This window comes from Bacteroides acidifaciens, assembly GCF_024623065.1.
In the GTDB taxonomy this organism is placed as follows: domain Bacteria; phylum Bacteroidota; class Bacteroidia; order Bacteroidales; family Bacteroidaceae; genus Bacteroides; species Bacteroides acidifaciens.
On sequence record NZ_JANJZR010000001.1, the window covers coordinates 1 to 115343 of the forward strand.

General features: G+C 42.7%; 81 protein-coding genes and 3 pseudogenes (1 of these 84 running past the window's edge). 32 read left to right on the plus strand and 52 right to left on the minus strand.

Annotated features, from left to right (window positions below):
• Positions 1-191: 191 nt before the first annotated feature.
• Positions 192-2381: an alpha-galactosidase gene (locus tag NSB03_RS00005; protein WP_024986006.1), complete on the plus strand. Its 2190-nt coding sequence runs from the start codon at positions 192-194 to the stop codon at positions 2379-2381.
• A 73-nt stretch (positions 2382-2454) separates the two neighbouring features.
• On the opposite strand, the gene NSB03_RS00010 is transcribed toward NSB03_RS00005, so the two are convergent.
• The 9 genes from NSB03_RS00010 to rimP all read right to left on the minus strand — a co-directional run bounded on the left by NSB03_RS00010 (position 2455) and on the right by rimP (position 13555).
• Positions 2455-2778, minus strand: coding sequence for a heavy metal-binding domain-containing protein (locus NSB03_RS00010; protein ID WP_024986007.1), 324 nt, complete (start codon positions 2776-2778; stop codon positions 2455-2457).
• A gap of 269 nt (positions 2779-3047) precedes the next feature.
• A complete protein-coding gene (locus NSB03_RS00015; protein WP_024986008.1) occupies positions 3048-4259 on the minus strand; it encodes a cysteine desulfurase in 1212 nt (403 codons plus the stop codon).
• Positions 4260-4289: 30 nt separating this feature from the next.
• The gene (sufD, locus tag NSB03_RS00020) at positions 4290-5633 is read right to left on the minus strand and encodes a Fe-S cluster assembly protein SufD (RefSeq protein ID WP_024986009.1); all 1344 of its coding nucleotides are present in this window, start codon (positions 5631-5633) and stop codon (positions 4290-4292) included.
• A gap of 28 nt (positions 5634-5661) precedes the next feature.
• A complete protein-coding gene (gene sufC, locus NSB03_RS00025) occupies positions 5662-6414 on the minus strand; it encodes a Fe-S cluster assembly ATPase SufC (RefSeq protein ID WP_024986010.1) in 753 nt (250 codons plus the stop codon).
• 114 nt (positions 6415-6528) lie between these two features.
• On the minus strand, positions 6529-7983 hold the full coding sequence (gene sufB, locus NSB03_RS00030) for a Fe-S cluster assembly protein SufB (RefSeq protein ID WP_135038319.1): 1455 nt from the start codon (positions 7981-7983) through the stop codon (positions 6529-6531).
• Complete coding sequence (locus tag NSB03_RS00035) at positions 7961-8491, minus strand: CvpA family protein (protein ID WP_024986011.1); 531 nt, start codon at positions 8489-8491, stop codon at positions 7961-7963. The genes sufB and NSB03_RS00035 overlap by 23 nt, the downstream gene beginning before the upstream one ends.
• A 112-nt stretch (positions 8492-8603) precedes the next feature.
• Positions 8604-11717: a translation initiation factor IF-2 gene (gene infB / locus NSB03_RS00040; RefSeq protein WP_257466115.1), complete on the minus strand. Its 3114-nt coding sequence runs from the start codon at positions 11715-11717 to the stop codon at positions 8604-8606.
• A gap of 54 nt (positions 11718-11771) precedes the next feature.
• Positions 11772-13085 carry a transcription termination factor NusA gene (nusA, locus tag NSB03_RS00045; protein WP_024986012.1) on the minus strand — a complete coding sequence of 438 codons (1314 nt, stop codon included), beginning with the start codon at positions 13083-13085 and terminating at the stop codon, positions 11772-11774.
• A gap of 2 nt (positions 13086-13087) precedes the next feature.
• Positions 13088-13555: a ribosome assembly cofactor RimP gene (gene rimP / locus NSB03_RS00050; protein WP_024986013.1), complete on the minus strand. Its 468-nt coding sequence runs from the start codon at positions 13553-13555 to the stop codon at positions 13088-13090.
• 172 nt (positions 13556-13727) lie between these two features.
• Between rimP and NSB03_RS00055 the strand changes: the two genes are divergently transcribed.
• Positions 13728-14123: a hypothetical protein gene (locus tag NSB03_RS00055; RefSeq protein WP_024986014.1), complete on the plus strand. Its 396-nt coding sequence runs from the start codon at positions 13728-13730 to the stop codon at positions 14121-14123.
• Between the two features lie 39 nt (positions 14124-14162).
• On the opposite strand, the gene NSB03_RS00060 is transcribed toward NSB03_RS00055, so the two are convergent.
• Positions 14163-14864 carry a YgjP family zinc-dependent metalloprotease gene (locus NSB03_RS00060; RefSeq protein ID WP_024986015.1) on the minus strand — a complete coding sequence of 234 codons (702 nt, stop codon included), beginning with the start codon at positions 14862-14864 and terminating at the stop codon, positions 14163-14165.
• A 128-nt stretch (positions 14865-14992) separates the two neighbouring features.
• Between NSB03_RS00060 and NSB03_RS00065 the strand changes: the two genes are divergently transcribed.
• The gene (locus NSB03_RS00065; protein ID WP_024986016.1) at positions 14993-15775 is read left to right on the plus strand and encodes a head GIN domain-containing protein; all 783 of its coding nucleotides are present in this window, start codon (positions 14993-14995) and stop codon (positions 15773-15775) included.
• Positions 15776-15944: 169 nt separating this feature from the next.
• Here the strand turns inward: NSB03_RS00065 and NSB03_RS00070 are convergent, their stop codons facing one another.
• The 8 genes from NSB03_RS00070 to NSB03_RS00105 form a co-directional block, all read right to left on the minus strand.
• Positions 15945-16424: a PG0215 family putative anti-sigma factor gene (locus NSB03_RS00070; RefSeq protein ID WP_024986017.1), complete on the minus strand. Its 480-nt coding sequence runs from the start codon at positions 16422-16424 to the stop codon at positions 15945-15947.
• Entirely contained in the window at positions 16414-16923 is a 510-nt protein-coding gene (locus NSB03_RS00075; RefSeq protein ID WP_121766099.1) for a GFO_1088 family ECF-type sigma factor, read from the minus strand. Before NSB03_RS00075 ends, NSB03_RS00070 begins: the two co-directional genes overlap by 11 nt.
• 61 nt (positions 16924-16984) lie before the next feature.
• Positions 16985-17758, minus strand: a complete 774-nt coding sequence (argB, locus tag NSB03_RS00080) for an acetylglutamate kinase (RefSeq protein WP_024986018.1) — start codon at positions 17756-17758, stop codon at positions 16985-16987.
• A gap of 56 nt (positions 17759-17814) precedes the next feature.
• On the minus strand, positions 17815-19707 hold the full coding sequence (gene speA / locus NSB03_RS00085) for a biosynthetic arginine decarboxylase (RefSeq protein WP_024986019.1): 1893 nt from the start codon (positions 19705-19707) through the stop codon (positions 17815-17817).
• A gap of 70 nt (positions 19708-19777) precedes the next feature.
• Positions 19778-20848: a hypothetical protein gene (locus NSB03_RS00090; protein WP_024986020.1), complete on the minus strand. Its 1071-nt coding sequence runs from the start codon at positions 20846-20848 to the stop codon at positions 19778-19780.
• A 10-nt stretch (positions 20849-20858) separates the two neighbouring features.
• On the minus strand, positions 20859-22625 hold the full coding sequence (locus tag NSB03_RS00095; protein ID WP_217937874.1) for an HSP90 family protein: 1767 nt from the start codon (positions 22623-22625) through the stop codon (positions 20859-20861).
• Between the two features lie 9 nt (positions 22626-22634).
• Positions 22635-25136, minus strand: a complete 2502-nt coding sequence (locus tag NSB03_RS00100) for a tetratricopeptide repeat protein (RefSeq protein ID WP_257466116.1) — start codon at positions 25134-25136, stop codon at positions 22635-22637.
• A 118-nt stretch (positions 25137-25254) separates the two neighbouring features.
• Positions 25255-25782 (minus strand): shikimate kinase, encoded by a 528-nt coding sequence (locus tag NSB03_RS00105; RefSeq protein WP_024986021.1) that lies wholly within the window; start codon positions 25780-25782, stop codon positions 25255-25257.
• A 194-nt stretch (positions 25783-25976) separates the two neighbouring features.
• Between NSB03_RS00105 and NSB03_RS00110 the strand changes: the two genes are divergently transcribed.
• Positions 25977-26612, plus strand: coding sequence for a ribonuclease H1 domain-containing protein (locus NSB03_RS00110; RefSeq protein ID WP_024986022.1), 636 nt, complete (start codon positions 25977-25979; stop codon positions 26610-26612).
• 81 nt (positions 26613-26693) lie between these two features.
• Positions 26694-28394: an ArnT family glycosyltransferase gene (locus tag NSB03_RS00115; protein WP_257466117.1), complete on the plus strand. Its 1701-nt coding sequence runs from the start codon at positions 26694-26696 to the stop codon at positions 28392-28394.
• A 58-nt stretch (positions 28395-28452) separates the two neighbouring features.
• On the opposite strand, the gene NSB03_RS00120 is transcribed toward NSB03_RS00115, so the two are convergent.
• The 5 genes from NSB03_RS00120 to NSB03_RS00140 form a co-directional block, all read right to left on the minus strand.
• Complete coding sequence (locus NSB03_RS00120; protein ID WP_024986023.1) at positions 28453-29403, minus strand: glycosyltransferase family 2 protein; 951 nt, start codon at positions 29401-29403, stop codon at positions 28453-28455.
• Positions 29400-29780 carry a GtrA family protein gene (locus tag NSB03_RS00125; protein ID WP_024986024.1) on the minus strand — a complete coding sequence of 127 codons (381 nt, stop codon included), beginning with the start codon at positions 29778-29780 and terminating at the stop codon, positions 29400-29402. The genes NSB03_RS00120 and NSB03_RS00125 overlap by 4 nt, the downstream gene beginning before the upstream one ends.
• A 10-nt stretch (positions 29781-29790) precedes the next feature.
• Positions 29791-31776, minus strand: coding sequence for an LTA synthase family protein (locus tag NSB03_RS00130; RefSeq protein WP_257466118.1), 1986 nt, complete (start codon positions 31774-31776; stop codon positions 29791-29793).
• 18 nt (positions 31777-31794) lie between these two features.
• Positions 31795-33630, minus strand: coding sequence for an ABC transporter ATP-binding protein (locus tag NSB03_RS00135; RefSeq protein ID WP_024986025.1), 1836 nt, complete (start codon positions 33628-33630; stop codon positions 31795-31797).
• Between the two features lie 328 nt (positions 33631-33958).
• Positions 33959-36040, minus strand: coding sequence for a BT4734/BF3469 family protein (locus NSB03_RS00140; RefSeq protein WP_024986026.1), 2082 nt, complete (start codon positions 36038-36040; stop codon positions 33959-33961).
• A 606-nt stretch (positions 36041-36646) separates the two neighbouring features.
• Between NSB03_RS00140 and NSB03_RS00145 the strand changes: the two genes are divergently transcribed.
• Complete coding sequence (locus NSB03_RS00145; protein ID WP_024986027.1) at positions 36647-37258, plus strand: HU family DNA-binding protein; 612 nt, start codon at positions 36647-36649, stop codon at positions 37256-37258.
• 170 nt (positions 37259-37428) lie between these two features.
• Here NSB03_RS00145 and NSB03_RS00150 read toward each other — a convergent pair whose 3' ends face one another.
• Together NSB03_RS00150 and NSB03_RS00155 are read right to left on the minus strand one after the other, a co-directional pair.
• Positions 37429-38982: a PD-(D/E)XK nuclease domain-containing ATP-binding protein gene (locus NSB03_RS00150; RefSeq protein WP_257466119.1), complete on the minus strand. Its 1554-nt coding sequence runs from the start codon at positions 38980-38982 to the stop codon at positions 37429-37431.
• Positions 38983-39249: 267 nt separating this feature from the next.
• Positions 39250-39582, minus strand: a pseudogene (locus tag NSB03_RS00155) (ATP-binding protein); the annotation flags it as partial.
• Between the two features lie 333 nt (positions 39583-39915).
• On the opposite strand from NSB03_RS00155, the gene NSB03_RS00160 reads away from it, so the two are divergent.
• From NSB03_RS00160 to NSB03_RS00175, 4 genes are all read left to right on the plus strand, one after another.
• A complete protein-coding gene (locus tag NSB03_RS00160; RefSeq protein WP_024986029.1) occupies positions 39916-40716 on the plus strand; it encodes a glycosyltransferase in 801 nt (266 codons plus the stop codon).
• A gap of 342 nt (positions 40717-41058) precedes the next feature.
• The gene (locus NSB03_RS00165) at positions 41059-41988 is read left to right on the plus strand and encodes a glycosyltransferase family 2 protein (protein ID WP_024986030.1); all 930 of its coding nucleotides are present in this window, start codon (positions 41059-41061) and stop codon (positions 41986-41988) included.
• Positions 41985-43283, plus strand: a complete 1299-nt coding sequence (locus tag NSB03_RS00170; protein ID WP_024986031.1) for a glycosyltransferase — start codon at positions 41985-41987, stop codon at positions 43281-43283. Before NSB03_RS00165 ends, NSB03_RS00170 begins: the two co-directional genes overlap by 4 nt.
• Before the next feature lie 36 nt (positions 43284-43319).
• The gene (locus NSB03_RS00175) at positions 43320-44393 is read left to right on the plus strand and encodes a glycosyltransferase family 2 protein (protein ID WP_024986032.1); all 1074 of its coding nucleotides are present in this window, start codon (positions 43320-43322) and stop codon (positions 44391-44393) included.
• A gap of 84 nt (positions 44394-44477) precedes the next feature.
• On the opposite strand, the gene NSB03_RS00180 is transcribed toward NSB03_RS00175, so the two are convergent.
• Positions 44478-45482 (minus strand): glycosyltransferase, encoded by a 1005-nt coding sequence (locus NSB03_RS00180; RefSeq protein ID WP_242358894.1) that lies wholly within the window; start codon positions 45480-45482, stop codon positions 44478-44480.
• A gap of 290 nt (positions 45483-45772) precedes the next feature.
• Here NSB03_RS00180 and NSB03_RS00185 point away from each other — a divergent pair, with 290 nt between their 5' ends.
• The 3 genes from NSB03_RS00185 (at position 45773) to NSB03_RS00195 (ending at position 49130) form a co-directional block, all read left to right on the plus strand.
• Entirely contained in the window at positions 45773-46789 is a 1017-nt protein-coding gene (locus NSB03_RS00185; RefSeq protein WP_024986033.1) for a glycosyltransferase family 2 protein, read from the plus strand.
• A gap of 395 nt (positions 46790-47184) precedes the next feature.
• A complete protein-coding gene (locus NSB03_RS00190; RefSeq protein ID WP_024986034.1) occupies positions 47185-48000 on the plus strand; it encodes a glycosyltransferase family 2 protein in 816 nt (271 codons plus the stop codon).
• Entirely contained in the window at positions 47997-49130 is a 1134-nt protein-coding gene (locus tag NSB03_RS00195; protein WP_024986035.1) for a glycosyltransferase family 4 protein, read from the plus strand. The genes NSB03_RS00190 and NSB03_RS00195 overlap by 4 nt, the downstream gene beginning before the upstream one ends.
• Positions 49131-49154: 24 nt before the next feature.
• On the opposite strand, the gene NSB03_RS00200 is transcribed toward NSB03_RS00195, so the two are convergent.
• Positions 49155-50069, minus strand: a complete 915-nt coding sequence (locus tag NSB03_RS00200) for a BUD32 family EKC/KEOPS complex subunit (protein WP_024986036.1) — start codon at positions 50067-50069, stop codon at positions 49155-49157.
• Between the two features lie 231 nt (positions 50070-50300).
• Here NSB03_RS00200 and NSB03_RS00205 point away from each other — a divergent pair, with 231 nt between their 5' ends.
• Complete coding sequence (locus NSB03_RS00205; protein WP_024986037.1) at positions 50301-51371, plus strand: glycosyltransferase family 9 protein; 1071 nt, start codon at positions 50301-50303, stop codon at positions 51369-51371.
• 5 nt (positions 51372-51376) lie between these two features.
• On the opposite strand, the pseudogene NSB03_RS00210 reads toward NSB03_RS00205, so the two are convergent.
• The 6 genes and pseudogenes from NSB03_RS00210 to NSB03_RS00235 all read right to left on the minus strand — a co-directional run bounded on the left by NSB03_RS00210 (position 51377) and on the right by NSB03_RS00235 (position 55653).
• A pseudogene (locus NSB03_RS00210) lies at positions 51377-52067 on the minus strand (IS66 family transposase).
• 128 nt (positions 52068-52195) lie between these two features.
• A pseudogene (locus tag NSB03_RS00215) lies at positions 52196-52258 on the minus strand (IS66 family insertion sequence element accessory protein TnpB); the annotation flags it as partial.
• Position 52259: 1 nt separating this feature from the next.
• Positions 52260-52628, minus strand: coding sequence for a hypothetical protein (locus NSB03_RS00220; protein ID WP_024986040.1), 369 nt, complete (start codon positions 52626-52628; stop codon positions 52260-52262).
• Positions 52629-52743: 115 nt separating this feature from the next.
• Positions 52744-53925 (minus strand): glycosyltransferase family 87 protein, encoded by a 1182-nt coding sequence (locus NSB03_RS00225; RefSeq protein ID WP_135036335.1) that lies wholly within the window; start codon positions 53923-53925, stop codon positions 52744-52746.
• Positions 53926-54012: 87 nt separating this feature from the next.
• Positions 54013-55044 (minus strand): glycosyltransferase family 9 protein, encoded by a 1032-nt coding sequence (locus NSB03_RS00230; protein ID WP_121765640.1) that lies wholly within the window; start codon positions 55042-55044, stop codon positions 54013-54015.
• Between the two features lie 3 nt (positions 55045-55047).
• The gene (locus NSB03_RS00235) at positions 55048-55653 is read right to left on the minus strand and encodes a DUF4254 domain-containing protein (protein ID WP_024986041.1); all 606 of its coding nucleotides are present in this window, start codon (positions 55651-55653) and stop codon (positions 55048-55050) included.
• Between the two features lie 117 nt (positions 55654-55770).
• On the opposite strand from NSB03_RS00235, the gene pdxB reads away from it, so the two are divergent.
• Positions 55771-56817 carry a 4-phosphoerythronate dehydrogenase PdxB gene (pdxB, locus tag NSB03_RS00240; protein ID WP_024986042.1) on the plus strand — a complete coding sequence of 349 codons (1047 nt, stop codon included), beginning with the start codon at positions 55771-55773 and terminating at the stop codon, positions 56815-56817.
• A 30-nt stretch (positions 56818-56847) separates the two neighbouring features.
• Here pdxB and purN read toward each other — a convergent pair whose 3' ends face one another.
• On the minus strand, positions 56848-57471 hold the full coding sequence (gene purN, locus NSB03_RS00245; RefSeq protein WP_128824185.1) for a phosphoribosylglycinamide formyltransferase: 624 nt from the start codon (positions 57469-57471) through the stop codon (positions 56848-56850).
• A 98-nt stretch (positions 57472-57569) separates the two neighbouring features.
• Between purN and NSB03_RS00250 the strand changes: the two genes are divergently transcribed.
• Genes NSB03_RS00250 through rnc form a run of 3 tightly spaced genes read left to right on the plus strand, consistent with a single transcriptional unit; the run spans position 57570 to position 59967 of the window.
• A complete protein-coding gene (locus tag NSB03_RS00250) occupies positions 57570-57806 on the plus strand; it encodes an acyl carrier protein (RefSeq protein ID WP_002558672.1) in 237 nt (78 codons plus the stop codon).
• A 15-nt stretch (positions 57807-57821) separates the two neighbouring features.
• Entirely contained in the window at positions 57822-59084 is a 1263-nt protein-coding gene (gene fabF, locus NSB03_RS00255) for a beta-ketoacyl-ACP synthase II (protein ID WP_024986044.1), read from the plus strand.
• On the plus strand, positions 59011-59967 hold the full coding sequence (rnc, locus tag NSB03_RS00260) for a ribonuclease III (RefSeq protein WP_306816277.1): 957 nt from the start codon (positions 59011-59013) through the stop codon (positions 59965-59967). The genes fabF and rnc overlap by 74 nt, the downstream gene beginning before the upstream one ends.
• Before the next feature lie 13 nt (positions 59968-59980).
• On the opposite strand, the gene NSB03_RS00265 is transcribed toward rnc, so the two are convergent.
• On the minus strand, positions 59981-60991 hold the full coding sequence (locus tag NSB03_RS00265; protein WP_024986046.1) for an ATP-dependent 6-phosphofructokinase: 1011 nt from the start codon (positions 60989-60991) through the stop codon (positions 59981-59983).
• 136 nt (positions 60992-61127) lie between these two features.
• On the opposite strand from NSB03_RS00265, the gene NSB03_RS00270 reads away from it, so the two are divergent.
• Positions 61128-62636, plus strand: coding sequence for a GH3 auxin-responsive promoter family protein (locus NSB03_RS00270; RefSeq protein WP_135036326.1), 1509 nt, complete (start codon positions 61128-61130; stop codon positions 62634-62636).
• Between the two features lie 74 nt (positions 62637-62710).
• Here NSB03_RS00270 and mnmA read toward each other — a convergent pair whose 3' ends face one another.
• Positions 62711-63871 (minus strand): tRNA 2-thiouridine(34) synthase MnmA, encoded by a 1161-nt coding sequence (gene mnmA, locus NSB03_RS00275; protein WP_024986047.1) that lies wholly within the window; start codon positions 63869-63871, stop codon positions 62711-62713.
• A gap of 116 nt (positions 63872-63987) precedes the next feature.
• On the opposite strand from mnmA, the gene NSB03_RS00280 reads away from it, so the two are divergent.
• Both NSB03_RS00280 and cysS read left to right on the plus strand, forming a co-directional pair.
• A complete protein-coding gene (locus tag NSB03_RS00280; RefSeq protein ID WP_257466120.1) occupies positions 63988-64794 on the plus strand; it encodes a Cof-type HAD-IIB family hydrolase in 807 nt (268 codons plus the stop codon).
• A 65-nt stretch (positions 64795-64859) separates the two neighbouring features.
• On the plus strand, positions 64860-66341 hold the full coding sequence (cysS, locus tag NSB03_RS00285) for a cysteine--tRNA ligase (protein WP_257466121.1): 1482 nt from the start codon (positions 64860-64862) through the stop codon (positions 66339-66341).
• A gap of 80 nt (positions 66342-66421) precedes the next feature.
• On the opposite strand, the gene NSB03_RS00290 is transcribed toward cysS, so the two are convergent.
• The 3 genes from NSB03_RS00290 to NSB03_RS00300 form a co-directional block, all read right to left on the minus strand.
• The gene (locus NSB03_RS00290) at positions 66422-69283 is read right to left on the minus strand and encodes a chondroitinase family polysaccharide lyase (RefSeq protein ID WP_024986048.1); all 2862 of its coding nucleotides are present in this window, start codon (positions 69281-69283) and stop codon (positions 66422-66424) included.
• A 42-nt stretch (positions 69284-69325) separates the two neighbouring features.
• Positions 69326-70876: a sulfatase family protein gene (locus tag NSB03_RS00295; RefSeq protein ID WP_121765630.1), complete on the minus strand. Its 1551-nt coding sequence runs from the start codon at positions 70874-70876 to the stop codon at positions 69326-69328.
• A 128-nt stretch (positions 70877-71004) separates the two neighbouring features.
• The gene (locus NSB03_RS00300; protein WP_121765647.1) at positions 71005-72207 is read right to left on the minus strand and encodes a glycoside hydrolase family 88 protein; all 1203 of its coding nucleotides are present in this window, start codon (positions 72205-72207) and stop codon (positions 71005-71007) included.
• A 142-nt stretch (positions 72208-72349) separates the two neighbouring features.
• Between NSB03_RS00300 and NSB03_RS00305 the strand changes: the two genes are divergently transcribed.
• Positions 72350-72760: a PaaI family thioesterase gene (locus tag NSB03_RS00305; protein ID WP_024986049.1), complete on the plus strand. Its 411-nt coding sequence runs from the start codon at positions 72350-72352 to the stop codon at positions 72758-72760.
• Between the two features lie 68 nt (positions 72761-72828).
• Here the strand turns inward: NSB03_RS00305 and NSB03_RS00310 are convergent, their stop codons facing one another.
• From NSB03_RS00310 to NSB03_RS00345, 8 genes are all read right to left on the minus strand, one after another.
• Positions 72829-73701 carry a DUF3108 domain-containing protein gene (locus tag NSB03_RS00310; protein WP_128824186.1) on the minus strand — a complete coding sequence of 291 codons (873 nt, stop codon included), beginning with the start codon at positions 73699-73701 and terminating at the stop codon, positions 72829-72831.
• Positions 73652-75562 (minus strand): Ig-like domain-containing protein, encoded by a 1911-nt coding sequence (locus NSB03_RS00315; RefSeq protein WP_257466122.1) that lies wholly within the window; start codon positions 75560-75562, stop codon positions 73652-73654. Before NSB03_RS00315 ends, NSB03_RS00310 begins: the two co-directional genes overlap by 50 nt.
• 236 nt (positions 75563-75798) lie before the next feature.
• On the minus strand, positions 75799-77097 hold the full coding sequence (locus NSB03_RS00320) for an HlyD family secretion protein (protein WP_121765626.1): 1299 nt from the start codon (positions 77095-77097) through the stop codon (positions 75799-75801).
• Complete coding sequence (locus NSB03_RS00325) at positions 77097-79313, minus strand: peptidase domain-containing ABC transporter (RefSeq protein ID WP_257466123.1); 2217 nt, start codon at positions 79311-79313, stop codon at positions 77097-77099. The genes NSB03_RS00320 and NSB03_RS00325 overlap by 1 nt, the downstream gene beginning before the upstream one ends.
• 26 nt (positions 79314-79339) lie before the next feature.
• Complete coding sequence (locus tag NSB03_RS00330; protein ID WP_024986053.1) at positions 79340-80683, minus strand: radical SAM/SPASM domain-containing protein; 1344 nt, start codon at positions 80681-80683, stop codon at positions 79340-79342.
• A 5-nt stretch (positions 80684-80688) separates the two neighbouring features.
• A complete protein-coding gene (locus NSB03_RS00335) occupies positions 80689-81939 on the minus strand; it encodes a S41 family peptidase (protein ID WP_024986054.1) in 1251 nt (416 codons plus the stop codon).
• A 113-nt stretch (positions 81940-82052) separates the two neighbouring features.
• A complete protein-coding gene (locus NSB03_RS00340) occupies positions 82053-82412 on the minus strand; it encodes a hypothetical protein (protein ID WP_024986055.1) in 360 nt (119 codons plus the stop codon).
• A 43-nt stretch (positions 82413-82455) separates the two neighbouring features.
• Positions 82456-83367, minus strand: coding sequence for a glycosyltransferase (locus NSB03_RS00345; RefSeq protein WP_159102114.1), 912 nt, complete (start codon positions 83365-83367; stop codon positions 82456-82458).
• Between the two features lie 827 nt (positions 83368-84194).
• Between NSB03_RS00345 and NSB03_RS00350 the strand changes: the two genes are divergently transcribed.
• Both NSB03_RS00350 and NSB03_RS00355 read left to right on the plus strand, forming a co-directional pair.
• Positions 84195-84803: an HU family DNA-binding protein gene (locus NSB03_RS00350; protein ID WP_024986057.1), complete on the plus strand. Its 609-nt coding sequence runs from the start codon at positions 84195-84197 to the stop codon at positions 84801-84803.
• 176 nt (positions 84804-84979) lie between these two features.
• Complete coding sequence (locus tag NSB03_RS00355; RefSeq protein ID WP_024986058.1) at positions 84980-85465, plus strand: HU family DNA-binding protein; 486 nt, start codon at positions 84980-84982, stop codon at positions 85463-85465.
• 91 nt (positions 85466-85556) lie between these two features.
• Here NSB03_RS00355 and NSB03_RS00360 read toward each other — a convergent pair whose 3' ends face one another.
• From NSB03_RS00360 to NSB03_RS00375, 4 genes are read right to left on the minus strand one after another with little or no spacing between them, the layout of a single operon-like run.
• Positions 85557-87206 (minus strand): RagB/SusD family nutrient uptake outer membrane protein, encoded by a 1650-nt coding sequence (locus NSB03_RS00360; RefSeq protein WP_167830036.1) that lies wholly within the window; start codon positions 87204-87206, stop codon positions 85557-85559.
• A gap of 14 nt (positions 87207-87220) precedes the next feature.
• Complete coding sequence (locus NSB03_RS00365) at positions 87221-89992, minus strand: SusC/RagA family TonB-linked outer membrane protein (protein ID WP_135036294.1); 2772 nt, start codon at positions 89990-89992, stop codon at positions 87221-87223.
• A 27-nt stretch (positions 89993-90019) separates the two neighbouring features.
• Positions 90020-91816, minus strand: a complete 1797-nt coding sequence (locus NSB03_RS00370) for a RagB/SusD family nutrient uptake outer membrane protein (protein WP_024986060.1) — start codon at positions 91814-91816, stop codon at positions 90020-90022.
• Positions 91817-91827: 11 nt separating this feature from the next.
• On the minus strand, positions 91828-94953 hold the full coding sequence (locus tag NSB03_RS00375; protein ID WP_024986061.1) for a SusC/RagA family TonB-linked outer membrane protein: 3126 nt from the start codon (positions 94951-94953) through the stop codon (positions 91828-91830).
• Between the two features lie 490 nt (positions 94954-95443).
• Between NSB03_RS00375 and lacZ the strand changes: the two genes are divergently transcribed.
• The 5 genes from lacZ (at position 95444) to lpxA (ending at position 105562) form a co-directional block, all read left to right on the plus strand.
• Complete coding sequence (gene lacZ / locus NSB03_RS00380) at positions 95444-98551, plus strand: beta-galactosidase, LacZ type (RefSeq protein WP_135036291.1); 3108 nt, start codon at positions 95444-95446, stop codon at positions 98549-98551.
• A gap of 192 nt (positions 98552-98743) precedes the next feature.
• A complete protein-coding gene (locus NSB03_RS00385; RefSeq protein ID WP_024986063.1) occupies positions 98744-99919 on the plus strand; it encodes an efflux RND transporter periplasmic adaptor subunit in 1176 nt (391 codons plus the stop codon).
• A 16-nt stretch (positions 99920-99935) separates the two neighbouring features.
• Positions 99936-103370 carry an efflux RND transporter permease subunit gene (locus NSB03_RS00390; RefSeq protein WP_024986064.1) on the plus strand — a complete coding sequence of 1145 codons (3435 nt, stop codon included), beginning with the start codon at positions 99936-99938 and terminating at the stop codon, positions 103368-103370.
• An 11-nt stretch (positions 103371-103381) separates the two neighbouring features.
• On the plus strand, positions 103382-104773 hold the full coding sequence (locus NSB03_RS00395; RefSeq protein ID WP_024986065.1) for an efflux transporter outer membrane subunit: 1392 nt from the start codon (positions 103382-103384) through the stop codon (positions 104771-104773).
• 18 nt (positions 104774-104791) lie between these two features.
• Positions 104792-105562 carry an acyl-ACP--UDP-N-acetylglucosamine O-acyltransferase gene (lpxA, locus tag NSB03_RS00400; protein ID WP_024986066.1) on the plus strand — a complete coding sequence of 257 codons (771 nt, stop codon included), beginning with the start codon at positions 104792-104794 and terminating at the stop codon, positions 105560-105562.
• Between the two features lie 138 nt (positions 105563-105700).
• Here lpxA and NSB03_RS00405 read toward each other — a convergent pair whose 3' ends face one another.
• Positions 105701-106342, minus strand: a complete 642-nt coding sequence (locus NSB03_RS00405) for a carbohydrate-binding family 9-like protein (RefSeq protein ID WP_024986067.1) — start codon at positions 106340-106342, stop codon at positions 105701-105703.
• Positions 106343-106453: 111 nt separating this feature from the next.
• Here NSB03_RS00405 and NSB03_RS00410 point away from each other — a divergent pair, with 111 nt between their 5' ends.
• The 3 genes from NSB03_RS00410 to NSB03_RS00420 all read left to right on the plus strand — a co-directional run.
• Positions 106454-110509 (plus strand): hybrid sensor histidine kinase/response regulator transcription factor, encoded by a 4056-nt coding sequence (locus tag NSB03_RS00410; RefSeq protein ID WP_257466124.1) that lies wholly within the window; start codon positions 106454-106456, stop codon positions 110507-110509.
• Positions 110510-110798: 289 nt separating this feature from the next.
• On the plus strand, positions 110799-112331 hold the full coding sequence (locus NSB03_RS00415) for a sulfatase family protein (RefSeq protein WP_257466125.1): 1533 nt from the start codon (positions 110799-110801) through the stop codon (positions 112329-112331).
• Positions 112332-112458: 127 nt separating this feature from the next.
• Positions 112459-115343: the 5' portion of a SusC/RagA family TonB-linked outer membrane protein gene (locus NSB03_RS00420; protein WP_162222255.1), read on the plus strand. Its footprint extends 313 nt past the window's final position; 2885 of the gene's 3198 nt are visible here — the first part of the coding sequence; its start codon is at positions 112459-112461; its stop codon lies beyond the right edge, outside the window.

Consider the following 115343-nt stretch of genomic DNA (forward strand, 5'->3'; position numbering starts at 1 on the left):
ACGGAGACTATGTGACGAATATAAACAGGTCGGTAAAGCCTATCTAACATAATCTCAGGAAAATTTAAACAGGCTCTTACTGTAATATTTAACACCAGCATTAAATTCTAACCCGTACATTATAAATTATCATTATCTTTGGGCAGTTTTATACTCGTAAACCAACTAACACCCAATAATTACAAAACACCATGAAGAAACTATTTCTACTACTAATGGCTTTGTTTGCACTGACGCAAGTGAATGCCCAGGCAAAGAACGTCATCCGCATCGCAACGGACAACACGGACTTAATCCTTCAAGTGGCTCCGAACGGACGCCTTTATCAGGCTTATCTCGGCGATAAGTTACTGAACGAACGCGACATAGACAATTTCTCCCCTTATGTGAAAGGCGGCAGTGACGGAAGTGTATCCACACGCGGCTGGGAAGTATATCCGGGTTCCGGTGCAGAGGATTACTTTGAACCGGCTGTGGCTATCACTCACAGCGACGGCAATCCGAGCACTATCCTCCGCTATGTATCTTCGGAACAGAAAGCCGTGGCAGGCGGAACGGAAACAATCATCCGTCTGAAAGACAACCAATATCCGGTAGAAGTGGCTTTGCATTATATCGCTTATCCGAAAGAGAACGTTATCAAGACATGGAGTGAAATAAAACATAAAGAAAAGAAACCGGTCACTTTGTGGCGTTATGCTTCCACCATGCTCTATTTCTCCGGAAATGAATATTATCTGACTGAATTCAGCAGTGACTGGGCGAAAGAAGCACAGATGAGTACACAGCCACTACGATTCGGAAAGAAAGTAATCGACACTAAGCTCGGAAGCCGTGCTGCCATGCACACGCATCCGTTCTTCGAACTCGGTATCGAGCAACCGGCACAGGAAACACAAGGACGTGTGATGCTGGGCACTATCGGATGGACAGGAAATTTCCAGTTTACTTTTGAGGTGGACAACATCGGCAATCTTCGTGTAATCCCGGCTATCAATCCTTATGCTTCTGATTATGAACTGAAAGCGGACGAAGTATTTACAACTCCCGAATTTATGTTCACTTTCAGTAACAACGGCACGGGCGAAGCCAGCCGTAACTTTCATGCCTGGGCTCGCAACTACCAACTGAAAGACGGGCAAGGCGACCGCCTCACCCTGCTGAACAACTGGGAAAACACCTACTTCAAGTTCAATGAAGAATTACTCTCCGAACTAATGAAGGAAGCCAAACACCTCGGCGTAGATATGTTCTTGCTCGACGATGGCTGGTTTGGAAACAAGCACCCGCGCAACAGCGACAATGCCGGACTGGGCGACTGGGAAGTAATGAAATCCAAACTGCCCGGCGGTATCCCCGCTCTTGTAAATTCGGCCAAAGAAGCCGGAGTGAAATTCGGTATCTGGATTGAACCGGAAATGGTGAATCCGAAAAGCGAACTCTTCGAAAAGCATCCCGACTGGGCTATCACCCTACCGAACCGCGAAACGTATTACTATCGCAACCAATTGGTGCTCGACCTCAGCAACCCGAAAGTGCAAGATTTCGTTTTCGGTGTGGTAGACAACATTCTGACCGAAAACCCGGAAGTGGCTTATTTCAAATGGGACTGCAACTCGCCTATCACCAACATCTACTCTCCCTACCTGAAAAACAAACAGGGACAGCTTTACATCGACCACGTGCGCGGTATATATAATGTGCTGAAACGTGTAAAAGAGAAATATCCCAATACACCGATGATGCTTTGCTCCGGTGGTGGTGCGCGTTGCGACTACGAGGCTCTGAAATATTTCACAGAATTCTGGTGCAGTGATAATACCGACCCGATAGAACGTCTGTTCATCCAATGGGGATTCTCACAAATCTTCCCCGCCAAAGCAATGGCTGCACACGTGACTAGCTGGAACAAAAAGACAAGCGTGAAATTCCGTACCGATGTAGCCAGCATGTGCAAACTTGGCTTCGACCTCGGACTGAAAGAACTGAATGCCGACGAACTGGCTTACTGTCAAGGGGCAGTTGCCAACTGGACGCGTCTGAAAAAAGTGATTCTCGATGGCGACCAATACAGACTGGTTTCTCCTTACGACGGCAACCACATGTCCGTAATGTATGCCACACCGGATAAGAATAAGGCTGTGCTTTATACGTATGACATTCATCCGCGTTTCGGCGAAAAGTTGCTTCCGGTGAAACTTCAGGGATTGGATGCAAAGAAGATGTATAAGGTGAAAGAGATCAATCTGATGCCAAACCAGAAATCTAATCTGGACGCCAACGAGAAAACTTATTCCGGCGACTATCTGATGAAGGTAGGCATCCATGCTTTCACTGCCAACCGGACTTTCAGTCGTGTGATTGAGCTGACTGCAGAATAAAAGAAACGAAAACAGAAAAGGGGATTCACCGTTTAACGGCGTTTCCCCTTTCTTTTCACACAATAATAATCAGTTAATCCTCAATCTTTACGGCTGTACCGTTGGCAGTCACCATCAGCATACTGCCACTACCTCCTACTGTCTCGTAGTCCAAATCAACACCTATCACGGCATTAGCTCCCAGTTGGGCTGCCTGTGCCTGCATTTCTTTCAAAGCGGTATCTTTCGCCGTACGCAGCACTTCTTCATAAGAACCGGAACGTCCGCCTACAATGTCACGGATACTTGCAAACAAGTCACGGAATACGTTGGCACCTATGATTGTCTCGCCGGAAACGATTCCATAATACTTCACTATTCGTTTTCCCTCAATAATGGGAGTTGTCGTTACTAACATGGCCTTTTTCTCTTTTTTAATTTATTCGCTTATCTATTAAGACGGGGAACACCCCTAAAAAGTTGCAGCTATACCGTAACTTTTTACGATATAGCTGCCATTAATGTTAAAGAGAGAGAATTTATAATATAAGCATAGTCTCACGACTCTCCGAATATTCCTTTTTCTACTATTAGACGCTTGAAACTTCAAATCACTGCACTTGAAGGCATCTTTTTTAGTTAAAGAAAAAAAAATCGCCATTCCTCACAGGAGCAGCGATTTATATCTTAAAACATACGGCTGACGCGTTCGATTCCCGACACTAATGCATCAACTTCCGATTTCGTATTATACATGGCGAACGAAGCCCTGACGGTTCCTTCAATGCCTAGCCGTTGCATCAAGGGCTGCGCACAATGATGCCCCGTACGGACGGCAATTCCTAAACGGTCGAGCAGAGTACCCAAGTCGAAGTGATGGATATTGCCTACCAGGAAAGAGATAACCGCTCCCCTGTCGGCAGCTTCACCGAATATACGCATATCAGGTATTTCCCTCAGGCGTTGCAGGGCATAGGTGGTCAGTTCGTGTTCGTGCTTCGCGATTTGCTCCATACCGATACCGTTCACGTAGTCGAGAGCTTTTGCCAATCCGGTAGTTCCTATATAATCGGGCGTACCGGCTTCAAACTTGAAAGGCAGTTCGTTGAAGGTCGTTTTCTCAAAAGAGACGTGTCGAATCATCTCACCGCCACCCTGATAAGGCGGCAGGCGATCCAGCCACTCTTCCTTTCCATAAAATACGCCGACACCGGTCGGTCCATATACCTTATGAGCCGAGAATACCAGGAAGTCGGCATCCAAGTCCTGTACGTCCACTTTCATGTGAGGGATAGACTGGGCGGCATCAACCAGGCAAGGTACACCGTGGGCGTGGGCTGTCGCAATCATTTCCTTCACGGGATTTACTGTACCCAAAACATTGGAAACCTGGACTACGCTGACAATCTTCGTGCGTTCCGAGAAGAGTTTCTCGTATTCGTCCAACAACAGTTCGCCTTTGTCGTTCATCGGAACCACTTTGATTGCAATTCCTTTGCGGGCTGCCAGCAGTTGCCAAGGGACGATATTGCTGTGGTGCTCCATCACCGAGAGGATGACTTCATCGCCCTCTTCCATAAACTCGTCGCCAAAGCTGGAGACGAGCAGGTTGATGCTCTCCGTCGTTCCCCGGGTGAATACCACTTCACTCGTGCTACCGGCATTGATAAACCGGCGCACCGTTTCGCGGGAAGCTTCATGCAATTCCGTTGCCTGTTGGGAGAGGTAATGTACACCGCGATGCACATTGGCATTCACGGAATAATACTCGTCTACCAACGCATCGACTACCAGGCGAGGTTTCTGCGTCGTCGCACCGTTGTCGAAATAAACCAAAGGCTTGCCATAAACCGTACGGCTCAATATCGGAAAATCCTCACGTATCTTTTGAATATCCACGTTTATCAGTTATTAGCAGTTTAATGACTATCATTTACAAATCGCGCACCCCTGGCATCTGTTCAACTCGCCACGGAAACGCTTCTCAACCAATAAGTGCAGACGGTCTTTCAACACATCCATACGAATCGTATCAATCACTTCATTGACAAATGCAAACATCAGAAGCAAACGTGCTTCTTTCTCATCGATTCCACGCGAACGCATATAAAACAGTGCATTCTCGTCGAGTTGCCCTACCGTTGCCCCGTGCGAACATTTCACGTCATCGGCATAGATTTCCAACTGGGGTTGTGTGTACATACGGGCATCGCGCGTGGCACAAAGATTCCGGTTGGTCTGTTGGGAGTTTGTATGCTGGGCGTCAGGACGCACCAATACCAGTCCGGCAAACGCGCCTACCGACTGGTCATCGAGCACGTATTTGAACAGCTCGTTGCTGGTGCAGTTCGGAACGGCATGGTCGATGCTCGTATGATTGTCAACATGCTGGTTTTTGTCAGCAATCGCCATACCGCAAAGGTTTATTTCAGCGCCCTCGCCTGCCAGCAGGACTTCGGTAGTATTGCGGGTGGTACCATTGTGCAAAGTCATGCCATTCAGAAGGACGTTGCTGTCGGCTTCCTGCTTCACATACAGGTTGCTGATGCGGACGGTGCTTGTATGTGTTTCTTCCAACTCATACATATCGAATACCGTATTTTCTCCGGCAAAGACTTCAATCACTTGTGTGGCAAGGAAATTCACATTATCCATCGCATGGTCGCAAATCAGCAGACGGGCTTGCGCTCCGTCTTCCAGAATAATCAGCACACGGCGGTTGACCATAAAGTTAACGTCCGCACGCAGGATATTCACTAATTGGACGGGCTTCTCCACGATTACATTCTTCGGCACATAGAAGATAACGCCATCTTGTGCAAAAGTCGTATTGAAAGCCGTCACGCCATCTTTGGACGTGTCCGCCAGTTTGCCATAATATTTCTTCACCAGGTCCGGGTGCTGTTCGGCCACCTCTTTCAAACTGCCGAAGATAACGCCTTCCGGCAAATGGACTTTAGGAAGTGCCTTATTATAAAATGCGTCGTTGACCACAAAATAAAGAGCCGTGCTCATATTCGGAACGTCACACTTAAACACTTCATACGGGTTGACCGGAATAGGCAGGCGGTTCAGGTTCAAGCCGAAGTCCGGCTCGAAATACTTGCTCACATCCGTATATTTATACTTTTCCATCTTACGGGTCGGGAATCCGATTCGCTCAAAATCGGCAAAGGCAGCAGCGCGAGGAGCATTCAGCACTTCAGCGCTATGCTTGCAAATCATGGCTTCCGTCTGTGAGAAAAGTTCGATATATTGTTGTTCAACTATCATAGTTTATATTTTTATTTATAGGCACGGATTATTCTCCTACTTCTTTCTTAATCCAATCATATCCTTTCTCTTCCAGTTCCAGGGCAAGTTCCGGGCCGGCAGTTTTCACGATACGGCCTTTATAAAGTACATGTACGATATCCGGTTTGATATAGTCGAGCAGACGTTGGTAGTGAGTGATGACAATCGTGCTTGTATCGGGAGTCTTCAGTTTGTTCACCCCTTCCGCCACGATGCGGAGTGCGTCAATATCCAGACCGGAGTCTGTTTCGTCAAGAATACTCAAACGCGGTTCGAGCATTGCCATCTGGAAAATCTCGTTCCGTTTCTTTTCACCACCCGAAAAGCCTTCATTCACCGAACGGTTAGCCAACTTATTATCCAGCTCTACCACCGCACGTTTCTCACGCATCAGTTTCAGAAACTCACTGGCCGTCAGCGCAGGCAGACCTTTATATTTGCGTTGCTCGTTCACGGCAGCACGCATAAAGTTGACCATGCTTACGCCCGGAATCTCTACCGGATACTGGAAACTAAGGAAAATACCTTCGTGGCTACGGTCTTCGGGGCTCAATTCCAACAGATTCTTTCCATAAAAAGTGACCGAGCCTTTCGTTACCTCAAAAGCAGGATTCCCCACCAGAACGGAAGAAAGCGTACTCTTGCCGGAACCGTTCGGCCCCATAATTGCATGTACTTCGCCGGGCTTCACCGTCAGGTTGATGCCTTTCAATATCTCTTTGCCATTAATGCTGGCATGCAGGTCTTTTATTTCTAACATGATATATGTACTATTTTTCCATTTACTATTTACTATTAAAACCCCATACTACCGACAATTTACCTCCTACAAGCGCGCAGCCAAATAGTAAATCGTAAATTGCCAACTAGTAAATCACCCCACGCTTCCTTCCAATGAGATGGCAAGCAGTTTCTGTGCTTCTACCGCAAATTCCATCGGAAGTTTATTCAATACTTCTTTTGCATATCCGTTCACAATCAGCCCGATAGCATCCTCTGTGGGAATACCTCGCTGGTTGCAATAGAAAATCTGATCTTCGTTGATCTTGCTCGTTGTAGCTTCGTGCTCCACTACCGCCGTTTCATTGTGAATATCCATATAGGGGAAGGTGTGCGCACCGCACTTGTCTCCCAACAACAAAGAGTCACACTGACTGTAATTGCGGGCATTATCCGCTTTTTCCGCTACACGTACCAGCCCTCGATAGGAGTTCTCGCTATGTCCGGCAGAGATACCCTTACTTACAATCGTACTGCGGGTATTCTTGCCCAAGTGAATCATCTTCGTACCGGTATCCGCCTGTTGGTAGTTGTTTGTCACAGCTACGGAATAGAATTCGGCTGTCGAGTTGTCACCTGTCAGGATGCAGGAAGGATATTTCCAGGTAATTGCCGAACCGGTTTCCACCTGTGTCCAGGACAGTTTGCTGTCTACCCCTTTGCAGTTGCCACGTTTCGTCACGAAGTTATATACACCGCCCTTGCCCTCGGCATCACCCGGATACCAGTTCTGGACAGTGCTGTATTTCACTTCGGCGCGGTCGTGCACGACAATCTCCACAATAGCGGCATGCAACTGGTTTTCATCACGCATCGGTGCCGTACAACCTTCCAGGTAAGAAACGTAAGAGTCATCATCCGCCACAATCAACGTACGTTCAAACTGTCCCGTATTGCGGGCATTGATACGGAAATAGGTAGAAAGCTCCATCGGACAGCGCACACCCTTCGGGATATATACGAAAGAACCGTCCGAGAACACTGCGGAGTTCAACGCAGCAAAGAAATTGTCACGGTAGCCTACTACCGACCCCATGTATTTCTTCACCAGATCCGGATGCTCCCGCACCGCTTCGCTGAACGAGCAGAAAATAATCCCCTTCTCCATCAGTGTCTCCTTGAAGGTGGTCTTTACGGAAACGGAGTCCATCACGGCATCCACCGCCATTCCGCTAAGGGCCATCTGTTCTTCCAAAGGGATTCCCAGCTTATTAAATGTTTTTATCAGCTCAGGGTCTACTTCTTCCATGCTCTTCGGCCCTTCTTTCTTCTTTGTCGGGTCAGCATAGTAGGAAATTGCCTGATAATCAATCTCAGGAATACGGAGATGTGCCCAGGCAGGCATCTCCAGCGTCAGCCAATAGCGGTATGCCTTCAGGCGGAACTCCAGCAGCCATTCCGGTTCGTCCTTTTTCGATGAAATCAAACGAATCACATCTTCATTGAGTCCACGCTCAATGATGTCTGTATGTACCTCCGTAGTGAAGCCATATTTGTACTTCTCCTGCGTCAGTTCCTTTACATATTTATTGGGTTCTTCTTGTTGCATCTTTATTCTCTAATATATATTGTTGCGTCATATTCTTCGCCACAGGGAAAAATATCCCCGAAAACGTTTCCATCGGATAATATAACAAAGATTCCTCCTTTTTTGTTGCACTAATTAACTTATTATCGCCATCTATAAACTCTATCGCACCAATCACCACACTTGTTAACAAGAGGAATTTGAGTGTTCCAAGCCCGCTTCCCAACCAACGGTTCAGCCAGTTCAGCGAAATTGCTTTCATTGCCCTTGTCAGCAATGAAGCAACCAGTACAAAAATCAACGGTACGGCAATCCAAATCATAATAAAAGCCAGCACCTGCGCAACTGTCATCGAATCGGTCACTGCCGGGCAAAGTTTTGCTGCCAAAGAAGCATACAAAGCTTTCGCCGCCATCAGGCCGACTATCAACCCCAAAATGGAAGCCAACTGGCGAATGAAGCCTTTCATAAAGCCTACTATCGCCCCTGCACCTACTATAATAAGGATGATGATATCAATCGTTGCCATATTTCTTTGCTCTATTATATAATTCAGGCACGGATTTCACGGAATTCACGGATTTATTAAGAACCGTGAAATCCGCGTAACCCGTGCCTGATATAGATTCAGCACTGCTTTATTACAATGTCTGTTTCACTTCAATTTCTTCGAATGTCTCAATCATGTCGCCTACCTTCATGTCATTGCAGTTCACCAGACTGATACCGCACTCGAAGTTTGTACCTACTTCCTTCACGTCGTCCTTGAAACGTTTCAATGCATTGATGTTTCCGGTAAAGATAACGATGCCATCGCGAATCAAACGAGCCTTGTCGCTGCGTTTCACCTTTCCTGTCTTCACCATTGCACCGGCTACAAGACCCACCTTCGTGATGTTGAACACCTCGCGGATTTCGATCGTTGCGGTAATCTGTTCCTTCAACTCCGGAGCCAACATACCTTCCATAGCAGCCTTCACCTCTTCGATTGCATCGTAGATGACAGAGTACTTGCGGATATCGACACCTTCCTGATCAGCCATCTTACCGGCAGCTCCCGAAGGACGTACCTGGAATCCGACGATAATCGCATCCGAAGCGGCAGCCAGAGAAACATCCGATTCGGAAATTGCTCCTACACCCTTATGGATAACATTTACCTGGATTTGTTCTGTAGACAACTTAATCAACGAGTCGCTCAATGCTTCGACAGAACCGTCCACGTCACCCTTAACGATGATGTTCAATTCCTGGAAGTTACCCAAAGCGATACGACGTCCCAACTCATCCAAAGTAAGAATCTTCTGTGTACGCAAGCCCTGTTCACGAGCCAACTGTTCACGTTTGTTGGTGATTTCACGGGCCTCCTGGTCTGTTTCTACTACATGGAACGTGTCACCGGCAGCAGGAGCGCCGTTCAGTCCCAGAATCAACGCCGGTTCGGAAGGACCTGCTTCCTTGATGCGTTGGTTACGTTCGTTGAACATAGCCTTCACACGTCCGTAGCTTGTTCCCGCCAAGACGATGTCCCCTACCTTCAAAGTACCGTTGGATACCAGCACGGTAGCTACATATCCACGTCCCTTGTCCAGTGAAGATTCAATGATGGAACCCGAAGCGTTACGATTCGGATTTGCCTTCAAGTCAAGCATTTCGGCTTCCAGCAATACCTTCTCCAACAGGTCTTCTACACCGATACCTTTCTTGGCTGAGATATCTTGTGACTGATACTTACCACCCCATTCTTCAACAAGGTAATTCATCGCAGCCAGTTCTTCTTTAATCTTATCCGGATTAGCAGTCGGCTTATCTACCTTATTGATAGCGAATACAATAGGTACGCCTGCTGCCATCGCATGGTTAATTGCTTCCTTCGTTTGCGGCATCACGTTATCATCGGCAGCCACAATAATGATGGCGATATCCGTTACTTTCGCACCACGGGCACGCATAGCTGTAAACGCCTCATGACCCGGAGTATCGAGGAATGTGATACGGCGTCCGTCTTCCAACTTCACATTGTACGCACCGATATGCTGTGTGATACCTCCGGCCTCACCGGCAATTACATTCGCCTTACGGATATAGTCAAGCAAGGATGTCTTACCGTGGTCAACATGTCCCATCACCGTAACAATCGGAGCGCGCGGCAGCAAATCTTCCGGAGCATCTTCCTCTTCAACGATGGCCTGTGCCACTTCCGCACTTACATATTCGGTCTTGAACCCGAATTCTTCGGCTACCAGATTGATTGTTTCCGCATCCAGACGCTGGTTGATAGAAACCATGATACCGATGCTCATGCAAGTAGCGATAACCTGGTTGACAGAAACGTCCATCATCGTAGCCAATTCATTAGCCGTTACGAATTCGGTCAGCTTCAATACCTTGCTGTCTGCCATTTCCTGGTCTTCCAGTTCCTGCATACGGCTGGAAACCATTTCACGTTTTTCCTTACGATATTTGGAAGCCTTGTTCTTACCCTTGGTTGTCAGACGTGCAAGAGTTTCCTTTACCTGCTTAGCTACGTCTTCCTCGCTCACTTCCTGTTTGATGACCGGTTTCTTGAAGCGGTCTCTGTTATTGTTGTTGTTATTTCTTCTATTGTTATTGTTTCCGCCCTGGTTGTTGCCACCACGATTATTACCGCCCTGGCCACCGTTAGCGTTGCCACCACCTTTACCTTGCACATTCGGTCTCGGAGCCGCGAAGTTGGAAGTTGCCACGTTATTAACGTCCACTTTCTCTTTGTTGATACGATTCCGCTTCTTCTTAGAAACTGCATCCACACTCTCTTTTGCTCCGCCCTTCATCTGTTTAGAATCATCCCTGCGGATTTCCTTGATGATGGCTTCTTTCATTTGTTTCTTCTGATCCTGACGGATTTTATCTTTTTCTTCGCGTTCGCGACGTTTCTCTTCCTTCGATTTTTTCTTAGGACGAGTAGACTGATTCAATGCTGCAAGGTCAATCTGACCGATAACATTAATCTTTGCGCCCAATTCCGGCTGACGGATCTTAAAAATCTCGTCTTCCTTGGGAGTGCTTTTTTCTTCCGAAACTACTGCTTCCGTTGCTACTGCTTCCACAAGCTTTTCTTCTTTTTTATGTTCTTCGGCCTTCACAGGTGCTTCTACCTTCTTCGGCTCTTCTTTAATCACTTCTTCCACTTTTTCAACCTCCGCCGGTTTGTGTTGTGCTACAGGTTCCGGTTGTTTCACCATAGGTTCAACCTGAACTGGAGCCGGAGCAGGTACTGCCACCTCTTCCTTCTTCATTTCGGGTTCTTTCTTTACCTCCGGTTCTTTCTTTACCTCCTGTTCAACACCAGGACGTTCTACTACAGTTTCTTTTTTCTGCTCCGGTTCTTTTTCTACTTTTTTATCAGTTTTACGACCGCTCAGGTTATTTAAATCAATCTTTCCGACAGGTTTAAACTTTGGACGTGAATCCTCAGGTACGACTGTCTTGATCACATCTTCCGACTTCGGTTTTTCAGCCTGCTTTTCGAAGCCTTCAATCGACACCGACGCCTTATTACGATCCTTATTCTGACGTTCCTGAATGAAACGCTCCGATTCAAATCTAAGGTTCTTGTCTGTGCTAAACTCTTTTACGAGTATAGCGTACTGCTCCTCACTAATTTTGGTATTAGGATTAGCCTCAACGGTATGCCCTTTCTTTTGCAGGAACTCAACTACCGTCGCGATTCCTACGTTCAAATCTCTTGTAACTTTGTTTAACCTTATCGTCATATTTTAAATTTAATGAATAAATGGAGCGAAGAAAATTTCAATTGTAATTACCCATTACTCTTGTCCTTGTTCCGGTTCTTGATCGTGTTCCTGATTATGTTCCGGTTCCAATTCTTCTTCAAACTCCGATTTCAAAATGCGTATTACTTCGTCCACTGTCTCTTCTTCCAGGTCCGTCTTTTCAATCAACATCTCACGAGGAGCATTCAACACAGCTTTTGCCGTATCAATACCGATAGCCTTGATTGCATCAACCACCCAGCCGTCGATTTCGTCTCTGAATTCGTCGAGATAAATATCCTCATCAGCCAAATTCTCATCCAACTCACGGAACACGTCGATAGTGTACTCAGTTAACATACTGGCCAGTTTGATATTCAAACCGCCTTTACCGATAGCCAACGATACTTCTTCCGGTTTGAGGAATACCTCTGCTTTTTTCTCTTCCTCATTCAGACGGATAGAAGAAATTTTTGCCGGGCTCAAAGCGCGCTGTATAAACAATGAAATGTTCGATGTATAATTGATTACATCGATATTCTCATTGCGAAGTTCACGAACGATGCCATGAATACGACTTCCCTTGACACCTACACAAGCTCCTACGGGGTCGATTCTGTCATCATAAGATTCTACCGCAATCTTGGCACGTTCGCCGGGGATGCGGGCAATCTTCTTGATGGTAATCAATCCATCATTGATTTCGGGTACTTCCATCTCAAACAGACGTTGCAGGAAAACGGGAGAAGTACGTGACAAGATAATCTTAGGATTATTGTTCTTATTATCCACGCGGGCAACTACTGCGCGCGCCGTTTCACCTTTACGATAGAAGTCGCTCGGGATTTGTTCGGTCTTAGGCAACAGCAGTTCGTTTCCTTCATCGTCGAGAAGCAACATTTCCTTTTTCCAGATTTGATAAACTTCCGCATTGATGATGGTACCTACCTGATCTATATATTTATTATAAATACTGTCTTTTTCGAGTTCCAGAATCTTGGAAGCCAGCGTCTGGCGGAGATTCAGGATAGCGCGACGACCGAATTTTGCAAAGATAACCTCGTCAGTCACCTCTTCACCCTCTTCATAGGAAGCATCGATTTTCTGTGCTTCGCTCAACGAAATCTGCATGTTCGGGTTCGTCAAATCTTCATCGGCCACAACTTCACGGTTACGCCATATCTCGAAGTCACCCTTGTCCGGGTTCACGATTACGTCGTAATTTTCATCGGTGCCAAACATTTTCGCGATAACGCTGCGGAACGACTCTTCAAGTACACTGACCATCGTCGTTCTATCGATATTCTTCAGTTCTTTAAATTCCGAAAATGTATCAATCAAGCTGATTGTTTCTTCTTTTTTGGCCATAACTATTTAAAGCTAATTAAGTATTTAGTATATTTTATTTGCTCATAAGTGAAGGTTTCGTCCTCTTCGATCAGCTTCGGACGCTTGGAACCTTCGAGTTTTACCTTCTTCTCTACGCCTACCGTAAACTTCTCTTCATCGGCATCTTTCAATATGCCGGCCAGTTTGCGTCCGTCTTTAGTCAATACCTCCACTTCTTGTCCGATGTGGATATAATACTGTTGCAGTACTTTAAAGGGCTGTCCGATACCGGCCGAACCCACTTCCAGTTCATAATCTTCCTCTTCACGATTCAGTTTTGACTCTATGTAGCGGCTAAGCTCCACACAATCTTCAATCCAAACGCCTTCCGCATGGTCTATTTCGACCACAATCTTGTCATCCGGGCTTACGGTTACTTCTACCAAAAAGTAGTCTTTTCCTTCCAGCCACTCTTCTACAATCTGACAAACAGTTTTCTTTTCTATCATTTATTAACTATATAAGAACAAAAAAAGGAGCTTAATTGCCCCTCCACCTTTCATCCGTTTCCGGTTGCAAAGATATAAATAATCTGTTCGACTACAAAACATTAAAGAAAAAAAGTATGAATTAACAGTCTTATCTTCGTATCTTTACACCGCAATTTAAAAAACAGGCATTATGACACACCGTCTCAACACCAATAAACAATTTATGCTAGGCAATGGAATCCTGGCTTTTGCAGTCATATTCGTAGTGGTTATTTTTGTATACATGAGTATGCGCCTGCAACGGGAGAAACAGGAAGAACGACATTTTATCGAAACTTATACTATCAGTCTGGTGAAAGGATTCGCCGGGGATTCTGTCTCTTTGTTTGTTAATGACAGCCTTATAGTTAATAAAGTTATGCCGGAAGAGCCTTATACTGTAGAAGTAGGGCGTTTCGCCGAACAAAGCGCCTTACTGATTGTGGATAATAAGACTGAATTAGTATCTACTTTCGACCTCAGCGAAAGAGGCGGAACGTATCACTTCGAGAAAGAGGCGGACGGGATTAAGCAATTGGCGAAGTAACAGACAAGGTCCGGCAGCACCGGTCACTCCTTATATTGCTTATATTTCCGTACGACATTTTTTCAGTTCTTCCCGCAAAGCGAGCGCTTTTCCTTCCGTAAATTGATTCAACAGAGCCCAAAAGCGTTCGCTATGATTCATTTCACGGGTATGGCATAATTCATGTAAAAGTACATAGTCTATCAAATGAGAAGGGAGCAGGACGAGGTAATAAGACAAATTTATATCCTTCTTTGCCGAACAACTCCCCCATCGTCCCTGACTGGAGTTTATTTTCACATTGGCATAGGATAATCCATATTGCCTTGACAAACGGTCCAAACGAGGTGGAAGAATACTCTTTGCATTCCGTCTCAATGCCTCTTCAATAACTTTACGCAGCCAGTTCTGCAGATTCTCATCGGAAAAGTCCGCCGTAGGCGGGCAGATGATTTGCATAAAGCCCAATTTAGAGTTAGCCAGAAATTGGTCTTTCTCCCCAGCCGCTAAGGATAATTTAAAATATTCCGCATCAATCTTATAATTCAAATCAATTAACGGGCGATTCAATCGTTGACGGGCAACTAGCAATTTATCACGTAGATTCTCAATAGCCCGTTTTACTTCTTTCATCGTTGTCCCGGATGGAACCGAAACATATATGGCATCGCTCTTGGTACGAAAGACAAGACTTTTAGCACGCAGATTAACACGCACCACTAATCGTCCTAATTCTTCATCTTCTATGATTGCTTCCTTCATCTTAAATATCCTAACTACCACCACAAAAGTAATAAAAAGAAGATTGTACCTAAAAAATCTTATCCAAGATGCAACTTTTTTTAAACATCAACCGTCTAACCCATATAACACCATAGAAATTCAAAATTATGAAAACAAGTTTATTAGTCTTATTTACAACAGGAGTGTTCCTAATACTAACCGCAGGCTCCTGCTTACAGGGAAAACACGTGACCGGCAGCAAAAACTATCTCACTAAAAAAGTAGAAGTCGGACAGTTCAACGAAGTTAAGTTATCGAGTAGTGCGAATGTCACGTATCATCAAGGTTCTCAAAATTACATAGAGATTTATGGTTCCGACAATATCATTCCACTTTTAGAGACTTATGTCGATGGCAATACACTTATTATAAAGTATAAAAAGAATGTCACTATCTGGAAAGGTAAATTGGAAGTCAAAGTATTCTCACCGGAACTGAATAAATTAACAATCAACGGCTCAGGAGACATACGCTTAGCCAATGGCATACAGACCAAAGAAGATATATCACTCAGCATCAACGGTTCGGGAGACATTAAAGGCGAAAAGTTCAAATGCCGGAGAATGACCGTTTCCATCAATGGTTCGGGAGACGTAAAACTTCAGCAAATAGAAAGCAAAGAATGCATTGCCAGTATTGCCGGTTCCGGAGATATCGGTCTGAGTGGTAAAACTCTCTATGCCGAATATAAGATTGCAGGGTCGGGAAATATTGGAGCCGACAACCTGAAATCGGAAAATGTATCAGCCAGTACAGCCGGTTCCGGCAGCATCAGTTGCCACGTCACTGGAAAACTGAAAGTACGCGTAGCAGGAAGCGGAGATATAGCCTATCGGGGAAATCCTCAAGAAATAGACGCTCCACGAAAAAATATACGGCAGATTAAATAAGCAATCATCTCGAAAACATAAAAGGGCTACTGCATCGCGCGGTAGCCCATTTATTTAGTTAGTTTTATTCTAAAAAATTGAGAGAATTGAAAACTTCACAGTTTCGCTTTCGTTGTTGTTTTAATTAAGCACACTAACTATATTATATATTTAAAGCAAATGAAAATGTCTATTCGTTCATAACCTGCACCTTGTGATTAATCCTCGCCAGACTGTCAGCGAGAACCTGCTCGGCTTTCATATCATTCGAGATAGCAACCGATGGTGCAGTTACTTGTTTACCAATGGTATCCGTAGCCAATACACTTCCATCATCTCCAGAGAAAGAATGTTGTGCTACATTCCCCAAAGAAAGAATGATTGCGATTACGGCAGCGGCCTTGAACAAAGGAACAAAACGACCGGTCAGTGTCAAACGTTTCGCTTTTACTACCGTAGGCTCCACCTCTGCCAGAATACGTACGTCAAAGTCTTCGCCCAGCCCTACTTCCTGCTGAACCTGCTGATAAACAAACAGGTTTTTATAGCGAAGCAAATGAGCCGGAACTTCTTCCTTTACGAAGAAGTCGCGCAATGTTGTTTCCTCCTCAACGGAAGTTTCGCATTGCCAGTATCGCTCGAGGAGCTGTTCTATATCCTTATAATCCATATTCGTCAATTTCTAAATACCTTTGTTTTACCTTTTGCCTGGCTCTGAAGAGATTCACTTTGACTTGCTCCTCTGTCAGATTCAGCAAGGTCGCAATCTTTTTATAGCTTTCACCTTCCATGTCCCTCAGTTGCATGATAAGCCGCTGTTTTTCGGGAAGTTCATTGACCAACCTATTGATGATACTCATTCTTTCATCATGAACCATCCGGTCGTACGGACTGTTTGCATCAGGTTCTTCCTCCATTTCGGGGGTGAGTTCCACGTTCTGGGCTTCTCTCTTCTGACTCCGGTCTATCGCCAAGTTCTTTGCCACTGTCAGGCAATAGGCTTCAACCGATTCAAACTGAGACCACTCATCACGCTTGTTCCACACTCTTATCATGGTGTCCTGAACGACATCCTCGGCTTCTGCCCTATCCAGGGTTATTCTGAGCGCCAGTCGAAAGAGTTTATCCTTCAATGGCAAAATATCGTTTCGGAAGCTGATTTCTTGCATCTCTATAATAATGACGGGCTAGGACATGAAAAGTTACAGTCGCCCACTACTTTTTTTTGAATTATTTTCTTATTCTCGTTCCTCCAGAGTCGTTAATTGCTGACGCTAAGGTGATTACCACTTCAGAAACTCCTGCATTTATTGCTTCAAAAGAATTCTCCAATTTGGGAATCATACCACCTTGAATAACGCCATCAGCTACGTATTGTTCAAATTCGGCACGAGTGATTTGAGGAATCACACTGTCGTCATCATTCTCGTCACGCAACACGCCTTTTTTCTCGAAGCAATACACCAACGTCACATCAAACAGAGCCGCCAACGCCTTTGCTGTTTCCCCGGCAATGGTATCTGCATTCGTATTCAGCATATTGCCATGACCGTCGTGCGTCAATGGCGCCATCACCGGAACAACGCCTTTATGTATCAAATCCGACAACAAAGTAGCGTCCACCTTTTCCACATCACCAACGAAACCATAATCCACATCTTTCACCGGACGTTTCACCGAACGGATTACATTCATATCCACTCCGGTCAGTCCCAATGCATTGACTCCGCGGGCCTGTAGCCCGGCAACAATGCTCTTATTCACCAATCCGCCGTACACCATCGTTACGACTTTCAATGTTTCGGCATCAGTAATCCGACGACCATTTACCATTTTGCTTTCAATACCCAGCTGTGCGGCAATTTTTGTTGCCGAACGACCACCGCCATGAACCAACACTTTATGTCCGTCGATAGCGGCAAAGTCATTTAACAACTGAAGAAGGGTGGCTTCCTCTTCTACGATTTTGCCACCCACCTTAATAACTGTTAGTTTTTCTCTCATTACTTGATTTTTAATAAGTTCACCGAATGGAGAATCCGGCTCCGGCACCTTGCCGGTTATTCCAAATAAGTATATCCGTAAAGCCCCGAACGATAGTTGGAAAGGAATTCTTTTCCTTCTTCCAACGAAATCTTTCCTTCTTTCACTGATTTCGTAACCCAAGTTTCGAGCGTACGTACCAGTTTCTTCGGATTATACTGTACATAGTCCAATACCTCCGCTACCGTTTCTCCGTCGATAATCTGTTCGATATTATATCCTTTCTCGTTCACAGAAACATGCACGGCATTCGTGTCGCCAAACAAGTTGTGCATATCTCCCAAGATTTCCTGATAAGCACCCACCAGGAAAACAGCCACATAATAAGGTTCTGTTTTCTTCAGTGCATGTACAGGCAGATAATGAGCCACGTTACGGGTAGAGATAAAGTTGGCAATTTTGCCGTCCGAGTCGCAGGTAATATCTTGCAAGGTAGCCGAGCGTTCCGGCTTTTCATCCAGCCGTTGAATAGGCATAATCGGGAAAATCTGGTCAATAGCCCAAGAGTCAGGAAGAGACTGGAACAGCGAGAAGTTGCAGAAATACTTGTCCGCCAACAGTTTGGACAGTCCGCGGAATTCATCAGGCGCATGTTTCAATCCGCCGGCTATCTGATTAATCTCACGTGTGATAGACCAATACAGACGTTCGATTTGCGCACGGGTTTTCAAGTCCACAATTCCATGACTGAACAAATCCAATGCTTCTTCCCTAATCTGCTGAGCATCATGCCATGCTTCCAACATCTTGTTCTGATTCAGCGAATCCCAGATACTGTATAATTCCTGCACCAGTTCGTGCGCATCGGGAGCTATTTCCTCCTCGTCATCCCATTCCGGCAAAGTAGCCGTTTCGAGCACTTCAAAGATAAGTACCGAATGGTGTGCTGTCAACGCACGTCCGCTTTCAGTAATAATATTCGGATGCGGGATACCGTTTTTGTCACTCACATCCACCAAAGTAGAGATAGAGTCGTTTACGTATTCCTGGATAGAATAGTTCACGCTGCCCTCACTGTTTGACGAACGGGTTCCGTCATAATCGACTCCCAGTCCGCCGCCAATATCCACAAATTCGACATTGAATCCCATCGAATGAAGCTGCACATAGAACTGTGACGCTTCACGCAAAGCAGTCTTGATACGGCGAATCTTTGTCACCTGGCTACCAATATGGAAGTGAATCAGTTTCAGACAATCCTTCATTCCTTTGCTTTCCAGAAAATCGAGTGCTTCGAGAAGCTCGCTGGAAGTCAGACCGAATTTGCTGGCATCACCGCCCGACTCCTCCCACTTGCCGCTACCGGAAGAAGCCAGTTTGATACGGATACCGATATTAGGCTGTACATTAAGCTGCTTCGCCATCTTGGCAATCAACTTCAACTCGTTCATTTTCTCCACGACGAGGAAGATACGCTTGCCCATCTTCTGAGCAAGCAACGCCAATTCAATATAACTTTCGTCCTTATAACCGTTGCAGACAATCAATGAGTCGGAGTCCGTATTGATGGCAATCACCGCATGAAGTTCCGGTTTGGAACCGGCCTCCAGTCCGAGGTTGAACTTCTTTCCGTGGCTGATAATCTCTTCCACCACGGGGCGCATCTGATTGACCTTAATCGGATAGATAATAAAGTTTTGGGCCTTATAACCATATTCTTCCGCCGCCTGCTTGAAACAGGACGACATTTTTTCGATACGGTTGTCCAGAATATCCGGAAAACGCACCAGCATGGGAGATGCCACATCGCGCAGCTGCAACTCATCGACCAGTTCTTTCAAATCGACAGCCACTCCATCCTTACGCGGTGTAACAACAACATGACCTTTGTCATTAATACCAAAGTACGAGGTACCCCAACCTGTGATGTTGTAGAGCTCCTCAGAATCTTCAATACGCCACTTTCTCATTTTTCTGTAATTCGGTGTTTTTAGTAAATAATAGGACGGCAAAAATACAGATTAATCTACATGTCGCCAATTAATCGGACACAATTTCTTTCAATCGGTCTGTATATCCGCTATTTCCGTTACGGGCATCATATCTCTGTGCCAGTTCCATCGCCTGCTGATAGAAATAATCGCGAAGCTCGGAAACGACATAAACTCCGTCCGCACGATAAAGAGGAAACTCTTCCGGCAAAGAGAGCTGTACTTCCTGGCAGTCTGCATATTTCAAGGTTTCCACCATGTCGCACGAGAAACGATACCTCTTCAGCAAATTGCTGCGCAAGCTCCAGTCCGTGCAACGTTCTACATATTCCCAGCTCCTTTCCGGTTTCGTCATCATATTATAAGCGATAAACAGTCCCATGTATGACAATAGATACTCATCCTTTTCTCTTCCCGCCAGTCCTTCTTCGGCACGTGCGCACATATCGGCGGCAATCTCCGGCTTGCCGGCTTTCTGTGCATAGTAAGAAAGTTTCAGATAGGCACGCAAGTTTGCTTCATAGCAGGTCACCTGCTTGTTAATCAACGGCTGCGCCCGACTGTAAGCCTCATCAAACTGTCCCGTCTCCAGATAATAATCCAGCATAAAGTTCAGTTCACAGGCTTCACACGACTGGTCGTCTATCTTCTCTGCCAACATCTTGTCGATATATTCTTTCGCCTTGTCATACTGCCGCATCCTGACACATTCTACCGACCAGCGATGGTAATAAGTCCGCAAAGAATACCCGTTCCGCAAAATACGGGTCTTATAATCTTCGCCCACTGCATTCACCTGTTCCATCGGAATATCCGGCACATCGAACGTGCAGGCCCATATCCACTTATACTTCCACAGCAAATCATCCTCTTTGATAATGTCCTTGTGATTCTCATAATCATCCAGAATTTTAGAGAATACGGCAATCTCTTCCGTATCTGCCGAAAGCAGATTCAGTTCATAAATAAGGTCGAGACGCATCTCCGTAGCCCATTCCACATCTTCATTCTCGTCCGCAATGCGAATCGCCTCTTTCAGCAGGTTTGCTTTCTCCCGAGGACGCAGACTGTCGTTTTGAGTCTGCAACAGCAGTTTTTGTATCTCAAGTGTGTATCTCATATTCTTTCAATTAATTCAGGAAGTTAATAAAATCATTCATTTTTGATGTCATCAGTTCGCTGAGCGAATGGTTGAAGAGTTCCATTTCCTCGCTGTTCACCGGATATTTCCCTTGAAGGAGCGACTGCACATACAATATATGCACCACGTGCTGAAACATCTTATTATCTCCTTGTATTTGCAGCAAAGTCCGCACCATCTCATTGTCGGCATTGAACGTCAACGTAGGCGGAATCTGCTTTGCGGCATTCACCGAACCCAGCACGGCAGCCAGCGGATTATTAGCACTCTTCGTTGTATTCTCCTTCTCCTCAGCTACAAATATCACCGGAATATCCACCGGCGTGAAATGCTTCAAACGGCAGACGCAGCCAAAACGCTTCAACAGTTCATTCACCTTCGTCTCAAAAGTCTGAAACTCCATCCTGGGCTCCACTTCTCCAAACTGTTCCAGCAGCCGCGAAGGAGAAATTTCATCCAGCGTCAGTTCCGGATTCAAGCGAACATATTTTCTCAACAACGTTTCATCAAACGTATAGGCTGCATTCACTACCAGCCACCCTTGCGCGCCGGCGATACGCCGCACTTGCCGGAAATCTTCCAGATTCCGGGTAAAGCATATCACATTGCCCGCCGAACGGATGCTTCCAAAGCTACGTATCCCCTTATTTGTCTCAAAAGGAAGATAATCCATAAACAAACGGAGCAACTCATTGTCTTCCGAAGCAATCGCCTTGATATGGAAGTGATGAACATCCATTATCTTATTGAACATGGTGCGGTTATTCTGCACCAGTCCCCGCAAATAATCCTTGATAGCCGCTCCAATCTCCTTACGGGCGTCCTTCAGCAAATCATTGCTCACCAAAGACTCCCGCGAAGCGGTAGACAACAGTCCGTCCGCATTCACCAGACAGCGGATAAAGAATGCCCACGGTGGCAACAGATTGCAATCGTCCTCGCTCAGCAGCATACGTTTCAGATATACCTTGTGCGAATTGCGCACGGAAAACTGCGTACGGAAAGGCAAGACGTAAAGCACTCCTTCCACCCGTCCGCTTTCGGTACGTATCCTGAAAGCATCAAGGGCAGACGACTGGAAAGCCTTCACTCCATAGTCGAGCAACTCCTTACGGGTCGCTTTCGGGTCGAGCCAGACAGGCGAAGGTGTATTCACCAGCTCCTCTTCACCTTGATGATGCAGATAAATGGGATAAGGCAACACCTCTCCATAATTGACCAGTATCTTCTTGAACATCTCATATTCAAAAAGATGCATCCAGTCACTTTTGGGATGCAACACCACCTGCGAACCGATTGACTGCTCATCGTCAGACAAAGTCAGCTCGTACGTGCCGTCCACCCTTCCACACCAGCGGACAGCCTGTCCGCCCATTGCAGAGCGGCTTTCCACCAGAATCTCATTGGTCACCACAAAACAAGATAACAGTCCGATACCGAACCTGCCTATAAAGTCATCCGCATCGGGCGTATCCCGTTTCGAGCTTTCTCCGATAATAGTAAGGAAGCGGTGCACTTCCTCTTCTTTCAACCCGATTCCATTATCGCGGAATATCACTGTTTTATCATCATTCAAGAAGACATCAATGCGCCCGGCATAGTTCTCGTCAATATTGCGCAGTGCCGTGATGGCATCTACGCAATTCTGTAATAATTCCCGGACAAAAGTATTCGGATTACTATAAATATGTTCCGACAACAGGGCAATCATCCCCTTCAGGTTGACCTGGAACAAATTATTTCCTTCTTTCTCCATGTTTCTTTTCTATTTTCTCCTTCTTCCGGTGATTTTCAGCGCTTTCTCGTTGCCGTTCTCGGCTGCCTTTTCAAACCACTCCATAGCAATCTCGTCATTTTCCTCAACGCCATTTCCCATCAGATAGGCGTTTCCAAGTTCAAACTGCGCTTTATCATTATTCTTTTCGGCAGCTTTCATCAACCATTGTATCGCCGTTTCCGGGTCGGGCGTGCAACCCTCACCGTACATCAGCATCTTGCCAAGGTAATAAGTAGCACCGACATTCTCGTGCCCTGCCGCATCCGTAAACCAGCGGTATGCTTCGGCGTAATTCTCCTTCACACCTACCCCGTTATAATAGCAAAGCCCTGTACGATACATACTCGTCACATTTCCGCTATCCGCAGCCAGTGTGTAATATTTAAAGGCTTCCGTCTCGTTATCTTCCACCCCGATACCCATCTCGTAGCAGATACCCAGTCCTTCGCTGTACCATTCATATTCATCGGCCGCTCTCTTGAAATACGAGTAAGCCTTCTCCGACTCATTCAAGCTGTCATAATCATACAGGTAATACTCGCCTATACGTATCATAGCCATAGGAACCTCATTGGCAACCGCCTTTTCGTACCATTCCACAGCTTTCTTGTTATCTTCCAGACAGGAGCCGTAACCGAAAAAGTTGTACTCTCCCATTTTGAACTGTGCATAGCCATAATTCTGCTCCGCCGCCTGCGTCATGTACTCTACAGCCTTTTGCGGGTTCTCTTCCACTCCGTTGCCGTTCTCATAAGCCAGTCCCAACTCAGTCAGACAACGGGATTCATTCTTTTCCGCACCTTTGGAGAAGCACTCAAGCGCCTTATCGAAGTCTTCTTCCGTACCGATACCATGCTTATAGCAACGTCCCAATGCGAAAACCGCATCCATATCACCTGCTTCAGCAGCTTTTACATACCACCCGAAAGCCTCTTCCAGTCGCGCTTCACCAAGGACACCTTTTTCCAGATAAAACCCTACACGGAACATCGCATAAGGATACTCCTCACCGGCAGCCTTGCTACAGAGTTCAAAAGCCTTTTCATAACTCTTCTCTACCCCGTCACCGTTCTCATACAAGAACGACAACTCTATCAAAGCAAAGCAGGACCCCAACTCAGCCGCTTTTTCATAATATTCTCTTGATTTCACGGCATCCGTTACACCGCTATACCCGTTTGCCAGATAAAGCGCCGCACGGCAGTATCCATCGGCATTCTCCATCGAAGCCGCTTTCTCATAACACTCCATCGCCTTGACATAATCCGGTTTTTCGGATAAGAAACCGCGTTCATACATCCATCCTAAACGATAGGCTGCATTTCCCGAACCTAGTTCGACCGCTTTCTCCAGCAACTCTTTCGCACGGTTCATGTCTTCTTCCACCAGGTCACCGTTGAAGTAAACAATTGCCAATCCTTCAATACCTGCGACATAATCACCTTCCACACAACGGTCGAGACACATCAGTCCGCGCTCCACATTCTTATAGTCATCACTGTATAGGTAAATCAACGCCAACTCATACGCACTATACAGTTCGCAATAGAGCATCCCCTTTTCCAGCCATTCAATCGCCTTAGGCATATCCTGCCACTCTTCTTCCTGGTAATTATATCCCAGGAAATTAGCAGCCGACCATACACCGGCATGCCAAGCCTTTTCCCAAAGTTCAAAGCCCAGTTCTTTCGGTTTGCCCAGTTCCGGATAACGGAAATAAAGCGTAGCCAGATTTTTAAGAGTATATAGATTCGGAACTATCTCCAAAGATTTCTCATAATAAGCGGCTTCTTCTGCCACACCGCCTTCTTCCCGGTCGAGCGCATCTCCCAGCGCAGCATAAGTATGGGCACGCAAACGATGTCCTTCAGGCAGTTCTTCCAATAATTCCTTACGTATCTGCAAGGCTTTTTCCTTATTTCCTGTGAATTCCTCAGCAAACGCACGATAATGCTTTCCCCATAGCAAAGCTTCGGGCGAAGATAGAGCTGCAAAGCGGCGTTCACCTTCTTCCTTATCCTGTTCACAATAAAATCCCATGAATTTCCAATAGGCAACGGTTGCTTCCGCTTCCGCCCAGCCCATATCGGCAGCTTTCTCGTAGTAAGGGAATAAAAAACTCATATCGCGCTTTCCATAACGGGCTTCAGAATATTTGGCACCTTTCTGCGCCCATCCCGCACCACTGAACACAGCCACACGGTCGCATACCTGCATCACCTTCTCCCACCAAAACTCATACTCTTCTTCGTTGAGACCGACCTCGACATTACAGTCGAACGCACTGAATATCAGTTCGAAGAAATCTTCTGTCAGTGTCTCGTCTTCGCAGGTGTCCAAAGCATACTCGCACACAGCCAATGCTTCCCACCAGTTTTCAGTATTTAGTAATGACGTCGTTGTGTATTGCGGAAACCATGCCGCAGCAGGTTTTCCCGAAGTCTTAATCTTGGCAGATAATCTCTCAAAATTCTCTTTTAATGTTTCCATATATAGTTTTACCTTGTTTTTTGAATAAAAAATCTCGTAACGAGCGGCAAGGTACAAATATTGACCGAATGAACAAACAAGAGAACCCTAAAATATTCCCTGACAACAAAATCTAATTTTAGAATCCGAGAAGTTGCTGCAAACGTCGGACGGAAGCATCTATCTGCCAACGGTCTTCCAACTCGTCTGCATTAAAGATATATTGCGCCTGAGTATAGAAAGGAGCGCGTTTCTCCAACGCCTGCACAATGAACGCTTTCAGTTCGTCATCCTCTTTTCCCTGAAGAATAGGACGCTGTTGTTTGGCTACACGCAAGCGTCTGAACAGTACATCCGGATGCACATCGAGGAAAACCGTCTTTCCCATCCGGTTCATAAATTCCATGTTATCAAAAAAACAAGGCGCCCCACCTCCCGTAGAAATTACCACATTCTCAAACTCGGCTACTTCATGGAGCATGTTCCTCTCCAGTTCCCTGAATCCAGTTTCGCCTCGTTCGGTGAATAATTCTCCAATGGTTTTGTGAAAACGCTCTTCTATATACCAGTCCAAATCAATGAACGATATATTCATTTGCCGGGCGAATGCTTTACCCAGCGTTGTTTTTCCGGCACCCATATAGCCGGTCAGGAAGATACGAACCATAGATGACTAATTTTGCTCACAAAATTAGTCATTTAATAGATAACAGATACATGGATGACGGATAATTATTAGTTATCAGTTATGAATTTCTCTCTTTTACAATAAGTAACCCCTACCTTCCTTGTTCGGTTAGAGAATATATTTGTACCTTCGCACCGTCAATTCATTGACTACCTAATTTTATCGTCAAAAAAATGGCAAAACAGAAATATTATGTAGTATGGGAAGGCGTCACGCCCGGGATTTACACCTCCTGGACGGATTGCCAGCTTCAAATCAAAGGATACGAAGCCGCCAAATACAAATCATTCGATACCCGTGAGGAAGCCGAACGGGCACTCTCCATGTCTCCTTACGCCTATATCGGCAAAAATGCGAAAGCCAAATCAAGCGGAGCAAAAGTATCTTCGGATACATTACCGGCCTGCGTGATTGATAATAGCCTGGCAGTTGACGCCGCTTGCAGCGGCAATCCCGGACCGATGGAATATCGTGGCGTACACGTTGCCAGCCGGCAGCAAATCTTCCACTTCGGCCCGATGAAAGGGACGAACAATATAGGTGAGTTCCTCGCCATCGTGCACGGACTGGCCCTGCTAAAACAAAAAGGATTCGACATGCCTATTTACAGTGACAGTGTCAATGCCATCAGTTGGGTACGCCAGAAAAAATGCAAGACCAAACTTCCCCGCACCGAAGAGACGGAGCAACTGTTTATCTTAATAGAACGGGCGGAAAAATGGCTTCGGGAGAATACCTATACCACCCGTATCCTGAAATGGGAAACGAAAGAATGGGGAGAGATTCCGGCGGATTTCGGCAGAAAATAAGAAAATCAAACCAAATTCACTCAAATATATTCCTATCTTTGAGCACTGAAAGTTTTTATATCTAACACATATTATAAACATATGAAAAATAAGCAATTTATCCTTCTGGCCATTGTTTGTGTCATCACCCTTCTCCCCTTTTTAGGACTAACCGATTTCCATACAAAAGGAGAACCACGCGAAGCCATCGTTTCGTATTCAATGCTGGAAAGTGGCAATTGGATTCTGCCTGTCAATAATGGTGGAGACATTGCCTATAAGCCACCATTCTTCCATTGGTGTATTGCCACCATTTCTTCTGTCACAGGTAAAGTGAACGAATATACTTCCCGTATGCCGTCCGCCCTAGCCCTAATAGCCATGGTCCTGGGAGGATTCTTATTCTATGCCAAACGTAGGGGAGCCGGTATCGCCCTGCTTATGGGACTCATCACTCTCAGCAACTTCGAAGTACATCGTGCCGGAATGAACTGCCGCGTAGACATGGTACTGACTGCCTTCATAGTCCTTGCATTATACCAGCTTTACCGATGGTGCGAAAAAGGCCAAAGAGGTTTTCCATGGATAGCTACCTTATTGATGGGCTGCGCCACACTTACCAAAGGCCCGGTCGGAATCCTTCTTCCCTGTCTGGTGACCGGAGTCTACTTGCTTCTGCGAGGTACCCGTTTCTTCAAAGCCTTCTTCTCTATGACATTGGTCGCTATTACCTCATGCATCCTGCCCGCCATCTGGTACATTGCCGCCTACCAACAAGGGGGAGACAACTTCATCGCGCTGGTTATGGAAGAAAACTTCGGGCGTTTCATGGGAAAAATGAGTTATGAATCCCACGAGAATCCGGCTTACTATAACATTATCACTGTCGTATCAGGCTATGCGCCCTATACGTTACTGGTTCTGCTTTCCCTCTTTACACTGACTTACAGCAAAGTAACAGCCAAACCTCGCGAATGGTGGAACAAATTCACGACCTATATTCGTGAAATGGACAACACACGCCTTTTTTCCTTATTAAGCATCGTGCTTATCTTCATATTCTACTGCATCCCGAAGAGTAAACGCAGCGTCTATCTATTGCCCATCTATCCGTTTATAGCCTATTTTCTGGCAGAATATATCATGTACTTGGCGAGCAGGCATTCAAAAGCTATCAAAGCATATGGTAGTTTCCTGTCTGTCGCCGGCATTCTTCTTTTGGCTACATTCATTGCCATCCGCATGGGATTAGTACCTGATACTATCTTCCACGGCAGGCATGCCGCTGAAAACATCGCTTTCTTAAATGCTCTGAAGAATATATCCCTCAATGCCGCCCATATCCTAGTGATATGTCTTCCTTTGCTCGGCGCCATCTACTTTTTCCGTGCAATCAGGAAGAAAGCACCGGACATGAAACTGGTATATGCCACGCTTTTCGTAACATTCTCGATCTTCATGTCTTTAGACGGTGCTTACCAACCTGCCATACTGAACACCAAGTCGGACAAAGGAATGGCAACAGAAATTCAGAAAATAGCTTCCGGCAGCAAGATATACTCTTATGTAGGCATAGATATGCTTCGCTTCTACACTGTCAACTTCTATCACAACGACCGGATAGGCTTGTTTGAAAAGGAGATGCCGTCAGAGGGATACCTATTGGTAGGACGGCATGATTTCGAGGGCATCAAGCCCAAATATGAGTCGCGATACTCCTTCGAGGAAGTATACCAAAGTCCGAAAAGAGGATGTGATATCCGCGACATAATCTACCTATACCGCTTCAAAGAGAAAGAATAAAGGCAAACTGGAAAATAAGAATATCAGAGCTATGATACTATCGGAAAGAAGTAAACCCTTACAGGTTTACTTCTTTTTCTATCAAATAACGCGGACGTCTTTTTACTTCCTTATATATTTTACCGATATACTCACCGATAATACCGACAGCCGTCAGAATAGCCCCGCCGATAAACCACACGGAGATAAGCAACGAAGTCCATCCCCGGATAACATCCCCACTGATAAACTCTACCAAAGCATAAATGATGGCAAAGAAAGAAACCATCATAAAGATAAGCCCCGAAGTTGTAATCAGACGCAATGGTTTGACAGAGAAAGAAGTGATACCGTCCAACGCAAAGTTCAGCATCTTTGTGAACGGATATTTGGATTCACCGGCAAAACGCTCTTTACGGTCATAATAAACAGACGCCGTAGTATAGCCCAACAAGCACACCATCCCCCGCAGGAAAAGGTTACGTTCCGGAAAAGCAACCAATGCTTTCAAAGACCGTTTGCTCATCAGACGAAAGTCAGCATGGTTATAAACGATTTCCCCGCCCATCGTACTCATCAGTTTATAAAACAATTGCGCAGTATGTTTCTTGAAGAAAGTGTCCGTCTTGCGTTCCCGCCTCACACCGAATACAACATCGACACCCTGCAGAAAATAATCCACCATCTCTATAATGGCATTCACATCGTCCTGCAAATCGGCATCAATAGATACGGCAGCGTCATAATCACTGCCCGCCACCAGCTCCAGTCCCGCCCAAAGCGCCTGCTGATGCCCGACGTTGTGTGCCAATTTCAGACCACCCACGTATCTGTTCGATTCGGACAATTGTTCTATCAACGACCAGGTAAGGTCCTTACTCCCGTCGTCCACATACAATATCTTTCCTTCAGCTATCTTCTCTTCCTTCTCCATCCGGGCAAGGACATTAGACAGTTGACGAGTAGTCTCTTTCAATACTTCTTCCTCATTATAACAAGGAACTACAATCACAAGTCTCACGCCATTCATAGCTTTTTATGTTTAAATACAAACCGCACCAACAGGAAATTCACGGGAATCACTATCGCAAATACCGGAACAGGAGCCCATGCCTTGGTAAAGCCCATATATAAGAAAATATTCAACAAGATCATATGCAACAGAAAATTTATCAGATGCGCTCCGCCCATTCCTGCCAGTTTCTTCCACGAAGGTGTTGTTCCGAAAGTAAAATACGAAGTCAGATAAAAGTTTACGATAAAGCTGATTATATATCCAACTGCATAAGCTACATTCACATTGGCAACCGACTTCAGGAAATAATAAATCCCGTAATGCAGCGCTGTGGCTACCACGCCAACCACACCAAAACGTATAAACTCTCTGACCACCAGTTTTGTTCCCATATAGTAACGCCTATTCTACCGCCTTATCAGCAGGCCTGTCAATGGTTTTGTGTTCTTTCACCACAAATTCCGCACACTGCAACATGGAAAAGCAATAGTCTTTCAGCAACCCGAAATCTTCGTCACCGGCAGCAGCGTGCAAATTACCATTATCCAGTTTATACTTGAATTCCTGCTGATTGTCCGGAGAATAAATGAACAGGCGGGCCGAGTCCCTGGCTCCTACAAGATTGTCCGCCGTGAAGAACATACATGGGCGCTCTTCTTCGAGAAGATTTACACCAAAATTGTTCTGCAAATAACTCATATTAAGCATTCCCAACAAGGTGGGTGCCACATCTATTTGTCCCCCGAACCCATCGTATACAGCCGGGCGGATATCTTTTCCATAAATCATCAGCGGGATATGGTTATAGGATTGAGGCATTTCACATTCCGGTGTACCTACCATTTTTCCGTGGTCACCAAGAAATACGAAAATCGTGTTGTCAAACCACGGCTGTTTCTCCGCCGCATCCATAAACTGCCGAATGGACCAGTCGGCATATTCTACAATCTGCTCTTCCGGTTTTTCACTATGGGGATGGAAGAATGGCGGAATGACATAAGGCGGATGGTTGCTGATAGACAGCAATACAGTAAAAAACGGTTCACCCACCTTCGCCTTCTCATTCAATATCGGAAGCGCATACTGATACATAAAATCATCCTGCACGCCAAAGCTGTTCACGACTTTCTCCGCCGGATAATTCTCCTGTGCATAGATTTCATCAAACCCGTTGGTACGGAGAAATGCGTTCATATTATCATATTGGGACTCATGTGTCATGAAGAACAGATTGCAATATCCATTCTCCTTCAACACGGTAGGCAATCCGGAGTAGACAGGAATCACCGAACCTTTCATCGCATTCCGCTTCATGATTGCGGGAAAGGAGAAAAGAGTGGAATAAATACCATGGTTCGTATGGATGCCGGACGAATAAAAATGACTGAAACTCAATGACTGCTGATACAAGCTATCCAGATAAGGAGTCAGTCTTTTGTCGGAGTCGAAACTGCCCATCAGGTTGGCAGACATAGATTCCATAAATACCAAAACCACATTCTTCCGGTCGGGGAGTCCTTCGCGCTCCACTTTCCGGGCAATCGGAGAAATGCCCTCCACTCCCTTTCTTTGCAGATAATCCTGTACTTGTTTCAAGGCTTCCTGCTCAGGCATCAGATGCAACGTCCGGTTCTCTTTCCGGTTATCGTCCAATGTACTCGTAAGCAAGTTGAACACCGGATTCACTCCCAATTGGTTCAGAAACGGGTCCTCACAATAATACGCCTGACTTACTTTAATCGGGTTATATCCCGTACGCCCACGGATTCCAAACAGGCAAAGTCCCACACAGACTGCCCCCAACGGCACTATTGCCAACCGGCTTTTCCATGAAATCCGAGGTGCGGTAGCCATGCTCCGGCGATAGAAATAGGCGGACAGGCATAACGCTCCCCAGCCAAATAAAATGATAGACAACAGTCCGAGAAAGATAGGGAAATAATAGGAAGACTCACCAAATACCATGCCGGCTGTCGTGGCGCCGTACCCGAACCAGTTATAAATGGAAGAATTGATAGTCTTAAAGAAATATTCAAAGTATGGAACATTAGCCGCAGCTATAATAAAAGAAACAGAATAAAACAAAATGAAATAGACAGCCACCGACCGGAACAACCACTTTGCCGTATAATTGAACAAAGCCGCTATCCACATCACTACCAAAGGCAGCAACAGGATGTAGCAGGCTATCACATTATCAAACCATAATCCACGTACAAAGGCAACCGCTTTCAAAGCAAAGTCGCCCTCTATATCTGCCGGAAACTGATAATCAACCGAGCAGAACAGCGTAAGCCGGAATGCAAAGAAGAAAAACAATGCTACTACATGTATTGACAATACATACAAAAGAGAGTAGCCAAATCGTTTTATAGAGAATTTTTTCATCAGATTTTAAATTCCACATTACAACTGCTGCATATCATGCAAGCGTTTGTAGTAACCGTTCAGTTCGATCAAGTCCTCATGCTTGCCACGTTCTACAATCTCTCCTTCGTACAGGACGCAGATTTCATCTGCATTCTTAATCGTAGAAAGGCGGTGAGCGATAGCAATCGTCGTACGTGTTTTCATCAAACGTTCCAACGCTTCCTGCACGAGACGTTCTGATTCGGTATCCAATGCAGAAGTAGCCTCATCGAGAATCAGAATCGGAGGATTCTTCAAAATGGCACGGGCGATACTGATACGCTGGCGCTGACCACCGGACAATTTACTACCACGGTCGCCGATATTCATATTATATCCTTCCGGTTTCTCCATGATGAAATCATGTGCATTGGCAATCTTCGCTGCTTCTATCACTTGTTCCATTGTCGCATTCTCCACACCGAAAGCAATGTTATTGAAGAAGGTATCATTGAACAGAATAGCTTCCTGGTTTACATTACCAATCAGACTGCGCAAATCGGCAATACGCACGTCGCGGATGCTCGTTCCGTCAATGGTAATATCTCCTTCCTGTACATCGTGGTAACGTGGCAACAAATCGACTAAGGTAGATTTACCGGAGCCTGACTGTCCAACGAGTGCAATTGTTTTTCCTTTGGGAACTGTCAGATTTACATGTTTCAGCACCTTTCTCTTACCATCGTAGCTGAAAGAAATATCTTTAAATTCTATTCTATCGTTCAAACCTTTCAACGGTTTCGGATTCGGAATTTCCTTAATCTTATTTTCTGCTTTCAGGATTTTATCCACACGTTCCATAGAAGCCAAACCTTTCGGAATGTTGTATCCCGCTTTAGCAAAATCTTTCAACGGATTGATTACACTATACAGAATCACCATATAGAAAATGAATGTAGGAGCATCGATAGTTGCATTCTGTCCCAAAATCAATGTACCCCCAAACCACAGTACGGCTACAATCAGAATGGTTCCCAAGAACTCGCTCATCGGATGTGCCATAGCCTGACGTATAGCAACTCTGTTGGTTGCATCACGAAGCTCGTTACTGCATTTGGTGAAGCGGTTAATCATTTTATCTTCCGCGATGAAAGCCTTGATGATGCGCAAACCTCCCAATGTCTCTTCCAGTTGCGACATCGTATCACTCCATTTTGACTGTGCCTCCAATGACTGGCGTTTCAGTTTTCTTCCGACTACTCCCATCAACCAGCCCATTCCCGGCAATACAACAATAGTAAAAAGAGTCAACTGCCAACTGGTCACAACCAACGTCGCGAAATACAAGATAATCATAATCGGGCTCTTCATCAGCATGTCCAACGAACTGGTAATGGAGTTTTCAACCTCTCCCACGTCACCACTCATACGAGCTATAATATCTCCCTTTCTCTCTTCCGAAAAGAAAGACATCGGCAAACGCATCACCTTGGCATACACCATGATACGGATATCCCGCACAACCCCCGTACGCAACGGAATCATCACTGCCGAAGAAGCGAAGTAACAACCTGTTTTGAATAATGTCATTATCATCAGGAACAATCCCAAAAAGATAAGGGCTACAGTCGGTCCATTATCCACTATCATTTGAGATATGTAATAATAGAAATTATTTTTGGCAACCTCCGCTAAATCACCACTGCCCCATTCCATAAAATGGTATACTTTATCCGCTCCTTCTGTTTTAAACAGAATACTCAGAATCGGAATCAAGAAAGTGAACGAAAACACATTGAATACGGCAGACAAAATATTCAGCAAAATAGCCCAGCCGATATACTTTTTATAAGGCGACACGAAACGTCGCATTAGTTGTAGAAATTCCTTCATTATTTACCATTAAAAAGTTAAGACCGCAAAGATACAATAAAACTGATTAACAGATAGTAGTTTCAGTTAATTATTAACGCGATTTATTGAAAAGCACGTTTCAAGAAATGAAAAACGACTCAATAATTCTCTTTCAACCAAATACCCAAGAAACGGGGTCATATATTTGATACACTCCCTTTTCCTGGGTCACAGTAACTCCTTTTGCTTTTCCGGCAAACGAAAAAGGATTTCTTATCATAGCCTTCATATATCTCACGTTATTACGCAAAGATAATTATTATAAAATAATAAAATGCACATCTCATGCATTATTTCATCATCGCTCTTACCCAACAGCCACCACATGATAATAAACCCCACGCGTCTTCCTGTACGACTTTACCCCCAATCTTTGCAGGATACGCCCGAAGTAATTAACCTGTCCGGGTGAGAACTTCATTTTACTCGCCTTTTGTATCCGTTGCAATATATCTGCTGCAAGCATCCATTCCCCTTCTTCGTCATCTTCCGCAACCCGATAATATACAAGAAACAACTGCTCTATGACCGGTGATTGCTCGAACTCCTGATTGGCTTCCATCATAATAGCTTCTTCCTTCTCATCAAACCAATAACGTTCATTATGATATAGCGCCGCCATTGCCTGCGCATAAAGTTGTTCGTAGTCGACAGGGCGGACCACATCAATCACCCCCGTCACCTCAACTCCAAGATAACGACGACTACCGGAAGTATCCGTCAGCAAATCCTTATGATTACTTGTGCCGATAAAAGAAGCATATCGGCGAAGCTCTTCCACTGCCGAAGCATTCGGACGCCTCGTATTTACAACAGGCTTTTGCAGAATATGTTTTAGAAAAGGCTGCTGAGTAATACCAATCTGGTCAAACTCATCCATATTAATCAGCAAAAACCGGTTCAAATACAACTCCGCATCCCGTTTCCGGCTAAAATCAATACTATCCGTATAGTACGCCTGCAAACACGGTGGAAGAATCAAACGGCAAAACGTAGATTTCCTGTAAGCCTGCGGACCGACCAATATAGGCGAAGTGCTATTTGCATGACTTTTACCCATCCCGCGCCAATGAGCCACCATGCTAAGAAACCAACGGCGAAACAATTGCGCCCAATGAGGATTATCACAAGGAACCCGTTTAGCCAGATCACCGATATGATCCTTTCCATCCCAATGAGGAAGTCCATAAAGAAACTCCTCAACAGGCTGATAGAGCGGCACACGATCCGAGTTCAGATAACGTACCACATCTTTGTCCCACAGTTTAAGCCCTTCGTATTGCGCATTCATCGTAATGCTTGCCATCAACCGTCTGTCTACCGGACGAAAATAAAAATCAAAACTATTCCGTTGCCGGCACTCCACCTGTGAAGTCAACTGGTTGAAGCGGAACTCATAACGCCGCTTCATAAACTCATCCATCTGCATCACAAATAGCTGTTCCGGCAGCAAACTGCTCTTATCGGCAAATCCCTTGCTGGTGCGATACACATTCCGCACCGTCTCGCGAATCAGGAAATCATCTTCCGGCAAGCGATAATGGGCACGCGTCCACCGCACCGTATCCTCTTCGGGGATACCGGCACGAAAACAATGCCCGGCCAGACAAACCAACAAAGAATGTATGTCATCACCTAGAGAATATCCGTCCTGTTGTTCATCCAATGCACGCGCAAAAGCAGCCTCAAAAAGTACGGAAAGCGCATGATGGCTCTCATATCCCGGCGCAAACCGTTGCAAGGGTGAAGCCTCCGTCTGCACCTGTTCGCGATAAGTCATTTCTGTCGGCATAGCCATCGGCTGTTTCATATAAATAGGCATTGCTTCAGGATTGAAATACAAGTCCGGATCATAGGTCAAACGGCAATATTGTTCCAGTGAAGGCTCTTTCAGTTCGATGTCGAAAGGAAGCTGAGGTTGGTAGAACTTCACGGCAAGCCGGTAAGCATGTGCATGGAAAAGCTCTGCCTGTTCGCGGCCAACCGGCAGAAGGTCGTCGGGATAAGTGAACCGCACCCATATCTTCACCGACTTTCCGGAAGAACCGGTAAAGGCAAGGTAAGTCTGTGGCAACTCCTTCACACGCTCTTTCACCGCATCCGCTTCCATGAGCCCGGACAGATTATTCACCTGGAGCATCACAATCCCGTTGTACTCACTCATTGTCATTATCCCGTTCTTGCGGATAAAGGCGGCTGCAGGAAGCAGCTTCGGCACTTTCTGTACATAGTCATTCTTGTCACCCGGAAGTATATAAGGCAGGACTTCCCGCATTGCGGAGACGAGTCGCGCTTTAGTTTCCACTTTCATCTGCTCTACGAGCTGTTCGATTTTTAACGTCCGCAGAGTATTTACCTTGCCGTCGTCTCTGATTTGTGTTATTCTCATTATTTATTTTAATTTGTCCTGCATGTTTTTGTGTAGGGCGGTTATTATGACACAAATATACTGTAATTATTCCATACAAACAAATTCAAAACCACTTATTCCATCTTTGCTACTAGAAAAGATTTTTTTGTTTTCATTTCTCATATTCTCATAGATTTCAGATAAAGCATAGTCTATCAAACAGATAGATTATGAGAAATACTTTTCCGGAATGGCATTTCTCATACTTTTTTCCACTTTACTCCCCAATATCCACCTATTTCTCATTGTATTTCAATGCATTTCTCATAGCCTGCCATCATCCTTTTCTCATTTGCCAGCCAACCTTACCTTATATAAAGCCTAACTATCATTTATATGAAAACAATTAAGCATTTACTTGTTTTACACCTGATATTGTCGTATCTTTGAAGAAACATCCCAACCGTTCCACTCCAGTGCACAAAACCGTCCACTACAGTAAAAAGTTCTGTCTACTAGAGTGCAAGGTTCTATCTACTGGAGTGGAACGATAGAGATGTCGGTAAGAAAATAAAATAATGAAGGCAAGATAAAACGCCAACATCAGTAACATAACATATAAACCACCATTAAATTAGAACAGCAATGGCAATACAATTCGAGTTTTATAAGAATCCCCAACCGGTAAAAGAAGGGGAAGAACCAAGTTACCACCCCCGTGTGGTAAATTTCCAGCATGTCACCACCCAGAGACTGGCAAGAGAAATCCACATGGCAACTACTTTCGGGAAATCAGAAGTGGAAGCTATGTTAATGGAACTAAGCAGATGCATGAGCAACCATCTGCGCGAAGGAGAAAGAGTACACTTGGATGGAATCGGCTATTTTCAAATCACACTGCAAGCTACCGAACCCATACACTCGCTTACCACCCGCGCAGACAAAGTAAAACTGAAATCCATCAGCTTCCAAGCTGACAGAGATTTGAAAAGTTCATGCATGGCCACACACCTGCGACGTTCGAAATACAAACCGCATTCCGCCTCTCTCACAGAAGAAGAAATCGACCGGAAACTCACGGAATATTTTGCAACGCATCCCGTACTGACCCGCAGCAACATGCAGTCACTTTGTTGCTTCACCCAAAGCATGGCCAGCCGCCAAATACGCAGACTGAAAGCAGAAGGCAAGTTGCAAAATATCGGGAAACCTACACAGCCTATTTATGTAGCGGGGTCGGGATACTATGAGAAATAAACTCCGGCGAGTATGAGAAATAAGCAAAATCAGCGTCATTTTGCGGAAAAACTATGAGAAATGCCATTCCGGAAAAGTATTTCTCATAGCCTATCCGCTTGATTGTCTTGATTTTGTATGAAATCTATGAGAATATGAGAAATGAAAATAAGAAATACGCGTTAGAGGCGTCAATTTTCCACCAACCACTTCTCAATATTTCTCGTTTCAGTACTAAAGTTTATACCAATCTTAAAAAGTTTTCGTGAATCCGTTTCAAATGGTCGGGCATAGTGTTTGTCATTGATCTGTTGCAGAGCTTCTTCCGCTGTTCCATTCAATTTAAATTCCATGATGTAGATGAACTTGTCGGTCTGTAATATCATATCCACACGCCCTTCACTCGTATGATATTCCGCTTTCACATAAAAACCTAACAACTTATATACAATATAAAGTACATTCTGATAATGCAACTCCAATTCACGTGCAAGTTCGTATGGAATATCGGAAAAGAAACTTTGTAGACGACGGAAAAAAGATTCGTAATCACCGGCACGTACCTCACGAACAAAATTCCGAATCTCAAAAGGAGCTTCCACTTTATCCACATTCGCGTAATAAGGGAGCAGAAAACGAACAAAACCTTCCTCCACCTCACGATTGGGAAAACCTAAACGATAAATATCAAACTCCTCATTATACCCTTTAATAGTAAGGTACCCGCTTTGGTATATTACCGGAATAGGATTGGTAGACTCTGAATCGATACTGTTAAGCACCTGAGTGTCGGTTTCTTCATGAGCCATCCGGTGCAAATCATAATTATGTTTCTTCAGCAACTCCACCAAATAGGTAGGAGTACCCGTTTCAAACCAGTAGCTTTTAAACTCATTCCTATCAAAAGCCAAAAGCAGACTGAAGGGGTTGTACATTCCTTTGGAATTGTGCGTGAAATGATAACCATCATACATTTCTTTCAATCGGGCACAGACCTCTTCATACGTCATTCCCCGCGCATCTGCAAATTCATGGAGCTCAGCACCTAGGTTATCATATAATTCCTGTTCGCTCACGCCACAAATATCCACATACTTATTCCACATTGAAATGTCATTCAGGTTATTCAAATCACTGAACACGCTAACCTTACCGAACTTGGTAACTCCCGTCAACATAGCAAACTTAATACAGCCGTCCTGACTTTTCAATGCACCATAGAAAGCTTTCAATATATTACGGAAACTCTTTTGCAAGGCATCATTACCAATGGCCTGCAACATCGGCTTGTCATACTCATCCACAAGAATAGCCACACGCTGTCCTTCCTGTCGGCAGGCACGTTTAATAATCCCTTCAAAACGCATCGCTAAGGATCTCTCTGAGGGCTCCGCACCATATATCTTCTCCCATTCCACCAATGCCCCGTTGAGCTTGTTCTCCAAACTTTCCGGAGTATCGTATTTTTCCGTATTAAGATCAAGATGTAAAACGGGATATTTTACCCAATCTTTTTCCAGTTTCTCCATAGCCAGCCCTTCAAAGAGCTCCCGCTTTCCTTGAAAGTAGGCTTCCAGCGTAGAAATGAGCAGACTTTTGCCAAAACGGCGCGGACGACTCAGAAAATAATAGCGCCCAGTTTTTACTAACTGATAAACCATTGCCGTTTTATCAATATAAAAATAGCCATCATTACGAAGACTTTCAAAGTTTTGCACACCAATAGGGTAAATCTTGCTGCTCATATTTCATTGGATTTAGTTTACATAACACAAATATATACAGAAATATCTATATTGTAGCAATTTATACAGGGAAAGAATTATAAAATTAAGATATAACACATGGACTTTGAATATATCAATACAAGAAACCAACAACCCAAATCGGCAACTTACACCTGTAAGGTGTTTCTATTCCATCAGCTAAAATATAGGAATCAGGCACATCCGCTATCTGGTCATACGTTTTACCTTCACCGCCAACTCCCAAAGTATATTTCCCATTAACTCTATATACCTTATCTCCTTGCTCCAGGTCGGATATTTATGCACCTCATCCAAGAAAAGATGCTTCCCACCATTTTTCACGAATACATCCACCAACTCCAACAAAGTATGATTGGAGAAATAAACAGAATCTAGCGTACAATAGAGCACTTCCCTACTATAAATCTCATAATGCTGCTTCATATACTGCAGCATTAAAGTAGTCTTTCCCACACCTCGTGGCCCTTTAATAGCAATCAACTGGGCATCCCAATTGATCTGATACATCAATGTCCTTATTATCCCAGTCGATGTCAGCGACAACAAACGGTCTTGTTTAGCAAAAAGAGTTTCCATAAATTCTTATATCTTAGTACTTTCAAAGACAAAGACAATCATTTGCTGTTTGCAAACAGCATTTTTAATCACTTTTTGCTGTTTGCGAACAGCAATCAAGCTCCCAAACTCTGCACACCGATAGGGTAAATCTATTTTCTATAAAAGAAATAAACTGATTCCTATTTAGGGATTAGTTTAGTTACTTCAAATAAAGTATTTATTGCGCAACAACAAATACTTCTTATTTTTCATTTTGATCATTTTTAACAGATTCTTAACAAAAAAAATAATAGATTTGTAAGATATAATCAAGATATCAATATGCATCATTATTGCTAACAGAAATAAAAAATGAGAAGAAAGTTAATTCGCAAATACCAAGCATTCAATCAGGACTTCCAAAGGTCTAAAGAACTATTTCTTAAATGGTTTATTCCCGAAATTAAAAAAAGATTTTTGGGAGTAAAAAGAATAAACTATAAAGACATCCCTATCATTATTAACAACTACAACCGTTTGGAAATGCTAACAAAGTTAATCCATGGTTTAGAAAATAAAGGATACCACAATCTATATATCATCGATAACCAATCAACATATCCCCCACTATTAGAATACTATACAAAAATACCATACCCTGTATATATGCTAAATAAAAATGTCGGGCATCTGGCATTATGGAAGACCGGCATATTCAAGCAGTTCAAAGATTCTTATTATGCATACACCGATTCGGATCTGGAAATCCTTCCTGATTGTCCTGACGATTTTATTGAGAAATTCATTTTATTACTACAAAAATATCCAAAAGCGTTAAAGGTTGGATTTTCAATATGCATAAACGATTTACCTGACCATTATAAATTAAAAGAGAAAGTTATAGAATGGGAAAGTATTTTCTGGAAAGAAGAGATAGAACCTAATATTTTCAAAGCATTAATAGATACGACCTTTGCCGTATATAAGCCCTATTTTGTCGGAGAGCCTATTGACCCAGATTGTTTCTGTATTCGAACCGGATTTCCTTATTCCGTGAGACACTTACCTTGGTATATTAACAACGACAACATGTCCAAAGAGGAGCTATATTATTTGGAACATATTAAAACATTGACTCACTGGTCCAAACAAAATAAAGTTAAAACAGATTAGACTTACGATTTATTGCGTATCTTTAATACCATGAATTGTAACAAGCATAAAGATAAGCCCAAGAGTTTCCGTGCATTGTCTGAAATATATTATTCTGCGTCTGGACCTTGAGATTATAATTATCAAAAACGAGTGTTGGTTAAAAGCCAAATCTTTCATTGATAATATATTCACAATGTTGTGCTACTCTACCTAATCTAAGAACCTAAAAAAGAAAAATTCTACAGTTTATTTTGCAATCAGCAACATGCCAGTACAGTTTTCCATCACAAAAGTCTGCAAATACAATATTTAAACAAACTTAGTGTGTATATTTGCAAAACTTAATTGATAGCAATAAAAATGAAGAAATTAGCAATTATCATACCAGCTTATAAACCACGTTTTTTGCGAGAAACACTTGATTCCATCGCTAAACAAAACAACCACGACTTTACCGTATACATAGGTGATGATGCAAGTCCCTACCAATTAGAGACCATAGTAGATCAATACAAAAACAAATTTGACATCATATATCATCGTTTTGAACAAAATATGGGTAAGAAAGACCTACCCGGCCATTGGGAACGATGTATATTATTGTCAGAAGAAGAATTTATATGGCTTTTTTCAGATGACGACTTAATGCCCTTTGACGGAGTAGCACGTGTAATTCAAGCTTTACAAAAACATTCTGGTGGAAAATATATATTCCGTTTCCCTTTAGAAGTAGTTGACGAGTATGGTAAACTTAAGTATAAAAATCCTCCTTTTAAAACCGATTTAATTTCTGGATATGAATTCTTATTAGATAAATTATCTGGAAAAATTAGTTCTGCTGCCTGTGAGTATGTATTTAGTCGAACAGTATGGGAACAAACAGGAGGATTTATAAAATTCCCTCTGGCTTGGTGCACCGATGATGCAACATGGGCTAAATTTGCAGAATTTACAGGAGGAATAATTTCTTTACCTGGCAATCCCGTCAGTTGGAGAAATGCCGAAGGAGAAAATATATCAAACTCCACTCATTTCAATAAAGAGAAGATTAGTGCAACAATACTTTTCATTGAATGGATCGGCATAAACTATCATTCTCATCTTAACGAAAAGAAATTCAAAAAAGCAATCAAATGTTATATACATAAATTCTTACATCATTCATTAAAGAATGATTTTAGTGTACATGACCTTTTACATTTATGCAATGCTCTAAGAAAACTCACACCAAATGTATCTTTGCAAGTTTTAATTCATCATATTTGGAAAAAAATAATATCAAAAAAATGAAAATACTATTTATCATTCCGTATATACCATTCCCCCTGAATTCAGGAGGAAATCAAGCTTTCTTCAATATGGTAGATTACCTCCGCCATAAAATGGATGTATCTATTTTGCTACAAGTGCAATACGCTTCAGAAGCATACGACATAAGCAAATTAAAAGAAATATGGGATAACGTAACTTTTTTTGTATTTACAAAAAAAGATGATAAGCAACCTAAAGTACACCATCCATTCTACTACAAATGGCTCATTAAGACAAAACAATCTATAGAACGAAAAATAAGACGTCAAATTATTCCTGAAAACATTGTTTTTACGCCCGGTTTTATACGTCAAGAATCTACACTATCAACCTCTATATTCAAAGAATTAGATGTAGATTATATAAAGTATGTCACAGAAGTTGCTACATACGGCTTTGACATCATTCAAGTTGAGTTTTATAAATTAATCTCCTTAGGATACTTACTTCCCTCCAATACACAAACAATTTTTGTACATCATGAAATTAGATATATTCGAAATGAAAATGAAATGCAACTGTTTCCAAGAATCACTAAGAGCGACCAATTTATATATCATATCGCAAAAGACTTTGAACGGTTTGCCTTACAACATTACAAGCACATAATTACTTTAACCGAGATTGACCGACAAATTCTAACTAAGTTTTTAGGGCAAAATAATCGCATTTACACTTCTCCTGCAGTAATACAAACAGATATGGATACACCGCCTCAATTCATACCTTGTACAAGCAACAGATTGACATTTGTAGGAAGTGAAACCCATTATCCAAATCTAGATGCTCTCATTTGGTTCTGCAAGGAAATTGCACCATACTTACGTAAACAAAATTTTACTTTCACTTTACAGGTAGTAGGTAAATGGAAAACCCACATAAAGGAGCTTCAACATAGTTGTCCAGAAATGGAAGCAGTTGGGTATATAAAAGACTTACCATCCTTTCTTAAAGGAAGTATTGCGCTCGTTCCCATTCGTATAGGTAGTGGGATGAGAATGAAAATCTTAGAAGCTGTTTCGGCAGATATTCCATTTATAACCACTACAAAAGGAGTTGAAGGAATTGACCTTCTCGATAAAGAAGAATATTTAAAAGCTGATAGTGCTACAGAGTTTGCAGATGCTATTATTACTCTCTCTCAAAATACTGAGTTACAAGAGAAACTAGTAAAGCAAGCTAAAAGTAAAATGAAAGATATATACAATCCTTCAAACATGCTCGAACAAAGATTCGACATCTACAAACAGATATTAAACGAGCCTAACAAATAAATCAATCGCTAATTTCACTATATCAACTTTTATTAAATGAAGCCATTTATCTCTATTATCATCCCGGTCTATAACGTAGCACCTTTTATAAAAAGTTGCTTGCACTCGGTTCTCAATCAAACATATAAAAATATAGAAATTATTATTATCAACGACAAGACAACAGACGAAAGCATATCTATTATAAAAGATGTACTACAAAAAGAAGCGCCATCATTTCCAATCAAGATAATAGAACATGCCGAGAATAAAGGTTTGTCTTCCGCACGTAATACAGGAATCAAAAACAGCAGGGGAGAGTATCTATATTTCTTGGACAGTGACGATGAAATTTCCACGGACTGTATTGAAACTTTATCTAACAGAGCCAAGATATCATGTGCTGATATAGTAATCGGCGATTATATAGTACAAGGTTCTTCAGACTTTTTTCCTCCTCTTGAACTTGGGACATCTATCATTAAAGGGAACTCAAAAATAATTCAAGCATATATGCAAGAAAAGTTTTATGTGATGGCATGGAACAAATTAGTTAGAAAAGAGTTTATTGTTAAAAACAATCTATACTTCAAAAATAATTTAATACACGAAGACTGTCTCTGGAGTTTTCAATGCGCATGTAAAGCTGAAATAATAGACATAATAAAACAAACAACCTATATTTACAAAATTCAAAAAAAATCAATAACATCTACCCTCACATTTGAAAAAGACTTTCAAATGTACAAAATCATATTAACAGAAATCACAAATTACGCCAACAGTCTCCATCTTTTAAACAATAAAGATGTATTTTCTTTTATCGAAGAAGAAAAACTTCGCTTATTACGTAAGTGTATATACGCAGAACACACTGATTATATACCCACACTATACACGCTAATTCGTTTATTACCTCATGCAAAGCATTATAAAATTCTTTATTGGGAGCTTTTCAACGTACGAAATTTAATTCGTGATGCACATTATTTCTTTTCTCCCCGCCTCGCAGAGAGTTACTATAAAAGTGTACCAGAGATGCAAAACAAATACTCTTCCAAAAAACGTAAGGCTATAGGATTCTATAAGCACCTTATAAAATTACTAATATGCGATATCCGAAACAAATGACACCAAAAATATAAATCAAGCAAATAAGGGCATTTAAAATATAAATCATTTGCTATCATAACAGCAAGCGACTATACTCTTCAATTATTTCAATAAAGATGACAAGCTAGCACAATAATTATCGATAGAAAACTGCTGTGCCTTTTTCAAAGACATTTTCTTTAACGAATTGAGCAGCTCTCGATCATTTGCTAAGATCATAATATTCTTTATAAAATCATCGGGAGAAGAACAGAAACATGCGTTGGTCTCATCGCAATAGTCACGTATAGATCCAACATCACTAACCACCATCGCCAATCCAGTCGCCATCGAAGTACAAATTACATTACTTCCAATAGTATCCTTCATTACATTTAATGAAATATCAGAATCATTCATATAATGCTTTAATTCCGCCTCAGGAACATATCCCACCAATGTTGCATTCTTAAAACCTGAAAACAAATAATCAATTTTCTCCCGCCCTTTGCATATATAAAAACGAATTTGCGGAAGTTTTGAAACAATATAAGCGATCTGCTCAAAGTCACGTGCCAAGGCACCCATTACTATTACCTTAACATCATCATCTCTGTTACAAAGATTTGCAGAAGGAGTATAATAATTATTATCGACATAATGAAAGGAAGTATAAACATTCTCTATTCCCAAACTATTCAGATAGCATGTCAAACTACTTCCTAATGTTACAATTTCTGTAACAAATCGTGAACTCTTCTTTATTTGTGCTTTCGAATATTGCCCTTCCAATTTCTCCGGAACAAGATGCACCATAGCATATATAGGTGCTTTAGGACATATAAAGCGTATTATTTTTGCAAATAATATTTGATACGAATCTCTATGTAAATATTCAGTAAGAATAAATTTATCTCCTGATTTATATGCCATTGCTAATTTAAGTGCTGTCAAAAACACAGAGATTTTCTTCCCCCTTTTTCCCTTATCCAAAAAACGTCCACCCATATTGAAAGTATACATTTTATACAATTCAGGATTGCTTCTTTGAATATATTCATAAAGATACCTCATTCCTGTATGATTGCCAGATGTTGAAGCCCAATCATAACAAATAACATATATCATAATTATCAAATTTTAAATTAAATAACAATAGTCTTAAACAATAGAGGAATTGCCGAATTCACACTAATATCATTATTTAGACAAACATAATATTTTGAACAAAGGTAATGAAAATAATTCAAAGTTTTATTCTAATGAAACTATTCTTTTCTATATAGCAAGCTCGGGATAAGAAATCAATAAAAAACGAAATAACTTTCACCATTACAAATATTAAAGTAACTTTGTAATCAACTAATATTATTGTGTTATAATGATTAAAGAAAAGTATGTGCTTAATAACTCTTTCAATGCCTATTTATAATGTAGAAAAATACATTGAACGCGCCTTGTTATCTGCATTAAATCAAACCTATCAAGACTTAGAAATTTTGATAGTAGACGATTTAGGACATGATAACAGCATGAATATAGTCCACCAACTTAAAAGCACACATCCTAGAGGTAACTGCATCCGTATAATTACACATAAAAAAAATCTCGGTTTGGGAGGAACGAGAAACACAGCAATTGAATCCGCTCAAGGAAAATATCTATACTTTATGGATAGCGACGACGCTATTGTCCCTGATTGCATTGAAACTTTATATAATATTATTTCACAAGAGAAAGTAGACTTTGTAGCAGCTGGAATCAATCAAATTGATGAGAATGAGAATTCACTCAAAATCACTAATTACCCTAATATAACACGAAAGGGTAAATTATGTATGGCTCAATACTTTTATGAGGAAAAAAATGATATATGGGTAACTACATGGAATAAATTATACAATCTTTCTTTTCTAAAAGAATTTCATATTCATTTTTTGGAACACGTGTACCACGAAGACATAGTAATGCATGCCATGCTCGCTTTAAATACCAGGTCATTTAGCCTAACCAACCGAACAACTTATCTTTATAATTGTAAGAGAGAAGACTCTATTACAAATATAGGACAAGGCTACACCTTAAAGCATCTAAATGATCTTACCATAGTTTTTAGTGAAATCAGGAGATTGATACAAGCAGACAACAACCTTAGCAAACATCTTCAAAAAGCAATAAACTTATATTATTTATTTGAAATTTATCATCGATACCTACCAGCAATGTACTCGAACATAAAAAGGAGTGACTTAATAAAAGGATTAGCAAGGCTCTCCCAAAACTGCATCCCTCCTATTTTAGAAACCCGACTAACATTCAAATCTATAAAACGTTTTTTATTCCTAAAGCTTCCTTTTAGCATTCAGTATCGAATTAAAAGTCATAAATATAAAAAAAAGAAAAAGTTAGACAAGAAAAAAATTATCAACAAGTAGTATACTATAAAAGCTCCTTTGGAAATACTATTTTCATTTACAAAATTTGCAATCTTATATCTCTTAAAAATACAAGGAAACATTTTTTATTTTTAGCTATTTACAAGAGAAGTATCACCACAATGATATTTTACATGCAAGAAGATGCAATATGGCCTTTCAGAAAGAAAATTTATACAAGCCAATGGTTATAATGAATAGGTGACTTGCCAAGAGCACAAAGATAACGAACCTATATGTAGACTTATTAATTCCAGAACGAAAAAAATCAAACAATTTAATACAACTACCTTGAAAAAAGCCTTTAACGCTTGTCACAACCAAATAAAATATATATATTTGTAAAATTTTAGTGCAAGCCCCCTTAACTATTTAACTAACTTAGTAATAATTATATGAATAAACCAATGGCGAGCAACATAAGCACATCGCTGATTATATCCACCTATAATAGAAGCGACGCATTAGAATTATGCGTTAAAAGCGTGCTACGTCAATCTCTCCTTCCTGATGAAATTATCATTGCTGATGATGGTTCTAAAGAAGACACAAGAGAGCTAATTCATCAATTGGCAGCTTCTTCCGAAGTCCCCATTATTCATGTTTGGCATGAGGATTTAGGCTTCAGACTGGCCTCTATCCGCAACAAAGCTATTGCGAAAGCATCTAAAGAATATATTATACAAATTGACGGAGATATCGTCTTACACAAAGATTTCGTCAAAGATCATGTCTGCTTCGCCAAGAAAGGAAGCTTTGTAACCGGAAGCCGCGTTTTAATCGGTGAGGTATTGACTAACCAAATGTTAGCTGAAAAAAAATGCATTGTATCAATCCGCAACAAAGGAACGAAGAATACGATCAACGGCATTCACCTACCAGCTTTGGCTCCATTATTACAGTACTACCGTCAATGGGACATAACCTATTCCAGAGGATGCAACATGGCTTTTTGGAGAGAAGACCTATTAAAAGTTAATGGGTATAATGAAACCATCACCGGATGGGGAAGTGAAGACCATGAATTAGTATGTCGACTTATGAACAGCGGAATACATAAACGTACTATTAAATTTGCGGGCATTGCATTCCATCTACATCATAAATTATCCAAAACTGATAATCTACATAACAACAAAAAAATTTTAAACGAAACCAGAAAAAAGAGACTTGTTTGGTGTGAAAATGGAATAAGCAAAAAGAAGCAATGAAGATAGGGTTTGATGGGAAACGCGCAGTACAGAATTTCACCGGCTTAGGCAACTACAGCCGTTATGTCGCAGATATACTATGCCGTTACTATCCCAATAATGATTATATCTTATATACTCCTAGAAAACAGGAAAACAAAAGACTGGATGTGCTAATCAAACAACACAATCAGTTACATCTGTGTTTTCCAACTATAACTTTTTGGAAGAGATTTAATGCACTATGGCGCATATGGGGAATCACCCAACAATTACAAAAAGAGAAAATCGATATATTCCATGGACTGAGTAACGAGCTGCCATTAAACATTCACAAAAGTCCTATAAAAAGCATTGTTACTGTTCATGACCTAATATTCCTTAGATTTCCAAAGTACTACAATTTCATTGACAGGGAAATATACAAATATAAATTCAAGAAGGCCTGCGAGAATTCGGAACAGATTATCGCTATAAGCGAATGCACCAAACGAGACATCATACAATATTTCAATATACCACCTAACAAAATAGAAGTCGTTTATCAGGGTTGCGACACTTCTTTTACTCTTCCTGTAAACGAAGAAAAGAAAAGGGATATTCGGGAAAAATATCGATTGCCCGAACATTATATACTTAACGTCGGAAGCATCGAAGAAAGAAAAAACATTCTTTTGGCTGTACAGGCAATAACTATGCTTCCCAAACATATCCATATCGTAATTATAGGAAAGAGAACCAAATATACAAAGAAAATTGAAGAGTTTGCAAGTGAACATGGGATTGATGATAGGGTACATATTTTAAGCGATGTCCCCTTTAATGATCTACCGGCTTTTTACCAATCAGCAGAGATATTTGTATATCCCTCACGATTTGAAGGTTTCGGCATCCCTATCATAGAAGCACTAAACTCAGGAGTTCCTGTTGTTGCCGCCACTGGTTCATGTCTGGAAGAAGCAGGAGGCCCTGATTCTATTTATGTAGATCCCGACGACAGCAAAGAACTTGCTAACGCCTTCAAACATATTTATTCCAATTCGGAGAAACGAAAAGAGATGATTGAGAAAGGGGTTGTTTATGCCAAACGATTCTCTGAAAGAAAACAAGCGGAAAAAATCATTAATATCTACAAGCAGCTTTTAAAATAGCACGTGCTATAACTTTAAAAACGTTTATAGCTGATAATCAGGAGCAAGTAAATTACAATAATCGTATTTATACAAATATTTATGATATATCCGGCTTTCCTCTTTCAATAGAAGGGAGGAAATGTGGCGCTCCCAATAAAACAATCTTCGTGTTGCGCGATAAAGACGGAATAAAACTACATGTGAAACAATACGTTTTGATTCATCCCTTTTAGCTGCCCGACGATAGATATAGTTAGTAAAGAACTGATCGCTATAATGAAGTGCCAACTTCACCGTTTCTTCACGATTCCATTCACGCAATGCAGCATATTCTCTCATTATATAGGACAATACTTCTCGGGAAATACATAACCGACACATATTCCGGCATACCGTATCACAATCAATCTCAGGAAGTAATTGCATGCGATTCACATCAACTAAAGAGAAAGTATATTCCCCATTGCTACCTTGATGGATAAGTATATTCCCCGGTGAATAATCCAAATGAAGAATGCCAGCCTGATGTAACAAAACAGTATAGTGTGCAAAAGCAGAAAGCTTATCTTCGTTGCCCTTAACCTCTCCATCCATCAGATCACGTACTGTTTTGCCGGCATCATAACCACAGATGTAATAGCTTTCAGACAAGAGACCACGATGGAATTTTTCAATCATTGCAATCGGTTCCGGCACATCGAAGCCATGCTCCTGCACAGCCATTGAATATATAAAAGACCGTTCAGCCTTTGAGCGACGAAAGAAAGAGTAGACTATACGGTTTATTATATGAGGTTTCTTAAAACTCTTTACCACTATATCAACCCCATGTAAATCGATACGTTTCAATACGTTACGGTCATTGTAAACAATATCGCCCTTATCTCCAAAGGAGTCAGGGATACATTCTATTTCTTTCCGTAAGTTTTCATATTTAGGGTTGACGATAACTCTCATTACACTCTTTTTATAATACTAATTACAAAGATTGAGCAAAGATAAAGAAATTAGAGCACATTCTTACTATATTTTTCTCTTTTATCACAAAGTTTTGTTAACCCCTCCTTTTTGCATTTATCTCTTCTGTGTTAACTGTACTAGTTTTCCTGTTTCTTTTCAAGCAGATTTAAATTTAAATCTTTTTTTTTGCTATGTTTGCATAGTAAAAAAACATCAAGACATGTAAGAATGAAACCAATCAGAAAAATATTAGTCATTCGGTTCAGGCAAATAGGAGACTCTATATTAGCTATCGCATTGTGTAGCACTCTTAAAAGAAGCTTTCCTACCGCAGAAGTACATTTTGTAGTTAACAAAAACATCGCCCCACTCTATGAGGGGCATCCTGACATTGACAAAATCTTTACGTTTGACAAAAATGAGAATAAGCCATTTCATGTCTATATAAAAAAAGTATGGCAAGTTGTACATCAAAATCAATATGATGTTATTATCGACATGCGCTCTACCATCCGCACCCTTCTTTTTTCTTTATTTTCTCTACATACTCCCTTTCGGATCGGGCGAATAAAAGGATACACACGATTTTTATTAAATTATCCTATAGATACTTATAACAAGAGTCTGAATATTGATATGGTACAACGAGATTTACTACTTGCCACACCATTAGAAACAATTGCTCCCATTACATATACCAAGGATTTCAAATTATATATCACAGATACAGAAAAAGAAGAATTTCGGGAATATATGATTAATAAAGGGATTGATTTCAGCCGCCCTATTTTCTTGATTGGAGTAACCACAAAGCTTGCGTATAAAAAGTGGAATCAAAAGTTTATGTTGGATATACTGCGAAGAATACTAAAAGAGCATAATGATATTCAAATGATATTCAATTATGCACCAGGACATGAAGAAGAAGATGCCAAAAACATATACAATGCATTAGGATGCCCTGATAATATAAAAATAAACATTCAAGCTTCTTCATTACGCCAATTAGCGGCACTTGCGGCTAACAGTACTTTCTATTTTGGAAATGAAGGCGGAGCCCGACATATAATCCAAGCCTTAGGCATCCCGTCTTTTTCTATTTTCTCTCCAAGTGCTTCCAAGTCAATGTGGTTGCCAAACAACTCAACTTTTGCAGAAGGAATAAGTGCCGATGATATCTTACCACAACAAAAGCAAGCTGAAATGACTTATGAGCAGTGCTTCGATTCAATTACTCCGGAAGAAGTATATAAGAGGCTAAATCCTATAATATTGAAACTAAAAAAGAACCAATTATAAAAAGACTATAATATGAACGCTTCCGCCACCAATCTGGCATTTCTACTGCCAACAACATATCTCTGATTATTAAACATATAGCAGTCCTTACCATGAAGAATACATTCGAACAGGTGCTTCTGGTAATCCTGAGGATCTATGCCATTAAGCTTGCAACTTTCTATCAGAGAGAAGATGAATGCCGAGTTTTCTGCCGCATCCTCACTGCCTATGTTCATACAGTTCTTGAGCAACAGCTTTACCGGTTTCATCCTTTGTTCACAGAGGTTGTTCGATATTTCCGCTGCACCGTCCTTGAGGATATTTCTCAGGGACTTCCACTGGTTTAACGTATAATTGACAGCCTTTCTCATCAGTTCGTTAGCCAATTTGCTCGGATGTACGACCGAAACGGTGTTTCCTGCTGTCCTCAAGCTGAAGCCTGAGATTGGATATCTCGTTTGCCAGCATCCGGTTCACCTCGTCTTTTGCTTCAAGCTGCTTTCTCATAAGCTCCATTTCTTTTCGATAGTTCTCGACTGTTACGGATAATTCATTGACAGTATTAACCAGAGCCTTGGAGTTCTCCTTATTGGATTCTTCAATAGCCTTAAGCCTCGCAATCAGTTCGTTTACCTGTTTGCGAAGCCCTGCCTTTTCCTCATTCGCCAGCCCCAACTGGCAGCAAAGTAACTCGTATGCCCTTTCATCAATCATGATATAAAGGTACGAAAAATCAGGCAGTTACGCAAGTTTTTTATCGGCTATTTTTACATTATTACATTGGGTATCAACTTCTTATTATTCATCTTTAGGGTTTACATACATCCTGTCGACTACGATGCTTTCCACAGATCCACATTACCGTTGAACAGGTAATAGTTCAGGTTGGCACTCAGTCCCAGCATGTCATCCTATCATTTTGTTGAGCAGTAGGCACAGGTCAAGTACTGTGGTGTTTCTCAGGAAAAGGGTAGCACCGGATACCAGTTGCAGCTTCACCCATCTTATCGGAGCTTCACCTTCGGGCTGTTTCACTTCCATTTTCACGGTTGGACTGTTGCAGGGCTTGCCGGTTATCTGCACCTTGGCTGCCTTGGGCTGTTCCACCTGGACCGTCTTCCCCAACTTTTCGCTCCACAGCTGGTGACGCTGCCAGTTCATGAACTTATCGTAATTCACTCCATAATCCGCACAGAACTCGCGAAGGTCCTTGGTAACGCTACATAACTGGTAGAGGTCATGTACCTCCTGGTAGTTTACTTTTTCTTTTGCCATAATCATTGTTGTTAATTGGTTATGACCCAAAGATATGCTAGGTTGCGATGTGTGTCAAGGCGGAAAATAGAATGGTTACGATACTAGTGATAATTTATATCTTATACAATAGTTATTATTCGTTTATGACTGACTGTGGAGAATAATCATTTCTACACATCTCATATGAAAGTTTAAACCAAATGAGGACACATGGCAATGCTTTCAGTGCATAAGGCACAACATATTGCTTTCGAATAAATGAAGGGAAAAGATCTGACGGAGACATACTAGTCAAAATAAATGCAAACACCATCAATGCAATATCCCATTTAGAGCGTTTCCAAGGTGCAACTATATACCATATAGCTACACCAACAAAAGGAATAATATATGTACTGGATTCACTGCCTGTACTAAAAAGTACTACAAACATCATAACCGATGCCAACAATGTAAAACGGAAAGCTTTATATTTAAATTGTTTGAATCGAAGATAAGGCAAACCCAAAATAAATAATCCCGGAATAATTATTAAAAGATCGGAATAGGACGTACATTGTGAAATCTTACGAACCATGCCAAGCAAAGAAATATTCTGACTATATGCAAAAGCATTATCAGCATTCTTGCTTATCAGACTCTCCCACCACTCCCAGTATTGGGAAATGATATAATCCGGACTACTTATGACCATTGGGGCTATAAACATAACTATAGCCCAAACGAACAAATAGAAAATAAATTTTCCTTTATGCTTTGAGAAAAAGAAAAATGCTAACCCGACCACTCCATATAGTTTCACAAAGGTTCCAAACATAATCCAAAAAGCTGCCCATATATCTTTCTCTTTTTCTATACAATAGAATGTTACCAAAATAATGGCAGCAATAGCAATATTAAATTGAGACATAAAAAGAGCGGTCAACAACTCGTGGGCACAGAACCAATAAATAAATATAAGTTTCTTATCAGAAAGAGGTAACTTACGTATAGAATAAAACAAAGCCAAAGCTAGTGCTATTTCCCATAATAATAATCCAAAATATTCTGGAAATATAGCAAAAGGCGCAATCACTAAACTAAAAAATGGCCCGTAATGATTGGTATCATAATATTGTTCATAACTTGTATATAAAGATGTATGATCAATAGTATGCCAAAATACATATCTGAATATCAGAAAATTATTATAACTCTTGAACTTCGTTAAAGTAGCTATCACAGGAAGTAGCATCCATAAAGCAAACAATGTACGATAATCTGTCAAAAAAGGTTTCTGTAAAAAAACGAGAAAAGATTGATAGAGTTTTCTCATAGCAATTATTCTATTCCTTTTAGTAATTTATATTATCTTATCATTTTCTATCTACATACCAATGCCGAATCAATCAACATTCAGTACTTAATTTATAATTCCCTCAATCTTTGCGACAACCTGCTTTGGATCAATCTTCCACAAACATGCATAATCTCCTCTCCAGCAAGACTTCTGTCCATATACAGAACAGGGACGGCATTTTAAATCAAGTTGCACCGTATTGACAGGAAGTTGCTTCCATCCCATAAATCCTGCATAAGGATGAGTAGCCCCCCAAATAGAAACAACCGGAATATTGACCAAGGAGGCCAGATGCATATTGGCAGAATCCATCGACAACATCACATCCAAATGACTCATCAGATTCAATTCGGTACGCATATTCAACTTACCTATCATGGAAACCACCGTAGGATATTTAGCAATCCATGTGTCAAACACCTCCTGTTCGCTTTTACCACCTCCAAAAAGGAAAACTTTCACTTTAGGATTAGCCGCAAAATGTGCTATAACTTGCTCCTGTAACTCTAACGGATAAATCTTACCTATGTGTTTGGCAAATGGGGCTATACCAATCCATTTCTGATCTTCCTTAGGTCCTGTGACAGCCTCTATCTCCGCGAAGTTGCCTTTCCCTTCGCCATAAATAGAAGAGAAATTTAATAAAACCGGTAAACCTAACTTCTCAAGCACATCGGCATAACGGCGAAAAGAGCTCTTCTGATTCTCCATCACCTTATCGTGACGACGAATCAGTTTCTTTTTACCGGTCCTTCCTTTACAAATGGAAGCTACTGGTTTATTGGCAAGACGGAATCGCAGGCATAAATATTTGGAACGAAGCACATGATGAAAATCTGCTATGTAATCAAAATGCATCGCTTTCAACTCCGAATAGAGGCTATTCAAGCCCCAAAATCCCTTGTGTTTGCCTGTTAAATCAGCTCCGACAAAACCCACATTCGCAGGCAGCCCCTGAAAAAGCGGCTGCCATACAGCACGACTTAACACTGTTATTTCGTGCTGTGGGTATTGTACAGCCAACGAATGTATGACTGGTATTGTCATGGCTACATCGCCAAGAGCTGAAAAACGAATAATGAGAATACGCGCCATTCGTTATTTTTTAGCATAAAGCACCGGATTTAACGCCGGGTCGTTATACATCTTCATCTGTTTATATACTTTCATATACTTTCTACCAGCTTCAATATCAGCCAATAACTGATCGATAGCAGAAGAAAGGTCTTTCTGCTGCTCCAACAGAATATTCAGTTTAACTTGACACTGTGTACGATGTTCCTCGGTAGTATCCGTACGTTCCACTTCCTGCTGCATGTGGTAAATTTTCAATGCAAGAATCGACAAACGGTCAATAGCCCACGCAGGACTTTCTGTATTGATCGTTGCGTCAGAAAGAGGTTTTACTTCTTTGTATTTGTCTAAGAAGTAGCTATCAATTAATTCCACCAAGTCTGTACGATCCTGATTGGACTTATCAATTCTTCTTTTCAAAGTCAATGCTTCTACCGGATCAATCTGCGGGTCACGGATAATATCCTCAAAATGCCATTGCACAGCATCAATCCAGTTCTTTAGATATAAATAATACTCAATAGTTTTCAACTCGTAAGGATTGTTCATCGGAGCATCTACACTATCCGTTACATGGTAATCTGTTGTCGATTTCCAAAAAATCTCGTTGCAAAGGTTACTAAATGTCATAATCTTAACTAGCTTATAGATATATACTAGGGCAAATCTATGTAATATTTTTCAGACAAGCAACCGTTTCTTACTTTTTTATTTGTTACCTTTGTGGGTATTAAAGATGAATTGTATATGAAAATTATTATAGATAATAAAATACCTTATATAAAAGAGGCGCTTCAGAGAATAGCCGACGAGGTAATCTATGCTCCGGGAAAGGATTTCACGCCAGAACTGGTACGGAACGCAGATGCGCTGATTGTCCGCACCCGCACGCATTGCAACCGGGAATTACTAGAGGATAGCCGGGTAAAGTTTATAGCCACAGCAACCATTGGTTTCGACCATATCGATACGGAGTATTGCAAGCGGGCAGGCATCGAATGGACGAATGCCCCGGGATGCAACTCGGCTTCTGTCGCCCAATATATACAATCATCATTTCTTGTATGGAAGTCTGTCAGGAATAAAAGACTGGATGAACTGACGATCGGGATTATAGGCGTAGGTAATGTAGGAAGCAAGGTGGCTAAAGTGGCACAAAACTTTGGCATGCGCGTCCTATTGAATGACTTACCGCGAGAAGAAAAAGAAGGAAAAGGAAATTTCTCTTCTTTGGATAAAATAGCGAAAGAATGTGACATCATCACTTTTCACGTACCTTTATATAAGGAAGGGAAATATAAAACGTTCCATTTGGCAGATGAGAACTTCTTTCGTTCGCTAAAACGAAAACCTCTCATCATTAATACTTCCCGGGGAGAAGTTATCGAAACGAATGCCCTTTTAAATGCTTTGAACAGTCAGGCTATTTCGGACGCCATTATTGATGTATGGGAACACGAACCTGAAATCAATCGAGAACTGCTGGAGAAAGTTATTATCGGCACTCCCCATATCGCCGGTTACTCTGCTGACGGAAAGGCTAATGCTACACGTATGTCACTAGACGCTATTTGCAACTTCTTCCAAATAGATGGAGATTACGAAATCAAAGCGCCGGCACCCGCTTTTCCTATTATTCAAGCAAAAAGTCACGAAGACGCCATCCTCCAAATATATAATCCCGTCGAAGACAGCAAGCGATTGAAAGCCCACCCGGAACTGTTTGAGACTTTGCGTGGAGATTATCCGTTAAGAAGAGAGGAAAAAGCATATACTATTAAGTATAAGGAATAAGCAGCACCTTATTTTCCTCTTACCTTATCTTTATTTCTCATTCAACAGTTTTTCTATGACCAAAGGAAAGTGTTCATATTCCAATGCATGCACTTTCTTAGCAACATCATCAGGAGAATCTGTCGGAAGTACGGGACAAGTTACCTGAAATATTGTGTCCCCTTCATCATAATGCTCATTAATATAATGTATAGTGATACCGCTCTCTTTTTCACCAGCGGTTACCACTGCCTGATGAACACGGTCGCCATACATTCCCTTTCCACCATACTTAGGCAGAAGAGCCGGATGTATATTTATAATTTTATAAGGATAAGCATGCAAAAGCAGATCGGGCACACGAAACAGAAAGCCTGCCAGCACGATAAAATCAATGCGAGCCTCCTGCAAAACAGCCAGAATTTCGTCTCCGGCTATCCAATCTTCCTTTGGGAACACGTTACAGGGCACTCTCAGGCGATGCGCACGTTCTAAAACATAGGCATCACTTTTATTAGAAAGCACCAACGAAACCTGAGCGGAACCGCTCTTCTGGAAATACCGGATAATATTCTCGGCATTAGATCCGGAACCGGAAGCAAAAATTGCGATGTTTTTCTTCATAACTCTCGATTTCAATGCACAAAACAGTGAAAAATGTGCAAAACACTGCATTTATTTAGTCAAATATTTGCGCAAAACGATAAATATTCATTCCTTTGCACCGCAAATTTAAAGAAATAAAACTAATTATTAATTAAAAACTTAAAGTTATGTCTGAAATTGCATCAAGAGTAAAAGCTATTATCGTTGATAAATTAGGCGTTGAAGAATCAGAAGTTACAACCGAAGCAAGCTTCACTAACGACCTGGGAGCAGATTCTCTTGACACTGTAGAACTTATCATGGAATTCGAAAAAGAATTCGGTATCTCTATTCCTGATGACCAAGCAGAAAAGATTGGTACTGTAGGTGATGCTGTATCTTATATCGAAGAACACGCTAAGTAATTCGATTTCATCAATATGGAATTAAAAAGAGTGGTAGTAACAGGTCTTGGCGCCATTACTCCCGTTGGCAACAGCGTTCCCGAATTTTGGGAAAACCTTGTGAACGGGGTTAGTGGAGCAGGGCCTATTACTCATTTTGATGCGTCGCAATTCAAGACCCAATTCGCATGCGAAGTGAAAAACTTCGAGGCAACAAAATACATCGACCGCAAGGAAGCAAGAAAGATGGACCTATACACTCAGTATGCCATCGCCGTTGCCAAAGAAGCGGTAGAAGACTCCGGTCTTGACGTCGAGAAAGAAGACTTGAACAAAATCGGTGTTATTTTCGGCGCCGGTATTGGTGGTATACATACATTTGAAGAAGAGGTAGGTAATTACTACACTCGTCAGGAAATGGGTCCGAAGTTTAATCCGTTCTTCATTCCAAAGATGATCTCGGATATTGCAGCCGGACAGATTTCTATTATGTATGGTTTCCATGGTCCTAACTATGCGACTTGTTCAGCATGTGCTACTTCAACCAACGCTATTGCAGATGCTTTCAACCTGATTCGTCTGGGTAAAGCAAACGTAATTGTATCCGGTGGTTCGGAAGCAGCTATCTTCCCGGCAGGTGTGGGCGGTTTCAACGCTATGCACGCACTGTCAACACGCAACGACGAAGCTTCCAAAGCTTCACGTCCGTTTAGCGCAAGCCGTGATGGTTTCATTATGGGCGAAGGTGGCGGTTGCCTGATCTTGGAAGAACTGGAACACGCTAAAGCTCGCGGTGCAAAAATCTATGCAGAAATTGCCGGTGTAGGTATGTCTGCAGATGCACATCACCTGACAGCTTCTCATCCGGAAGGCCTGGGAGCGAAATTGGTGATGAGAAATGCACTGGAAGATGCGGAAATGGATCCGAAAGAAGTAGATTATATCAATGTACACGGTACATCTACTCCGGTTGGTGACATTTCAGAAGCAAAAGCAATCAAGGAAGTATTCGGTGATCATGCGTTCGAGTTGAACATCAGTTCAACAAAATCAATGACAGGTCACTTGCTGGGAGCTGCCGGTGCGGTAGAATCCATTGCAAGTATCCTTGCCATCAAGAACGGCATTGTTCCTCCGACTATCAACCATGAAGAAGGTGACAACGACGAGAACATTGACTATAACCTTAACTTCACGTTCAACAAAGCACAGAAACGCGAAGTTAATGTTGCCCTGTCCAATACATTCGGATTCGGCGGTCACAACGCCTGCGTCATCTTCAAGAAATACGCTGAGTAATATCGTGTTACGTAACCAAATAGATAAGATAAGGCTCTTGTTCCGCAAGGACAGAGAGTCTTATCTTTGTTTTTACCGGATACTCGGGTTCTACCCACGTAATATCCGGCTTTACGAGCAGGCCCTTCTACACAAATCAACTTCTGTCCGCTCGGAAAAAGGACGTCCTTTGAATAATGAGCGACTGGAATTTCTCGGTGACGCCATCCTTGACGCCATCGTGGGAGATATTGTATACAAGCGTTTTGAAGGAAAACGGGAAGGTTTTCTGACAAATACCCGTTCCAAGATTGTACAACGGGAGACTCTGAACAAGTTGGCTGTCGAGATTGGTTTGGATAAACTCATAAAGTATTCTACCCGCTCTTCTTCTCACAACAGTTATATGTACGGAAATGCTTTTGAAGCATTTATCGGAGCCATTTATCTGGATCAGGGGTATGAACGTTGCAAACAGTTTATGGAGCAACGAATCATCAACCGGTATATCGACCTGGATAAAATATCCCGTAAGGAGGTTAACTTCAAATCCAAGTTAATCGAATGGAGCCAGAAAAGTAAGATGGAAGTTTCTTTTGAGTTGATAGAACAATTCCTTGATAAAGACAGCAATCCAGTATTCCAGACAGAAGTACGCATTGAAGGACTTCCTGCCGGGACAGGTACCGGATATTCAAAAAAAGAGTCTCAGCAGAATGCCGCCCAGATGGCTATCAAGAAAGTGAAAGACCCGGTATTCATTACGACCATTAACGAGTCAAAAACATCACAATCGGTAATGACAGATGAATCTGAAGCCGAAACGGATACAGACTCCGAGCTGGAACTTGAAAACACATCAAAAGAGAGCCTGCCTGCCGACAGCGAAACAGCTATGGCATAATCATTTACGGAATCTAACCAAAGCAAATTCCCATGCGACGCCCTTGAATCACAAGATCGTGTTCCTCAGTAACCAGTTTCAGTTTTCCCGCAACTTCTTCGAGAGAGACAGATGAAATATTATCTCCCCTCAAGGCTACCATACGTCCAAATTCCCCGTTAGCAATCAGTTCCGTCGCATGACCACCCATACGGGTAGAAAGATTACGATCGAAAGGAGTAGGCGAACCGCCACGCTGAATATATCCCAATACCGTCTCACGAGTCTCGATTCCGGTTTCATATTCAATCTCCTGAGCGATATATTCTGCAGCACGCTTGCGCCCGTCTGTCTGGATTCCCTCGGCTACTACCACTATGGAGTAAGGTTTGCCTTTTTTCAGTCTTTCCAGGATTGTGTTGCCGATATTCTTTATATTATAAGGGATTTCAGGAACAAGGATGACATCCCCCCCACCTGCCATACCGGAATACAAAGCAATCCAACCTGCTTTATGCCCCATCACTTCAATTACCATCACTCTTTTATGGGAACTGGCGGTGGAGTGTAAGCGGTCGATAGCATCTGTGGCGATGCTTACAGCCGAATCGAATCCGAAAGAGATATCTGTCCCCCAGATATCATTGTCAATAGTTTTTGGGACTGATACTATATTTACTCCCATTGCAGCAAACTTGGCAGCAGTTTTCTGTGTACCGTTTCCCCCGACGCAGACTACACAATCCAGCCCCATTTCCTGAATATTCTGAAGAATCAGTGCAGGCTTGTCAACATCCGAGATAACGCCACCTTTTTTAAAAGGCTTCTCACGGGAGGTTCCCAGCATCGTTCCGCCAAGATTCAGCAGACCGGACAGCGATTTATCCGTAAAAGACTCGATGTCTTTCGTCAGCAAACCCTGAAAGCCACTGTGAATTCCTATCACTTCCATCCCATAATAATTGATGGCCGTCTTACACACACCACGAATAGTGGCATTAATACCGGGGCAGTCCCCGCCTGAGGTTAAGATTCCGATTCTCATTATCGCATTTTTTAGTCTAAAACTCGGGGATTTTGGTAAACTCGTCAATTTTAACGATTATTTCCGTCGTAAAGATAGAAAAAAAAGATAAATAAATTACTTTTGCACGACTAAACATTATTATGTTAAAGCAGAAATGAATATTACAAAAATTATTAGTAAGACTTTTGACTCCCGTTTAAAACAAATAGATCTATATGCCAATCAGGCAAGTGAGATTCAACACCGTGTGTTGAATCGCTTGGTGCAGCAGGCTGCCCGGACCGAATGGGGTAAAAAGTACGACTATGCCTCTATCCGCAGCTATGAAGATTTCAGAAAACGCCTGCCCATCCAAACATACGAAGAGATAAAGCCTTACGTAGAGCGTTTACGGGCAGGAGAACAGAACCTGCTTTGGCCGTCGGAAATACGTTGGTTTGCCAAATCATCCGGTACGACTAACGATAAGAGCAAATTTCTTCCTGTCAGCAAGGAAGCTTTAGAGGATATTCATTACAGAGGGGGCAAAGATGCGGCGGCTCTTTACTTCCGTATCAATCCGGATAGTCATTTCTTTTCAGGCAAAGGGTTGATTCTAGGTGGCAGCCACAGCCCGAACCTTAATTCCAATCATAGTCTGGTCGGAGATTTATCGGCCATTTTAATTCAGAATGTAAATCCGCTTATTAATTTCGTTCGTGTGCCAAGCAAGAAAATTGCCTTGATGAGCGAATGGGAAACAAAAATAGAAGCAATCGCTAACAGTACTATACCGGTGAATGTTACAAGTTTATCCGGTGTACCGTCCTGGATGCTGGTGCTTATCAAACGAATTCTTGAGAAAACCGGGAAAAGAACATTAGAGGAGGTATGGCCAAATCTGGAAGTGTTTTTCCATGGAGGAGTGGCTTTCACTCCTTATCGGGAACAGTATAAACAGGTGATTCATTCGCCGAAGATGCATTATGTGGAGACTTATAATGCTTCCGAAGGATATTTCGGTACGCAGAACGATCTTTCTGATCCTGCCATGTTGTTGATGATTGACTACGGAATCTTCTACGAATTCATTCCATTGGAAGAAGTGGACAAGGAAAATCCGCGGGCATATTGCCTTGAAGAGGTAGAGTTGAACAAGAATTACGCAATGGTGATTTCCACTTCCTGTGGTTTGTGGAGATACATGATCGGTGATACTGTGAAGTTTACAAGTAAGAATCCTTATAAGTTTGTTATCACGGGCAGAACGAAGCATTTCATCAATGCCTTCGGTGAGGAATTGATTGTGGACAATGCTGAAAAGGGACTGGCCAAGGCTTGCGCAGAAACAGGAGCACAGGTTTGTGAGTATTCTGCGGCACCCGTCTTTATGGATGAGAATGCAAAATGCCGTCACCAATGGCTGATAGAATTTGCCAAGATGCCGGATTCTGTTGAGAAGTTTGCGGCGATACTGGATGCTACTCTGAAAGAGGTCAATTCTGACTATGAGGCAAAACGGTGGAAGGATATTGCATTGCAGCCATTAGAAGTAATTGTTGCCCGCCAGGGATTGTTCCATGATTGGATGGCCCAAAGAGGAAAATTAGGGGGACAACACAAAGTGCCTAGATTGAGTAATACGAGAGAGTACATTGAGACGATGTTGCCGTTGAATCAGTAATATTCTTTTTCTATCGTCTTGATACGAAAGAGCCGGGAAACCATGCGGGGTGTTCGCTGCGGACACTGAGATGATTATCGGGATTCAATTATAATTCCGCCACCTAGTAGCAAACCGTCTTTATAGAATGCTGCGGCTTGCCCAGGCGCAATGGCGGTTAAAGGTTCATGAAGTTGTACGTGGAGTTTGTTGTCAGAAGTAATGGTGACTGTACAGTGGTTTTCCTGTTTACGATATCGTATCTTCACGATAATATCAGAATGCCCCAGGATACGTTCGCGGTTCACGATATTCCAGTCCTTCAACCACATTTCTGTTTTTTCCAAGGCAGAGAGAGAGGATAATACCACTTCATTCTTCTCTGTATTTATCTCTTTTACAAAAACAGGGCGGTTCAGATGAACACCCAGTCCACGTCTTTGGCCAATGGTATAAAAAGGGTATCCTTCGTGCCAAGCTATGAAATTCCCCTTTTCATCGACAAACCTTCCTCGTTTGACCATTGCTGACCACGGCTGACTATTGCCGACCAATGTCTGACCATTGCTGACCAATGTCTGACCATTGCTGACCAATGTCTGACTATTTCTGACCAATGTCTGACCATTGCTGACCAACCAGTTTTTCAGGAAGTTCCGGTAGTCCATCGGGCAAAAACAGACGCCAATACTATCCTTTTTAGTGGCGACTTTTTGGAAGCCACGTTCAGCCGCCCAGGCACGGGCTTCAACTTTCGTAATTCCTCCCATTGGCAGAAGAATTCTGCTGAGTATATCTTGCTTCAAGCCCCACAGAAAAAAGGACTGGTCTTTGTCCGGGTCAACGGCATGCGTAATATAGTAAGTATCTTCTAGCTTTACTTTTTGAACATAGTGACCGGTAGCAATGTAAAAGATGCCCATTTCATCAGCAATTTCGGCAAGCAGAGGCCACTTTAGACGGTTATTGCACAATGTGCAAGGCACAGGGGTATGACCCGCTAAATATTCATGCACAAAATACTCAAGGATTTGCTTGTTGAAAACTTCACGGGCATCGTAGGTTATATGGCGAATACCCAGACGTTCTGCCAGATTACGGGCATCTTCCAGATATTCGGTCGATTCGTTCAGTTCATAAAAACGGAAAGTGACTCCGGTTACCTCATAACCGGCTTCCAGCAGTCTCATGGCAGCTACAGAACTATCCGTTCCACCACTCATACCTAACAATACTCGTTTGTTTTCTTCCATCATGCTGCAAAATTAAGGATTTTCCCGTATCTTTCCTCCAAAGAAAAAAGTCTTTTCTTTATTCAGCCGGTGTACAAATCTCGCGATTTATATATAAATTTGCACAAAAATGGCACTATATGAAATATAAACTTATCGTGCTCGATCTTGACGGCACACTCACTAATTCCCAAAAAGAGATTACTCCCCGCAACAAGGAGACATTGATACGTGTACAAGAACAGGGCGTCCGGTTGGTACTGGCTTCCGGACGACCGACTTACGGCATCGTCCCGCTGGCAAACGAACTACGTATGAATGAATTCGGCGGATTCATCCTGTCTTATAACGGGGGAGAAATCATCAATTGGAAAACCCGGGAAATGATATACGAAAATGTTCTCCCCAATGATATTGTTCCGGTGCTTTATGAAAGTGCGCGCGCTCACCATCTGAGTATATTAACTTATGACGGAGCACAAATCGTGACCGAGAACTCCCAAGACCCATATGTACAGAAAGAAGCTTTCCTGAATAAAATGGAAGTGCGCGAAACGAACGATTTCCTGACAGACATCACACTGCCGGTAGCTAAATGCCTGATTGTAGGAGATGCCGACAAACTCATTCCACTGGAAGCCGAACTTTGTCTCCGGTTGCAAGGACGCATCAACGTCTTCCGTTCAGAACCTTATTTTCTCGAATTAGTCCCGCAGGGAATCGACAAAGCCTTGTCTCTCGGTGTCCTATTAAAAAAAACAGGAATAGGACGCGAAGAAATCATAGCCATGGGTGATGGTTACAACGATTTGTCGATGATAAAGTTTGCAGGATTAGGCATTGCCATGGGCAATGCACAGGAACCGGTGAAAAAAGCGGCGGATTATATCACTTCAAGCAATGAAGAAGACGGCGTAGCCGAAGCAATCCATAAGTTTCTCTATTAACAATAGGACGCATATTCAGATTTTATACTAACTTTGCCACTCCAATAAAACAAATATAAAATGTTATGGAACATCAACTTACCATCTACAACACCTTAGACAGAAAGAAAGAGACCTTCGTGCCGCTTCATGCCCCCCATGTAGGCATGTACGTGTGCGGACCGACTGTTTACGGAGATGCCCACCTAGGACATGCCCGCCCGGCTATTACTTTTGATGTATTATTCCGCTATCTCACCCATCTAGGATACAAAGTACGCTATGTACGTAATATTACCGACGTAGGTCATTTGGAACATGACGCCGACGAAGGAGAAGACAAGATTGCCAAAAAAGCACGTCTGGAAGAACTGGAGCCGATGGAAGTTGTTCAGTATTACCTGAACCGTTACCACAAAGCAATGGAAGCACTGAACGTACTCCCTCCAAGCATCGAGCCGCATGCCTCAGGGCATATCATCGAGCAAATCCAACTGGTACAGAAGATTCTGGATGCAGGATATGCCTATGAAAGCGAAGGCTCCGTCTACTTCGACGTAGCCAAATACAACAAAGACCACCATTACGGAAAACTATCCGGACGCAATCTGGACGACGTGCTGAATACCACCCGCGACCTCGACGGACAAAGCGAAAAACGCAATCCCGCCGACTTCGCCCTTTGGAAAAAAGCACAATCGGAACACATCATGCGCTGGCCGTCTCCCTGGAGCGACGGTTTCCCCGGATGGCACGCCGAATGTACCGCCATGGGGCGCAAATACCTGGGCGAACACTTCGATATCCACGGAGGAGGAATGGACCTGATTTTCCCGCATCATGAATGTGAAATCGCACAATCGGTAGCCTCACAAGGCGATGACATGGTCCACTACTGGATGCACAACAACATGATTACCATCAACGGAACCAAGATGGGCAAATCACTCGGTAACTTCATCACCTTGGACGAATTCTTCAACGGCACCCATAAGCTGCTGGCACAAGCCTACACACCAATGACCATCCGTTTCTTCATCCTGCAAGCTCACTACCGCAGCACGGTAGACTTTAGCAATGAAGCACTGCAAGCAGCGGAAAAAGGGCTGCAACGACTGATGGAAGCCATCGACGCATTGGATAAGATTACTCCCGCACCGGCAACTTCTGCGGGAATCAATGTGAAAGAACTGCGCGCCAAATGCCATGAAGCAATGAATGACGACTTGAACACACCGATTGTCATCGCACAGCTTTTCGAAGGTGCCCGCATCATCAACAATATCATTGCCGGCAATGCCACCATATCTGCCGAAGACCTGAAAGACTTGAAAGAAACATTCCATCTGTTCAGCTTCGACATCATGGGATTGAAAGAAGAAAAAGGTTCTTCCGATGGCCGTGAAGCAGCCTACGGCAAGGTAGTAGACATGTTGTTGGAGCAACGCATGAAAGCAAAAGCCAATAAAGACTGGGCTACTTCCGATGAAATTCGTAATACATTGACTGCACTCGGATTTGAGGTAAAAGATACGAAAGACGGTTTCGAGTGGAGATTGAATAAATAAAATGAGAAACAACGCACCTCACAGTACAAACTAAAAATAAAGAAGACCGGCTCATCACGAACCGGTCTTCTTTATTTTCATTACTTTTCATGCATGAGCATTTCAACAGGTTGCCCATGTTGGCAAGTTACCGTCAATACGGTATTCTCTCCCTGTTGCTCCAACTGAATATTTTCCATCGGAACCGTCAATGTCCAGTGCCCCTTCAAGCGTATCTTCTTACGGATAGGACGGCTCGATTCCTTCGTCGTATAAGCCTTCTCTTTTATATTCAGATTAGGGTCACAGACACTCAGACGGATACCTTTATCCGGTTCCCTCATATACATTACCATCGTTTCAGCAGGAATAGCGGAAATCAGTTTGTCACCGTCGGGGCGGTAAGTTTCAAAAGCAGCATATGCCGTAATCCCTGTTTTTTTATCATATACCACATGAGCTGTCTGATTGCGTTGCAAGACCTCATATGTCGGAGTTTTACGCACTTCATCCAAATCAGTGGCAGAGGGTTGTATCAACACCATATATTCATACGTTCCATCCTTCGGAGCCTTACCATGCTCAATCCAAGCCGAGGAGAACTTTCCCTTAGTCACCGCACGGGTCTTTTCATGGCGTGACTCCTGTTCCGCAACCTGCGAACGCACAGTTCCGTCTACGACATGATAATAATTATCATAGCCGTCATGCAACCAATAAGCCCCCTTTCCTACTTTAGAATCCACTCCATTGTATTTGGTCTGGAAAAGGGTCGTTTCCGTCGGATAATCCGCGTTACTGTTTGTTATACCCGTTCCCAGACAAATCATCCGGTTATCAAAGCAGAATACAGATTTACGGGCAACGAAATCCGGTGTAAAGTTCTTATAGTCACGTTCCATCAGCTTCATGGCAAACATGCCATTCTTCCCTTCCAAAGAACTGCTGCCTGAGAAATTCTCTTTAGAATGAGCCATGGTAGTTCCCTTCAGCGGGCTATCCAACAGTTCGAAAGGTAAATGAATGGTCGTAGTACCGGGCAAACGGTTCCAGTCCCATCCTTCCTGTACAAAGCCGCTGCCGGCGCGTGAAACGGGATTTCCCTTGCCCATAATCTGCACCGAGCCATAACTCTGATAACGTCCGTAACGATTGTCCTTCACATAAATTTCAGAACCCCATACATCAGTCGTATATCCTTTCAGTGTCACCATCCAGTCCGCACGGCGAAAAATACCTGCCGAGCCGTAGTTGTAGACAAAAAAGCCTTGCGGAGCCTGTGCCGGCTGCACACCCTCTTTCTTAAAGAAACGTGCATTCGGAGTATCTTCGTTGCGCACGAGACGCAAATAGTCGGCAGCCAGTCCACGATCAAACGTATTTCCCTGGCCCGATAAATCGCCGGACAAAGCTATATTAGCAAATGCTTCGATATCATCGCTTCCCATCTTCCCTCCAAAAGGATGACGTCCGCTGATACCGATACCCCACTCATAAAGATTGCAATAATTGCGCATAGCAATGAAAGCGGACTTCATATGCTGACGTGCCTCTTTTGTCAGTTCAAAGCTCGTCCCATTAGTGAAAGCGATGAATTGTCCCACTGTAGCCAATACACCGGTGGTATAGCCCGGATAGAAACCGCCGTGATGGAAAGTAGTGCCGTCCACTTTTATACCGCCAATCGTTCCTGGCGTATATCGCAAGGAAGAAGACAGCCAACGGGATAAGCCGTTCAAAGCCTGTTCCTGTTCTCTGGCATCGGGGAACATCATAGCAGAGATAAATTTCGCCATCAATAACGTATGCCAGGAGTCCAGCAGTTCGTCACGCGCCGGGGGACAAGGCTGGCGGGTTTCCTGCAAAGCCGCCCAAAAACGCAACGTAGAGAGATAAGCGTCCCGATGAGGATGTTTATAAATCAAATCACGTATCAACCAGGCAGTCGTATATATCTTACGAATCTGATAACCATAATGATGATTCGTCCCCATACCGCTACCGTATGCAAATCCCTGGTCAATAGCATAATCGAATACGGTGAAATAATTCTTCTTCGACGTTTCATTCTGATTATAATAAGCGTCATAAGCAAAGCCGGAAAGCATGGTTTCAATATCATTCCATGACATTTCCCCTTTCTTCTTGTCCTGTTCGTCGGGTGCCACAATAGGTGTCCCTATAAATCCCGTTCCGGCAATGGACGGGCTAATTGCAGCTTTCTCAAATGTCTTATAAGCAGCATTAATAGCTCCCTGCGGTGCTTTTTTCACTTCAAGAAAGTCAGTCAGCCGCTGTTCGATGGTTTTCAGTTCTTTCTTTTGCCGACCGGTCAACTTAGATGCTAACGGGACATCATATGATTGCTGTTCCCACTTCCACACGAGACACCAGTGCCAGAGGTCACGATTAGACAAGCCGTTATTGGACGGCAATTGCTGGTCGGGAGTAGTGCGAAGATTCATCTTCTTCTCAGGAAAAGTCAGACGGTCAAGGAAAATACGTCCTTTCCGGTTGGGAGCAACCAGCCGGTAAGCAACGATATTCTTGTCGTTCTTCCCTCCTTTCATATACTCGAAAGAAATCCAGCACGCACGCCAACCGGCTGCCTGCAAATGATAAGAGAACCAATAAGAGACTTCGCCCGCCTTATTCAGAAACTCGAAACGGATAGAATCCTGCTGCGGTTTCTCATTATAAATCCACAAAGTAATGCCAAACTGCTTCTCTTTCTTCGCATTGAGTGATAAAGGAGAGATTTGAACATTTAAAGCAGAACCGGGTTGAAAATCCCATTCCAGGCTGCTCTCCCCCTCTTTATAAAAGAGAGAGGATGCTTTCAGTTCTCCTTTTCCCGAAATTTTGAACGCTTCAGGCACTCCGTCTTCAAAGCCGATGAATTGGGCACAAGCGGAAGAGATACTTCCAAGCAATAATAGTATGATGAAACAAGTATTTTTCATTCAATCGCATATTAAATTTTCATTCAACTACATAGGTTCCTATTAATAAGGAATTCTATCCGACAGAATCTTTTCCGTGTACCAAGGATCGTCAATTTCCTTTAGCATAATTCCCATTTCACGATAAAGTCGCTCCACGACTTCCTTATTTTCTTCCAAAGGCAGGTTGTGCAACTGATAAGGATCATTCAAGTCATCAAACAGAAGGCTCTTCTTTAGTTGCTTCGTATTGCGGTCGATATATAAAGCCAATGTATATTGTGCGGTCTTGATACCTCTCGAAGAAGGGAAATAAGTCTGTACCAATCCGTTTTCATCCTTTTCACCGTCCAAATTCTGGATATACAGCGCACCCGCCGGGCGGACAATTTCCGCCTTTTCATCGAAGAAAAGAGGAGCAAAGTTACGCCCTTGCACTTCTGCCGGAATAGAATCACCCAATCCGCACAAACCAAGCACAGTAGGCATAATATCCGGTGATGACAGCAGCAAGTCATCTACTCCCGGTTGAATCTTGCCCGGAAAACGTACGATAAACGGAATATTCATTGATTCGGAGTAAGGCGAGTTCTTCGGGTCTTCGATACGTTGGCTGCACATCGTCTCGCCATGGTCGGAAGCGAAGATAACAACCGTATTCTTATCCAGTCCCAAGTCTTTCAGCGTTTCCAGAATCTGACCGAAGGCACGGTCCACTCCCGTTACAGAAGCAAAATAATAACGGGCAGATTCCGCCTTTTTCATCTTCAGGTCTACGTTCGGACGAACCAGCAAGCTATCCAAAGGTTTATCCTTGTAAAAGTTGAAATCCTGCTCTTCGCAGTCGTCCAAAGAACGATACGGACTATGAGGCGGGTTCATGCCTACCATAATAAAGAAAGGTTTCTTTGTATCGCGCACGTTACCCTCATTCTTCAGATATGAAACCACCTTGCCCGATTCATGCAAAGGCGACCATTCTTTCGGGTCGTGTCTTTTGCCGTCCGTATCCCAATAGTGAGGATTCTTATGTTCATCAAACGTACCGTAAGAATACCAGTAGTTAAATCCGTGACGACGCTCTTTCGGAGTATAAGCATCCCATGCCGGTCGTTTGGATTCTACATATTGTCCCGGGTGTTCGGGATCGTTCGGAGTCGGAAAATCGGCATGAAGTTTTCCGAAATAAGCACAGTCATAACCGGCTTTGCTGAACACATCACCGATACATTCGGCATCCTCGCGCAACGAACTGATGGGACGCGTAGAATTACAGTTCAAAGGCACACCGCTCCGATTGGGATACATACCAGTCAATAACATTCCACGATGAGGGCTACTCAGCGGACAGTTGCTCTGTGCAGAAGACAACACCATGGATTCGCGGGCAAACGCATCCAGATTGGGGGTATGAACAGGATCGCCCTGAAAATTCACTTTATCCCGGAATCCGTCCTGACTCCAGAATCCCATTGCCTGGTTACGGTATTGGTCGGGAAATACATAGATAATATTGGGATGATCAGCTTGTGCCGCCACTTGCTTTGGAACCTTGCAACCCTGTGCCGCAAACAAAGTCAGGCCACCTACCAGAAGGTTTATAGGTTTATTCATGATAATGATAGTTAACGATAAACGGGTTATAATAAAGATACACAAACGAACGAACGGTGAACGACGGACAAGCTATATACAGAAGCCTATGTTCATCATTTACCGTTCGCTGTACATATCAATGAGATTTATTTCTTTTCGAGCTCTCTTTTGCGCATCAGCGCTTCCAAGAAGTAATAGTCGGCATAGTTCAGAGGAACATCAATTTCCTGACCGTGAGGAATACTGCCCACCGAGTGCATCAGGATAAAGTTGCCGTTAGTACCCACCTCTGCACGATAAGCGGGCGAACCCAGACTTACCATAATCTTATCGGCAGTCTCCTTGTATTGGTTGCCCGGCAGATAGCCGTCCAATTCGTAGAGGGCAGAAGCAGTACAAGCCGCAGCGGAAGCGTCACGAGGTTCATTCGGAATGTTCGGTGCATCATAGTCCCAATAAGGAACGAGGTCTTCAGGCAAGTTCTTATTATTGAAGATAAAATTATATACTTTTTGTGCCTGGTCGAGATATTTCTTGTCTTTCGTATAGCGATAGCAGGTAGTATATCCGTAAATAGCCCAAGCTTGTCCGCGAGCCCAAGATGACTCGTCCGCATACCCTTGTGCAGTTTGTCTCTTGCGCACTTCACCGGTTTCAGGATCGTAGTCTACTACATGATAACAGCTGTTGTCCGGACGGAAATGATGTGCCATGGTCGTATCGGCATGTTTCACTGCAATGTTATAGAAAGTGGAATCTCCGGAAAAAGCCGTCGCTTCAAACAGTAATTCGAGATTCATCATATTATCAATAATCACCGGACACTTCCATCCACGTGTTCCCTGCCAGCCTCTATCGGCATCCCATGACTGAATAACACCTGCATTCGGACGGAAACGGGTAGAGAGCGACTTGGCTGCTTCGACAATCACATCCTTATATTCTTTCTTGTCAGCCAGACGGTATCCGTTCAGATAGCTGCAACCAATCATGAAGCCAACATCATGATGCCATTTCAGATACTTCACAGAATCAAGAGCTTCCGTATATTTTTCAGCCAGCGGCAACCATTTCTTATCTCCGGTCAGGTTATAAGTCAGCCACATGCTACCAGGATAAAAACCGGAGCACCAATCGTCGATAGGTATATAAGATATACTACCGTCTTCGTTGATAGTTCTCGGATTCAAAATCTTTCCGGACTTTTCGATAATATCCGTTTGAATCGTGTTTTGTGCCACTGCGTTGTCGATGTTGTCCTGAATAAAGTCTACTTCAGCTTTTTTTTGTCCACCGCAGCTCGTAAAGATCAAAAGGGAAAGTCCTAATGCACTAAGAATTGTTTTCATAATACAGGGATTATTTGTTAAGTGATTAATTTTCTTGATTGCAAAAGTAGTGCATTTCAAAAGAATAGACCGGCCTAAATAATCCAAATGAGGGACAATTTTGGTACATTTGCGGAAGAAATATCGAAAAAGAATAATTATCATGACCCCACAAGAATTCTTCAAGAATGACCTTTTTGCCGAAAACGCAGGTGTAGTGCTGCTCGAAGTACGCAAAGGATACAGCAAAACCAAACTGGAAGTAAAACCCGAACATCTCAATGCAGGAGCACGGACACAGGGCGGAGCCATCTTCACACTGGCGGACCTGGCGCTTGCCGCAGCAGCCAATTCACACGGCACACTGGCTTTCTCGCTCTCCTCCAGCATTACCTTTCTGCGGGCAAGCGGACCGGGTGATACTCTTTATGCCGAAGCACGCGAACGCTACATCGGTCGGAGCACAGGGTGCTATCAGGTAGACGTAACCAACCAAAAAGGAGATTTGATTGCCACTTTCGAATCAAGTGTATTCCGAAAAGACCAGAAAGTTCCTTTCGAAGTTCAGGAATAAAAAAACAGACAGGGCTGAAAGTGACCTTTACGGATGTACTTTCAGCCCTGTCTGTTTTTTCTCTTTATCTATTTTTTTACAATGGAAGTCAGCGGATGGCGATTCCCCTGTACATCATTCAAGAACGCCTTTGCCGAACCGAAGTTCAAGAACAAATCGAGACGGACGGGAAGATGATTCAAGTCGTCCGTCACAAAGAAGGTTATGACTTCCTTTTCTTTCCCTTTCTTATCATATTCGACCAATGAGAAAATCAGGCAACGATAAGTAACCCCATTCTCGGCTTTTACGTTTTCCTTGCCGCGATAGATAAGCGTCTGCTCTTCCACCTTACGTCCCGTAGCCATCGGAAACTTTATCTTCTGCCCTACCTTATAGTCGGCAGGGTCGTACGAACGTGCCTGCACCAAGATGCTGAGCATATCGTAGATGCAACGGCTGTCACTTGCTTCGGAGTCGGCATAGGTCCCGTCGCGGTACGTACGTTTCTGATTGACATGGCAAAGCCCGTCTTTGTACGAAAACCAGGCCTCGTCAACCGTGTAGCGTTTACCCTCTTCGGCACCTTTGCGGAAATAGCGCGGTTCGAGCCGCTCGCCGATGACGCAGGTCAGCGTATCGCGCATCTTGAAGAAGAAGTCGGCACGTTTGCTGCCTATGGCGAGCAGATTCATCCGGTAGGCGGGTTCCGACCGATAGGTAGTCGCGTTGGTCGTAAGGCTGGCAAGTCCGGCCTTCACCCAGACAAACTTCCAGTTGAAGTACAAATCGTACATCACGTGTTCGCCCGTCTGAAACGCATCGTTCTTCGCCTCACATTGGGCACTGGCGGGAAGGGCGAAAATTCCCATCAGCAATGCCATAGTCCCGATTATCAAGCTACGGCGAAAGCTAACGGCGCCTGTTCTGATTATTTCTATCTTTCTTCTTCTTGTCTTCATCTGGCTTTTGTTTTTTAAGCTCATCCGGTTTCTGTTTATCCACAGGAGTCGCATGAATATCCCATGGTTGTGTCACGTCCCACAATGCCTTATAGTCTAATATTGTCGGATAATAGAAAACAGCTTCCGGTTGCAGACCTTTTGCAAAGTCTCCCGTATCCCATTCTCCGTTTCCATTTGTGTCGTTAATCAGCCGGGCTGCATATTTTCCAGGATTCAAGAAATAGAAATCGGCCATTCCATCTTTCACTATACGCTTACGGACCACCTTGTCTTGCGCGTCAAGCAGTTCGACGAATGCCAACGAATCAGCCCCCGTCACACTGAAATGAAGCGTGAAGTATTCATCCTCACTACGCACTTTGAATCCTTGCTTTATCTTATCGGTAAACAATCCGTATATACCATGGAAAGCCGTAGAGTCTACCTCAAACTCGTATTCAAAAGTCGGTTCCCAATCATAATACAAGTTAAACTTCTTCTGATTCAGGGAGTCCTGTTCAAACTCAAATGGTATATCCTTCCAAAGCGTATCCACTTTCTGCCGCAGATGAATAGCGGTACTGTCAAAACCGGCTATCGGTTCATCGAAATTCAGAGAGACATAACCATACACCTCCATTGACGAAGGCGCGCTGACATTCACCGGCAGGAACTTCGTAGGTTCCGGCTCGTCGTCCTCATCATCTTTCTTTTTCTTCTTTTTCTTCTTCTCCTTTTCCGGCTCGTCTTTCTTGTATTTCTGCTTCGAAACCAGGTTCAAGGTATCCGTACGGGGTACCAACTGATTCAAGGTATCCGTATAAAGATAAGTCAGGCTCATGGAAAGCGTATCCTGCTTGAAGAGCAAGGAGTCTTTGACCCAATAATGAATCGTATCGTTCCGCTGGTTCTTTTCGATGATAAAAGCATCCTTTTCATCAAAGTTCAATCCTTTCAGTACAGGCAGAGTGTCCGCCTTGCCTGCAAAATAGAAAGTAAACTTATGTGGTACAAGCCTTTCGGATTTGATAAGATATTGCGAATAATTCAGTTCTTTGAAAGCCCGGAGAATTACGTCGTCCGGCAGATAATGCATATACTTCTTCTCAACAATCGTATCATAGGTCAATGAATCCACCCAGGCTGTATCCATACGGATACGTTCTTCCATACGAGGGATAATCAGCGAATCATGAAAAGCAATCACCTCGCTCTTCTGATTGAAAGTAAAATTCTGGTCGGCATCCATCAGCCCGTAAATGCGGTACTTGCCGGGAGCTATGCCGCGGATGGAGAAACGGCCGCGACTGTCGGTGCGTGCCACGCGGTCGAAAGGCAACTTGTTGAAAGCCGAATCGTTCAGGTTGGAATGCAGCCCTACAAGAATGCCTTTGATAGGTTCCAGATTAGAGGCATCAAGTACTGTTCCCGACACTTCCATCGTGTCTATCTGCGCACCGGTAGAAAAGGTGAATGCAAAGTTTCCCAACGGGTTACCTTCATTATTGTCGACAATGGCATCCGAAAAGTCAATGGTATAGGTAGTGTTCGGTTTCAAAGAATCAAGCAGGTTCACCTGTATCCGTTTTCCGGAAGCCTTGATTTCGGGTTGCTGTATCTGAGGTGGGGAAACAACGACTTTCTCGGTTGCCTTCTCCAATTTGATAAACTCGTCAAACAGCAAAGAAACTTTCGTCCTTTCATTATTTAACGCACCGGCAGCAGGAGTACTGCCAATGAAACGGGGGGGAGTCTCATCATAAGGTCCCCCGTCCGGTCGTCCGATACTGGCGCAGGAGTATAACATTGCTACCAGCGTTACTACCGGAAGCGCCTTGCGGACTATTTGTTTTATCTTTTGATTCTCAAACTGTAACATGCTGCAAAAATAAGCGTTCTTATCCAATATACACCACACTTTCTAGCTAATTTATTAAAAAACGCTAGGGTGGCTTAGGTTAATAAACAATTTCGATGAGGTTTTTATTTCTTTTTTTGCAGAGTGATTCGTTTTATGACTGAACCGCCCTTCTAATTGCCTTGCATTATTTCATGAATACATTCTGAGACTAATAGACATTCAGTAATTATAAAATAAATACAAACTGTTTTTTCTTATTTCTTGATATTTACGAGTATAGATCGTATAGGGTTGTATATACGGTCAAATAATGTCATTTCTTCAGTAATTATATCCGCTGTTCCCGGCATTTCCTGACTAAACTGTAGTGTTTTACCATAATTAGTACGCAGCCCATGCGGCAAAGATACATCAACTAAATAATTCTTCTCATATGGCATCAGGGATATAGCCTGTACTATTCCTTGCACAAGTCCAAATTCCATATATGGATAACTATCTAATTTAATACTGACTTTCTGCCCTATTTTCACTTTACCGGATTTTGCCGTCGGCAGTAATAATTTGCCTACTAACTGGTTTTCTACTGGAATAATAGTCATTACTTCTTCGCCAGGTGTTACATATTGACCTATAGACCAATATTTTGAGAATGATGCTTTACCCTCATAAGGAGCCACTATAGCAAAATTTTGAATCCACTGATTTAGTTCTGTACGCATATTCTTGAAAGCAGTTTCCATATCTTTTATTAACAGATTCTCTTTCTCAATAGATTGGTCTGTATTCTCTATTAATGCATGTGATAATTGGCTTTTCTGTATTCTAATATTCTCTATTTCTGCTATATTGGTCATTAATGATACTTTCTTTTGTATTAATAGACTCTTCGCTTGTTCGTATTCAATCATAGTAGCAGCGTTACCGACAAATAAAGTACTGTCTCTTTTGAAAGCTTGCGCTGCAATATCACAATTGGCATTTTCAAGTTCATATTTTTTTATTAAAGATTGTTCATACGAGGCAGTATGCTGTATTTCTTTCAATAGTGCTTGCTGTTTTTTCTCATATGTTTTGAGCCTACAAAATATGTCGTATGATTCAATTGCCTTTTGAAGTACAGAAAAGGAGTTTGTTAAATCACCAAGTTCAAGATTTTTTTTCTTCTCAAAAATATCTATTACTTTTTTATATTGTTCTGTGCTTATAGAGTCCATTACTAATTTCAGCCATAACACATCATCCACATTTGCGGAATTCTTTATTACGGCAAGAATTTGGTTCCTCTTGACAATATCGTCTTTTTCAACATACATTTTCTCAATAAGTCCTCCACCTTTATTTATTAAATGAGAGGGTGGCAGATTTGTGGTTATATTAATACTGCAACTAATAGTTTCCGGATAATAGAAAAAAGCACTTCCAACTAATAATATCAATACGCTGGCACAAATGACACCAATACCGGTTCGCATGATCCAATTAGGAGACTTTCCCAGTATAGCATCAATCTCAGAAGTCCGAAGTTCTATGTTATTTTCATTTCTTTCCATTATTCTGATAGGTTTAGTTGATTCTTTACTAATGTGTAATAGTATCCTTTTTGATTAAGCAATTCTTGATGATTTCCTATCTCTACAATCTTGCCTTTATCTAACACTACAATTTGATCGGCATTCTGTACGGTACTCAATCGATGTGCAACTACTACTACGGTTCTACCCTCAAAGAAGCGTTCCATATTTCGCATAATTTCAGATTCATTATTTGCATCCAGTGAATTAGTTGCTTCATCAAAGAATATGAAATCTGGATTTTTATAAACGGCACGTGCTATTAGAATGCGTTGCTTTTGACCTTGACTAATACCACTGCCTTCTTTACCTATTACCGTATTATAGCCAGAGGGAAGTTCTTCAATAAAATCATGAATATTTGCAGTAATAGCAGCATTGTACAATCTTTCTTTATCTATATCGTCATCTCCAATAGCTATATTTTCAGCCACAGATTCTGAGAACAGATACCCTTCTTGCATAACAATGCCGCATTTCGACCGCCAAAAACGAGGATTAATATGATTAAGGTCTAAATGCCCGATCTTAATACGCCCTTTATCAGGAAGGTAATTTCCCATTAATAATTTAATCAATGTTGTCTTACCGCTACCACTAGCTCCAACAATTGCAGTGACCTTATTTTGAGGAATTACCAAGTTTATATCCGATAGAACAGGAGTTAATTTAGGACCTAAATAGCTAAAATTAAGTCCTTCGATTCTAATATTATGGTCTTTTGGCTCCAATTCCGTTATATCATTTTCAGTTATTTGGTCTTCATTAGCTTGGAAATGAACTTCTCCCAGACGTTCCAAACTTATTTTAGCATCTTGATAAGCATGTATAAACCCTATCATATTTTCGATAGGACCTCTTAGTTGTCCTATTATATAGGAGAGAGACATCATCATACCAAGCGTCATTCGTCCTTCAATAACTTCTTTTGCTGCTATAACAGATAAGATAATGTTTAAAGTTTGAGAAATAAAAAAAGCTCCCCCACTTTGTACTTGATCAATAGATACCCCTTTAACCGTGACTTCGAAAAGTTCAGCTTGTATTTTCTCCCATTTACAACGCACTTTATTTTCGCAATTATTCAATTTTATTTCCTGTGCGCCTTCTATTATCTGGATAATATTACTTTGATTTTTTGCCGCTTTCTCAAAACGCTTAAAATCCAATTGCCTACGTACTCTTAAAAAAAGGAATATCCAGCCCATATAGATAGAATGCCCTATCACAAATATGATTAGTATTTGCATATTATAGATAGCAAGTATGATGCCGAACACAAAAAAATTGAATAATGAAAAGAAAGTCGCAAGAGAGGAACTTGTGAGAAAGCTTTCAATACGCGAATGGTCTCCAATGCGCTGCATGATATCCCCGGTCTTTTTTGAATCAAAAAAACGAATGGGTAGTTTTAGTAATTTAAAAATAAAATCAGAGATTAGCGCAACGTTTATTCGGGTATTAATATGCGTAAATATCCAGCTTTGTATGAAACCAACAGACAATTGGCTAGTCGATAAAATTAATTGCGTGACTAATATTAGAATAATAAAATTCAAATTATTATTCAATACACCCACGTCTATCATCGACTGAGTCAAGAATGGAAATATTAACTGGAACACTAGTCCCAGCAACATTCCCAAAACGATCTGCACAAACATTTTTTTGTGAGGACGAAGATAATTCAAGAAAAATAAAATACTCTGCTTTTTAGTTTCATCATTGATACCTTTGTCATAAAAATGAATGGATGGCGCCAGCATTAAAACCATTCCCTTCTCTTTTCCTTTATCAACGGAACTGAGCCATCCATCACAAAACTCTTCTATACTATACTTCAAACGCCCAAATGCAGGATCAGACACATACACTGTACCTTTAGGCTTACTCCCGGACTTATGAATTTTTATTTTATACACCACAACAAAATGATCTTGTTTCCAATGGACAATACAAGGCAATATTACCTTATTTGCCAGTTTGGAAAAGTCTGTCTTGATGCCCATAGCACGAAAGCCAATACGTTCTGCCGCATCGCTAATGCCTAACAAAGTGACTCCGTTACGGTTTGCATAGCAATACTCCCTTAAGGTTTGCAGAGAATGCATTTTACCGTAAAATTTAGCAATCATTTGCAAGCAGGCCGGACCGCAATCCATCGAGTCGTGTTGATGATAAAAAGGAAAATCCATATAAGTCCTTTTAATTAAGTAGTTTATTAACTTATTGATTCCGCAGCTTGTAACGCTTTCATTTTTCCATCATATAGATTTCGAATAAATGTATCCACATTCACATCAGCTGTGGTTAATGGACATATAGTATGAAGCAACTCTTTAGGAGTTTCCATAAGTTTTTGGGAACAAGGCCCAGTACACAAAGGCATATGCTTACAGGCTAGACACATTTCATTTTCAAATGTTGCCTTTGCATACATTTTCCTCATTTTCTCTTGATTCCATAATATATGCCCATCATCTTGCAACTCTCCCAACACATACTCGTCAGAATAAGCTCTTGCAGTACATTTATATATTTTCCCGTCAAAATTGATTTCCGTATGATAATATCGATCTACATAGCATGTGTGACCTTTCAATACTGACAAACAACTTGAAGGATTCTCTGCATCATATCCCAACTCTTTGCAATATTCAAATATAGCTAGTTTATTAGGATTATTACCATCCTCGTTTCTTTTACTTTCAGTTTGCCACACACGTTGGAAACTTGGACTTATTTTATGACGATATTTAGCAGGAATCATTTCGAAGACTTCTTTCATATTACTTTTCTCAAGCGTCTGGGTGTCATAGTTTATACGTAACGTTACGTTAACATCGGGGATATTATCACATAAATAATAAATTCCCTGAAGTATTTGCTTGTAAGATGGAGCCCCATTCATATTCCGTATCCGATTATGTCTTTTTTCATCACCATCCAGTGTTATCTGGAAATGCTTCATGCCCAACTCATTCATCTTTTTAGCCCTTTCTTCTGTTATCAATGAACCATTTGTTGTTGCTTGAGTGAAAAAAGGCAATCCATTTTCTGTCATTATATCACGAAGTTGTTCGGATAAAGGAACAATAATCTCGTCAAAATATAATAAAGGCTCCCCTCCAAACCAATCAAGGAGCAAACTACTTATCCTTTCTTCTTTAATCATTAATTTTACATGCTTTTTTATTTTTTCTATGGTCTCTTCATTCATTTTCCCCGCAACGTGGTCTTCATAGCAATACCAACACCTGAAATTACATTCCAATGTAGGATTAATGACCAAGCGATAGGTCTTATCCAAAAAAACTTTCTTGTGATTTATAAGTCGAATAACATCTTTCTGATCCCTTTCCATATCAGTGATAAATTCCCAATCTACAAACTTCTTGAACACAGAATTATATTCTAATTCAAAAGAAATAAGATCATTGAATTGGTTCTGAAGAAATATATGTTCTTGTTCTGATACAGAGAAGATTTGACCGGAAATGCTATTGAAGTAAATTGTCCGATCTCCGTTGTTAACATAATAATTATAAAAGCTTAATTGATACATATCTTCTAACGTTTATGGTTATACAATTCTATCATTTTTTTAAGATCATCCAGTGTAAACGTTTCATGGAAACAATCGATACTCCATGGCACATCTGGCGTCACATCTACATCATATCCATGAGCTTTTTTGGCACAAATGAACGGTAAATTAGTATTCGGTAATTTATATCTGACTAATGGCGCATAAACCTGATAATAATGTCCGGGGGGTTCTCCCACCAATATACCTCTATGAGAGTTTTTCATTAACAAATAAAACAAATGTGCAGCCGAATATGTCCAATGTCCAGCTATAACGAATACATGACCGCTGTAACCAGTTATCACTTGTGGATAAATATAATTCCCTGTTCCCTTATCTACAACTACTACAGTGTCATGCTGCAATTTATTGAATAATGCAAGAACAGGTCCATCTCCTCCCCCAGTATTTTTCGATATATCAATAAACAGGTATTTATAATCATTAATTTTCTTTTCAACAAAAAGAGTATCAAGTGTTTTTTGAAAAGTCTCAATTAAACCGTCTTCTGCCAAACATGGTAAGCTAAATGAATTCACTTCGAGATACGCAATTGATTCTTCAGGGTAAAGTTTATAGTCAAATGGAATACCTGTAAAAGCTTTGTTAAAATCCGTAAAATGGTCTTGGATTCCTATTTCAGTTTTTACTATTTCCTCTCCACTTTCTCCTTGATATACAACTTTATAAGGTGGAACTAATTTTAATACAGAATATGTTAAGGAAGGAAAATACCCTCTTAAATGACATAATCGCAACTTCGGGTTTTCTTCTGCCCATATACATTTGTCTAGTTCGTGAATAATCTTATGAGCTTCCATTCCATTGATTGATATCACTTTCATACCATTCATAAAGATCTCATTATCAGTAACACTGTCAGGATACAAATAAGAAGCACCTCCGTAAACCAATGGAAATGAATGTTTTAGATCAATATAATCCATGCCGGAATGTCCATCTAAACAATGTTGAAGTCTTAACATTGTTCTCCATAAATCAACAATATTCATCGAATCCGTGAGCATACTTCGTGCTTGCTCCACTTCTTTATTGAAATAGTCTTCCGTAACGAATGCATACAAATTAGGATGCTTCGTCCTCAAAGTATTTATGTAATAGTCAAAATCTTCTGTAACTTGAGCAAAAGAATAGATTGGTACTCTCTCCTGAGAATACGATACTTTTACTAAAAGAAAAAGCCAGACTAATACTATATATTTTTTTTTCATACAACTAGGGAATTACGAGTTAAAGCATAAGCCGACTTTACAAAGTATTAATCAGCTTATGCTCATCGCTGTAGTTTTTTATATGAACAATTATATAATACATAATTGTTTTACTACAATAAACTGGCAGGCTTAGCCGTTGGTTCAACTGTTGGAGATTCAGTTGGTTTGTCAGTTGGTTTTGTTGAAGGTCCGCCGCATGTCATAACATTCGTATTGTTGTCACACACTGTCCCTTTTGATGGACACTCAGTTTTTGATTGACAGACTTGAGCCGCTTTAGTACATCTTGACGTGTACACATTACATCCAACGAATGTACATGTGCCAAAAGTGTCACCTGCCCCACCGACCACATGAGACATCGTCATAGAAGTAAGTGTTTCCTCACTAAAAATGGGAGCTACCTCATCAAACTCCATGCCCAGCTTCTGAACAAGGAGTTCTTTACTAGTCAAATCTTTCTCTTTCATTTACAAGAAATTTTAATTATTAGACAATAGGTTGCATGGCTATCTAGAATCCGCAACCAGTTATATAGCTATTTATATCCTTATTCATTATCGTTTTGTAATATAGCTTTAATTCCTTTATGCTCCTATAGTCTTTAATCAGCCACTCTTTAGCTTCTTTAAATTCATCGGGGGACAGTTTCTCTATTTTGCTATATATAGTTTGCTTCAAATCTGCAGAAAATAGCGTTTCGGCAATCAATAACTTATTATAGATTTGATAGCTAATCCCGTCAGAGAACGGCAATGCTTTTCGATACATATGCCCTATGGCAATGCTTTTAAGTAAGAAACAGCCTCCTCCTTCCATCCATGCTTTCATACTGATATACGGTTCTTCATTACCATACATTTTTAGCCCCTCCAAACCTCTAAGATATTTCCAATAGCTCTTAGAGGTGAAATAAGTAGCTCCTAAAACACAAGGTATTTTAATCAATCCAGAGTCGGGAGCTATATCTTCGTAAATCCATTCCGGTTCTAAAAGTTTTTCATCATCTGTGAAGTTTATTTTTGCTCCATACGGGGTTCCTGCTTCAATCCCCCAATCTTCGTTTAGCACTTTTGTTTGGCAACAATAAATGCTATTCGGTTTTTTTCTCAATTGTTCGATTATAGCATTGCACCAGTCATCTTGGCCGAACTGCATATGAGCATCTACCGTAAGAAAATAGGGAGTTTCAATTGCTGATATTCCCATTTCACGACATGCAGCAGGCCCTATTCTTTTGTCATTCTCTATCATTCTTATTCCGAATGATTCTTCCAATTGCTTATAAGGATAACCATCGGTAGAATTATCATTAACTATGATTACATCTATCGGGCACGTTGCAGTTTCCACAATACTTATTAAGGTCCGCTTTAGGTTTTCCCCCTCATTCATGAAAGGAATTACAATACTAAGCTCTTTCATCCTTTTACACATTTATGATTTTTCTATCACGCAATTTATCTACAATCTCATAAATGGTTCGCACATATGTTTCCGGAGTGAGCATATTGTGCATATTCAAAAAGTTCCATGAAGGCAAAAACTTTTCTACGACTTCCATTCCTAAAGAGGAGTTTTTTTCGATATTGCTCACAAACCATTCTATTGCTTCTTGCCTTACAATAAGTGAACCATTTTTTTGCTCCGAATGATGCTGAGTACTGACTTGTGCCCTATGACACCGATATTGAAGCAACGTCTCTGGTATAATCCTGTTTTAATACACTTTCAATTGCCTCATTTAAGTATGCATCAGTATTGTGTACTGGCATAAACACTGTGAATGCTTTCATATTCGTATTGTTTGGTGAACAAATAGCTTATCCATATAAAATGGGGATTGCCGTTATTTCATCGCATTAATGTCACGCATTATTTTTTTGCAAAAAAAAGAAATAAAAAACGACATTCTAGAAACATCACATTGAATATTTGTTAATATCACAGATAAAATATTCATTTATCCATTATTTATGTTATTCAACATACATTCAAAGACAAAAAATGAAGCATTGAAATTCTTAACCTTACTACATTAACATAACAATTCAATATATTTTAGTAAGTTTGCCGCCTAATCTTACTTCGTATGACTATAGTTATACGCAAGGGAGACTATAGTTATCTTTGCGTATAACTATAGTCATACGCAAGATACACTATAGTCATACGAAATAAGAAATTGCTAATAAAAAAACATCCGGACAGGCAACCGGACAATTGAAAACAACTAAAAAATAAAATCGATTATGAGCATACACTACGACCTCTACGATACGCCCGACATTCAGCAATCTGGCGATGAGCAACCTCTTCATCCCCGTGTGGTTACTAAGGGAACCATTGACCAAGACGAATTTCTAGACCGGGTTCACAAATTCACAGGAATGAGCCGCAGTATGCTGGCAGGTGCCATGCAGTCTTTCCAGAACGAACTGCGGGATTTACTGGCAAACGGATGGATTGTTGAACTGGGAGACATCGGTTTCTTTTCGGTATCGCTGCAAGGTCCTCCCGTGATGAACAAGAAAGAAGTCCATGCGCAATCCATTAAACTGAAAAATGTCAATTTCAGGGTGAGCAAACAGTTTAAAAAAGAAGTGGGCTGGCAAATGAAACCCGAACGCGGAGAGTCCATCACTCGTCCTCGCGGGAAAGGACATAGCGAAGAAGAATGCCTAGCGATGATAAATGAACACCTTAATAAATACCCTTGCATAACCCGTGCAGATTATTGTCGGCTGACAGGACACGATAAACTACGTGCCGTAAATGAATTGAACCGTTTTATCGAACAGGGGATACTAATTCGTTACGGGGCAGGCAAACAGGTGGTTTATGCACGAAAGATAGTCTGAGGTCAGAACTATTCTGCCAGTAAATATAGCCCCATTCACCCCAAATTCATATTAACGAATTTATTAACGCACTTCTTCATTTCGGCTTGGTCAGGAATTTCCAAACACATATCTTTGCATCGTGATCACAAAACAAAAAAATAACAGATTAACTAACTATTAAAAAAAGAAAGACTATGGCATTAAAGTATGTTGTCAAGAAAAGAGTTTTCGGCTTTGACAAGACAAAGACTGAAAAGTATGTAGCACAGAATGTTATTACCAATACGGTAGATTTCAGAGATTTATGCAAGGAAGTATCCATGTACGGTATGATTCCCGAGGGTGCAGTGAAGCACGTGATTGACGCACTGATTGATGCGCTGAATACAAACCTGAACAAAGGATTGTCGGTGCAGTTAGGTGATTTCGGTTGTTTCCGCCCGGGAATGAACTGCAAGAGTCAGGATGCGGCAGAAGATGTGGATGCCGACACCATCCAACGGGTAAAAATTGTATTTACTCCGGGATATAAGTTTAAGGAAATGTTGGAAAAAGTCAGCATTAAAAAGACGGAAGGAAACGGCAGCAATGCTTCATCGGGAAACAATGGCGGAAATAATCCGGAAAAGCCGGATGGCGGTGACAGTGGAGAAACACCGGATCCCGATCCCGCAGCATAAAATCTGATATGCCTGAGAGCTAACGATTCGCTTTATTGAACGTGAGATACTGTTTCTACTTTTAGACAGAACAGTATCTCACGTATTTTATTTACCAGCCCGTATTCTGGCCTAAATTAGGATTCTTATAATATTCTGTCTGTGGTATAGGATACAGATACATCTTATCATCCCAGTTACGTGTTTCAAGCAACTCTTTCTTATAAACAGGTGAACCATTTTCCAGAGTAATCTTGATGCAATAAATGGCTTTGGTCTTATCACCTATCTTCCAACGACGGATGTCCCAGAACCGATGGTCTTCAAACGCCAGTTCCACGCGTCTTTCACGACGGATACTTTCAGTAAATGCATCGCCATCCGTTGTAACAGCAGGCATATCAGCTGCACTACGTACTTGATTCAGTGCTGCACGTGCAGACAATGGATGATCATTATCCGTATAATCGGCACCCTTCCAGGCATCCATCGCTTCTGCATAGTTCAGAAGAATCTCTGCATAACGGAATATAATGAAATGATGAGGTTTCTTTTTCTCGTTAGAAGGAGTAAGAGAAACGGTCTCGTTCATATACTTCTTCAAATAATAGCCGGTGGTAGTCGCTCCGGCTGTTCCAGCACCATCTTTACCGCCTTCATAAGACTGAATAGTTGAATTCATCCATGTATCTCCGTTGCAAAGTACTGTTTTGTAAAACCGTGGGTCTCTGCCCTCATACGGGTTCTGCCCCGGCGCAAGCTGTTCCCAGTCAAAGTCTTTTCCATTAGTCAGCTGAAAAGCATCCACCAGATTTTGGGTAGGTACATTGCCGGTTTCTCCCTTTTCATAACTGATAGGCAGATTGTTTGCTTCAAAGTCAAAACTTTCTCCATTTCTACGCTCAAAGATTAATTGCGGAGATTTCAAAACATCGTTTCCACCGTTCTTATCATACAGAGGATCGGCATTCGTTTTCGGCAGACTGTACCAGTTCTCTTTTATGATAGCATAAGCCGCATCGGCAGCAGCTTTCCACTTATCAGCATCCTGACTGGGATTATGTAACATACTCGCCGCATAAAGAAGGGCACGAGATTTCAATGCCAACGCAGTACCTTTAGTCACACGTCCCGTCTCCGCCCAAAAATCCTGATGACTGACGGGAAGTGTTTTAGCTGCATCACTACATTCATCGCATATATATTTTATCACTTCGCTGAAAGAACTCTTTTCCACGCTATTGATCTCATCCAACGCATACGTACGTGTCAATAATGGAATATCTCCGTATCGTTTGGCCAGTTCGAACAAGTAGAAAGCCCGCAACACCCGCAATTCTTCACGATACATAGTAGCTTTGGCAATATCTTCTTCATACGTATCATTCCAACGGAAACGCTCCAGCCTCTCTTGGGAATAGTTTTCGAGAAATGAATTAACGGAACGGATAGCTCCATAACACTTCGACCACATATTGTCGACTGCATTATTGGGACTCCAGGCATTATTATAAAAGTCGTGAACACTGTTGTCACTCCAAATATAAACTGAATTGTCCGTTGCAGACTCTCTCAAAGCCCCATTGAGCACTCCGAGATCTCCGGGCAACTGGCTATAAACATAAGTAGCCAAGCCCTTGACATTGCTAAAGTAGGAATAAGCCTCTTCTCTGTTCAAACCAGTCGATTCGTCCAGTTCGAGCAAGCTACACCCAGAAACGGATAGTAGCAAACCTGTATATAATATGATATATTTTCTCATGGTTATCTCACATTTTAGAAGTTAATATTCAATCCGAAATAAACGGAAGTCATATCCGGATAATTGATTTTCAGATCCTCACAGTTCATATATTTCACATGATCCAGCGAGAAAAGATTATTAGCTCTCGCATATACCTGAATCTTCTCCATCTTCACTTTCCTCGCCCAAGAAGAAGGAAGATTATAATAGACATTCAGGTTACGAAGTTTGAAGTAACTTCCGTTCTCCAGCCATTGTGTACTGTTCCTGAAGTTGTTGGCATTATCCAGCGTGGTCAGACGAGGAACATTTGCAATATCTTTCGTATCTTCCGTCCAACGGATTTTGTCGTTCAGATACCAGTTGGAGATATTTGTGTTGTTTCTCAACGGCCAGTACACGCTTGCAGTATTCAACATCACGCTATAATGCCCTACCCCTTGGAAGAGAGCGTCTACCCCAAAACCTTTATACTCAAATCCTAGGTTGATACCATAGTAAATCTCCGGTATGGCAGTAGAATATCCTATCGCTTTCTGATCATTACTGTCAATTACTTTATCACCATTTAAATCCCTATATTTGACATCCCCCGGACGTACTTCCGAGAATTTCTGTACAGGGCTGTTCTTAATGTCCTCCTCATCTCTAAAATAACCGATCGCTTCCCAACCGAAACATTGTCCGATAGGATAACCTTTCTTAGACAGATAGCCATACGGTTGATACCCCTCACCATTCTCTATGACTTTACTTTTAGCATAAGAGAAATTAGCACCGATGTAGTAGCTGAAGTTCTTATACTCTTTTTTCCACATAGCAGAGAGTTCTGTTCCTTTTGTTTCCACTTTTCCCGCATTCATCTGGGGAATGGTAACTCCGATTGCAGAAGATATCAACCCGCTTCCGTCAATTAAAATATTAGAGCGTTTGTCATAGAAACCATCAATAGAAAAAGTCAGTCCTTTGAACAAACTCATATCCAAACCGATATTATATTTATCTGCCACTTCCAAGTCGAGTTGCTCCATAGCCAGCACTCCCTCCTTCAGACTGCTTCCGGCAGAGGTATTTCCAGCCTGAAAATAGTAGGAACCGCTTCCTGTCCAATATTGCTTATCCATGTCATAATCATAGATATCATATCCGGAACGCCCGTAAGAAGCGCGAAGTTTCAGATAATCAAAAGCGGAGATTCCTTTCATGAAACTCTCGTTCGAGAGTATCCAGGCAGCGGATATGGCAGGATATGCACGATACTTATCGTTCTTTCCCAATACGCTACTGCCGAAACAGTTGGCAACAACATCCACCATGTAACGATTATCAAAATTATAACCTACGGTTCCGATAATGTACTGGCGGTAACGGCTATTATTAGCCCCTGTCAAGGTCATTGATTCCTGACGGAACATGGCACTGGCAGTAAAATCATGTTTGTCCCATGTCCGGTGGTAATTGACTTTCGCTTCAAAGTTTGCATGTATATATTGATTAGCCAATCCTTTGTTGCTGATTTCCAATTCATCGTTAGGATTTCCGTAATTCGTATAAACCGGTTCTCCGTCGGTACCTTTCTCAATGGTCTGATACATAAAGCTTTTCTTGGCTGTTTCCCGATAAGTCGCGTTATTATCATAGGCAATAGCAAGTTCAGCGCTCAGTCCGCGAGTCAATACAGACAGGTCTTGTACCAACCGCAGGTCTGCTTGCAGCATTCGCTGATTCAGTTTATAATAGCCTACGTCCGCCAGATTGGCTATCGGGTTTGTTTTCAGCACATTATTACTACCCCAGAGTCCATTCTGAGTCTGCACAGGGAATGCGGCAGATGGAGTATTGAATATCTGTTCGAACAAAGCAGCCTCCGATGTGGTAGGGCGTTTCGTTTCACGCAGCATACCGAGCATATTCAGTTTCAATTTCGTTGCATCTGTGATATCTACATCCAGATTCATGCGAAGATTGAGAAAATACTTTTTCATCTGGGAATTATAGCGGTCAGTGTAGTCTGTATACTTGGAATTCAACAGTCCCATATCATTCTTATAGTTCAAGACACTGAAATAGCGCAGCCTCTTACCTCCCCCGCGGAAAGTAATATCCAGTTGATGACTGGTCGTATGATTACGCAACGCTTCCTTCTGCCAATCAACATTCGGATAAAGATCGCTATTACCTCCGGCCAGAAAAGAAGCTTCGTCCATATCCGGTTGCAGGCCATCATATCTCAATGCTTCATTCCGGGCTTTTGCATACGTATAAGCGTCGGCAAATTCCGGCTGGTTTACGGGCAGACCTAGTCCAAACTTATAGTCTACCTTAATCTCCTTTTTACTGTACATACCGCGTTTGGTAGTTATCAGCACCACGCCGTTGGCGCCTCTACCTCCCCAAAGAGCAGTAGCAGCACCGTCTTTCAATACGGATATTGATTCAATTTCCGAAAGATTGATATATTCGATCGGGCGGGCAAAACCGTCTACCACAAATAATGGCGTATCTCCATTCAAGGAGCCACGACCACGTACATTTAAACGTGATTTGTCGGTTCCCCAACTCGTATTTTGCATCACAGTCAGTCCCGGCAACAGGCCATATATTGCATTGTAAGGACTCGTAGTTGCATTTTTATCCAATTCGTCCGAATAAATGGTAGATACCGCCTGTGTCTTCCGTAACTCGGTTGTCGTCTGAGTTCCCAGATCGACTGTCTTATCTTGTCCTTCATTATTTTGAGCTATCCCTGTAGTGGCAAACGCCAACGAGAAAGCTACGATATAAAGTGATTTATTCATAATCATTCTTCTTATTATTCAACGATTTGATTATTACCAACCCGGATTCTGAATCAATCCATATTTCTTGTTTATCTCGTCTACCGGTAGAGGTAACAGGAAATATTTGTCATTCCACTTCTCAGGTTTCGCATACTGGCGTGTTTCCGCCATTGCATGAGATACTTTATAAGAAAAGCCGCTCGGCTCACCGGCCGCTTTTTTAATAATCAGACGTGATAGTTGTCCGGTAAATATATCTGCGCGTTTCCAACGTATCAAATCGAAATAACGTACTTCTTCATAACCGAATTCAATGGCTCTTTCACGTAATATCGCTTCGCGCAACGGTTTTCCGGCCGGAACATCTGCCGCCGAAATCGCAGGCATACCTGCACGTTCCCTGGTTTTGTTCAGATAATCATAGGCCGTATTGCCAAACTCGTCACGAACTTCCGCCTTATTCAACTCATTCATCGCTTCAGCCATATTCAAATAAACTTCGGGAAGACGAATTAACGGACAAGAATAGAACTTACCATTCACTTCGTCATTAAAGTTTCGTATGAATTTTCTCATCGCAAAACCATTGTAGCTCATTCGCCCATCTTTATAAGGTGACTGAGTGGCTCCTTCAAAAATCTGCACCTTTTGGGCACCCTTAAACTTATCTCCATTCACAGCAACCGTTTCATACAAGCGGATATCCCTTCTAGGATTTCCATCCTTATCAAAGAAGGGGAATTTATTATGATCGGGATTATTCCAGTCGAATTCCGTCCCGTCCTTCATCTGAAACATATCGACATAGGTCAATGTAGGAGAAGCAACTCCGTAGCGTACTTGGGCAAACGGAAGTTTCCCCGTAGCATAAGTGGTAAATCTTCTGGAAGAAATCAGAACCTCTCCATTATGACGATTGAAATATCCTGCCGCAAAATCATCGCGAGGGTTACCTGTATTCACCAGTTGATAAACATTCGAATTCTTTTTATTAGCCCGCATAAATTCCAACCCTGCATCCAGTGCTTTCTGCCACCTGTCTGATGAATAATTACCATACCAGGTAAGGAATTGAGAGGAAGCATCACCTTCCAAATAGGGTTTGTCAGCATTAAACAAAGGACTCGCCACAAACTGAAGCACTCTGGACTTTAATGCTAAAGCAGAGGCCGCCGTCATTCGTCCGTCATTATCCGCATCTACCTGCCAAGGTAATACAGAGGCGGCGGCATCCAGCAACCCAATGATTTTCTGTACGGTTTCTTCTACCGTCATGCGAGGAAATTTCATCGCATCTTCTGCCGTATAAGCATGGTCTATCCACGGCATACCCCCATAATAACGGAGCATTTGAGAATAATGATAGGCAATAATTACTTGTGCTTCCGCTTTTCCTATCGCCTTTTCATCCGCAGTCATATCTGTCACTCTATCCACATTTTCAATATAGATATAAGCTCTCCGGATACCATAAATCGGACCGACACCAATGGTTCTATTATCAACATCCAACCGATATGGAAGATGTTCCAGATAGGCATTTGTTCCGTCTACCGTTCCTGTATAGAACTTAGGTGCTCCTTTTTTTGTCCAGTCACCCAAATCGGTAAGCATTTCCAGCACTCCATATCCCAGACGTCCTTGCATAGGCAGATAATCCGGCAGTGAATGGTAAGTCTCCGCCAATGCCTGCTCAGCATATACTTTCTTGTTAAAGACAGAATCTATATTCTGCTCATTACTTATCGGCTTATCCAAAAACTTCTCTCCGAACTTAAGGTCTTCGCACCCTATCAATGTCAATGCAAAGAGAGAAAGACAGCCCATATACTTTTTATAGTTTTTCATTGTCAGCACTATTAGAAGGTTAGATTAATACCTAAATTATATATCTTAATGATAGGGTAAGAATCCGCATTATTCGGATTACATTCAGGGTCCATGATGTCAAACTTATCAAAGGTCAGCAGATTATAGCCTGTCAGTTTTATACCTAACTGCTGGATACCCAGTTTTTTCAACATCTTCTTATCTGTAAAGTTATATCCTATTGTCACATTCTTCAGTTTCAAATAGGAACCGTCTCGTACCCAAAGAGAAGAAGAACGCATATTGTAAACTGCGTTTGTCTCGGTAAACCGCGGTGTGGTAGCCGTACCGGCTGTTTCCGGTGTCCAACGTGTATCTGCGTGGAACTGCATCAAGCCACGAATTTTACCATTTCCAAAAGGTTCTCTAAAAGCTCCATCCAACAACAAGGAACGCTGTGCGGCACCAGTCCAGTTCATTGTCAGGAAAAAGCCCTTATAATTAATGCCATAATTCAATCCGAATGTATAGGCCGGACGAGTCGGGTTTCCAATAATAGTCTGGTCGTCCGAAGTAATTTCTTCGTCACCGTTCAAATCCCGGTATTTCACATCACCCGGCTTCACGGATACCCCGGGGTCGGGCAAGCCAGCCACGAGTTTGCCGTTCTCTCCGAAATCCGCCTCCGTATAAAAGCCGTCCGCCACATATCCGAAAAGTGTTCCTACCGGATTTCCCGTCCTCCACATATAAGGTTCATTAGGTTCTACCTCGTCCTGGAAAATAATCTTATTCTTTGAGTAGGAAACGTTTGCCTGAACATTATACTGAACCTGACCGATCCTGTCATTCCACTTCACTTCTACTTCATAGCCGTGATTTTTCACTTTACCCATATTTACGGCAGGGAGAATCGAGGAAGTCAGTCCCGTTAATAAAGGTATTGTCTTACGACTGATAAGAATGTCCTTACGTTCTTCGAGGAAATAATCCAAAGAGATCTTCAGACGGCTCTTCAAGAAATGAACGTCCAGTCCATAATTCTGTTTCAGCGCCGTTTCCCAAGTCACGTTCGGATTACCCAGACGTTTCTCCAGCGCACCCAGGACCAGCGCTTTGCTGTTATAACCAAAGTTGAAGCCGTATTTATTGTTATTCCACGCGTCTACTCCGCTCAGGTTCACATCATAAGAATCCGGCAGGAACAAGAAACGATTATTTCCAAGGTTATCATTTCCGACCAGACCGACTGAAGCACGGAATTTCAGATAATCAACAACCTTCTGTTGTTTCATAAATGCTTCCTCCGACAGGATGTAACCGATAGAACCGGCAGGGAATGCACCGAATCTCTTACCCGGAGCAAAATTCTCGGAGCCATTATAACCGAAGTTGACTTCTGCCATATAACGGGATTTATAATCATACGTCAGACGCCCTACAAAACCGATGTAAGCGGACGGTACTCCCACCCATTGAGCAGGATAGTATTTTTTACTCTGATTATATAAGAACAATCCTCCGACATTATGAGAACCAAACTTACGGTTATATCTCAGACTTGCCTCCAGATACCAGTTTCTTGCCCTCGAGGAAGTTTCGTCATATTGCAAGCTCTTATTTTCTCCTTTGATCTTATAAACAATATTCTTGTTGAAATCCGGCGAGTCATAACCAAGCGACGGATCCTCCAAAGAAGACTGGTAGAAAGGCATAAATTGCTCCACCTGTCCTTTACGTTTCTTAGTAAAGCCATAACTCGTATTATAGGCACCTTTTATCTCTGCTGACAGTCCTTTAGTAATAAAGTCCAATTTCTGGTTCAACAGAAGATCCAAATTCATTGTATTATTAATAGCTGTTGAATAACCTGTCCCGTAACATTTAGGCAAAGCACTGTTACCCAAATTAATTTTATTATCAAAACGTTCTTCGGGGGTAACTATCAGCTTCCCGTCAATTACTCCCGGGCTGCTGAACGGAGTCGTCTGATTAATCAATGTCCAGATTGAATTAGTCGCATCATTAATCATCGGTTCATTCCGGTTACCTACAATACCACCGATACCAATCTTTAACGTGGTAGTCTTAGTAGCATCAAAATCCAGATTGGCCCGATAATTATACCTTTTGTATTTATAATTATTATCATATCCCACTCCTTTGAACTGTTTCAACAGGCCATTCTGATATAAGAAACCTAAAGATATGAAGTAACGTATATCCTTTGTTCCTCCGGAAATATTCAGGTTGTGTTGTGTCTGCACAGATGTCTTATTCAGCAGATATCTTCTCCAGTCGATACTGGGATACATGATGGGATCATCATTCAGTCTGAATCGTTCAACTGCATAATTATCAAATACCAAATCATTCTCGGTAGCATTTGGCTTGTCATTTGTTATAATCTCATTTCTCAAAGTTGCATACGTATAACTGTCTGCCATTTCGAGCATACGAGTAGGCATCTGAATACCAACCGAAGAATTCACCGAGATTTTCGCTTTGCCCTCTTTACCACGGCGTGTAGTTACCAAAATTACGCCATTTGCACCTCGAACACCGAATACAGCAGTGGCAGAAGCGTCTTTCAGTACTGTCACACTTTCTATTTCATTCGGATCCATTTGATAAAACGAACGTTCCACACCGTCCACCAGGATCAGAGGAGAAGAAGCACTTTCTGTCAAAGACCCTACACCGCGAATAAACACTTTGGGATCTTCCTGCCCCGGTTGGCCGCTGGTTTGTACAGATGAGAGTCCCGTGATCTGGCCTGCCAACGTGTTAGCTACACTAGCATTAGGCGAACGCACCAACGCATCATTACTTACGGCAGAGATAGCCCCTGTCAAAGTCTCTTTCTTCTGTGTACCATAGGCCACAACCGTAACTTCCTGAAGTTCATTTGCTGTTTCTTTTAGAATAATTTTTAGTTGTTTACGCCCGTTCAACGGGACCTCTTGAGGTTCATATCCCATGAACGAGATTTGCAGAACAGCTTTTTGAAGATTGCTCACTTTTAAATGAAAAACACCATTCATGTCGGTGATGACACCGTTAGCAGTGCCTTTTTCTTTCACATTCGCACCAATTACTTCCAAATTAGATTCATCCAATACAGTTCCCGTTACTGTATTCTGCGCCCATACTAAGAGCGAACAACACATAAGCATTAACGTACTGATGCACCTTTTGCATCTTTTCAGCCTCGTCAGTTTATTCATAATAATAAATTTAAAAATTAGAAATAGAAATAGGTTTATTAAAAAACACTCGCTGCAAATTAAGTAAATGATACAGTTTTTAAGATACTGATATCATACTAAAAAGGTACAAAATAGTACATAACAAGAAATAATAAGTATTAAAATTAATTGTATTATCCATAGTATCAAGCTATCCCAACAACAAAAAACATCCAATTCATCGTTTCTTATTGACTTTACATACACGAAAAATAAAACTTCAAAGATCAACTCACCAAGTTCTTCCTTCATCGCAAATCTATGCATAAACAATACATCTTTATTATACTTCATTTTATAGTTCATAAATAAATTAAAATTGAACCATAGATATACTTATTAGACTCATTATTCTCCTTTACTAATCAAATTATTCCCTATCTTTGACTCCCGAAATTCAAACCTAATACAAAAACCCATGAAGAAACAACTGCTATTTTGCTGCTTGGCCACGTTAGGACTAAACGCCATGCAAGCACAAAACTTCAATGAGTGGAAAGATCCGGAAGTGAATTCCGTAAACCGCTCGACAATGCACACTAATTATTTCGCCTATGCATCGGCTGATGAAGCCAAAGCCGGAATCAAAGAAAACTCAAAGAATTTTATGACCCTGAATGGGCTTTGGAAATTCAACTGGGTGAGAAACGCGGATGCACGTCCGACCGATTTCTTCCAGACTAATTTCAATGACAAGGGCTGGGACAATATTAAGGTGCCCGGAGTATGGGAGTTAAACGGATACGGAGACCCGATCTATGTAAACGTAGGATATGCATGGAGAAGCCAGTTCAAGAACAATCCCCCCTTTGTTCCCGTTGAAAACAATCATGTAGGTTCTTACCGGAAAGAAATCATTCTGCCCGCCGACTGGAAAGGGAAAGAGATTTTTGCCCATTTCGGTTCAGTAACTTCTAATATGTACCTTTGGGTAAACGGACGCTATGTGGGATACAGCGAAGACAGCAAATTGGAAGCTGAATTCAACCTGACAAACTATCTGAAACCAGGAAAAAACATCATCGCTTTCCAAGTATTCCGTTGGTGCGACGGCACTTATCTGGAAGATCAGGATTTCTTTCGCTACTCCGGTGTGGGACGCGACTGTTATCTTTATGCCCGCGATAAGAAATATATCCAGGATATTCGTGTAACTCCCGACCTCGACAGCCAATATAAGGACGGGACATTGAATATCTCTGTAGACTTGAAAGGTAGCGGCACAGTGGCCTTAAACCTGACAGATGCACAAGGGAACAGTGTAGCTACTGCCGATCTGAAAGGTTCCGGCAAGCTGAACACTACACTGAATATCTCCAACCCTGCCAAATGGACAGCCGAAACGCCCAATCTTTATACACTGACCGCTACCCTGAAAAACGGCAACAGCACAGTAGAGGTAATTCCCGTGAAGGTTGGTTTCCGCAAGATTGAACTGAAAGGCGGACAGATACTCGTTAACGGCCAGCCTGTACTCTTCAAGGGAGCCGACCGCCACGAAATGGATCCGGACGGCGGTTATGTAGTTTCCCTGGAACGTATGTTGCAAGACATCAAAGTAATGAAAGAGCTTAATATCAACGCCGTACGTACCTGCCACTATCCGGACGACAACCGCTGGTATGACCTTTGCGACCAATACGGGCTCTATGTAGTAGCCGAAGCCAATGTGGAATCCCACGGTATGGGATATGGTGACCAGACACTGGCAAAGAACCCCAGTTACGCCAAAGCCCATATGGAGCGCAACCAACGCAACGTACAACGCAGCTACAATCACCCGTCCATCATCTTCTGGTCACTGGGCAATGAAGCCGGCATGGGACCGAACTTTGAGAAATGCTACACCTGGATTAAGAACGAAGACAAAACACGTGCCGTACAGTACGAGCAAGCACGTACCAGCGAATTTACAGACATCTATTGCCCGATGTACCTAGGTTACGAAGGCTGTATCAAATACTGCGAAGGTGATATTCAAAAACCGTTGATTCAATGTGAATACGCACACGCTATGGGTAACTCACAAGGCGGATTCAAAGAATACTGGGACATCATCCGCAAATATCCGAAATACCAAGGCGGATTTATCTGGGACTTTGTAGACCAGTCCTGCCACTGGAAAAACAAAGATGGAGTAGATATTTACGGCTACGGTGGCGACTTCAACAAATATGACGGTTCGGACAATAACTTCAACGACAACGGTTTAATCAGCCCGGACCGCGTACCTAATCCGCATGCTTACGAAGTAGCTTATTTCTATCAGGATATCTGGACTACTCCCGCCGACCTTGCCAAAGGTGAAATCAACATCTTCAACGAAAACTTCTTCCGCGACCTGTCTTCATATTATATGGAATGGCAATTACTGGCAAACGGGGAAGTGGTACAGACCGGCATTGTATCCGACCTGAAAGCAGCGCCTCAGCAAACTGTGAAAGTGCAGCTTCCGATTGACACGAAGAACATCTGCCCCTGCAAGGAACTGCTGCTCAACGTCAACTATAAACTGAAAGCCGCAGAGACATTATTGCCCGCAGGAACTACCGTCGCTTACGACCAGTTAAGCATCCGTGATTACAAAGCACCGGAACTCAAACTGGAAAATGTACAGGCTTCCAACCTAGCAGTCAATGTGCCCAGCATCCTGGATAACGACCATTACTACCTGATTGTCAAAGGCGAAAACTTCTCTATGGATTTCAACAGGCAAAACGGCTATCTCTGCCGCTACGACGTGAACGGCATGCAGATGATGGAAGACGGCAGCGAACTGACTCCCAACTTCTGGCGTGCACCGACCGATAACGATTTCGGAGCAGGATTGCAACGCAAATATGCGGTTTGGAAGAACCCGGAACTAAAACTTACGTCTCTGAAACACGGCATCGAAAATGACCAGGCTGTGGTTCGTGCAGAATACGACATGAAATCGGTGGGCGGCAAGTTATTCCTCACTTATACTATCAATAATAAGGGAGCGGTAAAAGTTACTCAGAAAATGGTAGCCGACAAGAGCAAAAAGGTTTCTGAAATGTTCCGCTTCGGTATGCAGCTTCGTATGCCTCTTGCTTTCAACGAGGTAGAATATTACGGGCGCGGTCCGGTAGAAAACTATTCCGACCGTAACCACGGTGCCATGATAGGCAAATACCGCCAGACGGTAGAAGAACAATTCTATCCGTATATCCGTCCGCAGGAAACCGGAACGAAGACCGACATCCGCTGGTGGAGACTGCTGAATATCGGTGGCAACGGCTTAGAGTTCGTTTCTGAAGCTCCGTTCTCCGCTTCTGCACTGAACTACACCATCGAATCATTGGACGACGGCGATGCAAAAGACCAACGCCACTCACCGGAAGTTGAAAAAGCAAACTTTACAAACTTCTGCATTGACAAGGTACAGACAGGTTTGGCATGCGTCAACAGTTGGGGAGCTATACCATTAGAAAAGTATCGTCTTCCTTACCAGGATTATGAATTCAGTTTCATCATGTCACCCGTATCGCATAAACTGAAGTAATGAAGTAAAAAACATCGTTAAAAAACACGGTATCAGAGTACAAGAATAGCGAAATTACTGTACTTTTGCAGCCGGAAACTGATTTATCTGAATTAGTTTCCGGCTTTTATTCCTTAAATCCCCCCTTTTATACAAGAGAATGACACACGTTCAACAAAACGCATAATTAAAAAAAACAGATAAATGAGAAGTATGAAAAGTAGAATTGTTTTATTTGCATTTTGCTTAGCCCTTCTGTCCAGTTGCGGCAATAAGGGAAATGACACGGGAAAAGTCCCCGAGTATGCAGTACAGGAGTTACAAAAGTCAACTGCAAATCTAACGACAGCTTATCCGGCTACTATTAAAGGCAAACAAGACGTAGAAATCCGTCCGCAAGTATCGGGCTTCATCACCAAACTGTGTGTAGACGAAGGAGCAAGTGTCCGTAAGGGACAAGTCCTGTTCATCATTGACCCTACACAGTACGAAGCGGCAGTACGCACAGCCCAAGCAGCCGTTGCAACGGCAGAAGCGGCAGTACGCACCCAACAGATAACGGTGGACAATAAGCGTGAACTGAACAAGAAGAACATCATCAGTGATTATGACCTGTCGATGGCTGAAAACACATTGGCACAGTCTCAAGCACAGTTGGCGCAGGCAAAGGCACAATTGACTACTGCCCGGCAAAACCTCTCATTCACACAGGTGAAGAGTCCTTCCGACGGTGTCATCAATAATATCCCTTATCGTTTGGGAGCATTGGTAAGCCCTTCTATCGCCACTCCGATGACTACCGTTTCCGAAATTGATGAAGTATATGTATATTTCTCAATGACAGAAAAAGAACTGTTGGCTATGACCAAGTCAGGAAGCACTATCAAAGAAGAAATCAGCAAAATACCGGCTATTAAATTACAGTTGATTGACGGTACCGAATACAGCATTGAAGGTAAAGTGGACGCCATCACGGGAGTTATCGACCAAACCACCGGTTCCGTAAGCATGCGCGCCATCTTCCCGAACAAGGAGCACATCTTGCGTAGCGGCGGTACGGCAAACGTACTGATTCCTTATACTATGGACAACGTTATCAGCATACCGCAGTCTGCAACAGTAGAAATCCAAGATAAGAAGTTCGTTTATGTCCTCCAACCGGACAACACTGTGAAATATACGGAAATCAATATTTTCAACCTGGATAACGGAAAAGAATATCTCGTTACTTCCGGCTTGAACGCAGGAGACAAAATCATAATCGAAGGAGTACAAAACCTGAAAGATGGTCAGAAGGTTCAGCCTATCACACCGGCTCAGAAAGAAGCGAACTATCAACAGCACTTGAAAGACCAACGCGAAGGAAATTTAGCTACCGCTTTCAATTAATAATTTAGATAACCGTATGAAATTAGATAATTTTATTAACCGTCCGGTACTATCAACCGTTATTTCTATCTTGATAGTAATCCTGGGGGCCATCGGATTGGCTACGCTGCCTATCACCCAGTATCCGGACATCGCGCCCCCTACTGTGTCTGTAAGGGCTACTTATACGGGAGCCAGCGCGTCGACCGTATTGAACTCCGTGATTGCCCCGCTCGAGGAACAAATCAACGGTGTGGAAAACATGATGTACATGACCTCTACCGCCTCCAACACAGGTTCCGGCGAAATCTCCATCTACTTCAAACAAGGGACAGACCCGGACATGGCTGCCGTCAATGTGCAAAACCGTGTTTCGATGGCGCAGGGATTGCTCCCCGCCGAAGTGACCAAAGTCGGTGTGACAACACAGAAACGCCAAACCTCCATGCTGGTGGTATTCTCCCTCTATGACGAAACCGACACGTATGCGGAATCGTTCATCGAGAACTATGCGAAAATCAACCTGATTCCGCAAGTTCAGCGTGTGCCGGGTGTGGGTGACGCCTCCGTGATGGGACAGGATTACTCCATGCGCATCTGGCTGCGTCCGGACGTAATGGCGCAATATAAGCTGATTCCGAGCGACGTATCCGCCGCTTTGGCAGAACAGAACGTGGAAGCTGCTCCGGGACAGTTCGGCGAACGCAGTAACCAGACCTTCCAATACACCATCCGCTACAAAGGCCGTCTGCAACAGCCGGAGGAGTTTGAGAACATCGTCATCAAGTCTCTGCCCAACGGCGAAGTGCTTCGTCTGAACGACATCGCCGAAGTGCAGTTAGACCGCTTGGGATACAACTTTACCAACCGCGTAAATGGACATAAGGCCGTAACCTGTATCGTTTATCAGATGGCAGGAACCAACGCCACACAAACCATCAGCGACATTCAGGCACTATTGGACGAAGCATCGAAAACTTTGCCGTCGGGCTTGAAGATAAACGTTTCGATGAATGCCAACGACTTCCTGTTCGCCTCTATCCATGAGGTTTTGAAGACTTTGATTGAAGCCTTTATCCTGGTGTTCATCGTGGTATATATTTTCTTGCAGGACTTGCGTTCTACATTGATTCCGACCATTGCCATCCCGGTAGCCCTTATCGGTACATTCTTCATCTTGTCTCTGGTAGGGTTCAGTCTGAACTTGCTGACGCTATGTGCTCTCGTGCTTGCCATTGCGATTGTGGTCGATGACGCCATCGTGGTCGTTGAGGGTGTACACGCCAAGCTCGACCAAGGCTACACTTCGGCACGTCTGGCTTCCATTGACGCGATGAATGAGCTGGGTGGTGCTATCGTATCCATTACGCTGGTCATGATGGCCGTGTTCGTTCCGGTAAGTTTCATGGGTGGAACGGCAGGAACATTCTACCGCCAGTTCGGTATGACAATGGCCATCGCTATCGGTCTGTCCGCCTTGAACGCCTTGACATTAAGCCCCGCCTTGTGTGCCGTTCTTCTGAAACCGCACAAACAGGAAGGCGAAGGTTCCGAAGAGGTTCCTCCATTGAAAGAACGTATGAAAACAGCCTATAAGGCAGCTCATACAACAATGATAAAAAGATATACCGAAGCTATCGGAAAGATGCTACATCCGGGAATCACACTTACATTCACACTTGTTGCCATTCTCGGCATGATTTTCGGTCTTTTCCATATCAATCCGGTCATTACCGCCATCTTCATACTTCTCAGTATTCTGGCGCTCATCGGAATGAGTACGGATAAATTCAAAAACAGATTCAACGACACATACGAATCGATCCTGAAACGCTATAAGAAACGCGTATTGTTCTTCATACAGAAGAAGTGGTTGTCTATGGGACTGGTCGTTGCTTCTATCGCATTGCTTATGTTCTTCATGAACACCACCCCGACAGGTATGGTGCCCAACGAAGATACCGGTACGCTGATGGGAGCCGTGACCCTGCCGCCGGGCACATCACAAGACCACTCGGAAGAGATTCTGGCACGTGTAGACAGCCTGATTGCTGCTGACCCTGCCGTAGCTTCACGCACATTGATTTCCGGTTTCAGCTTTATCGGTGGACAAGGACCATCCTACGGTTCTTTCATCATCAAGCTGAAAGACTGGGATGAACGTTCAATGATACAGAACTCCGACGTTATTGTAGGTTCCTTATATATGCGTGCACAGAAAATCATCAAGGAAGCACAGGTATTGTTCTTTGCTCCGCCGATGATTCCGGGTTACTCGGCATCCACGGATATTGAGGTGAACATGCAGGATAAGACGGGTGGCGACCTGAACAAGTTCTTCGATGTAGTCAACGACTATACCGCTGCGCTAGAAGCCCGCCCCGAAATTAATTCGGCAAAAACGACGTTCAACCCGAACTTCCCGCAATATATGATTGATATTGACGCGGCAGCCTGTAAGAAAGCAGGTATCAGCCCGAGTGATATCCTCACTACCATGCAGGGATATTACGGTGGTCTGTATGCATCCAATTTCAACCGTTTCGGTAAGATGTATCGTGTAATGATTCAGTCAGACCCGCTGTCACGCAAGAACCTGGAATCATTGAAGAATATCAAGGTTCGTAACCGTTCGGGCGAAATGGCTCCTATCTCACAGTTCATTTCTATCGACAAAGTATACGGACCGGATATCATCAGCCGTTTCAACCTTTACACTTCCATGAAAGTGATGGTGGCTCCTGCCAGCGGTTATACATCAGGCCAGGCATTGACAGCATTGGCGGAAGTAGCCAATCAGAACCTTCCTGCCGGTTATACCTATGAACTGGGTGGTATGGCACGTGAAGAGGCACAGAGCAGTGGAAGCGCCACTGGATTGATTTTCATCCTCTGCTTCGTATTCGTTTACCTGCTGCTGAGCGCACAGTACGAAAGTTACATACTTCCGTTGGCCGTGTTGCTATCCGTTCCGTTCGGTCTGTTAGGCAGCTTTCTGTTTGTGAACGGAGTGAGTGCCATCGGCAATATCTCGATGTTGAAAATGATTCTCGGCACGATGTCCAACAATATCTATATGCAGATTGCGTTAATCATGTTGATGGGTCTGCTGGCGAAGAATGCCATCCTGATTGTAGAGTTCGCCCTCGACCGTCGTAAGATGGGCATGAGCATCACATGGGCAGCTGTATTGGGTGCCGGTGCCCGTCTCCGTCCTATCTTGATGACATCATTGGCGATGGTAGTCGGACTGCTTCCGTTGATGTTTGCCTTCGGCGTAGGTGCTCATGGTAACCGCACACTGGGTACGGCTTCTATCGGTGGTATGTTAGTCGGCATGATTTGTCAGATTTTCATCGTTCCTGTCCTGTTCGTAATCTTCCAGTACCTGCAAGAGAAGGTGAAACCGATGGAATGGGAGGATATTGACAATACGGACGCCGTAACTGAGATTGAACAATACGCTAAATAATGAAATTCGATATGAAGAAACAGATTCTATATATGTTGTGCGCAACTGCTCTCCTGAGTAGTTGCCACATCTATAAGTCGTATGACAGACCCGAAGATATTACCACTTCCGGACTGTATCGTGACCCGATGGCGGATAATGATACACTGGTTTCGGATACCGCCAACTTCGGTAACCTGCCGTGGAGAGAAGTCTTCACCGACCCACAGCTACAGTCTCTCATCGAAGCGGGACTGAAACAAAACACCGACCTCTTGTCCGCTGCCCAGAATGTAAAAGCGGCAGAAGCATCTCTGATGTCGGCACGCCTGGCTTATGCTCCGTCATTGGGACTGTCTCCGCAAGGAACAATCAGCAGCTTTGACAAGAACGCAGCTACAAAAACTTACTCGCTGCCTGTAACTGCCAGTTGGCAAGTCGATTTGTTCGGTCAGTTGCTGAACTCCAAACGAAATGCACAAGTTACCCTGAAGCAAGTAAAGGCTTACCGCCAAGCAGTGCAGACGCAAGTTATCTCCAATATTGCCAACATGTATTATACATTAATGATGTTGGACCGCCAGTTGGAAATAACCAAAGCTACGGCTGAAATTCTGAAACAGAACGCTGAAACGATGGAAGCGATGAAAGACGCTGCCATGTACAATATTAATTCGGCAGGAGTTGAACAAAGTAAGGCTGCTTATGCTCAGGTACTTGCCAGTATCCCTGATATCGAACAGAGTATCCGTGAAACTGAAAATGCCCTGTCTACTTTCTTGGGAGAGGCTCCCCACTCCATCAAACGCGGCGTGCTGGAAGCACAAGTACTCCCGACCGAACTTTCCGCAGGCGTACCTATCCAGTTGCTGTCCAACCGTCCGGACGTAAAAGCAGCCGAAATGGCTTTGGCAAGTTGCTATTATAATACCAACTCGGCACGTGCCGCTTTCTATCCGCAAATCACGCTCAGCGGTTCGGCAGGATGGACAAACAGCGCCGGAAGTGCAATTATCAACCCGGGCAAGTTATTGGCTTCCGCCATTGGCTCTCTGACTCAGCCGCTTTTCTACCGCGGACAGAATATCGCCCGTCTGAAAGCTGCCAAAGCTCAGGAAGAAACTGCGAAGTTGGCCTTCCGGCAAAGCTTGTTGAACGCCGGAAGCGAAGTCAGCAATGCGCTAAGTTTATACCAAAAGACAAGCGAAAAGGTAGAATCCCGCCGGATGCAGGTAGAATCGGCCAAAAAAGCTTCGGAAGATACAAAAGAATTGTTTAACTTGGGAACTTCAACCTATCTGGAAGTACTGTCTGCACAACAATCTTACCTGAGCGCGCAGATTTCTCAGGTTTCCGATTGCTTTGACCGGATGCAGGCCGTCGTAAGCCTTTACCAGGCTTTGGGTGGTGGAAGAGAAGAATAACTTTAAACTTATACTATTATGATTAGTCCGTTAGCTTACGTAGACCCCGAAGCAAAACTAGGCAAGAATGTTACTGTCCAGCCGTTTGCCTACATCGAAAAGAATGTGGAAATTGGAGATGACTGTGTCATCATGTCTTATGCCAGTATCCTGCAAGGTACGAAAATGGGAAAAGGAAACAAAGTACATCAGAATGCTGTCCTGGGAGCGGAACCGCAAGACTTTCACTATGCCGGAGAAAAAAGCAGCCTGATTATCGGGGACAACAATGATATTCGTGAAAATGTAGTTATCAGCCGTGCTACCTTTGCCGGCAATGCTACCAGAATAGGAAATGGCAACTACCTGATGGACAAAGTACATCTTTGTCATGACGTACAGATAAACAACAACTGCGTAGTAGGTATCGGTACCACTATCGCAGGAGAATGCACATTAGACGATTGCGTTATCCTGAGCGGCAATGTCACCTTGCATCAATACTGCCACATCGGCAGCTGGACGCTTGTACAAAGCGGATGCCGTATCTCCAAGGATGTGCCGCCATATGTCATCATGTCGGGAAACCCGGTGGCATATCATGGAGTGAATGCCGTAGTCCTGTCACAACACCGCAACACGTCGGAAAGAATTCTCCGCCACATCGCCAATGCTTACCGCTTGATTTATCAAGGCAACTTCAGCGTTCAGGATGCAGTACAGAAGATTATCGACCAAGTGCCGATGAGCGAGGAAATCGAAACAATCGTAAACTTCGTGAAAGGCTCGGAAAGAGGTATTGTGAAGTAAATAAAGTGATTTTTATACAAAGGTGAGGGTGATGCAAAAGAAAAGCGTCACCCTTCTTTTTTTGCAGATGGATGACACCGTATCATTATATTCCTTTATATTCGGGCAATCGTTTATATTCTTACCAGAAGGCAGAGATTATTCAAACTCCAGTGTACCGAAGAAATCGGGACGGTGGAAGTCCGGTTTCTCTATTTCTATCGGATTCCATGAAAGGAAATGGGGAGTTTGCAATTCATCGCCACATTTGTAAAAATTGGCTTTCAGTTCCTTACCATCAAGCGAATCGATCTGATGCTTGAAGAATACAGCGTAAGGGACAATCAAGGCAACTTCCCAGTCAGTCTCTTCAACACGCTCTTCAAAAGGCGTATTGCCCAGGCTTGACCACCGCTGCACAAGAGCTGTCACGTCTTTCGGAGCATGTTCGCGACCGTTGCGGGCAGGTCCGGCACCAATCAGAATCGTTCCGATACAGTTGCACTCTATATTATAATAGATTCCGTCGCCGGCCGGTATAGAGAAGAATTCCACACAGGAATCTGTCCATACAGAACCGTTATCTTCGCCATAGCGGGCACGCACACTCTCTTCTTTTACTTTAAAATGCAATAAAATAGAGTCCTTCGTGTGAGCTATGCGAAAAATTACTTTGGGTTTGTAAGGATATTCAGCCCAGTTGACACACTGGATAGGCTGAAAATCTATTTTCTCTTCATCGAATAATTTAGGAAGCGAGCAAGCTTCCACGTTAGCCGCACTAATTTTCTTTACTTTCATAGTTCTTTCGTTTGAATGATACAAATATAGTTACTTTCTTCTAATAAGGTTCACAGAAATGAAATAAAAACGATATATTTGCCAATAGTAATACCTTAAAAGAACGAATTAGTGAGAAAAATTATCCTTTTATTTCTGCTATTTTTAAGCGTAACCACCGTCCACACACTAGGTCAAAACATTACTTTCAGCCATTTGACCACAGATGACGGACTTTCACAATTCTCTGTCAACAGTTTATATATCGACGAACGGGGAATTATATGGATTGGAACGCGCGAGGGACTAAACCAGTATAACGGTAACGACATTAAAAGTTTTAAACTTAACAAAAACGACCCGAACAGCCTGTTCAGCAATACAGTGCTGCGCATCACCGGAAACAAAAACGGAAAAGTATATCTGCTCTGTACTGACGGTGTGGCAGAGTTCGATTTGACTACCCAGCGATTCAAGACATTGCTTCAGGGCAACGTGGACGCTATTTACTACAATGAGAAATTGTATATCGGCAAGAGGGAAGAAATATTTGTGTACAACGAGAGTACAGGCAACTTCGACCTTTTCTATCACCTTGCGGGAAAAAACATCACCTTATCCTGCCTTCATCTGGATGGGAAAAAGAATCTTTGGATGGGAACCACCAGCAATGGCGTTTACTGCCTTTCGGAGAGTAAAGCTATTTCGCAACCTGTCACGAAAGGGAATATCACCAGTATCTATGAGGATTCTTCAAAAGAATTATGGATAGGCAGCTGGGAGGAAGGACTCTACCACATAAAGACGGACGGTTTCATCGAGAATATCCGTCATGAACCGGGAAAGGCGAATAGTCTCTGTTCCAACTTCGTAAGAAGTTGTTGTGAAGACAATTCAGGCAATTTATGGATAGGAACGTTCCACGGACTGAACCGCTACGAGAAAAGTACAGGCAATTTCCAACTTTATATGGCTGATGCCGGTAAACCGGACGAACTCACCCACTCTTCCATTTGGTGTATTGTCAAGGACGGGCAAGGCACCCTTTGGCTAGGGACTTACTTCGGCGGAGTCAATTACTTCAATCCTGAGTATGAAATCTACACCCGCTACAAAGTGGGAGACACCGAGAAAGAAGGCCTGAGCAGCCCCATCGTCGGAAGAATGACAGAAGACAAAGATGGCAACCTGTGGATTTGTACTGAAGGGGGTGGTGTAAATGTATACAACCGCAAAGACAACACATACCGGTGGTATCGCCACGAAGAAGGAAAGAACAGCATTTCGCACAACAATGTAAAAGCAATCTATTACGACCAGGCTAATGAAATCATGTGGATTGGCACGCATCTTGGCGGATTGAATAAGCTCGACCTACGGACGAACCGTTTCACAGCCTACCGCATGAAAGCGGGCGACCCTACTTCGTTGCCATCGGATATTGTGCGTGACATTGTACCGTATAAGGACAAACTGGTTATCGCCACACAGAACGGTGTCACCTTGTTCGACCCGGCAGCAGGCACTTGCCGGCAACTCTTCAAGGAAACTAAAGCTGGAAGAGACATCGGCATGGTAGCAAGCCTCTGTTTCGACAAAGACGGCACGTTATGGATTGCAGCTACCAGAGAAGGAGTTTATTCCTACCGCTTCGATACCAATACGCTCACCAATTATGCGCATAACCCGGCTATCCCCAATAGCCTCAGCAACAACAATATCAACAATATCATGCAGGATAGCAACGGGAACTTATGGTTCTCGACCTCCGGCAGCGGACTGGACCGTTACCGCAAAGAGAGCAATGATTTCGAGAACTTCGATATGCAGAAAGACGGTCTGTCAAGCGATTGTATTTACGAAGTGCTCGAATCCTCCATCAAGAAAGGAGACTTGCTATTGATTACCAATCAAGGATTCTCGCAGTTCGACTATCCAAGCAAGAAGTTCTACAATTACGGTACGGAAAACGGATTCCCACTGACTGCCGTCAATGAAAACGCACTGTTCGTCACGCACGATGGAGAAGTATTTCTGGGTGGTATTCAGGGAATGATTTCTTTCTGGGAAAAGAAACTGCATTTTACCCCGAAATCTTATAATATCATCCTTTCCCGCCTGCTGGTCAATGGAAAGGAAGTTATCCCCGGAGACGAAACCGGAATCTTGAGCCGATCTATCTGCCACACACCTGAGATTAGCCTAAAAGCGAACCAGTCGATGTTTACCATTGAATATGCCACTTCCAACTTTATCCCTGCCAACAGGGATGAGATTCTCTATCGCCTGGAAGGTTTCTCGAACGAATGGAACCATACATACCGCAAGCAGACGCTCATCACTTATACAAATCTGAATCCGGGCAAGTACACGCTTGTCATCAAGTCACAACGGGACGGAATCAAAGAAGCCAGACTTCTCGTTATTGTACTTCCACCGTGGTATGAGACATGGTGGGCTTACTTGATTTATACCATTGTCACCATCAGCCTGTTATGGTTTCTCATCCAGAATTATAATTCGCGAATCAAGCTCCGCGAGTCTTTGAAATATGAGAAGAAGCATATAGAAGACCTGGAAGCATTGAACCAGTCGAAACTGCGTTTCTTTACAAACATCTCACATGAATTCCGCACTCCGCTAACGCTTATCGTGGGACAGGTGGAAACTTTGCTGCAAGTACAGACATTCACTCCTAACATATATAATAAGGTATTGGGAATCTACAAGAACAGTATCCAACTGCGTGAACTGATTACGGAACTGCTCGATTTCCGCAAACAGGAACAGGGGCATATGAAGATAAAGGTAAGCAAGCACAACCTCGTGGATTTCCTGTATGAGAATTATCTGCTTTTCCTCGAATACGCCAGCAGCAAGCAGATTAGTTTCAAGTTCAACAAGCAGAAAGATGACATTGAAGTCTGGTATGACCAGAAGCAGATGCAGAAGGTCATCAACAATCTATTGTCTAATGCATTGAAACATACGAAAGCGGAAGATACTATTTCCATCAACGTTTCGCAGGAGCAAGACCATGCCATTATCGAAATAAAAGATACCGGTACGGGTATCGCTGCTGCGGAAATTGATAAAATCTTCGACCGGTTCTATCAGACCGAGCTGCTGAACTCACTGAATACCGGAGCCGGAACAGGTATCGGACTGGCTCTGACAAAAGGTATCATCGAGCTTCACCACGGCACCATCCGTGTGGAAAGCGAACCGGGCAAAGGGAGCAGTTTTATTATCACCCTCAAACTAGGCAAACAACACTTTGCCGAGGAACAGACAGCGCAAAACGATATGGATACCGCCATTCAGGAAACGGAAACTTTTGTGCCTTCAGCAGAAATATTACCGGAATCGGAATGGAAAGAGGAAGACAACAAACGGATTGAAGATGCCAAGATGCTGATTGTGGAAGATAACGAATCCATCAAGCAGATGTTAGTCGGTATTTTCGAGACATTCTATCAGGTCAGTACGGCTTCCGACGGAGAAGAGGCGTTGGAAATGATACGGAAAGATATGCCGGACATTATTTTAAGTGATGTCGTGATGCCGCGTATGTCCGGCACGGAACTGTGTAAACAGATTAAGACAGATTTCAATACGTGCCATATTCCGGTTGTGCTGCTGACAGCACGTACTGCGATAGAGCACAATATTGAAGGATTGAAAATCGGTGCGGACGATTACATCACCAAACCGTTTAATACCAATCTTCTGATTTCCCGGTGCAATAATCTGGTGAACTCCCGTCGGCTGCTACAAGAGAAATTCAGTAAACAACCGCAGGCTTTCGCCCAAATGCTGGCTACCAATCCGATGGATAAAGAGATGCTGGACCGTGCGATGGCTATTATCGAACAGCATCTGGATAATACGGACTTCAACGTCAATATCTTCGCCCGCGAAATGGGCATGGCACGTACGAACCTGTTTACCAAATTAAAAGCAGTCACAGGACAGACACCGAATGACTTTATCCTGAGCATACGTCTCAAAAAAGGAGCTGTTATGCTACGGAATAATCCGGAGCTGAATATCACGGAGATTTCCGACCGAATCGGATTCTCTTCTTCACGCTATTTCAGCAAGTGTTTCAAGGAGATTTATCATGTCAGTCCGCTGGCTTACCGCAAGGGAGAAGAAAAGGAAGAAGGAGAAGAAGAAACAGACTAATAGCAGCCATTATCGGGAAAGCCTATAGTAAATAATCGGACACTGCCGTGCCGGGAGAATATCACCTCGTTGGCACAGTAGTGACATCGTAGTGGCACGCTTGTGCCAACGGGGTGGCACAACTGTGACAACGTAGTGGCACTAAACCGTTCTGCACTCTTCCGAATCCGGAAAGCGGAACTTCCCCCGATGTACTATTTTATACTTCACTTGTACGTTACTGCTCCTTCTTTTTTCTCCAATCGTTTATCTTTGTGCATCTAACATCATTCCCTAAAAATACAGCATTATGAGAAACGTTTCACGTCTACTTCCGTTATTGCCCGGCATTGCCATGCTGACCGGATGCAACCACGCGGCCCCAAAAAGCAATGGACAAAACAATCAAAAGCCCAACATTATTTATATATTCGCAGACGACCTCGGTATCGGCGACCTGAGTTGTTACGGAGCAACTAAAGTAAGCACTCCTAATATCGACCGTCTTGCCGGACAGGGAGTACAGTTTACCAATGCTTACGCTACCTCAGCTACCAGTACCCCTTCCCGTTTCGGGCTTCTGACCGGCATGTATCCTTGGCGGCAGGAGAACACCGGCATTGCTCCCGGAAACTCGGAACTTATCATCGACACAGCCTGCGTTACCATGGCTGATATGTTGAAAGATGCCGGATACGCTACCGGAGCAGTGGGCAAATGGCATTTGGGACTCGGCCCGAAAGGCGGCACTGACTTCAACAGCCAAATCAGTCCGAATGCACAGAGCATCGGCTTCGACTATGAATTTATCATCCCCGCAACCGTAGACCGTGTGCCTTGTGTTTTTGTAGAAAACGGCTGTGTAGTAGGTCTTGACCCTAACGATCCTATCACTGTCAGCTACGACCATAAGGTAGGCGACTGGCCTACGGGAGAAGAAAACCCGGAACTTGTGACATTGAAACCCAGCCAAGGGCATAATAATACCATCATTAACGGTATCCCCCGTATCGGCTGGATGACCGGCGGAAAGTCCGCTCTTTGGAAGGATGAGGACATTGCCGACATCATCACCGATAAAGCCAAGAATTTCATTGCTGCTCACCAAGAAGAACCTTTCTTCTTATATATGGGTACGCAAGACGTACATGTCCCCCGTATCCCCCACCCGCGTTTCGCCGGAAAGAGCGGACTCGGAACTCGTGGCGATGTCATCCTGCAACTGGACTGGACCATCGGAGAAATCATGCATACACTGGACAGCCTCAACATTGCCGATAACACAATCCTTATCTTTACCAGCGACAACGGTCCTGTGATTGACGACGGCTACCAAGACCATGCCTACGAGCTGCTCAACGGACATACCCCTATGGGAATCTATCGTGGCGGTAAATACAGCGCTTACGAAGCAGGTACGCGCATTCCGTTCATCGTACGCTGGCCAGCCAAGATACAGCCAGCCAAGCAGCAGGCTCTTTTCTCACAAATCGACGTATATGCATCGCTCGCTTCACTCCTGAACCAACCTTTACGGAAAGGAGCAGCCCCCGACAGCCAGGAACACCTGAATGTGCTTTTAGGCAAAAATAATACAGACCGTGAATACGTCGTTCAGCAGAACCTGAACAACACACTCGCCATCGTAAAAGGCCAGTGGAAATACATCGAGCCAAGCGACAGTCCCGCCATCGAGTTCTGGACAAAGATGGAATTAGGAAACGATAAACAACCGCAACTCTATGATTTATCGTCCGATCCATCGGAGAAAACGGACGTAGCAAAGCAGTATCCTGATATCGTAAAAGAACTGTCTGCCTTGTTGGAAACCGTAAAAGAATAACAAGAATATGAGAACAGAAAAATTGTATGATTTTGCACCAATCCTGAATAATTCTATCCATATGAGAATATTTAATCAGCCTATATTTGCAACCGCAGATTCAATAAAATCACTTAATTTTTAATATATGAAAAGACATTTATCCACTCAAACTAGAAAAAGGATTCTCTCCTCACTTGGACTGATCTTGTTTTCTGTTTCTTTTGTACTTGCACAGGTACTTGTAAAAGGTACGGTGAAGGATAATTTAGGAGAAGGAGTGCCGGGCGCCAGTGTTCAGGTAAAAGGTACTTCACAAGGAACTATCACCGACCTTGACGGCAAGTTTGCATTCAGTGTACCCAACAAAAATGCAATAATAGTCATTTCTTTCATCGGTTATGTGACTGTAGAACAGAAAGTAGATACACAAAAGCCAATGGTTATTACTTTAAGGGAAGATACCAAAACATTGGATGAAGTAGTAGTTGTAGGTTATCAGGAGGTGCGCAAACGTGACTTGACCGGTTCTGTGGCCAAAGCCAACATGAATGATGTCCTCACTGCCCCCGTCGCTTCATTCGACCAAGCATTGGGAGGACGTATCGCCGGTGTAAATGTCACATCCGGTGAAGGTATGCCTGGTGGCACAATGAATATAGTTATCCGGGGTAACAACTCCTTAACACAGGAAAACTCACCTTTATTTGTAATTGACGGCTTCCCAGTGGAAGATACTTCCGCTTCCAGCACCTTAAACCCTTCGGACATCGAGTCTATCGATTTTTTGAAAGACGCTTCAGCTACTGCCATTTATGGAGCACGTGGTGCTAATGGAGTCGTAATCGTAACTACTAAAAAAGGAAAAGTAGGACGGGCACAACTGACATACGACGGAAGTTTTGGTGTACAACATATCACTCGCACCATTCCAATGATGAACGCTTATGAGTTCGTCAAATTACAAAATGAAATGTATCCGACAGTGGTTGCCGGCTCTTACCTCATGAACTATGAAGGTAAACAATGGACATTAGAAGATTACCGGAATATTGACCAATATAACTGGCAAGATGAGATTTTCCAAACCGCCTGGCAACAAAGCCACACTCTGCGACTGACAGGTGGTACGGAAGGAGTACGCTATAATGCTTCCCTATCTTACTACGACCAAGACGGTACATTATTGGAAACCGGATATAAACGTATGCAGGGACGTATGAACACAGTAGTACGCCGTGGCAAATTGAACATGAGCCTGACGACCAATTATTCACGTTCCATCCAGACAGGAAGCACCCCTTCCGCAACATCTTACAGTGGTATGAACAACTTGTTCTACAGTGTTTGGGGATATCGTCCCGTAACCTCTCCCGACACTCCCTTAAGTTTTTTGATGGATAGCGCAACAGATAATGCAGTAGACTCAAGTAACGACTATCGTTTCAATCCTATTCTTTCACTCAAAAACGAATACCGGAAGAATTATATCAATAATCTTCAAATGAACGGTTTTGCCGAATATGAAGTCATCAATGGCCTGAAAGTCAAAGTCTCTGCCGGATATACTTATGATGCCCGTAAAAATGACCAGTTCAACAATTCAAAGACCCGCTATGGCGGTCCGACCTCTACCGACAAAGTGAATGCACAAGTGACCCGTTCAGAACGCTTAACTTGGTTGAACGAAAACACAGTGACTTACCAGACCAACATCAAGAAGAAACATTTCATCAATGCTTTGGCTGGTATCACTTTCCAGAATTCAGATTATGAAGCATACGCTTTCCGCACCACCCATATTCCCAACGAATCACTCGGAATGGCGGGAATGAGTGAAGGACAAGCCAGTACAAGCAGTTCTGTCAAATCATCATGGTCAATGCTTTCTTATTTGGGACGTATCAACTACAATTATAAATCCAAATACTATGCAACTGCATCATTCCGTGTAGACGGCTCTTCCAAATTCAACAAGAATAACAGGTTTGGATACTTTCCCTCTGCATCATTAGCGTGGACATTCACCGAAGAGGAGTTCATGAAACCAATCAAAAGTATCCTTTCCAATGGAAAGCTGCGTTTTAGCTGGGGACTCACCGGAAATAACCGCATCGGTGAATACGATTATTACCAACTATTATCCGTCTTGAAATCCAGAATAGGTTCTTATACTGCTACCAATTCGATACCAAGCGGCGTATATCCATTCGAGAACGATGCCACCAACGCCGGAACTGTACCCATCTCGTTGCAGAACAAAAATCTGAAATGGGAAACGACCGAACAATGGAACTTGGGAGTCGACCTCTCATTCTTCGATGAACGAATCGGCCTCACAATGGATATATACCGGAAAAATACACGCGACTTGTTGCTTGCCGCCCAATTACCCTATTCTTCCGGTTTCTACAATGCCACAAAGAATATTGGTAAAGTTCGTAATGATGGTCTGGAAATCAGCTTGAATACACTGAATATTAAAACACGCGATTTTCAATGGTCATCCAATTTTAATATTTCCTTCAACAAGAATAAAGTATTAGCGTTATCCGAAAACCAAACCGCATTAATGACAGCTGTCCAGTTTGACCAGAACTACAACGGACAATCCAGTTATATTGCCAAAATCGGTTTGCCGATGGGACTGATGTATGGCTACGTTTACGAAGGCACGTATAAATACGATGATTTCAACAAATCAGGAAATTCATACAGTTTGAAATCTAGTGTACCTCATTTCTCAACCGAAAACAACACACAACCAGGCATGCCGAAATATGCCGACCTCAACGGTGACGGAGTAGTAGATTCCAACGACCGTACTATCATCGGACGAGGACTTCCAGTACATACAGGAGGATTGACCAATGACTTTACTTATAAAGGAATTGATTTAAGCATCTTCTTCCAATGGTCGTATGGAAATGACATTATGAACGCCAACCGCCTGTTCTTTGAAAGTTCCAATAACCGCTCACGTGAATTGAACCAATATGCCAGCTACACCAACCGTTGGACAGCAGACAACCC

Coding starts and splice junctions, on each gene's coding strand:
- NSB03_RS00005 (WP_024986006.1), top strand. CDS start 192: ATGAAGAAACTATTTCTACTACTAATGGCTTTGTTTGCACTGACGCAA.
- NSB03_RS00010 (WP_024986007.1), bottom strand. CDS start 2,778: ATGTTAGTAACGACAACTCCCATTATTGAGGGAAAACGAATAGTGAAG.
- sufD (WP_024986009.1), bottom strand. CDS start 5,633: ATGATAGTTGAACAACAATATATCGAACTTTTCTCACAGACGGAAGCC.
- sufC (WP_024986010.1), bottom strand. CDS start 6,414: ATGTTAGAAATAAAAGACCTGCATGCCAGCATTAATGGCAAAGAGATA.
- sufB (WP_135038319.1), bottom strand. CDS start 7,983: ATGCAACAAGAAGAACCCAATAAATATGTAAAGGAACTGACGCAGGAG.
- NSB03_RS00035 (WP_024986011.1), bottom strand. CDS start 8,491: ATGGCAACGATTGATATCATCATCCTTATTATAGTAGGTGCAGGGGCG.
- infB (WP_257466115.1), bottom strand. CDS start 11,717: ATGACGATAAGGTTAAACAAAGTTACAAGAGATTTGAACGTAGGAATC.
- nusA (WP_024986012.1), bottom strand. CDS start 13,085: ATGGCCAAAAAAGAAGAAACAATCAGCTTGATTGATACATTTTCGGAA.
- rimP (WP_024986013.1), bottom strand. CDS start 13,555: ATGATAGAAAAGAAAACTGTTTGTCAGATTGTAGAAGAGTGGCTGGAA.
- NSB03_RS00055 (WP_024986014.1), top strand. CDS start 13,728: ATGACACACCGTCTCAACACCAATAAACAATTTATGCTAGGCAATGGA.
- NSB03_RS00060 (WP_024986015.1), bottom strand. CDS start 14,864: ATGAAGGAAGCAATCATAGAAGATGAAGAATTAGGACGATTAGTGGTG.
- NSB03_RS00065 (WP_024986016.1), top strand. CDS start 14,993: ATGAAAACAAGTTTATTAGTCTTATTTACAACAGGAGTGTTCCTAATA.
- NSB03_RS00070 (WP_024986017.1), bottom strand. CDS start 16,424: ATGGATTATAAGGATATAGAACAGCTCCTCGAGCGATACTGGCAATGC.
- NSB03_RS00075 (WP_121766099.1), bottom strand. CDS start 16,923: ATGCAAGAAATCAGCTTCCGAAACGATATTTTGCCATTGAAGGATAAA.
- argB (WP_024986018.1), bottom strand. CDS start 17,758: ATGAGAGAAAAACTAACAGTTATTAAGGTGGGTGGCAAAATCGTAGAA.
- speA (WP_024986019.1), bottom strand. CDS start 19,707: ATGAGAAAGTGGCGTATTGAAGATTCTGAGGAGCTCTACAACATCACA.
- NSB03_RS00090 (WP_024986020.1), bottom strand. CDS start 20,848: ATGAGATACACACTTGAGATACAAAAACTGCTGTTGCAGACTCAAAAC.
- NSB03_RS00095 (WP_217937874.1), bottom strand. CDS start 22,625: ATGGAGAAAGAAGGAAATAATTTGTTCCAGGTCAACCTGAAGGGGATG.
- NSB03_RS00100 (WP_257466116.1), bottom strand. CDS start 25,136: ATGGAAACATTAAAAGAGAATTTTGAGAGATTATCTGCCAAGATTAAG.
- NSB03_RS00105 (WP_024986021.1), bottom strand. CDS start 25,782: ATGGTTCGTATCTTCCTGACCGGCTATATGGGTGCCGGAAAAACAACG.
- NSB03_RS00110 (WP_024986022.1), top strand. CDS start 25,977: ATGGCAAAACAGAAATATTATGTAGTATGGGAAGGCGTCACGCCCGGG.
- NSB03_RS00115 (WP_257466117.1), top strand. CDS start 26,694: ATGAAAAATAAGCAATTTATCCTTCTGGCCATTGTTTGTGTCATCACC.
- NSB03_RS00120 (WP_024986023.1), bottom strand. CDS start 29,403: ATGAATGGCGTGAGACTTGTGATTGTAGTTCCTTGTTATAATGAGGAA.
- NSB03_RS00125 (WP_024986024.1), bottom strand. CDS start 29,780: ATGGGAACAAAACTGGTGGTCAGAGAGTTTATACGTTTTGGTGTGGTT.
- NSB03_RS00130 (WP_257466118.1), bottom strand. CDS start 31,776: ATGAAAAAATTCTCTATAAAACGATTTGGCTACTCTCTTTTGTATGTA.
- NSB03_RS00135 (WP_024986025.1), bottom strand. CDS start 33,630: ATGAAGGAATTTCTACAACTAATGCGACGTTTCGTGTCGCCTTATAAA.
- NSB03_RS00140 (WP_024986026.1), bottom strand. CDS start 36,040: ATGAGAATAACACAAATCAGAGACGACGGCAAGGTAAATACTCTGCGG.
- NSB03_RS00145 (WP_024986027.1), top strand. CDS start 36,647: ATGGCAATACAATTCGAGTTTTATAAGAATCCCCAACCGGTAAAAGAA.
- NSB03_RS00150 (WP_257466119.1), bottom strand. CDS start 38,982: ATGAGCAGCAAGATTTACCCTATTGGTGTGCAAAACTTTGAAAGTCTT.
- NSB03_RS00160 (WP_024986029.1), top strand. CDS start 39,916: ATGAGAAGAAAGTTAATTCGCAAATACCAAGCATTCAATCAGGACTTC.
- NSB03_RS00165 (WP_024986030.1), top strand. CDS start 41,059: ATGAAGAAATTAGCAATTATCATACCAGCTTATAAACCACGTTTTTTG.
- NSB03_RS00170 (WP_024986031.1), top strand. CDS start 41,985: ATGAAAATACTATTTATCATTCCGTATATACCATTCCCCCTGAATTCA.
- NSB03_RS00175 (WP_024986032.1), top strand. CDS start 43,320: ATGAAGCCATTTATCTCTATTATCATCCCGGTCTATAACGTAGCACCT.
- NSB03_RS00180 (WP_242358894.1), bottom strand. CDS start 45,482: ATGATATATGTTATTTGTTATGATTGGGCTTCAACATCTGGCAATCAT.
- NSB03_RS00185 (WP_024986033.1), top strand. CDS start 45,773: ATGCCTATTTATAATGTAGAAAAATACATTGAACGCGCCTTGTTATCT.
- NSB03_RS00190 (WP_024986034.1), top strand. CDS start 47,185: ATGAATAAACCAATGGCGAGCAACATAAGCACATCGCTGATTATATCC.
- NSB03_RS00195 (WP_024986035.1), top strand. CDS start 47,997: ATGAAGATAGGGTTTGATGGGAAACGCGCAGTACAGAATTTCACCGGC.
- NSB03_RS00200 (WP_024986036.1), bottom strand. CDS start 50,069: ATGAGAGTTATCGTCAACCCTAAATATGAAAACTTACGGAAAGAAATA.
- NSB03_RS00205 (WP_024986037.1), top strand. CDS start 50,301: ATGAAACCAATCAGAAAAATATTAGTCATTCGGTTCAGGCAAATAGGA.
- NSB03_RS00220 (WP_024986040.1), bottom strand. CDS start 52,628: ATGGCAAAAGAAAAAGTAAACTACCAGGAGGTACATGACCTCTACCAG.
- NSB03_RS00225 (WP_135036335.1), bottom strand. CDS start 53,925: ATGAGAAAACTCTATCAATCTTTTCTCGTTTTTTTACAGAAACCTTTT.
- NSB03_RS00230 (WP_121765640.1), bottom strand. CDS start 55,044: ATGGCGCGTATTCTCATTATTCGTTTTTCAGCTCTTGGCGATGTAGCC.
- NSB03_RS00235 (WP_024986041.1), bottom strand. CDS start 55,653: ATGACATTTAGTAACCTTTGCAACGAGATTTTTTGGAAATCGACAACA.
- pdxB (WP_024986042.1), top strand. CDS start 55,771: ATGAAAATTATTATAGATAATAAAATACCTTATATAAAAGAGGCGCTT.
- purN (WP_128824185.1), bottom strand. CDS start 57,471: ATGCAGTGTTTTGCACATTTTTCACTGTTTTGTGCATTGAAATCGAGA.
- NSB03_RS00250 (WP_002558672.1), top strand. CDS start 57,570: ATGTCTGAAATTGCATCAAGAGTAAAAGCTATTATCGTTGATAAATTA.
- fabF (WP_024986044.1), top strand. CDS start 57,822: ATGGAATTAAAAAGAGTGGTAGTAACAGGTCTTGGCGCCATTACTCCC.
- rnc (WP_306816277.1), top strand. CDS start 59,011: ATGTTGCCCTGTCCAATACATTCGGATTCGGCGGTCACAACGCCTGCG.
- NSB03_RS00265 (WP_024986046.1), bottom strand. CDS start 60,991: ATGAGAATCGGAATCTTAACCTCAGGCGGGGACTGCCCCGGTATTAAT.
- NSB03_RS00270 (WP_135036326.1), top strand. CDS start 61,128: ATGAATATTACAAAAATTATTAGTAAGACTTTTGACTCCCGTTTAAAA.
- mnmA (WP_024986047.1), bottom strand. CDS start 63,871: ATGATGGAAGAAAACAAACGAGTATTGTTAGGTATGAGTGGTGGAACG.
- NSB03_RS00280 (WP_257466120.1), top strand. CDS start 63,988: ATGAAATATAAACTTATCGTGCTCGATCTTGACGGCACACTCACTAAT.
- cysS (WP_257466121.1), top strand. CDS start 64,860: ATGGAACATCAACTTACCATCTACAACACCTTAGACAGAAAGAAAGAG.
- NSB03_RS00290 (WP_024986048.1), bottom strand. CDS start 69,283: ATGAAAAATACTTGTTTCATCATACTATTATTGCTTGGAAGTATCTCT.
- NSB03_RS00295 (WP_121765630.1), bottom strand. CDS start 70,876: ATGAATAAACCTATAAACCTTCTGGTAGGTGGCCTGACTTTGTTTGCG.
- NSB03_RS00300 (WP_121765647.1), bottom strand. CDS start 72,207: ATGAAAACAATTCTTAGTGCATTAGGACTTTCCCTTTTGATCTTTACG.
- NSB03_RS00305 (WP_024986049.1), top strand. CDS start 72,350: ATGACCCCACAAGAATTCTTCAAGAATGACCTTTTTGCCGAAAACGCA.
- NSB03_RS00310 (WP_128824186.1), bottom strand. CDS start 73,701: ATGAAGACAAGAAGAAGAAAGATAGAAATAATCAGAACAGGCGCCGTT.
- NSB03_RS00315 (WP_257466122.1), bottom strand. CDS start 75,562: ATGTTACAGTTTGAGAATCAAAAGATAAAACAAATAGTCCGCAAGGCG.
- NSB03_RS00320 (WP_121765626.1), bottom strand. CDS start 77,097: ATGGAAAGAAATGAAAATAACATAGAACTTCGGACTTCTGAGATTGAT.
- NSB03_RS00325 (WP_257466123.1), bottom strand. CDS start 79,313: ATGGATTTTCCTTTTTATCATCAACACGACTCGATGGATTGCGGTCCG.
- NSB03_RS00330 (WP_024986053.1), bottom strand. CDS start 80,683: ATGTATCAATTAAGCTTTTATAATTATTATGTTAACAACGGAGATCGG.
- NSB03_RS00335 (WP_024986054.1), bottom strand. CDS start 81,939: ATGAAAAAAAAATATATAGTATTAGTCTGGCTTTTTCTTTTAGTAAAA.
- NSB03_RS00340 (WP_024986055.1), bottom strand. CDS start 82,412: ATGAAAGAGAAAGATTTGACTAGTAAAGAACTCCTTGTTCAGAAGCTG.
- NSB03_RS00345 (WP_159102114.1), bottom strand. CDS start 83,367: ATGAAAGAGCTTAGTATTGTAATTCCTTTCATGAATGAGGGGGAAAAC.
- NSB03_RS00350 (WP_024986057.1), top strand. CDS start 84,195: ATGAGCATACACTACGACCTCTACGATACGCCCGACATTCAGCAATCT.
- NSB03_RS00355 (WP_024986058.1), top strand. CDS start 84,980: ATGGCATTAAAGTATGTTGTCAAGAAAAGAGTTTTCGGCTTTGACAAG.
- NSB03_RS00360 (WP_167830036.1), bottom strand. CDS start 87,206: ATGAGAAAATATATCATATTATATACAGGTTTGCTACTATCCGTTTCT.
- NSB03_RS00365 (WP_135036294.1), bottom strand. CDS start 89,992: ATGATTATGAATAAATCACTTTATATCGTAGCTTTCTCGTTGGCGTTT.
- NSB03_RS00370 (WP_024986060.1), bottom strand. CDS start 91,816: ATGAAAAACTATAAAAAGTATATGGGCTGTCTTTCTCTCTTTGCATTG.
- NSB03_RS00375 (WP_024986061.1), bottom strand. CDS start 94,953: ATGCTTATGTGTTGTTCGCTCTTAGTATGGGCGCAGAATACAGTAACG.
- lacZ (WP_135036291.1), top strand. CDS start 95,444: ATGAAGAAACAACTGCTATTTTGCTGCTTGGCCACGTTAGGACTAAAC.
- NSB03_RS00385 (WP_024986063.1), top strand. CDS start 98,744: ATGAAAAGTAGAATTGTTTTATTTGCATTTTGCTTAGCCCTTCTGTCC.
- NSB03_RS00390 (WP_024986064.1), top strand. CDS start 99,936: ATGAAATTAGATAATTTTATTAACCGTCCGGTACTATCAACCGTTATT.
- NSB03_RS00395 (WP_024986065.1), top strand. CDS start 103,382: ATGAAGAAACAGATTCTATATATGTTGTGCGCAACTGCTCTCCTGAGT.
- lpxA (WP_024986066.1), top strand. CDS start 104,792: ATGATTAGTCCGTTAGCTTACGTAGACCCCGAAGCAAAACTAGGCAAG.
- NSB03_RS00405 (WP_024986067.1), bottom strand. CDS start 106,342: ATGAAAGTAAAGAAAATTAGTGCGGCTAACGTGGAAGCTTGCTCGCTT.
- NSB03_RS00415 (WP_257466125.1), top strand. CDS start 110,799: ATGAGAAACGTTTCACGTCTACTTCCGTTATTGCCCGGCATTGCCATG.